At 58.1% G+C, this 115,343-nt stretch carries 66 protein-coding genes and 2 pseudogenes (2 of these 68 cut by a window edge); 24 read left to right on the plus strand and 44 right to left on the minus strand.

Translation table 11 applies throughout. From position 1 onward, the window contains the following. Positions 1-408, minus strand: the beginning of a protein-coding gene (locus GRAN_RS22870; protein ID WP_128915393.1) for an alpha-L-fucosidase. The gene continues 1,275 nt to the left of window position 1, outside the view; only the first 408 of its 1,683 coding nucleotides appear in the window; its start codon is at positions 406-408; the stop codon falls past the left edge of the window. 407 nt (positions 409-815) lie between these two features. Between GRAN_RS22870 and GRAN_RS22875 the strand changes: the two genes are divergently transcribed. From GRAN_RS22875 to GRAN_RS22885, 3 genes and pseudogenes are all read left to right on the plus strand, one after another. After that, positions 816-3,257 (plus strand): glycoside hydrolase family 31 protein, encoded by a 2,442-nt coding sequence (locus tag GRAN_RS22875; protein ID WP_241655110.1) that lies wholly within the window; start codon positions 816-818, stop codon positions 3,255-3,257. A gap of 489 nt (positions 3,258-3,746) precedes the next feature. Beyond that, positions 3,747-7,057: pseudogene (locus GRAN_RS22880) on the plus strand (TonB-dependent receptor). Positions 7,058-7,074: 17 nt separating this feature from the next. After that, positions 7,075-8,460, plus strand: a complete 1,386-nt coding sequence (locus GRAN_RS22885; RefSeq protein WP_128915395.1) for an alpha-L-fucosidase — start codon at positions 7,075-7,077, stop codon at positions 8,458-8,460. 46 nt (positions 8,461-8,506) lie between these two features. Here GRAN_RS22885 and GRAN_RS22890 read toward each other — a convergent pair whose 3' ends face one another. From GRAN_RS22890 to GRAN_RS22900, 3 genes are all read right to left on the minus strand, one after another. Beyond that, positions 8,507-9,526 carry a LacI family DNA-binding transcriptional regulator gene (locus GRAN_RS22890; RefSeq protein ID WP_128915396.1) on the minus strand — a complete coding sequence of 340 codons (1,020 nt, stop codon included), beginning with the start codon at positions 9,524-9,526 and terminating at the stop codon, positions 8,507-8,509. A 112-nt stretch (positions 9,527-9,638) separates the two neighbouring features. After that, positions 9,639-10,646 carry a zinc-binding alcohol dehydrogenase family protein gene (locus GRAN_RS22895; protein ID WP_128915397.1) on the minus strand — a complete coding sequence of 336 codons (1,008 nt, stop codon included), beginning with the start codon at positions 10,644-10,646 and terminating at the stop codon, positions 9,639-9,641. A 54-nt stretch (positions 10,647-10,700) separates the two neighbouring features. Further along, on the minus strand, positions 10,701-11,669 hold the full coding sequence (locus tag GRAN_RS22900; protein WP_161571124.1) for an aldo/keto reductase: 969 nt from the start codon (positions 11,667-11,669) through the stop codon (positions 10,701-10,703). Positions 11,670-11,857: 188 nt separating this feature from the next. On the opposite strand from GRAN_RS22900, the pseudogene GRAN_RS27155 reads away from it, so the two are divergent. The 3 genes and pseudogenes from GRAN_RS27155 to GRAN_RS22910 form a co-directional block, all read left to right on the plus strand. Next, positions 11,858-12,307: pseudogene (locus tag GRAN_RS27155) on the plus strand (hypothetical protein); the annotation flags it as partial. A 99-nt stretch (positions 12,308-12,406) separates the two neighbouring features. After that, positions 12,407-13,960 (plus strand): glycoside hydrolase family 31 protein, encoded by a 1,554-nt coding sequence (locus GRAN_RS22905; RefSeq protein ID WP_241655111.1) that lies wholly within the window; start codon positions 12,407-12,409, stop codon positions 13,958-13,960. 460 nt (positions 13,961-14,420) lie between these two features. Then, complete coding sequence (locus GRAN_RS22910) at positions 14,421-15,323, plus strand: helix-turn-helix transcriptional regulator (protein ID WP_128915400.1); 903 nt, start codon at positions 14,421-14,423, stop codon at positions 15,321-15,323. A gap of 8 nt (positions 15,324-15,331) precedes the next feature. Here the strand turns inward: GRAN_RS22910 and GRAN_RS22915 are convergent, their stop codons facing one another. After that, the gene (locus GRAN_RS22915) at positions 15,332-15,778 is read right to left on the minus strand and encodes a helical membrane plugin domain-containing protein (protein WP_128915401.1); all 447 of its coding nucleotides are present in this window, start codon (positions 15,776-15,778) and stop codon (positions 15,332-15,334) included. Positions 15,779-15,807: 29 nt separating this feature from the next. Then, on the minus strand, positions 15,808-18,825 hold the full coding sequence (gene fdhF, locus GRAN_RS22920) for a formate dehydrogenase subunit alpha (protein ID WP_128915402.1): 3,018 nt from the start codon (positions 18,823-18,825) through the stop codon (positions 15,808-15,810). Between the two features lie 514 nt (positions 18,826-19,339). Here fdhF and GRAN_RS22925 point away from each other — a divergent pair. The 10 genes from GRAN_RS22925 to GRAN_RS22970 all read left to right on the plus strand — a co-directional run bounded on the left by GRAN_RS22925 (position 19,340) and on the right by GRAN_RS22970 (position 38,742). Continuing rightward, on the plus strand, positions 19,340-19,723 hold the full coding sequence (locus GRAN_RS22925) for a DUF7009 family protein (protein WP_128915403.1): 384 nt from the start codon (positions 19,340-19,342) through the stop codon (positions 19,721-19,723). 58 nt (positions 19,724-19,781) lie between these two features. Further along, entirely contained in the window at positions 19,782-21,143 is a 1,362-nt protein-coding gene (locus tag GRAN_RS22930; protein ID WP_241655113.1) for an alginate export family protein, read from the plus strand. Positions 21,144-21,166: 23 nt separating this feature from the next. Further along, on the plus strand, positions 21,167-22,423 hold the full coding sequence (locus GRAN_RS22935; RefSeq protein ID WP_128915405.1) for a cupin domain-containing protein: 1,257 nt from the start codon (positions 21,167-21,169) through the stop codon (positions 22,421-22,423). Between the two features lie 89 nt (positions 22,424-22,512). After that, entirely contained in the window at positions 22,513-23,721 is a 1,209-nt protein-coding gene (locus GRAN_RS22940; protein ID WP_128915406.1) for an L-lactate MFS transporter, read from the plus strand. A 354-nt stretch (positions 23,722-24,075) separates the two neighbouring features. After that, the gene (locus GRAN_RS22945; protein WP_241655114.1) at positions 24,076-25,698 is read left to right on the plus strand and encodes a phospholipase C; all 1,623 of its coding nucleotides are present in this window, start codon (positions 24,076-24,078) and stop codon (positions 25,696-25,698) included. A 438-nt stretch (positions 25,699-26,136) separates the two neighbouring features. Then, on the plus strand, positions 26,137-27,321 hold the full coding sequence (locus GRAN_RS22950) for a multicopper oxidase family protein (protein WP_241655115.1): 1,185 nt from the start codon (positions 26,137-26,139) through the stop codon (positions 27,319-27,321). A gap of 804 nt (positions 27,322-28,125) precedes the next feature. Next, positions 28,126-31,407, plus strand: a complete 3,282-nt coding sequence (locus GRAN_RS22955; protein WP_128915408.1) for a TonB-dependent receptor — start codon at positions 28,126-28,128, stop codon at positions 31,405-31,407. Between the two features lie 282 nt (positions 31,408-31,689). Further along, on the plus strand, positions 31,690-34,395 hold the full coding sequence (locus tag GRAN_RS22960; RefSeq protein WP_192898060.1) for a TonB-dependent receptor: 2,706 nt from the start codon (positions 31,690-31,692) through the stop codon (positions 34,393-34,395). Positions 34,396-34,565: 170 nt separating this feature from the next. Then, the gene (locus tag GRAN_RS22965; RefSeq protein WP_128915410.1) at positions 34,566-36,089 is read left to right on the plus strand and encodes a metallophosphoesterase family protein; all 1,524 of its coding nucleotides are present in this window, start codon (positions 34,566-34,568) and stop codon (positions 36,087-36,089) included. Positions 36,090-36,423: 334 nt separating this feature from the next. Beyond that, positions 36,424-38,742, plus strand: coding sequence for a TonB-dependent receptor (locus tag GRAN_RS22970; RefSeq protein WP_128915411.1), 2,319 nt, complete (start codon positions 36,424-36,426; stop codon positions 38,740-38,742). A gap of 656 nt (positions 38,743-39,398) precedes the next feature. On the opposite strand, the gene GRAN_RS22975 is transcribed toward GRAN_RS22970, so the two are convergent. Together GRAN_RS22975 and GRAN_RS22980 are read right to left on the minus strand one after the other, a co-directional pair. After that, positions 39,399-41,363, minus strand: coding sequence for a hypothetical protein (locus GRAN_RS22975; protein ID WP_128915412.1), 1,965 nt, complete (start codon positions 41,361-41,363; stop codon positions 39,399-39,401). A gap of 977 nt (positions 41,364-42,340) precedes the next feature. Beyond that, positions 42,341-44,902, minus strand: coding sequence for a hypothetical protein (locus tag GRAN_RS22980; RefSeq protein ID WP_128915413.1), 2,562 nt, complete (start codon positions 44,900-44,902; stop codon positions 42,341-42,343). Positions 44,903-45,890: 988 nt separating this feature from the next. On the opposite strand from GRAN_RS22980, the gene GRAN_RS22985 reads away from it, so the two are divergent. From GRAN_RS22985 to GRAN_RS22995, 3 genes are all read left to right on the plus strand, one after another. Then, a complete protein-coding gene (locus GRAN_RS22985; RefSeq protein WP_479680605.1) occupies positions 45,891-53,648 on the plus strand; it encodes a beta strand repeat-containing protein in 7,758 nt (2,585 codons plus the stop codon). Between the two features lie 324 nt (positions 53,649-53,972). After that, positions 53,973-54,215: a hypothetical protein gene (locus tag GRAN_RS22990; protein WP_128915415.1), complete on the plus strand. Its 243-nt coding sequence runs from the start codon at positions 53,973-53,975 to the stop codon at positions 54,213-54,215. Next, complete coding sequence (locus GRAN_RS22995) at positions 54,215-54,634, plus strand: type II toxin-antitoxin system VapC family toxin (protein WP_128915416.1); 420 nt, start codon at positions 54,215-54,217, stop codon at positions 54,632-54,634. Before GRAN_RS22990 ends, GRAN_RS22995 begins: the two co-directional genes overlap by 1 nt. A gap of 55 nt (positions 54,635-54,689) precedes the next feature. On the opposite strand, the gene GRAN_RS23000 is transcribed toward GRAN_RS22995, so the two are convergent. The 6 genes from GRAN_RS23000 to GRAN_RS23025 form a co-directional block, all read right to left on the minus strand. Beyond that, complete coding sequence (locus GRAN_RS23000) at positions 54,690-56,246, minus strand: replication initiator protein A (protein WP_128915417.1); 1,557 nt, start codon at positions 56,244-56,246, stop codon at positions 54,690-54,692. A 246-nt stretch (positions 56,247-56,492) separates the two neighbouring features. After that, on the minus strand, positions 56,493-56,678 hold the full coding sequence (locus GRAN_RS23005; protein ID WP_128915418.1) for a hypothetical protein: 186 nt from the start codon (positions 56,676-56,678) through the stop codon (positions 56,493-56,495). A gap of 245 nt (positions 56,679-56,923) precedes the next feature. Then, complete coding sequence (locus tag GRAN_RS23010; protein WP_128915419.1) at positions 56,924-57,301, minus strand: hypothetical protein; 378 nt, start codon at positions 57,299-57,301, stop codon at positions 56,924-56,926. Further along, positions 57,294-57,983, minus strand: coding sequence for a ParA family protein (locus GRAN_RS23015; protein ID WP_128915420.1), 690 nt, complete (start codon positions 57,981-57,983; stop codon positions 57,294-57,296). The genes GRAN_RS23010 and GRAN_RS23015 overlap by 8 nt, the downstream gene beginning before the upstream one ends. Positions 57,984-58,909: 926 nt before the next feature. Continuing rightward, positions 58,910-59,905: a flavin reductase gene (locus tag GRAN_RS23020; RefSeq protein ID WP_128915421.1), complete on the minus strand. Its 996-nt coding sequence runs from the start codon at positions 59,903-59,905 to the stop codon at positions 58,910-58,912. Next, positions 59,902-60,711 (minus strand): class I SAM-dependent methyltransferase, encoded by an 810-nt coding sequence (locus GRAN_RS23025; protein WP_161571127.1) that lies wholly within the window; start codon positions 60,709-60,711, stop codon positions 59,902-59,904. The genes GRAN_RS23020 and GRAN_RS23025 overlap by 4 nt, the downstream gene beginning before the upstream one ends. A gap of 186 nt (positions 60,712-60,897) precedes the next feature. On the opposite strand from GRAN_RS23025, the gene GRAN_RS23030 reads away from it, so the two are divergent. Then, a complete protein-coding gene (locus GRAN_RS23030) occupies positions 60,898-61,956 on the plus strand; it encodes a cytochrome P450 (RefSeq protein ID WP_241655117.1) in 1,059 nt (352 codons plus the stop codon). On the opposite strand, the gene GRAN_RS23035 is transcribed toward GRAN_RS23030, so the two are convergent. Beyond that, a complete protein-coding gene (locus GRAN_RS23035; protein ID WP_128915424.1) occupies positions 61,888-62,568 on the minus strand; it encodes a DUF2306 domain-containing protein in 681 nt (226 codons plus the stop codon). The genes GRAN_RS23030 and GRAN_RS23035 overlap by 69 nt on opposite strands. 23 nt (positions 62,569-62,591) lie before the next feature. Further along, complete coding sequence (locus GRAN_RS23040; protein ID WP_128915425.1) at positions 62,592-63,545, minus strand: phytanoyl-CoA dioxygenase family protein; 954 nt, start codon at positions 63,543-63,545, stop codon at positions 62,592-62,594. 172 nt (positions 63,546-63,717) lie between these two features. Here GRAN_RS23040 and GRAN_RS26505 point away from each other — a divergent pair, with 172 nt between their 5' ends. Continuing rightward, positions 63,718-65,721, plus strand: a complete 2,004-nt coding sequence (locus tag GRAN_RS26505) for a glycosyltransferase family 87 protein (RefSeq protein WP_128915426.1) — start codon at positions 63,718-63,720, stop codon at positions 65,719-65,721. Positions 65,722-65,895: 174 nt separating this feature from the next. On the opposite strand, the gene GRAN_RS23055 is transcribed toward GRAN_RS26505, so the two are convergent. The 14 genes from GRAN_RS23055 to GRAN_RS23120 all read right to left on the minus strand — a co-directional run bounded on the left by GRAN_RS23055 (position 65,896) and on the right by GRAN_RS23120 (position 83,368). Beyond that, positions 65,896-66,603, minus strand: a complete 708-nt coding sequence (locus GRAN_RS23055; protein WP_128915427.1) for a cupredoxin domain-containing protein — start codon at positions 66,601-66,603, stop codon at positions 65,896-65,898. After that, positions 66,603-68,108 carry a hypothetical protein gene (locus GRAN_RS23060; RefSeq protein ID WP_128915428.1) on the minus strand — a complete coding sequence of 502 codons (1,506 nt, stop codon included), beginning with the start codon at positions 68,106-68,108 and terminating at the stop codon, positions 66,603-66,605. The genes GRAN_RS23055 and GRAN_RS23060 overlap by 1 nt, the downstream gene beginning before the upstream one ends. Beyond that, positions 68,092-69,903 (minus strand): ATP-binding protein, encoded by a 1,812-nt coding sequence (locus GRAN_RS23065; RefSeq protein WP_161571128.1) that lies wholly within the window; start codon positions 69,901-69,903, stop codon positions 68,092-68,094. The genes GRAN_RS23060 and GRAN_RS23065 overlap by 17 nt, the downstream gene beginning before the upstream one ends. Beyond that, positions 69,887-70,630, minus strand: a complete 744-nt coding sequence (locus GRAN_RS23070; RefSeq protein WP_128915430.1) for a response regulator transcription factor — start codon at positions 70,628-70,630, stop codon at positions 69,887-69,889. Before GRAN_RS23070 ends, GRAN_RS23065 begins: the two co-directional genes overlap by 17 nt. 62 nt (positions 70,631-70,692) lie before the next feature. After that, positions 70,693-71,928 carry an O-antigen ligase family protein gene (locus GRAN_RS23075; RefSeq protein ID WP_128915431.1) on the minus strand — a complete coding sequence of 412 codons (1,236 nt, stop codon included), beginning with the start codon at positions 71,926-71,928 and terminating at the stop codon, positions 70,693-70,695. Between the two features lie 4 nt (positions 71,929-71,932). Next, complete coding sequence (locus GRAN_RS23080; RefSeq protein WP_128915432.1) at positions 71,933-72,397, minus strand: c-type cytochrome; 465 nt, start codon at positions 72,395-72,397, stop codon at positions 71,933-71,935. Positions 72,398-72,399: 2 nt separating this feature from the next. After that, positions 72,400-72,762 (minus strand): cupredoxin domain-containing protein, encoded by a 363-nt coding sequence (locus GRAN_RS23085; RefSeq protein WP_128915433.1) that lies wholly within the window; start codon positions 72,760-72,762, stop codon positions 72,400-72,402. 115 nt (positions 72,763-72,877) lie between these two features. Then, positions 72,878-73,702: a WecB/TagA/CpsF family glycosyltransferase gene (locus GRAN_RS23090; RefSeq protein WP_161571129.1), complete on the minus strand. Its 825-nt coding sequence runs from the start codon at positions 73,700-73,702 to the stop codon at positions 72,878-72,880. Beyond that, positions 73,686-74,852 (minus strand): glycosyltransferase family 4 protein, encoded by a 1,167-nt coding sequence (locus tag GRAN_RS23095; RefSeq protein WP_128915435.1) that lies wholly within the window; start codon positions 74,850-74,852, stop codon positions 73,686-73,688. Before GRAN_RS23095 ends, GRAN_RS23090 begins: the two co-directional genes overlap by 17 nt. Next, positions 74,849-76,180, minus strand: a complete 1,332-nt coding sequence (locus tag GRAN_RS23100) for a lipopolysaccharide biosynthesis protein (protein WP_128915436.1) — start codon at positions 76,178-76,180, stop codon at positions 74,849-74,851. The genes GRAN_RS23095 and GRAN_RS23100 overlap by 4 nt, the downstream gene beginning before the upstream one ends. After that, positions 76,177-77,427, minus strand: a complete 1,251-nt coding sequence (locus GRAN_RS23105) for a GumC family protein (RefSeq protein ID WP_128915437.1) — start codon at positions 77,425-77,427, stop codon at positions 76,177-76,179. Before GRAN_RS23105 ends, GRAN_RS23100 begins: the two co-directional genes overlap by 4 nt. After that, complete coding sequence (locus GRAN_RS23110) at positions 77,424-78,878, minus strand: capsule assembly Wzi family protein (RefSeq protein WP_161571130.1); 1,455 nt, start codon at positions 78,876-78,878, stop codon at positions 77,424-77,426. Before GRAN_RS23110 ends, GRAN_RS23105 begins: the two co-directional genes overlap by 4 nt. Before the next feature lie 231 nt (positions 78,879-79,109). Then, entirely contained in the window at positions 79,110-82,040 is a 2,931-nt protein-coding gene (locus tag GRAN_RS23115) for a polysaccharide biosynthesis/export family protein (protein ID WP_192898059.1), read from the minus strand. 44 nt (positions 82,041-82,084) lie between these two features. Beyond that, the gene (locus tag GRAN_RS23120) at positions 82,085-83,368 is read right to left on the minus strand and encodes a nucleotidyltransferase family protein (RefSeq protein ID WP_128915440.1); all 1,284 of its coding nucleotides are present in this window, start codon (positions 83,366-83,368) and stop codon (positions 82,085-82,087) included. Positions 83,369-83,529: 161 nt separating this feature from the next. On the opposite strand from GRAN_RS23120, the gene GRAN_RS23125 reads away from it, so the two are divergent. Next, positions 83,530-84,588, plus strand: a complete 1,059-nt coding sequence (locus GRAN_RS23125; RefSeq protein ID WP_241655118.1) for a hypothetical protein — start codon at positions 83,530-83,532, stop codon at positions 84,586-84,588. A gap of 294 nt (positions 84,589-84,882) precedes the next feature. Here GRAN_RS23125 and GRAN_RS23135 read toward each other — a convergent pair whose 3' ends face one another. The 12 genes from GRAN_RS23135 to GRAN_RS23190 form a co-directional block, all read right to left on the minus strand. After that, positions 84,883-86,643: a glycerophosphodiester phosphodiesterase family protein gene (locus GRAN_RS23135; protein ID WP_128915442.1), complete on the minus strand. Its 1,761-nt coding sequence runs from the start codon at positions 86,641-86,643 to the stop codon at positions 84,883-84,885. Continuing rightward, entirely contained in the window at positions 86,640-87,914 is a 1,275-nt protein-coding gene (locus GRAN_RS23140) for an MFS transporter (protein ID WP_161571131.1), read from the minus strand. The genes GRAN_RS23135 and GRAN_RS23140 overlap by 4 nt, the downstream gene beginning before the upstream one ends. Next, entirely contained in the window at positions 87,886-88,923 is a 1,038-nt protein-coding gene (locus tag GRAN_RS23145) for an aldolase (RefSeq protein ID WP_128915444.1), read from the minus strand. The genes GRAN_RS23140 and GRAN_RS23145 overlap by 29 nt, the downstream gene beginning before the upstream one ends. Before the next feature lie 2 nt (positions 88,924-88,925). Then, positions 88,926-92,435 (minus strand): TonB-dependent receptor, encoded by a 3,510-nt coding sequence (locus tag GRAN_RS23150; RefSeq protein ID WP_128915445.1) that lies wholly within the window; start codon positions 92,433-92,435, stop codon positions 88,926-88,928. 362 nt (positions 92,436-92,797) lie between these two features. Continuing rightward, positions 92,798-93,922 (minus strand): lipocalin-like domain-containing protein, encoded by a 1,125-nt coding sequence (locus GRAN_RS23155; protein ID WP_128915446.1) that lies wholly within the window; start codon positions 93,920-93,922, stop codon positions 92,798-92,800. Next, positions 93,912-96,470 (minus strand): ABC transporter permease, encoded by a 2,559-nt coding sequence (locus GRAN_RS23160; protein WP_128915447.1) that lies wholly within the window; start codon positions 96,468-96,470, stop codon positions 93,912-93,914. The genes GRAN_RS23155 and GRAN_RS23160 overlap by 11 nt, the downstream gene beginning before the upstream one ends. Position 96,471: 1 nt before the next feature. Further along, positions 96,472-97,302: an ABC transporter ATP-binding protein gene (locus GRAN_RS23165; protein WP_206662836.1), complete on the minus strand. Its 831-nt coding sequence runs from the start codon at positions 97,300-97,302 to the stop codon at positions 96,472-96,474. Between the two features lie 486 nt (positions 97,303-97,788). Continuing rightward, complete coding sequence (locus tag GRAN_RS23170) at positions 97,789-99,756, minus strand: dynamin family protein (protein ID WP_128915448.1); 1,968 nt, start codon at positions 99,754-99,756, stop codon at positions 97,789-97,791. Further along, a complete protein-coding gene (locus GRAN_RS23175) occupies positions 99,753-100,832 on the minus strand; it encodes a hypothetical protein (protein ID WP_128915449.1) in 1,080 nt (359 codons plus the stop codon). The genes GRAN_RS23170 and GRAN_RS23175 overlap by 4 nt, the downstream gene beginning before the upstream one ends. Beyond that, positions 100,829-103,135, minus strand: coding sequence for a dynamin family protein (locus GRAN_RS23180; protein ID WP_128915450.1), 2,307 nt, complete (start codon positions 103,133-103,135; stop codon positions 100,829-100,831). Before GRAN_RS23180 ends, GRAN_RS23175 begins: the two co-directional genes overlap by 4 nt. An 85-nt stretch (positions 103,136-103,220) precedes the next feature. Then, complete coding sequence (locus GRAN_RS23185; protein ID WP_161571132.1) at positions 103,221-104,219, minus strand: M48 family metallopeptidase; 999 nt, start codon at positions 104,217-104,219, stop codon at positions 103,221-103,223. Further along, positions 104,212-106,347 carry a dynamin family protein gene (locus tag GRAN_RS23190; protein WP_128915452.1) on the minus strand — a complete coding sequence of 712 codons (2,136 nt, stop codon included), beginning with the start codon at positions 106,345-106,347 and terminating at the stop codon, positions 104,212-104,214. Before GRAN_RS23190 ends, GRAN_RS23185 begins: the two co-directional genes overlap by 8 nt. 904 nt (positions 106,348-107,251) lie before the next feature. Between GRAN_RS23190 and GRAN_RS23195 the strand changes: the two genes are divergently transcribed. Then, complete coding sequence (locus GRAN_RS23195) at positions 107,252-108,883, plus strand: tetratricopeptide repeat protein (RefSeq protein WP_161571133.1); 1,632 nt, start codon at positions 107,252-107,254, stop codon at positions 108,881-108,883. 2 nt (positions 108,884-108,885) lie between these two features. Here GRAN_RS23195 and GRAN_RS23200 read toward each other — a convergent pair whose 3' ends face one another. Beyond that, positions 108,886-110,670 carry a CRTAC1 family protein gene (locus GRAN_RS23200; RefSeq protein ID WP_128915454.1) on the minus strand — a complete coding sequence of 595 codons (1,785 nt, stop codon included), beginning with the start codon at positions 110,668-110,670 and terminating at the stop codon, positions 108,886-108,888. A gap of 286 nt (positions 110,671-110,956) precedes the next feature. Beyond that, positions 110,957-114,769 (minus strand): FG-GAP-like repeat-containing protein, encoded by a 3,813-nt coding sequence (locus tag GRAN_RS23205; protein ID WP_128915455.1) that lies wholly within the window; start codon positions 114,767-114,769, stop codon positions 110,957-110,959. 305 nt (positions 114,770-115,074) lie between these two features. Between GRAN_RS23205 and GRAN_RS23210 the strand changes: the two genes are divergently transcribed. Next, on the plus strand, positions 115,075-115,343 hold the 5' portion of the coding sequence (locus tag GRAN_RS23210; RefSeq protein ID WP_241655119.1) for a TonB-dependent receptor. Its footprint extends 3,580 nt past the window's final position; 269 of the gene's 3,849 nt are visible here — the first part of the coding sequence; its start codon is at positions 115,075-115,077; its stop codon lies beyond the right edge, outside the window.

The following is a 115,343-nucleotide window of genomic DNA, read 5'->3' on the forward strand; positions in this document are numbered from 1 at the left end:
ATCCATGAGCCCTTCGGGGTTCCATCCCTCGGCCTTCCATATCATGTCGATATCCTTGAAGCCCACCTTGGAGGGGTGGCCGTAGGTCTTGACGTGATACTCGTAGGCCGAGTCGCCCTGGATGTACATCCGACGCGCATACCAGTCGCCCTCTTCCGGCTGGCATTGAGCTGACCAGTGAGCCCAGATCCCGAATTTGGCGTCCCGAAACCAGTCAGGAGTCTTATAGTGCGCCTTCAGAGAGTTCCAGGAAGGCTCAAAAGGACCGTGGGCTAGATCGCGCTCGGCCGATGTCGCAAGGCGACCCTTCGGATTGGCGCGGTCGGCGCCGGCGAGCGAATAGAGTTTCTTCGAAGCGGCGGCTTGCCCGAAAGCAGCAAGAAGGGCGATAGCTGTACGACGATTCATCTTCACGAATGGACCTCGCTGGCTTCCAGAGGGTTGGGCTTTTCCACTTGACCACGTTTCGCCCAGTGGCGTATTTCCCTAGCTTACACCTTACCGGTAACGATACAGTATTTGGAAATGGCGGTAAATAGTTTCGCCGTCGTTCATCCTGCGGCACCCGGATCCTGCTAACTTCACCACCCGGGTCACTCCACATTACTAAAGGGAACCCAGTGACTTTCTTCTCTAAACGGCATCTAGCAGACCTCTTCGTCCTTGCGTTCGTGGGTACCCTCTCTACCACGCCCTCATCGTTTGCCGCTGAGCGGAGGTCGAGTCCAGTTGACACAGTGACACGGACGTCGTGGGGGATTCAGATAGCAACAGCCGAATGCGTCCTCTCCCTGCGTCCTCTCACGTCGAGTGCCATGCGTATCCGGTGCGCCACCGCCGATTCTCACGAAGACCCAAGTCTCGTGCTGACCGAAAATGTGCCCACACCACCCTTCAGACTCCTGGAGAGCCGAACAACGGTCACCCTCACCACCGAGAAGATGCGAGCCGTCTACGATCGTCGTACAGGTGCTCTGCAATTCTCCGACGCGGCAGGCAGGCAATTTTTATCCGAGATACCTGGAACGCGCAGGCTGGCGTCTTCGTCGATACAGGGAGAACCAACTTTCACGGCCGAACAGAGCTTTGTCTCACCAAAGGACGAGCACCTCTATGGAAGCGGCCAATTCCAGGATGGCTATCTCGATATCCGGGATCTCCCTCGACGGCTCACCCAGGTGAATACCCAGATAGCAATTCCCTTCCTCCTATCGAGCAAAGGGTATGGCATCCTATGGCACAACTACGGCTTGACCGACCTGAATCCCGCTGATGCCCGAATCATGTTGACGCCCTCGACAAGCGGAAAGGTTACGACTGTCGACGTCACCACGACGGAGGGAACCAAACGACAGAAGATGCAGGAGGGAGAGTTCCTTGGCAAGATAACTGTTCCCAGGACCGGACGATACGCCCTTATGCTGGACGTTGGACAGGCCATGGCCAAGCGCTACCACGTTGAGATTGACGGTCACGTGGAGGTTGATTTCGCAAATCAATGGCTTCCCCCTACAACAAGTTTGCTCACGAATCTCTCTGAAGGAACTCATTCGATCCGCGTCATCGGAGAGCAGGCGGATAAGCCAGTTCTGTCCTGGCGAGAGTCAGAGGATCGGACCGTCCTGAGATCTCCTGTCGCGGAGGCAGTCGACTATGTCGTCTTTGCCGGCCCAACCCCAAACGATGTCATCGCGACCTACAGGCAACTGACAGGTCCCGCACCCCTGATGCCACTCTGGGCCTATGGATACATCCATTGCCGAGAGCGCTTCCACTCCAGCCAGGAGATTCTTGATACAGCCGCGGAATTCCGCAGAAGGAACTTGCCGGTCGACGTCCTGGTCCAGGACTGGCAGTACTGGGGTAAATACGGATGGAACGCGATGAAGTGGGATGAGCGTTATTATCCTGATCCCGCCGACATGGTGAGTAAACTCCACGCGATGAACATCAAGCTAATGGTCTCTGTCTGGTCAAAGATCGATCCGGACACAGAAGTCGGCAAGGAATTCGCTGAGAAAAAATATTATGTCCCTAACACGCAATGGGTGGATCTCTTCAACCCGGCGGCTGCGCAACTATATTGGAAGAAGTTCAGCCAGCGGATGCTGTCGCTTGGAATTGATGCCTGGTGGCAAGACGCAACGGAACCCGAAAACGATGATCTGGTGGGAAGGCAAACCTTCGCCGGACCAGGTGAGAAGGTCAGGCTTCTGTTTCCGCTCTACGTCAACAAGACGGTCTATGAGGGCCAAAGGAAGGACGCCCCGGAGAAGCGCGTCTTCATCCTGACCCGTAGCGCATTTCTTGGGCAGCAGCGATACGCCTCCGCGACATGGTCTGGCGACATAGGCAATAGCTGGGACACCCTTCGTAGACAAATCACTGCCGGACTCGACTACTCCGCTAGCGGATTGCCTTACTGGACGACAGATGCAGGCGGGTTCTTCCGTCCGGGAGAGAGTCAATATACGGATCCTGCCTATCACGAGCGGCTTCTAAGATGGTTTCAGTTCGCCACATTTAGTCCCCTACAACGCGTACACGGATACCAGACTGACACCGAGCCCTGGCGCTTCGGCGACAAGACAGAGAATGGGGTGCGGCGCTTCCTGGATCTTCGCTACCAGCTCATGCCATATATCTACTCCGAGGCCGCCGCCGTTACGTTTCACGGCGACACGATGATGCGCCCACTGGTTATGGACTTCTCAACCGACGAAGAGGCGCTGAATCAGAAATATGAATATATGTTCGGTTCGTCTTTCCTCGTAGCTCCAGTTGTTCAGGCAGACGTACAGCGGTGGCAGGTCTACGCGCCGAAGACACAGGGTGGATGGTACGACTTCTGGACTGGTGCTCGCGTCCAATCCGGAACGACTACAATGATCGACGCTCCCATTGAGAGGCTGCCACTTCTCGTTCGAGCCGGAAGTATTGTACCTCTCGGCCACGTCAGTCAATACGCGGCACAGACTTCCAATGAGGTTCTCGAAATCCGTATTTATCCCGGCGCGGACGGCAACTTCCAGCTGTACGAAGACGAAGGGACGAACTACAACTATGAGCATGGCGCAAAGAGTACGATCGATTTCCACTGGAATGATCGAGCCTCTGAACTCTCCATTGGCTCTCGCACTGGAAGTTTTCCCGGAATGCTATCTTCCCGGACCTTCAAGGTTCTGGTGATAGGATCGACGGCTCCGCGCCAGGTCTCGTACGACGGTCGAAAGGTAAGCCTGACGCTGGGAAAATGATATCGCCCACCGTTCCGAGCCGAAGGCACATACCCACGCACTAAATGGGCGAGCGGACTACGCCAGAGTCCCTATCGCACCCTCCATTAGGCCTTACTTGCGGCATCGAGCAGCTAAAGCTCGTGACCCACGCCCGGCCGCGAGATGCGGCGTTTACCTTGTGCCGCTCCTGAGACGCGCCTTCCCCCCTCCCAAATAACAATTGTTTCAACCTGTATCGTTACAGGTAAGGCTAACTTTGTTCTTGACATTCCTATTTCCCTGCGAATAGATTTGCCTCCGTTCGCAGGCGGTCCCGCGTATCGCGTGTCAAAAGGCTTTCAGGCTCCTAAGAAAGGATTGGGAAGCATGGAAAGCGGGCGAGCCGAAAGCACTGCCCAGCCGTCCGAACGGGGAGACCTGGGCCTCGCCGGCTCGTCCTCGTTCACGTGTCAGAGGTAAGGAACATGGAAAAAGCAACGACGCAAAGTGCAGCCCTTAGGAGGTCACATGAGCAAACAGTATCAAATTGAGAAATCGTTTATCTCGAGAGGAAAGCTCCTCATTTGGTTGGCCTTGGCAAGCATTGTGCTCAGCAACTCGATTGCCCCGCTGCACGCCCAGACTCTATACGGATCGATCGTGGGCAGCGTCGCTGACTCCACCGGGGCCGTCGTTCCAGATGCGACCATCACGGTCGTTCAGACAGAGACGAATGACACACGCGTTGCAACCACCAACAGCAGCGGTGGCTTCACCCTATCCACAGTTCCCACCGGGACCTATAAGGTGACAATCTTCAAATCCGGCTTCTCCCTTTTCGAAGCCTCCGATGTGTCTGTCAGGCTCAATACAACAGTTCGTATTGACGCCGCCCTCAAACCAGGCTTGCAGACCCAGACGATCACTGTCAGTTCGGAAAGCGCCGAGCTCCAGACCGACCGCGCCGACGTAAGCCACGATGTCACGAATCAGAGCCTGGAAGAGCTCCCTCAACCTACCCGCACGTATGAGGGTTTGATCGGTCTTCTCCCTGGCATATCCCCACCCGCGGCAAGTACTGGAGGTACAAACAATCCGATGCGCTCGATGGTCATTCAGGCAAACGGGACAAGTGCCAGCGGCACGAACGTTCGCGTCGACGGCGTCAGCGCGACCAACCCTTGGGTGCAGTTCTACTCCACGGCGGTTCCTTCAACCGACGCCATTCAGACAGTGAGCGTGGTAACGGGAAGTGCCGACGCCGATCAGGGAATGGTGAACGGCGCGGCGATTAATGTACAGATCAAGACTGGGTCGAATGCGCTTCACGGTTCCATCTATCTCTACCACATCGATAACCTGCTTAAGGCGCGGCCGTACTTCCTGCCCAGCACCAACACTTTACCGAAGCTGATTGACAACGACGCGGGTGGGACGATCAGCGGACCAATCTTTAAGAACAAGCTCTTCTTCTTCGGCAGCTATGAAGGTGACTTTCTGCATCAAGGAAACACGAATATCGCAACCGTACCGACAGACGCCATTCGAAACGGAGACCTGTCAGGGTCGTCGAGCGCTATTTACGACCCGAGCACGGGCAACTTAGATGGCACGGGGCGGACAGCCTTCACGAACAATCAACTTCCGGCAAACCGAATCAGCCCTATCGCACAAAAGATAGTAGCTCTCATACCGCAGCCCAACCTTCCGGGTATCGCGAATAACTACTATGTCAACACACCCAGCTACTATAAAGCGCAAAAAGTGGACACGAAAGTCCAGTGGAACGCGACGAAGAAACTCAATATGTTCGTCCGCTTCAGTGATTATCCCTACAATGTGACGCAGGGTACAGTCTTTGGCCCGATTCTGAGCGGTGGCAATAACGCCTTTCAAAAGGGAAATATCTATGCGGTCTCAGCGTCCGCAACTTATGTGTCCACCCCGCACCTCGTCTTCGACGCGCTGTTTGGCCTCACGCATTCCAGTCAGAATCTGTCGCCTCCGAACACCAACCAGCGCTATGGTTCCGATGTTCTAGGCATACCTGGAGTCAATCTAGGGGCGCTGCCGGAAGCAGGCGGCCTTCCGCAATTCAACGTGTCTGGATACAGCGGATATGGCTACGGATACCCGGCCCTTGTCTACAACGATCCCGTGTTCCAATACACCGGAAATGGAAATTGGACCCGGGGACGGCACAACCTGCGTTTTGGTATCGACATAAGTCAACAGCACATGAATCACATTGAGGTAACTCCTACCGGATTCAGTTTCACCGGAGGCGTAACGTCAGTCAATGGTGGAGCTTCAGCAAACCAGTACAACAGCTTCGCGGACTTCCTCCTTGGGCTTCCCCAGAACGATACGAACAGTGAGCAAAGCGTCCCAAATGTGACGCTGCGCACCTGGCAGTTTAGCCCTTACGTCGATGATCAGTGGCAGATCACACCGAAGCTCACCGCCTCCTTCGGTACTCGCTGGGATTACTATCCGGTACCAACCCGGCAAGGCCGCGGAATTGAATATTTCGATATCCCAACAAAGCAGTATCGGCTCTGCGGCGAAGGCGGGAACTCGACAGACTGCGGAATCTCAGTTCAAAAGACCCTCTTCTCGCCGCGTGTTGGTATTGCATATCGGCCTACGGAGACGACCGTCGCTCGGGCGGGTTTTAGTCTCATACCGGAACAGATCAACATGTTCCGCGACGGCTTGTATAACTACCCGAATACACTGACAGGATCTTACTCGGGCGTGAACTCCTATCAGCCTGCGACCACCCTTGCACAAGGCATACCTACCATTCAGCCTGTGAGCACGGATACGGCCGTGTTAGTGCTTCCGGCCGGTGTCACCTTCAGCACAACCCCAAAGAACTTCATCCGCGGCTATGTCGAGTCTTTCAACGGCACGGTCCAACAGGATTTTGGAAAGGGGTGGCTCGGACAGGTCGGCTTCGTTGGCTCGCACACCGTTCACCAACACACGCGGTACGATGCTAACTACGGCCAGGTCGGGGGTGGTGCGGCCAGCCAGCCGTTCAACAACGGAACTCTGGGCAACAGCATTACAGGGGGAGTCGTATTCATCGAGCCGTTTGAGAGCATGCACTATAACTCTCTTCAGGCTACGCTTGAACACCGCTTTGCGGCCGGGTACCAGCTCGCGGTCGCCTATACATGGTCCAAGTGGATTGGAACCTGCTGCGATGAAAGTGGAGATGGTCAGCCAGCAATCCCTATCCCGGCATACTTCTCCCTGAACCGCGCGCTTGAGCCAAGCGACCGGCCGCAAAATGTACAGATCAGCGGGCTTTTGACTCTCCCTTTGGGCCTGGCAAATCAATGCTGACTAACGGACTCGCGGGAGCCATTCTAGGTGGCTTTCAGTTGAATACGGTACTCAGCTTCTACTCGGGCACTCCTTTTTCAATATCAGCGGACGGCACCTCGCTCAACGCACCGGGAAGTACGCAACGTGCTGACCAGATCAAGTCGAGCGTCGCCATCCTACATGGCGTAGGATCGAACCCCTACTTCGATACCAGTGCATTCGCGGCAGTTACAACCGCGCGCTTCGGAACAGCGGGCTTTGACACTGTTCGTGGGCCCGGCTTTGCAAATGCGGATTTTGGGCTCTTTAGAAACTTTAAAGTGCGTGAGCGGTTCACCTTGCAAGGCAGAGTCGAAGTGCTCAATGCGTCGAACACACCTCATCTCGCAAATCCCAACGGGAACGTAAGCTCAGGAGGATTCGGGCAGATCACGTCGACGTCGCCGGGGAGCAGAACCACCGATGAACGATACATGCGCCTTGGCTTCAAGGCAACATTCTGATGCATAAGGAAGGACTGATGACTCATGGTCGAGCTACGCTGCGCCAATTGAGGAAGACCGCGCTTCTCGTTATGGTTCTTACGACGGGAGGCCGACCTGCTCAAGCGCAGAGCGCTGTCGACCTAAAGCCCACTCCGCAGCAAACGGAGTGGCAAGATCTCGAATTTGGCGTCATTCTCCACTTCGACACCAACACCTTCCTCGATCGCGAGTGGGGCGACGGAACGGCTGACCCTAAAGTGTTCAACCCGACCGCATTCGATCCCAATCAATGGATGAGGGCGATCAAGGCCTCGGGGGCTAAGTATGTCGTACTCGTTGCCAAACATCATGACGGCTTTTGCTTGTGGCCTACTTCGCAGACCGACTACAGCATCAAGCAGAGCCCGTGGAAGAGCGGTAAGGGCGACGTCGTTCGTGAAGTGTCTACAGCCGCGCGCGAGAATGGGCTGAAGTTCGGCATTTATCTGTCACCTTGGGACAGGCATGAGCCAAAGTATAAAGATCCATCGGCCTACGACAAGTATTACAACGCGGAGTTGCAAGAGCTGGCCTCAAGCTACGGAGACCTGGTCGAGCTCTGGCTCGATGGAGCCGGGAGCACCGGGCGGACCTATGACTTCTCGACGATCATAAGCACGCTTAGAACCTATCAGCCCAACACGATCGTCTTCGCCGATACCGGACTCTTCGAGTATGGTGACGCCCGCTGGGCTGGCAATGAATCAGGAAAGATCGAATACCAGAACTGGAACGTGGTTGATCGCCTTGGTTACCGGCGCTGGCGGCCTGCGGAGGCCGACACCCCGCTCCGCAAATTGCACTGGTTCTGGCACCCAAACGACGAAGGATCCCTCAAGACAGTCGACGAGCTGCTCGACAGCTACGAGAACGTGGTGGGCCATGGGGGACAGTGGATGCTTGGCGTCGCACCTGACAATCGTGGACTTCTAACCGATGGAGACGCGGCCAGACTGCGCGAACTAGGCGACACAATACGAGCACGTTATTCCAGAAACCTGCTGCTCGATCACACCCAGGTCGACGCGAATGTAGCGAACGCCCTAGATAGCGACCTGGATACCTTTTGGAGTGCGCCCGATCACTCGCACGTTGCGACACTTGAAGTTCGCCTACAAAAGCCGATCACCTTCGACCGTGCGCAAACCATGGAGTGGCTCATCGAGGGTCAGCAGATCCAGCGGTACAGTATCGACGCATGGGAGAATGGAAGGTGGACTCCGGTCGTGGTGAGCTCTGCGATTGGGCACCGCAAGATTGATAGCTTTGCGCCGGTCACTGCGACACGTGTCCGCCTTAATATTCTTGCCAGCACGGGAGAAGCTCGAATCCGAGAGTTCAGTGTTTACTCGGTGGGCGACAGCGCGCCTAAACCCAGGTAACTCGAAGGTTGGAGCACGTAGCGCTACCCCAAGAATGACTAAGTCTCTAGACCGTCGCAACCGACGATCCCCGTACGACGACTCGAGCCTTTTCGAGAGTCTTTCGGAAATTACTCTTCCCTGGCTTTTGAAGTATTGACAGCAGCATCTTGCCTGTTCGCTCGCCTAAGAGAGACGTCCGCTGATCGACGCTCGTAAGTGGAATTTTGAGATGCACATCGTAATGCAGATTGCCGCACCCAACAACGGCAACATCCTGGGGAATGCGCAAGCCTCGTTGCAATATCGCGTCCATAGCCCCGATCGCAATCGGATCGCTGTAACAGAAGACCGCGTCCGGACGTGATGGAAGCCCGAGCAACTTAGTCATCGCGGCGAATCCCTGCTGCGTACTGTTGATGTCGACGGTAGATGTCCCCACGATATAGCGGGGATTGGGCTCGATCCCTCGAGTCTTGTAGGCTTTCAGAAAGCCCTCCAGTCTGGACCGCCCGGTAGACAGCTCTGGACCTCTAATGTGAGCTATTCGCTTCCGTTTGATGTCAAATAGATGCTCGGTCGCAATGAACCCCATGTCGACGTCATCGGAGCCAACGAAGTTAGAGCGGAACCTGCTAAAAGACCGATCCAAAAGCACAAGCGGAGTTCCCTGTTCCTGAATTCGCTTGAACTGCTGCGGAAGCGTCGGGGAACAAGATGATACGACCAGCGCATCGAGGCGATGAGCCAGCAGGTGTTCTATAGCGTGTTCTTCCAAAGTCGGGTCTTCCTCGGAGGAGGAAATGATCAGGTAGTAGCCATTCTCCTTCAGGGTGCGTGCGAGGGCGTTTCCAATCTCGACGAAGAATGGGTGCAGAAGATCCGGAACAACGAGGCCCACAAGAGAACTCCTCCCGGTCACCAGAGAGCGCGCTGCCAGATTCGGCCGGTAGTTCAACTCTCTCGCCTTATCCATCACACGCCGTGAAGTTTCGGCACCGATGTCGGAGTGGCCACGGAGGGCTTTTGATACCGTAATAATAGATACGCCCACTTGCTGAGCAATATCCTTCATGGTGACGGTCATAGGGGAACGATACAGGAGTCCAATTCCGGCTGTACAGGTGGAGCAGGGCTGTGCAACGTGAATCACGCGATCTAACGTCAGAACCTATACCGCTGCACGATTTAATCTGTGGTCAATCCAGATCTACAAGGATCTTGGTGAATCGGCCTGGTTCGGCATTCCATTTGTGAAGGAGATCGGGAGCGTCATCGATGGAACCTACAATGCTGATCGCGTTCTCCACCGGAAATTGGCCCGCTTCAAGCATTTGTATCACTTCATGGAAATCCTCAGGCAACGCATTACGAGAACCCAGAATGGTCAACTCTTTTTGCACAAAGAGCTTCGTCTCATAGACAACAGGTTCCTTCGCATAGCCGATGTAGACGACTCGCCCAGAGAAGCCAACCTCGACGGTAGCCGCTGCAAAGGTTTGTGGAAGACCAATCGCTTCAATCACGACATCTGGGCCAAGCTGATTTGTGAGCTCCTGAAGGCGGTCATGCAACACGGCTTCCCTCGTGTTGATAAGGTGAGTAGCTCCAAAGGACGAGGCTATTTGGAGTTTCTCGTTATCCACATCAATTGCAATCACATTCGCTCCTCGGAACGCCGCTCCAGCGATGGCGCCCAGACCGACTCCTCCACATCCGAACACAGCGACAGTATCTCGCGCGGATACCTGGCCCCTGGACACTGCATGCGCTCCCACCGTAAGAGGTTCCACAAGCGCCAACTGTCTGATCGGTAGTTTTGCTGCGAAAAGCTTCGAGGCGGGCACTGACAAGAACTCTGTCATTGCACCATCGCGCTGCACGCCCAAAGTTTGGTTACGCTCGCAGGCATTTGGTCTGCCCACAAGACAAGAGGCGCAGGTACCGCAATTTGTGTAAGGAGATAAGGTGACGTTTTCCCCAACTTTGAACGAGCTTCCGTTCGCATCTTCTACGGTCCCTGCAACCTCGTGGCCCAGGATTCGAGGGTAAGTCACCATCGGATTCATTCCCCTGAAGGTGTTTAAGTCACTACCGCACATCCCGACCATCCTCACTCGCAGCAACACTTCACCGGGAAGCGCAACAGGCTTAGAGACATCCGTGACAAATGCGTCACCGGCTCCACGCATCATCAATGCTTTCATTCATCTCTCCTAACAGCCCTCGTCTCAGGCTTGGCGTTTTGGCGACGACATGCTTTATGCGTTTCCATCCATCTTTCTGCTTATTTCGGAAGCTTGGGTAGCGGCACCGTCCGGGGAGGGCCAGACGACGTTAAAGTCTTCCCCGACCACCCCGGCAAGATACCGAATAAACTCTTCATCCAGGTCGGTCATCGCGGCGTTGACGTTCGATATAACCTGAGCTTTATTCGACATTCCGACGAATGTCGAAGCCACAACCGGATGTGCTACACAGAACTGAATGGCTAGACTCGCAGGTGCGACCCCTTGTCGTCTGCACTCTTCGACAACTCGATGGGCAGCTTGAAGCACCCGCAGGGGTGCCGGATGCCAGGCAGGAACCTCACGTCCCGATAAGAGCCCCATGTGTAGTGGCGAGGCGTTGAACAAGCCCAGACCCGACGTCTTCATGAAGGGCGTGAGTTCTTCGTCCATGCTGTCGATCAGGAGATTGTAGTGGCAATAATTCAGAAGAACGTCGATCGGTGCGCGGGAGGCGATGTGCGCAAGCAGCTCGGGAGGATAGCCCGTTATGCCAACGAATCTGACCTTTCCAGCTTCCTTGAGTGATTGGAGCGCCGGGATAGTCTCATCAATAATTTGCTTTGGGTCTCCGAACTCCACGTCGTGGACCTGGAGAATGTCGACGTAGTCGGTCTGTAACCTCGCGAGCGAGGCTTCAAACTCTCGAATCACCGTCTTTGCGGAGAAATCAAAAATATTTGTTCCATATCGTCCGCATTTTGTAGCGAGAATGATGTCTTCCCTTCGGGAACCAAGAGCCTTTCCAAGTCGGCTTTCGGCCAGGGTGATGCCGTAGTAAGGCGATACGTCAAAGAGATTGATGCCAGCATCAAGCGCGGCCCCAACCGCCTCCTCCGACTCTTCATCCGTCACCGAGCCGAACACTTCTCCGAGAGCAGAAGCCCCGAAACCAACAACTGAAACGGATACGCCGGTTTGTCCTAACGGCTTGTATTTCACTGACGCTGCTCCATAGCCGGCATTAGCGCCATCTCGACGACCCAGCACTTACCGATCGATTCAGATTGGCGGTAGTTTACTTACGTGTCGACATTAGCTATAACGTTACAGTAGTATCGGTGTCAAGGGCGGCATCTTTGGCTTGAACCCAAACCATTTCGAATGGCAGAGGAAGAATGAACGGACACATGAACCGTCGGCAACTCGGCAAAGGTATCTTGGCGGGAGCTACACTGGCGTCGGTTCCCTCGGTAGCCGCTCAGCTCCCCTCCTCGTCCGCTCAATGGATTTTGACCTCTCCGGGCGTCTGGAAGGCGACGCTTGGAACGCCCGAGGCCATCACTCCTGTCTCTGCACGTTTCATCCCACCGCGCGTCACCGCTCCCTTCGCCGGTAGTCCCCCAATCCCTCCTCCAATCTCCCTCGGGCAGGCTCGCGGGTGCCTGCTGGGTCTTCCTCTCGCTGCTGACGAGGAAATCTATGGATTCGGTTTGCAGTTCTTTTCTCTCCAACAGCGGTCAAAGAGACGAGTCATCCGAGTTAACGCTGATCCGCGGGTCGACACGGGCGACTCCCACGCGCCGGTCCCCTTCTATGTCAGCAGCCAAGGCTACGGAGTTCTTGTAGACACTGCGCGCTATGCCACCTTTTACTGCGGAGAGGCGCGGCCCAAGCCGACCGAGCCCACCGGGGTGGTCCCAAGTGGCACCGTTCCCCTTTATACCAAGAGCCTTGGAATGGAGGAGCCTTCGCAAGTTCTTGTTGAAGTGCCCCTGGCCACCGGCGTCGACGTCTACCTCTTTGCTGGCCCGTCGATGCTTGATGTCATCCGGCGCTACAACCTATTCTCCGGTGGTGGAGTCATGCCTCCGGAATGGGGTCTCGGCTTCTGGTATCGCGCCGCCAGCAACGCCACTGGGCAGGAAATCCTTTCCCTTACACAGGAATTTCGAGACCGGAAAATTCCCTGTGATGTTCTCGGTCTGGAAGCCGGTTGGCACACACATGCCTACTCCTGCACGTTCGCTTGGAACGCCACCCGCTTTCCCGATCCAGCCTCATTTGTGACGAGTCTCAGTTCGCGGAACTTCCACGTCAACTTATGGGAGCATGCATTTACTCATCCCTCTTCTCCTCTGTTTACACCCATGCGCAATCTGGCAGGAGACAAAGGTGTATGGGGAGGTTTAGTTCCAGACTTTCAAAATCCCCAGGCGCGGAAGGTCTTCGGCGACTTTCACGGTAAAGCCCTCATCGACATAGGTATTTCCGGATTCAAACTCGACGAATGCGACAACTCTGACTACACCGGCGGTTGGAGCTTCCCCGAAATCTCGCGCTTCCCCTCGGGGGTCGACGGCGAGCAGATGCATAACCTCTTCGGACTTCGATACCAGGCCACACTTTGGCAGCAGTTCCAGGAGCGCAAGCAGCTGACGTACTCCCTCGTTCGTTCCAGCGGAGCTCTCGCCGCGCCATTTCCCTTCGTTCTTTACAGCGACCTCTACGACCATCGGCAATTCGTTCGGGCCTTGGTCAACTCTGGCTTCAGCGGTCTGCTCTGGTGTCCGGAGGTCCGGGACGCCGCTTCGGAAGAAGACCTTATTCGCCGACTCCAGACAGTGGTATTTTCGCCTCTCGCCATGATTAACGGTTGGTATATACCGAATCCACCGTGGAAACAGCTTGATCGTAAGAAGAACAACGCCAATGAATTGGCGGACGACTGGCACCCGCTGGAAGCTCGCTGCCGGGAGATCATCGGCTGGCGTATGCAGCTTATCCCTTACCTTAGCGCTGCCTTCGCCACTTATGCCAGGGACGGTACTCCACCCTTTCGCGCCTTGGCGCTCGACTTCCCCGGGCATCCCGAAATTGCGAAGATCGACGACGCCTGGATGGTTGGCGACCGTCTTTTGATTGCTCCCCTATTTGCTGGCGAGCCGGACCGTACTCTGATGCTACCTCCAGGTCAGTGGCACGATTTTTGGACCGGTAATCCAGTTGCAGGTGGCACGGCTTTCGTCATTCCCGCCACCACTCGAAACATTCCAGCTTTCGTAAGGACTGGATCTGTCTTCCCCATCGCGTCCATCACAAGCTCTACAGGTGACCAAGCTAGCCGAGCACTTGATATTCGCCTTTTTGGGGATGGTCGACTACCCTTCATACTGAACACTCCAGAAGGTGAGTCCCTCTTGCTTTCCTGGGATCCCGCCACCGCCAAAGGGACAGTAGTTCAGCATTCATCTAGGCCGTACACAATTAAGAACTGGACAAAGCAGGGCTAGAACAGATCAGACACAACCAGCAGGAGTAGCGGGACGAGGAGCCGATCTGTCCTTGCGTCCTTCTATCTTGCGGGCTGTGTTCGGCTTCGCGGATTGGCTTGCCTATCGGGCGTCTACTCGTCCAGGATGGTAGGATCAGGCGTAGGCGAAATCAGTATGCCGGCCCGTAACTGTGTGGGCCGCACCACAGAGGCCGCGACGACAGCGAAGTGAAAACGTCATCACCGTCTCCAAGCTATTGAATAGGAAGAGAGCAGGTCAAGCCAACACCTCGAAGCGAACGTGGGCGAACATATGACCCTGACTATACTCCTGGAGCCGGAGAGCTAGACGGCACTTGCCGCCGAGCCAGCAAAAAATCCGGGTTCTCGTGCTGGTCTTTATATCGACTCTCGACTGACTTCTCCCGCCTCTTCAAAAAATGTTCTAAAATTGTTGGGTGGTCGAGAAGGTGCTGACAATGCGGAACTTACGCCCACTCAATGCGGCTCATTCGATGGGGAACAAGCAGTTTCTGGTCGGACTCAAGCCTGGGCCTCCTGTCGGCTACGTCTCGCGAGACTACGCCGATTACAGCCTTTACACCGCAGAGCAGCATCGCTCCATTTGGGAACGGCATGTGCATGATTGCACCCAGATCACCGTGGCCCTCAGCCCGGCTCATGTTCGTGGCGAGTGGCAGGGAGCTCATGGTCAATTGGAACATCGGGAGTTGTATGGCGATATGGTTTGGATCGTACCGCCGGGCGTCCCACACGTTATTCATTTCGACCGGCCCGCGACACTCGTGCACCTCTATCTCACCGAGGCATTTTTTCAAAACATGGTCGAGAACGCACCTGCCCAGGTAGGGGGATGCCTCGTTCCTTCTTTGCTGGTTCGCGACCCATTCCTCGTAGAGCTAGCGAAGATGTTGCACCGCGAAAGCCTGGACGGCCATCTTTCGACGATGTTCACGCAGTCGGTGGCGACACTCACGGCAACGCATCTTATCCGCTCGTACAGCAATCGGGCTCCCGCTCATACATCGATGAAAGGTGGGCTGGGATCAGGCCGGGAGCGGCGCGTTTTGAGTTATATCGAGGAACACCTGAGCACGTCGATTACGCTGCAGGATTTGGCGCGTGTCGCAGCGGTCAGCCCGAATTATCTCATCACCCTCTTTCAACAATCGATCGGAATGACTCCACACAAATATGTTGTGCAGATGCGCATGGAACGCGCCTATGCTCTGTTGAAGCAGAAGGAACTTTCACTCTTGGAAATTGCCCAGCGGTGCGGGTTCCAGGATCAGAGCCAGTTCACGACTGTTTTCCGGCGCTACTCTGGGCGGACGCCCGGACATTTCCGCCGTTCTCTCTAGCTGTCATTTCACCTGCTGCTCTTCTTTCCCAGTGCTGCTCCAAAAATATTCAAAACAGAACCTGCCGCGCCTAAAGCGCGTCGTGCATCCTTCGAGGTCATGCGTTTCATAATCTGAAAGAAGCCTGGCGGCTCATTTTTCGCTTCCTTCAACACACCATGGAGGTCATCGGGATTGATATCCTTCATCAGATTTCCAGCCATGAGACCAAGGCGCAGGAGGTTGATCATCTCGGCGGAGCTGACCAGGTCCGCGACCCTGTCAACCACCACATCTTTCGCCCCGAGAAGACCATTCAGCGTGCTGAGAACGTCTTTCTCATGTAGCTTTTCGAGTACCTCGTAGGCGGCGAGGATGGCTTCCGCGTGCTTCGCGGGCGCCTCCTTTACCTTGCGCAGCAAATCGTCGCGCGAGTCTGCGGGTTGGAATATTCGAAAATCGACCGCAACTGCCATCGTTCCGCCCTCCTTCGTGCTCTTGGTCTTTAGTGCTTCGTGTGGGCTTGTATCTGCACCAAGCCGGTTGAACCGGGCATGCGGTAGTCCGCTCGCTTCCATTTACGTTCTACTTCCACACCCATCTGCGGCGTCGGCTTGCCAGAGTAGCGAAAGTTAAGCGGCTTCAGCGGATTGCTTCCCTTCTCCGGGAGAACCTGCATCTTGACGGCAGTTTCCTTGTAGGCCGGCGTGTCAGTCGCGGAGTCGGTATACGACCCCGTAAGTACGTTCACTGGCCCCTCCTGAGATGCAAGCGGCAGATAGACCTGCTTTCCGACCACGCGCGTCGTCACCAGAACCTTGATGCGGAGCGAGCCGTACTTACTGGTGAGCCGCACCCACCGTCCAGACTCCAGCTTGCGTTCCTCGGCGAGTTCCTCCGATACCTCAACGTAGCGTTCCGGCGTCTCTTCGTTGATGCCTGGAACACGATGGGTCATGTTGCCTTCGTGGAAATGCTCCAACTGCCTCCCATTGTTGAGGAAGAGATCGAATTCGTCCGAAGGGGCGTCACTGGGTTCGCGGAACTTCAGTGGGAAGAAGCGCGCCTTCTTGTCAGGGAAGGCGAAACCGTTCAGGTAGAGAATCGGCTCGTCGGTGCCATCTGCTTGAACGGGCCATTGCAGCGTGTTGTAATTCTCAAGCCTCTCGAAGCTCGCGCCGGCATAGAGCGGGGTGAGAGAAGCCATCTCGGCCATAATCTCGGATGGATGCGTGTAATTCCAGTTTCCGCCTAGGCGATTGGCAATGTCCTGAGTGATCTTCCAGTCGGCGCGAGCATCGCCCAGCTCGGGCAACGCTTGATAGAGGCGTTGGATTCGGCGTTCGGTGCTCGTAAAGGTTCCGTCTTTTTCGAGAGCAGGCGCGCCAGGGAGAACAACATCAGCGTAGCGGCATGTCTCGGTGAAGAAGATGTCCTGCACGACGAAGAAGTCCAGTCGCTCAAACGCTCCAGCAACGTGGTTTGCGTTCGAATCCGCGGAGATCATGTCTTCACCGGCGAGATACATCGCTCGCAGGGTCCCTTCATATACGCCGTCGACCATCTGGTGATTATCGAGACCGACCTTGGCGGGAAGGGCGCGTCCCCAGGTCGTTTCAAACTTTCTGCGGATCTCGTCGTTGGTGACCGGCTGATAGCCGGGAAAGTTGTTCGGCATGGCCCCCATGTCGCTGGCACCCTGTACGTTGTTATGCCCGCGCAGGGGGTAGGCTCCGCAACCTGGCTTCATATAGTTGCCCGTTGTAAGTAGAAGGTTACTGATAGCTGTTGATGAATCCGAACCCATGACGTGCTGCGTGATGCCCATCGCCCAAAGCACGCACATGGTCTCAGCGTGCGCGATCTCTTCCGCTACCATCGTGAGAGTTTCAAGGGCCACATTGCATTGCTTCGCCGCGAACTCCATCGTGAACGGCTCAAGACTCTTGCGATACTCATCGACATTGCTGACGTGCTTCGCGATGAAGTCCAGCTTAGCGTAGCCGTGGTCGAACATGAAGCGGCTGAAGGCGCAGAGCCAGACGAGGTCAGACCCCGGCTTTGGCCGAAAGTGAATGTCCGCGCGCGACGCCATCTCGTGCTCCCGCGGGTCGGCGACGATCAGACGCTGCCCGAAGAGCTTGTGGGCACGCTTGACGCGCGTTGCCAGCACCGGATGGCTCTCTGCGGTGTTGCTGCCGACAATCAAGATCAGCTTCGACTTCGCGATGTCCTCGATCGAACCGGAATCGCCGCCGTAACCGACAGTGCGGAAAAGACCCGCGGTCGCGGGCGACTGACAATAGCGCGAGCAGTTATCGACGTTATTTGTCCCAATCACGGCACGGGCGAACTTCTGCATCAAAAAGCCGTCTTCGTTCGTTGTCTTCGACGAGACGACGACTCCGATCGAGTCTGGACCGTATTGCTTCTTGGTCTCTCCAAGGCGGCGTGCGATCAGCGTGAGTGCCTCATCCCACTCGGCTTCCCGGAAGGTGCTTCCTTCGCGAATCAATGGCTTTTGCAGCCGCTCCTTGTGATTCACATAGTCCCAGCCGAACTTGCCCTTCACGCAGGTGGAGATCGCGTTGGCGTCGCCATGCAGGGGCTCGATCTTCAAGATCTTGCGACCCTTAGTCCACACATCGTACGAGCAGCCGACACCGCAGTAGGTGCACACTGTCTTCGTCTTCTTGATTCGTTCTTCGCGCATGGTCGCTTCAACCTGCGAAACCTGCATCACGGCGCCATAGCCCATCTCTGGTTCGATGGCCTTGATGACGTCGATCATCTTGTCCAGAGTCTTCTGCGGTGTTGAGGTGAGGTATCCGGCCTCGCCGAGCATGGACTTCTCCATGAGCGCATTGCACGGACAGACCGTAATGCAGTGGCCGCAGGAGACGCAGCTCGAACCTCCGATCTGCATGCCGCCATCCCACAGGACCCGCGGGCGATCCAACTCCCAGCCGATGCTCAGAGTCTCGTTCACTTGGACGGTCTGGCAGGCCTGCACGCATCGACCGCACAAAATACACTGACTCGGATCGTAGCGGTAGAAGGGATTGGACATGTCCACCGGATACGGCTTCGGCGTAAACTCGTGTTCCTGGTGCTCCACCTTCAACGCAAGCGCGGTGTTGTGCACGGTGCAGTTCTCATTGTTGTTGTCGCATACCGTGCAATAGAGCATGTGGTTGCCAAGAATGACATCGAAGGCCGCGGCTCGCGCATCCACAGCAAGCTTCGATTCCGTGATGACGTCCATTCCGGAAGAGACTTTGAGCCCGCAGGAGCGAACGAGCTTTCCGTCCACTTCCACCATGCAGGTGTCGCACGTCTGGATCGCCCCCATCAGCTCGGAGTGATAGCAGACATGAGGGATCTCCTTTTCACGCAAAACTGCCTGAAGCACCAGATCGGAAGGCTGAGCTGCCACTTCGCGTCCATCGATCTTCAGACGTATCGTCTCGCTGGCTTCCGCCTCCACCGCCGGTTGCGGTAACTCGCTCATTGTCTCGTACATATCGGCCCTCGACTCCCAACTATTGACCGTCCCCAAGTACACAAAGACAGTACTACATCGTAAGTCTGCGCCCATCCGCGGCACATTGATTTTTGAAATCCTCCACATTTTGTTGATTAACAACACTAAAGTTTATTTTCTACCGATTACCGCTCGTCCGGCCCTTTCGAGTCGTTATGCGAAGGGTGTAACTTTTGCATTCGTACACGGAGTTTCGAAATCCTCCGATTTGTGAGTCGATTTGGAAGGCGTTTGGCGTGATAGCAGCAGTTCTGGAGACCGGCGGGGTGATTGACAAGAGGGTATCTCCGGCTCGTCCCGGGCTTGGAAGGCCTCCCATATCGGCATCTCGAGCTCCCGATTCGGCCAGGAAACCGGTGAAGCAGCCATCGATACGGTCGTCGCGGAGGGGCCTTTCGGAAGGCAGCCCGAGTTATGTTCTTCGGCTCAAGGAAGAAAACATTTACTGCTTCGCCTCTATCCTTGTTGATGTACCTCTTCGGAAGAAGGTCCAATGAAGCTACGTTTGAAAGGAAGTTCCCTCCGGCTACGTGTCAGTCCCTCGGAGCTTACTCACTTACAAGCCGGAAAGAGCATCCAGGAGAGAGTGCAGTTCTCGATCGATAGCCGGTCAAGCCTCGACTACGCGCTGACCGTCGGACATCATAGGGACCCGGTCCAGGTGTCCTTCGTCTCACAGCGAATCCTCGTGAGTATCTCCGAGGATCAACTCACGGGTTGGAGCCGGGAAGATCAGGTCGGCATTTATTCTTCTTTGCCTGCCGGCGAAGCAAGAGCTCTTGAAGTCTCGATTGAAAAGGACTTCGCCTGCTTGGATCTCAGCGATGAAGAAAACTTGGACACTTTTGAGAACCCAGTGGCCGCAAAAGCTTGTTAACCGTTTTTGGGAGTGCCTCATGAGTTCGGAACCGTATTGTAGGAAGACATCTCGAACCATGCTGGCAGCTGTTGTTGCCGTAATTGCATTGTCCGCGGTCCATGTCAGTGCACAACAGTCGCTGTATTCCGATTACCCTCAGAAGCGTGGAAAGACGGAGCCTCTGCAGTGGAGCGACCTTCCTGCCTGGATGACGTTGGACATGGAACTGCGCGGACGCACCGAGGGACAAAGCTCCTATAACTACACGCAGAACGGAGACCGCGCTTACGAACTCACGCGTGTATATGGCTCCGTCGAAGTGCGGTCCACGAAGTTCCTTACAGGCTACCTGCAGTTCATCGACACTCATGCGCTGGGTCTCCCAACACATGTTATCGCTGGCAATATGCGCGACGCCTTCGATTTTCGGCAGGGCTACGTGGAGCTCCATGGGCACCCCGGCGCAGTTCCGGTCGAAGTCTTCGTCGGACGCCAGGAGCTGAAGTTTGGAAGCGAGCGCATCATCGGCATCAGCGACTGGACCAACAACAGCCGGAGCTGGGATGGTGTCGACGCTCGCATCGGGGATAAGAACCGCGTTGATCTCTTCTCCACATCCGTAGTTACGGTGTATCCCACGTCGCTCGACAAACATGGCGCGGGGCTCACCTTTCACGGAGCATACGGTTCAATTACAACGTGGATTCCGAAGGTTCACCTCTCTCCCTACCTGCTTTTCCATACAGTGCGTGGTGTCACCAGCAGCCAGGGAGTGAAGGGCAACGAGGTAGAGGCCACCTTCGGCAGTGAGGTCGAGGGTTCGCTGCCATGGAATTTTGATTATGAAGCCAATGCCTCGCTGCAACGCGGGAGCTATTCCACGAGCTCCATTCATGCCGGACAAACTTTCGAAAAGCTCGCGTATACCTTCGAAAAGTTACCGTGGGAGCCACGCATCGGCGGAGAGTTCGATTACGCCACGGGAAACAACCACGCGAACGCCAACGTGATGGCGACGTACGATCAGTCTTATCCCTCAAACCACAATGCCTTTGGGCTCGTCGACTTGTTCGGTTACCAGAACATTCGACAGGAACGAATCAACCTCGACCTCGGACCCAGAAAGAACCTGACCCTGCTCTTTCAGGGCGGCTTCCTGAACCTCGCTCAGGAGAACGATTCGGTCTACTCCAGTTCGGCCTCAACGACCATCAAGGCGCCGACGGGCGGCTTTGCCACGACAGATCTGGGGCATGAGTTCGACGCCTCGGCCAAATACGTCTTTCACGACTACATCGTGGCGAACGTCGGCGTCGGCCACCTGTTTCCCGGAGAAGTCCTTCTTGATAACAAACATGGCGCGGCGGACACAATCGGATACTTCTCGCTTACCTATCGATTCCGTGTCGACAAGCAAGCCAAGACTTCAACTCAATAGCAATAGAAAGGGATGACCGGACCATGTCAGACAATAACGACCACAACCCACTCAGCCGACGCAAATTTCTTGGAAACTCCTCCGCGGCTTTAGTCGCCATAGCAGGAATGCAGGTCGCCGCAGGGGCGCAAGAGACCACTCCCATTCGTTCCAGGGACCATCACCTGGTCAACGAACTGGAGCCGCAGCCGAAGAACGCCGCACTCGACGCACAGAACCCATCCTCAAACTTCAGCCCCGTAACCGACGCGGGCGGGCAACCACCCTTCAAATATCCCTTCTCGTTTTCACACAAACGTATCGAGGGTGGTGGCTGGACCCGTCAGGTCACCGTACGGGATATGCCCATGTCGAAGAAGATGGCCGGCGTGCAGATGCGCCTCATCAAGGGCGGCGTTCGTGAGTTGCACTGGCATGTTGGTGCTGAGTGGGCGTTTATGATCTCCGGCAGCGCACGCATCACGGCGGTCGATCAAAAGGGCCGGGGTTTCGTCGAGGACATCAACGAGGGAGACCTCTGGATCTTCCCAGGCGGCATCCCGCACTCCATCCAGGGCCTCGGACCAGATGGCGCGATGTTTCTTCTCGTATTCGACGACGGAAACTTCAACGAGTTCGAGACCTTCCTTCTCACCGACTGGCTGCACCACACCATGCCGGAAGTCCTGGCAAAAAACTTCGACGTGCCGGAAAGTACGTTCGCGAAGGTTCCGCCAAAGGAGCTTTTCATCTTCGAGCGCGACCTTCCCCGTCCTCTTGCGGAAGAGAAGAATGCGGTAGCAGCCGGCACGGGCACCGTTCCGAATTCCTTTGCCTTCTTTACCAGCAAGATGGCTCCGACAAAGGTGACCAAAGGCGGCGAGGTCAAGATCGTCGACGTCACGAACTTTCCCGCTTCGAACATCGCTGCGGCGATCGTCACGCTGAAGCCCGGCGGACTACGCGAATTGCACTGGCACCCGAATGAGGATGAGTGGCAGTACTACGTGAAAGGCAGCGGACGCATGACCGTCTTCGCCGCCGGGGGACGTGCCCGCACCATGGACTTCCAGGCGGGTGACGTAGGGTATATCGATCGCTCCGTCCCTCACTTCGTGGAAAATACCGGGACAGAAGATCTCGTCTTCCTCGAAGTCTTCCCCACTCCGAACTACGAAGACATTTCGCTGGCCGAGTGGCTCGCGCATACCCCTTCCCGACTCGTCGACCAGCACCTCGGTACTGGCGAAGATTTCCTCAACAAGATTCAGAAGAAAGAAGCAGTGATCACGCCCCAGTAGATTGAAGATGCAACTTATACTGCGGATGCGCTCTTGAAGGCATCCGCAGTTCTCATCCTTGTGTACGGCAAGAGCGGGAGTCATACGTCATGAAAGTCAATCGTTGGGGGATTGCCCTCGCCGGTATCGTCCTGCAGGTCGTACTCGGATCCGTCTACGCGTGGAGTGTCTTCCGCACGCCACTTACCAGGCAATTTCACTGGACAATCTCTCAAGTCACCCTCACGTTCACCATTTGCATCGTTGTCCTTGGCTTCGCCGCCTTCTTTGGAGGTCTGTGGCTTGCCAAGGCCGGCCCGCGTACCGTTGCCGTAACCGGCGCGTTGCTCTACGGTCTAGGAACATTCCTTGCGAGCTTCTCCGGGAATAGCCTGTGGATCCTGTATGCCACGTACGGCTTGATCGGCGGCATCGGACTCGGATTCGCCTACATTGTCCCCGTCGCTGTCCTCGTCAAGTGGTTTCCGGATCGCCGAGGCTTCATCACTGGTGTTGCCGTGGGAGGCTTCGGTACGGGGGCTCTCATCACGGCTCCGGTTGCGACACACCTCATGGCCAGTTTTGGCGTCCTTCGCACGTTTGCGTTGCTGGGTGTCGCATACGCGGTTCTCGGAGTGGTCGCTTCCCTCTTCATGCGCAACCCGGACAAGGACTGGAAGCCTGAGGGCTGGGTACCATCCGCCGCGCTCAAAGCACAGCGAAACTCAGTTGATCACACGCTGGGCGAGGCGCTCAAAACCTGGCAGTGGTGGGCTCTCTGGGCGATCCTGTTCCTGAACACCAGCGCGGGCATCTCCCTGATCTCGCAGGAGTCCCCTGTCTTCCAGGAGCTAGCTAAGGTCAGCGTCATCGTGGCCGCCGGGATGGTGGGGATCGTCAGCATCGGCAACGCCGTCGGCCGGGTCTTCTGGGCTTGGGTGTCCGACCTGCTGAGTCGCCGCACGACGTTCCTCGTTACGTTTCTCTTGCAAGTAATCCTCTTCTGGTTTCTGCCGGGAGTCGCGGGCGCTACCACGCTCACCGCCGTCACATTCCTTATCCTGATGTGCTACGGCGGCGGCTTCGGGACGATGCCGGCGTTTGCGGCGGACTACTTCGGCTCATCGAACGTAGGCTCCATCTACGGACTGATGCTCACAGCCTGGGGGGCTGCCAGCGCCTTCGGCCCGCTTCTCGTAGCTCACATGCGCCAGACGAGTGGCAACTACCGCAGTGGATTCCATACTCTCGCACTCATCGTATTGGTTGCGACGATCATTCCGCTCGCGATTCGACCTCCCGCAGCCTCATCCAGCTAGCCTTCTGCATCAGTCTCTAGACCAATGAGTGCATACGCTGGAGAGGAGCGCTCTTACAAGCTCTTATCGAGAGTGATCGGCAGATTGAGCGCCGGTCACATGACTGGGAAGCCGCGTCTTATCTCTCCACCATGCCAGGCCGCTGAGCAAATCTGCCCCAGCGTACAGTGTCCGCACGGAAAGCCGTCATGCAATGTGCGCAACAGGCTGCGGGGGCGCAGCGTGCTGGAAAAGCCAGATGTGGAGCCGATAATTTCAAAGCACACATTCCTCCTCCTTCGAGGCGACGCTTTGAGAGAATAGAAGAGTTGCTTGTCACGAAACTCATGACGTATCTCGAGGAGATGTCTTCCCATGAAACGGTTTGAAATGCTGGTCGCTTTCGCACTCCTCCTGGATGGACCTTTGGCTGCGTCTGCGCTTGGTCAAGGGGACCTTCATCGTGCCCAGCAAGCGATCAAGCACGTCGTGGTCATCTTTCAGGAGAATGTTTCGTTCGATCACTATTTCGGAACCTACCCCCATGCGCTCAATCCAGCCGGTGAGCCGAGGTTCGATGCACTCCCTGGTACCCCCGCCATCGACGGCTACACCGACGATCTCCTCAAGAGGAATCCAAATTTTCTGAATGAGGAGAATGAAGCAGGCCGCGCGAACCCCTTCCGGCTGAAGCGAATTCAGGCCGCTACCGCGGATCAGGATCACAGTTATGGCCCTGAACAACAGGCGTTTCACGTCGGCAGGATGGACCTTTTTCCGAAATCGGTGGGCCACCCCGACGGACCTCGCGCACCCGGCGAACATACCGCGACTGCGGCAACCAGCGGGCTGACCATGGGATATTTCGACGGCAATACCGTGACGGCTTACTGGAACTATGCACAACGCTTCGCCATGAGCGACCGTCAATTTGACGTAATCTTCGGTCCATCCACACCGGGTGCCATCAATCTCGCATCCGGCCAGACCAACGGCGCAGTCAATGATCAGAATGCCGAAGGCGGCATCGTGGCGGACGGGAGCGGCGGATTTACGATGATCGCCGATCCCCAACCCTCCGGCGATATATGCTCCAGCACCTCGGACGCCCTTGTCCATATGACGGGAAAGAACATCGGCGACCTGCTGAATGCACACAAGATCTCCTGGGGCTTCTTTCAGGGCGGCTTCGATCTCTCTTCGGTGAACTCCAATGGATCGACAGGATGCCGGCGCAGTTCTCGATCCGAGTGGGCCCAGGTCCTGAAACGCGACTATCTGCCCCATCATGAGCCCTTTCAGTACTACAAATCCACCGCGAACCCAAAGCATATCCGTCCTTCTTCGGCGAATGTCGTAGGAGCAAGTGACGACGGCGGCGCGAATCATCAATACGACGTGCATGACTTCTTCGACGCGGTGAAAGCCGGCAACTTCCCTACGGTCAGCTTTCTCAAGGCGCCCGGGTATGAAGATGGGCACGCAGGCTATTCAAGTCCGCTAGATGAACAGGCGTTTGTAGTCAGCATCTTGAATATGCTGCAGGATCAGAAGGCGTGGAACAACACCGTGGTTGTCATCGCATACGACGACTCGGATGGATGGTATGACCATCGCATGGCTAAGACGATCAATGGCTCTCACACGCAGGCAGATGCGCTCGATAGTCCTGCAAAGTGTGGCGATGGCGACACCGCCCTGCCCGGCGTTGATGCCCACGCCGCTCATGCCCAGGGTCGCTGTGGCCCCGGACCACGTCTTCCCCTGCTCATGATCTCTCCCTGGGCGAAACCCAACTACGTTGATCACACACAAACTGATCAGACTTCTATTCTTCGATTGATTGAAGACCTTTACCTCGGCGGAGAACGTATCGGTGGAGGATCGTTCGATGAGCATTCTGGATCCCTCTTTGGGATGCTGGACTTCAGCAAATCAAGGCCTCAAAACACCCGCCTCCTAATCCTTGATCCAGAGACTGGCACCGCGAAGAAGTAGACCCTGATGAGTTCTTGGAATAGACGAAGAGTGCTTCACGGCATCGGACTAACGTCGGCGGACGTTCTCGTGAAGCGCGCGTTTGGACAGGGAAGCTGGCACGCGGCTCCGCAGGGGGCTGAAACGCCGTCTCACAAACCCACCACCCTGAACGCTATGAAGCTTGAGCCCTTCGTGGATCCCCTCCCTCTTCCAGAGTTGCAGGCTCCGCAAGGCCATCGCAGTGACAAAGCCCTGGGTGCCACGGAGGCGCCCTACTATTCCGTCTCCATCAAGAAGATAAGTGCGAAGCTGCATCGAGACTTGCCTGCTACGGCACTCTGGTCCTACGGAAACTCCGCGGCCCCTATTCTTTGGGAAGCTCGCAAAGACCAGGGAATTCTGATCGACTGGATCAATCACCTGCCTCCAACCCACATCCTTCCGTTGGATTCGCCGATGGCGGGTATGCTCCATGCTCCTGATACACGAACGGTCGCGCATCTCCACGGCGCACGCGTTCCTTCTGTAAGTGATGGATATCCTGAAGACTGGTTTGGTCCGGGAGGACACAAGCTGTGCTTCTATCCAAACCAGCAGAACGCATGTGCGTTGTGGGCCCACGATCATGCCATGGGAGTAAGCCGTTTGAATGTGATCGCGGGGCTCACAGCCTGGTATATCTTGCGGGATGAAGAGGAGGATGCGCTCGGCTTGCCATCCGGGAAATATGAGGTTCCGCTCTTCCTTTACGATCGCAGCTTTACCCCGTCGGGGCAACTCTACTATCCGAATCCGCCCGATGAAGGAGCGTGGGCTCAGGAGTTTCTTGGCGACGCTATGCTCGTCAATGGAAAGATTCAACCGTATCTGCAGGTGGAGCCGCGAAAATATCGCTTTCGCGTCGCCAATACTGCTAATTCACGCTTCTTCTCTCTTGGCCTTTCGAATGGCGGCAGCTTCATCGTCATTGGATCCGATCAGGGACTACTTGGTGAGGCTTTCACGACCTCTCGCCTTGTTCTGGGTCCATCAGAGCGATCAGATATAGTGATTGACTTTAGTGTCTCGCCAGGCAAGCAGATCAACTTGATCAGTGACTCCCTCGAGATAATGCAATTCCGGGTCGGGACGGAAAAGCTAACCGATAGCAGTCGTATCCCGAGCAGGCTTCGTGATATCGACCGCATTCCCGAAAGAGAGTCGATTCGAACACGCTTCATGACGCTCAACGAGTTCGACGGTGACAACGGCGAAGCCACCATGATGCTGCTCAATCGCAAACACTGGAACGATCCCGTCACCGAAATTGTAGGGTTGAATACCACTGAGATCTGGAGCTTTGCGAACCTCACGCAGGATGTCCATCCAATTCACCTCCACCTCGTGCGTTTTCAGGTGCTGGATCGGCAGCCGTTCTCAGTAGAGGACTACTTGAACGACGAATCGATCCGTTACATCGCGCCAAAGCGATCACCCGGGCCACAGGAGATGGGATGGAAGGACGTCGTGCAGTGTCCCCCTGAAACGGTAACGAGAATCATTGTGCGCTTCGGTCCCTACACCGGCCGATACCTATGGCACTGCCACATACTCGAACACGAAGCAAATGACATGATGCGGCCATACCTTGTAGAGAGGTAGGCTATGCCGGTGTCGTAGAACCGAGGCCGCGCTTTGCCCGGTGATTCCGATATCAGGTACGCTCGCGTTTCGCAATTCAGGAGATCAACTCAGGACTAGCTGTACCGCGTTGATTCGGTTACTGCCGTCGGTAGGGAAAGGCTCCGAGCACTCATTGTTCTGCCATGTGACATTGCCGACACCTATCCACCCTGTCGCCACTCCACTTTTGTATTGACACATACATCGGCCTTACATAGTCTTCAACCATCGAAACAACTTGAATGACCACGGTAAGCATACGGTCCAGCAGATATGCTCAGGCTTCGTGACCAGCCTGGGACATGAGCGAATTAAAATTCGCAATTATGCAGTGAGTCGATTCCCGGAGGTTCCCCTGTATCTTCCGATCTTCATGATCTCCTCCTCATCACCGGCTTCGAATTGTCAGTGGGTGGGAATCTTCTTGCCAGACCCACTTACCCGCTCCAGATCCTTTTCCGGCACGAACGGCTATAGATAGTAAGTGCATCTTTGCTTAGGCCTTCGGATAGGCGATGTCGCCTAGGGAACCGGAGATGGGTCTAAGCGCCAAAGAATAGTATCCGTTCCCTACCGCGGCGCACGAAGTTCGCATGCAGGTGCCGAGATTCGGCCGCCAGTGAACCGCATGTTTATTTGGGATGAACCTCTACACCATCCAGAGTCGCAACTTATTTGGCCTAAGCGTACCGCGGTAAACAAGAGTGCTTGCTTTCAAGGTATGTCAGCTTCATTTGAGTTTATAGATCCACTATTCTTGCAACCGTCTAACGGGAGACCATCATGATTGTTGATCGGCGAAGCCCGCCTGCAGGCAGGAGCGTTCTTCACAGCACAATGTCTTTTCTGTGCACCGGCGGTGCCCTGTTACTTTGCATTTTCAGCCTTGCGACGCAGAATCTCTACGCGCAGAACACGACGGCGGACGTAGTCGGCACGGCGACGGATGTCTCTGGTGCCGTGATCGCTGGCGCAAGCGTAGTGCTCACCGACGTTGACACGCAGGAAAAGAGGACCCTCGTCACCAACGATGCGGGTCAATATGCTTTTACCCTTCTCAAGCCAAGCCACTACTCTCTTACGATCACAAGCCAGGGCTTCAAGACAGCCACAATTGCATCCTTCAACCTGTCCGCAGGCGATCGTGCTCGAGAGGATGCGCACCTTGTGATCGGAGGGCAGGACCAGGTCGTCGAAGTAGAGGCGCAGGCTCCCGCGCTGCAGTCCGACTCCTCCGTCATGAGTAACACCGTTACCGAGACAGCCACGCAGGAACTGCCACTCAATGGCCGTAATTTCTACAACCTTGTCCAGATAACGGCGGGGGCGACGGAGGGCCTGAACAACGGCCTGGCCAGCGGTAACCGTCCCGATGACCGCCGCCTGACCTCGTCCGTCTCGGTCAACGGCCAGGCCGATGTAATCAACAACCAACTCATCGATGGCATGGACAATAACGAACGTGTTATCGGTTCGATCGGCGTCCGGCCTGCCGTCGACGCCATCCAGGAAGTCAACATCCAGACCAACACGTTTACGGCGGAGTCGGGACGGTCCGCCGGCGCCATCATTAACGTCATCACGAAGTCGGGCACGAACCAACTCCACGGTACGTTGTACGAGTTTTTCCGCAACACCGTGCTCAATGCGAACCCGTACAAATTCGGACAGGCTATTCCAAAGCCGGCTTACCGTCAGAACCAATACGGTGGAAGCATCGGCGGCCCGATCCTGAAAGACCGCACCTTCTTCTTCGGCGACTATGAAGGTTTCCGCCTGTCCCGTTCGCTCAATCCGACGCAGACCACCGTTCCTACTGCCTTCGAGCGCGCTAGTCCGGGCAACTTTACCGACAATCCCGCTCTCAATACGACCGTCACACCGACCGATAAAGCTGGTCTGGCATACTTCAACCTCTTTCCTCTACCCACCAGCACGGCCTTCACCAACAACTACACAGCTACTCCGTCAAACACGCAGGTTGGCGATACCGTAGATGGGCGCGTCGATCACCGCTTCAGCACAACGGACTTCGGCTTCATCCGCTACACCTTCAACCGGCTCATCACCAACGTTGGAGGTCTGTTCCCGACGGTTACATCTGCGGGCCTCAGCATCTCGCCCGGTGGAAATCTCAGCAGCTATGCCGGTCCGGCCAAGAGTCTCGCCCACCAGGTTCAGTTCAACTACATCCACACGTTCACGCCGAATCTGCTGCTCGAACTCAAGGCAGGCTATACCTTCCTCAACAACCTTCAGAACCCGCTCAACTTCGGCACGGCCCCAAACACCGCCTTCGGCCAGCAGAACATCAATTTCAGTTCGCGGACGAATGAGCTTTCGCCAGTGACCATCAGCCAGGGAGCGACGCTCGGAGGCCACCCTCCCATCGTCTATCTCGAGAACACCTGGCAGTATGTCGGTGCGGTGAGTTGGACGCATGGTAAGCAGACGATCAAACTCGGTGGAGGTGTGATTCGCCGCCAGGACACGACCACCCAGACTGACTCCGCCTCCGGTTCGTGGACCATCGCAAACTTCACCACCCTTCTTACCGGTACGTATACGAGTCTGAGCCGCACCGACATCCTCTTTCAGCCACATAACCGTACATGGGAGCCCCACGCCTATGTGCAGGACGACTGGCATGTCGCCCAGAACCTTACTCTCAACCTGGGCATTCGCTACGATCTCTACACGCCATACACGGATACCAACAACATCCTCTCCAACTTTGATACGGACCAGGGAAAGCTCGTCGTCGCGGGAAGCACCGCCGACGGCCATGGGAACGTTCGTGTCGACTACAGCAACATCGCGCCACGGGTAGGCTTCGCCCTTACCCCGATGCCCAAGACCGTCATCCGCGGTGGTTTCGGGATGAGCTTTGCGCCCGAGAACCTCACGTCCGGCTCGGCGTTGGTCAACCAGCCATTCAACTCCACGATCGGCCCATGCAGCACCACATCGCCCTGCGACCCAAGTCACGTACACTTCGGCGACGGGTTGCCAGTTCCAGTTGCAAATTCAGCGACGAATCCCACAGGCGCTGTGGCAGCCGCTCTCGACACGCACTTCAAGTCCACCTATATCGAGCAGTTCAACCTCACCGTCGAACGCGAGTTCGGCGGCAATGTCGCCACACTCTCTTACGTCGGCGAACTAGGCCGGCGACTCGCCTACTATCTGCCTGATGTCAACCCAGCCATTCCCAATAGCCAGTCGTTCGTCAACCCGAGCGCTGCAACACTCGCCGTTTCCACCTTCAACTACAACACCCTTCGCGCGTTCTACGGCACCTCTCCTGGCATCACCCAAGTACCCTACTTCACGAGCAAAGGAATCTCCTCGTATAACGCGTTGCAAGCCGTGCTCAAACGCCGCTTGACCAAGGGTCTCGACTTCGCCGTCACGTATACCTACGCCCACAATCTCGACGACGCCGAGACGATCAGCAACGACGGAGGCGACGGCTTTGGCTCCGTCCCCTCCCTCGTTCCGCAACTCGAGTACGGCAATGCCAACCTCGACGTGCGGCATCGCGGCACCGGCGCCTTCAACTATACCCTCCCCTTTGGAAATGACCTGACTGGCTATCGCGGGCTCCTGGCTAAGGGCTGGCAGTTCAACGGGCTGGTGGTTCTCAATACTGGCCTTCCTTTCTCCATCACCAACATCGCCAATCGCAGCGGAACCCGTCCCGGTTCGGCGAATACGGATCGCCCGAATCAGATAGCGAATGCGCACCTCGACAATCGAACCGTCACCAGATGGTTCAACACCGCTGCTTACGTCGGACAAGTAGGCGGCACGGTCGGCAACGAGCGTCGTGACCAGGTTTCCGGGCCCGGACTGCAGCGCGTGGATCTTTCGCTATTCAAGATCTTTCCCCTCACGGAACGAGTCAAGATGGAGTTTCGTACCGAAGCCTTCAACGTGATGAACACCGCGCAATTCCCGTTCCCGAACGCCTCACTTGGCAACTCGGCATTTGGCACGATCTCGAGTACTGCAAATGCCTACAACCCGCGTATTCTCCAGTTCGCCGTCCGCTTCAAGTTCTAGTTGACATCGCTGTGAGAAGCGCCGATCAGCGGTGTGCCGGGCGGGATGGCCATCCCGCCCTGGCTAAATGAAGGACCGCTGTCGATGCATACGTGTAAGCCTCACACACGCCATATTCCAAACCTTAAGATTTCTTAAGGATATGTTCAACAACACGTAACACTCCTCTCACGAACGAGACATACGCGGCGGCTAATGTCCGTCTATCGCGTTCTCTGATCTGTCCGTTCCAGGAGGAAGTACTTGTTTTATTCTGCTATTTCGAGAGCTTCGCGTACCATGATGCTTTGCTGGGCATCTTACGCATCTTGTGTTCTGCCGATCCTGTCGGCAAGCCCGCAAGCTGCATTCGCCCAGGCAGCTGGTAACGCAATGATCACAGGCTCGGTGAGTGACAGCAAGGGGGGCTTGCTCCCTAAGGCTACTGTGACCGTCCGAAGCGAGTCCGGAAGCAAAACCCTCGACTTAGCTACCGATTCAACAGGCCACTTTGCGCTAACCGGTCTCCCAGCTGCGACATATGTCATTCAGGCAACGGCACCAGGTTTTGGCGCAACCGCCAAGACCGTTCATGTAGCCGAGAACGCCACACAAGATGTGGCTCTTGCGCTCTCCGTTGGTGATCTCACCCAGCAGGTTACAGTCGAGGCTAACGCCCAAGGTTCAATCGCCGCTGCTCTCGCGCCCATGGACGCGCTCCTCGAAGCCACATCGGCTCGCACCGAGATCACTTCTGCCTTCATCCAGAACTTTACTTCGCCCGTGGCAGACTTCGGTGAAGCGGTCGAAATGGCACCCGGAACCTTCACGACGAATGGCAATGGTGTCGGCCTTGGCCAATCCAGTACCTACTTCCGAGGATTTCCCGATGGCGATTATGATATCGACTTCGATGGCATCCCTTTCTACGATACCAATACACCTTCGCATCACTCCTGGGCTTTCTTCCCTTCCCAGTTCCTGGGCGGCATCGACTTCGACCGCTCGCCGGGCACCGCTTCCACAATTGGGCCCACACCTTTCGGCGGTTCCATACATCTTCTCTCGAAGCCATTCTCCCCTGTACAGAACATCCGCGGTGGCTTCTCCTACGGCTCCTTCAACACTCGCCTCTTCGACGGGGAGTACGACTCAGGCAACTTCGGTCCCGGCCATAAAATGAACGTCAACGTTGATATCCACCATCTCGGATCGGATGGCTATCAGACATTCAACCACCAGACACGCAATGCCGGGGATATCCAGTTCCAGTACCGCCCTTCAGAGAAGACCAGCATCACCGGCTTTTCCGCGGTCATATGGCTCGATGCCAATACTCCAAACTTTAATGCGACGCGCTGCCAGATGTACGGAGCCCAGGCTGGCTATACCTGCACCGGCAGCAACGCACCCTTCGCTGGATCCGGACTCAATTTCCTGCTCACCAATAACAGCGACCCGCTCCTGTACCTCAACAATCAATACAACTACTATCACGTTCCGACCGATTTCGAGTACGTAGGCGTACGGAGCGAACTAGGCAAGGGCTTTACCCTCTCCATCAAGCCTTATACCTACAACTATGACAATAGCGAAAAGTACTCGAACGCCGTTCCAATCACAGATAACTCGGCCCTCGTCGGCACCACGTATGTGCCCCTCGGCGTAAAGATTGCGAATACCTGCAACACGCTGGTCAAGAACAAGTACACCTGTGGAGTGGACAAATATAACAGCTACCGCAAGTACGGGGAGACCTCTGAGTTGAGCCAGGTGTCACGCTTCGGAGTCTTCCGAGCGGGTCTCTGGTACGAGTGGGCCAACACCAACCGGCATCAGTTTCCCGCCGATCCACTGCAGAACTGGCTTGATGCTCCGCTTCCGAACTTCTCCGAGACCTTCGTTACTAACTCCTATCAGCCATTTGCTGAATACCAGTTCCACGTAACACCCAAGCTCACCATTACCCCAGGTATTAAGTTCGCCTACTACACCATCGGCACCAAACAGTATGCCGATAACGGCGGTAAGATCGGCGGTCTCGGTACCAACAACCCAACCTCCTTTATTACGAATGGCGGCAGTTACTTTGCTTCGCTTCCCTCCGGAGATGCTAACTATCGCATACGCGAGAACTGGTCTGTCTATGGACAAGTCGCGACGGGAAGCATTGTCCCTGCATCGGGCACCTTCGATTACACCCAGTCAGCCACCGGTACGCCGGTCGCTACGTTACCCAAGCAGCAGAAGAACCTTACTTATCAAACCGGCTCAGTTCTTAAGCTGAAGCACGTTACCTTTGACGTGGATTACTTCCATATTCATTTTGATAGCGGCTACTCGTCCTTCACACCTCTCGACACTGGGGAGCCCGTCTACTACCTTCAGCCCCCTTCGGTCACGCAGGGCGTCGAGGGTGAAAGCAACCTCTACATTACCCACGGTCTCAGCCTCTATCTGAACGCAAGCTATAACCGCGCACAGTACACGGGGGCGGCCACGGTCTTCTGCAACTCGGCCACTACTTGCCTGTCCTCGACACCACAACTGAACATTCCGACCCCGGCCGGGCAGCGAATTGCCAACGCACCCTCTGATATTGAGACCGAGGGTCTCACCTACCAGCACAAGTCCTGGGATGCAGGCATATTCAATAAACGCGTTGGAACGATGAGCCTGGATAACAGCGGCTATCACAACGCCGGAACGATCGACCCCTTCTCTCTCACGAACCTATTCCTCAACTACACGATCAAAAGCGGATCGCACTTTGATCAGACCAAGATCCGGCTCAGCTTCAACAACCTCTTCGACAGTCACAGCATTACCGGCAACAGTCTTGCGACGAAGGCCACCCCTGTCATCCTCACGGCCAATGGAAACACCTACAACGATCCGTTCAACTCCACCTCACCAGTGACCCCGATCTCTGGTGCTGATGCGGTCTCAATCCTGCCGGGCCGGAGCGTGATGCTGTCGGTAACGTTCGGACTCTCCGCGAAGCGCTAACTGGGAGTCAGTATGGCGTCCCTGATCTGCATGAGCCCAGGGGCGCCATTTTCTCGCGCGATCAGCTCAACTTTCTCGATGGCGGTACAGCTTTCCTACAGAAATCATGCATGGATACAATCCTATTCAGGTCCGCGATGCTGCGAAGAATCTGAGGATATGGGGAAGAGATGTCCAATCGAGAAGCGGTAAGCAATGAGGTGATCGGAGCTCTCCACCAAAGGATATCGTTCGCGCTCGAGATTTTGCTCGTCCTTCTCGTGATGGCATTATCGGGCGCGAAAGACATGTGCGCGCAAGCGAAAGCTGCCCAGGCACCTGGGTCACACATACCGGTCGTCATGCTCAGTGACCTTCACTTCGATCCTTTTCACGATCCGGCGAAAGTGCGCCTGCTTGTAAAAGCGTCGGTGGCAAATTGGGACCATATTCTCGAGGCTCCCGACGATCCTGGACAACAAACTGCATTTGCAACGGTTCAGGGGAAATGCAAGGCTAAAGAAAACTCAGACACACCCTTCGCGCTCCTCAAAAGCAGCCTGCTCGCCGCGAAGGGCCAGGCCCCTGAAGTGGCCTTCGTCACAGTGAGTGGTGACCTCCTTGTTCACGATCTCGACTGTAGATATCGCGCAACGATGGACCTCGAAGCGAGCACAACGGATGACCAATCCGTGTCAGCTGCCTTCGCTGAGAAGACCACGATCTATGTGATAAACAAGATAAAAGCGGCGTTCCCCAGGGTGCCGGTCTACATCGCGCTCGGCAACAACGATTCGCGATGCAACCATAACCGCTTAGATCCACACGACGCCTATCTCAAGGCGTCCGCGTCGGCGGTCGCCGACGGTTGGCGTGGCGTAAGCCCTTCTGAGAAGGCCGCAGCCTTAGGAACGTTCGAGTCGGCAGGCTACTACGCCTTAACGATACCGGCTCCGATAAGCCGAACCCGCCTGCTTGTTGTGAATGACATATACATGATGCCAAAGTACGCGACATGCGACGGAGACGATAACGACACACAGGGTGCGCGGGAACAGACGGCATGGTTGCAGAGCCAGTTGGAGAAGTCTCGGAGAAACGGGGAACGTGTCTGGCTTCTGGGCCATCTCCCACCTGCGGTGAATGCCGATAATCTATCAGCGGAAACTGGCGCTTTCTGTGCAAGCGGCAAAGTCGTTAAGTTCCAGTCAACCGACGATCTTGCGAATGAGATGGCTGCTTACCCTGACATCTTGAAGCTTGGTATTTTCGGCCATACGCACATGGATGAATTGCGTCTGCTGCGAGCTAAGGGCGGGGGAGTTCCGGTGAAGGTTGTCGGATCCGTGTCACCCGTCAGCGGAAACAGACCGTCCTTTGTCGTGGGTTTGGTAGATCTTGCTTCGTCCAAGCTCGTGGACTACACCGTTTACGAGGCCTCGAACTCAACTGGAGTCGGGACGAAGTGGCCGAAAGAATATGCTTTCGACGAAACTTACCACGAGGCCGACTTTTCGGCCGAGTCATTGAGCGATTTAATCAGTCGCTTCCGCGACGATACAACCGCAGCAGGCCAAGAGAGCCGCTCATACGAAGAGTACTACTCAAAGGGATCTACCGCGACGAAGAAGTCCTTCAGTTGGCCGGCCTATGTCTGTGCTTTAGACAATTCGACCGCCGCCGCCTTCAAGGCCTGCGTGTGCCAGGAAAAGTAAGCTCGTTGCAGACTTTTGATTCTTGGTTCGCGAACTGAAAGACGAAGTGCTCGCCAGAGCACGACGCGCGGGCGGCGGCCGTCGCACTCCAGCGGAGAATAGAAAGACCGTTAAACGTCTTGGAGCACTGCGAGTAAAGCCGCTATAGTCTCTAAGTTCGCTCGAGCGTCTCACGCGCCTTCCCATCGATTTGCCTCCGCCAGTTCCGGCCTGGCGGCCCGCTCTTTCTAGATCGGAGGGAAGCTCCGACCCCGTGGAACACTTCTGCGAGGCGACCTCGGAGTCCCCGGTAAAAAAACCCTGAACAAATTCGCGCAAGGCAGAATGTCTAGATATGAGAAAGATTCTTGCCGTGTCCCTTCTACCTGCCCTCGCTGGCGTTGCTTTTGCCCAGGTCAACACAGGTGAGCTTCGCTTTCAGATTACCGATTCGGCCGGCCTCGGCCTGAAGTCCACCATTGAGGTCTCAAGCCTCGGCAATCAGTTCCGAACCACTCTCGAAACCGATGACTTGGGCCGAACGGTCGCTCCAAGGCTTTCTTATGGTGCCTACAATGTCACGATCCGGCACACAGGCTTCGCAAGCGTCTCAAAGACTCTCGAGGTGAGATCGGCGGTACCAGCCGTATACACAGTCAAGCTTGCGGTAGCTCCCGTCGCAACGGTCGTGAACGTCGGGGACGAGGCAACGCTGGTCGACCTGGGTCGTCCATCCTCCGTCATGCAGATCGGCTCAACCGAGATCGAGCAGCGGGTCACTTCGCTTCCCGGCAGATCGGTGCAGGACCTGGTGAACTCGCAGCCAGGCTGGCTTTACGAAGGCAATGCGGTATTGCATCCGCGTGGCTCGGAATACCAGACCCAGTTCGTCATCGATGGCATTCCGCTGACAGATAATCGATCACCAAGCTTCGGCCCGGAGATCGAGGCGGATGACTTGGACTCGATGAGCATTTACACGGCCGGCATTCCGGCAGAGTACGGCCGAAAGATGGGCGGCGTTGTGGAGTTGAATACCAAGCGGAATCTGAATCCGGGGCCGCATGGCGAATTGAGCATCTCGGGCGGGAGCTACGACTCACTGCAAGGCTATGGACAGATTCAGGACACCTGGGACAAGAACACGCTGGGCTTCACAGCTTCGGGAAGCATGTCGGCTCACTACCTGAATCCGGTTGTGCCGGAGAACTACACCAATCGCGGGACGACGGGCGACTTCTCGGTCAGGTACGATCGCGATGTTACGCCGAGCGATCGGCTCGTCCTGTACGTTCGGCATGAGCTGTCCCGGTTCGAGATCCCCAATGAGATGGTGCAGCAGCAAGCGGGGCAGCTTCAGACAGGGGGCAACTTCGAGACGATCGGGACGGCGAGCTATCAGCATACGTTTTCACCGGACAGCATCGGGATGCTTTCAGGAATGGTCCGGGATAACGCGAAGGATCTGTACTCGAACGAGAACTCGACCCCGATGATTGCGTTTCAGCACAACGACTTCCGCGAGGGATACGTCAAAGGGACTTTTTCTTTTCATCACGGGATCCAGGAGATCAAGGCGGGGCTGGAATCGGACACGACCTTCCTGCATGAGAACTTCAACTACACGGTTACCGATCCGACGCGGTTTGATGACAGCACTCCTCGAACGCTCTCGTTTCTCGGACAGAGGCCGGATCTGGAAGAGTCGGCCTTTGTCGAGGACATGATCCGTCTGGGCAAGTGGACAGTGAGCGCAGGGCTCCGCTATGACCATTACCAGTTGTTGCTGAACCAGTTCGCGTTCAGCCCGAGAATCTCCGTAGGGCGCTCCATTCCTTCTCTGAAGATGGTTCTGCACGGATCGTACGACCGGGTGTTTCAAACGCCCTCGTTTGAGAACATCCTGATCTCGAGCTCGCCGCAGATCGATGAGCTGAACGATGATTTCCTCCGGCTCCCCGTCCGACCCTCCCGCGGCAACTACTACGAGGGTGGAATGACGGAGGGCTTCTCCGACAGGCTGCGGATGGATGTGAACTTCTACCGGCGGGACGTCTCGAACTATGCGGATGACGACCAGTTGCTCAACACCGGGGTGAGCTACCCGATCGCGTTTCGCAAGGCGGTGATCTACGGGGCCGAAGGGAAGCTCGAGCTGGTTCGGCTCGGAAAACTCACAGGGTATGTCAGCTACTCGTACATGGTCGGAAACGTGTGGTATCCGGTGACTGGAGGTTTGTTCCTGGGCGACGACGCGGATGTGGCGACCTCGCAGTTGAATGGGCACTTTCCTGATTCGCAGGATCAGCGGAACACGGTGCGGACGCGCTTTCAGTACCAGTTGACAAAGCGTCTGTGGGCGGCTTCGGGGCTAAGCTACGGATCTGGTCTGCCATTCGAGTTTGATGGAGACCCGTCGGATGCGCTGGCACAGTATGGGCCGGCGGTGATCAGCCGGATCAACTTCGATCGGGGCCGCATTCTTCCGCTGCTGTCAGTGAACGCCACGCTTGGGGCGGATGTTTATTCGAGCGACAAGATCAAGATGCGCCTCCAGGCGGACGGGGACAATCTGAACGGGCGCTTGAATGTAATCGACTTCGGCGGGCTATTCTCGGGAAATGCGATCGGACCAGGGCGCAGCTTTGCGCTGCGGCTCAGCACGAGTTTCTGAGATGACGCCCATCGACCGGTAAGCTGGTGCTGCACTTCTTACTGAACGAAAATTACTGGCCGAAAACACGAATTCGTAACCGAAGTCGCATTCTCATTTAGCTCTGGCCCGACATCGTGGCAACAAGATGAGACCTATGTGAAAGCCAGGATCAGATGAAAGTACCTGCTACTTAACTCTTTGTCACCTTCTTCCCACCTCTCATCGCCGAACCAATCATTCACCATGGCGAAATGATGCCGCGGTTCGCAGCGAACCGAAGCCGCGGCCTGCGCAGTGATAATCCCGGTCGGCGCTACCTGGTCCGTGCTTGGCCCAGGCAAAAAAGGTTCTCATCGCTGACCGGACTCGCTGCAAGCCCTGGGGAGATACCGATCTACTCCAAGTTTCTGCTCTCGCCCGCCCCGGCCATTACGAGTATCGCCTTAGTCCTCTTGCTGGTCTTTCCGAACACCCAGGAGATCCTCATTCAACGCGAAAAGGGTGCAAGACGTCACGCCAGTGTTCTTCCAACCTCTTCTGGAAACCAAATGCCATCTGGACGACTAGCCTCATCTTTATTCTGTTCGTTTCGCTCATGCTGATCTCGGAAAGCACATCCTTCTTGTGTTTCCAGTTCTGAGCTTTCGGCAACCTCTCAAGGCCGGCATCCGACCTCAGAGACGCGGGCCCACCTTGAACATAGGTGTGCCAAAGGGAAGAGCCCCAATATCCCCTCCAGCCGTTCCTGTCGCTCTCAAAGGAGAGGAGGGTAGGAGCGTGAAGTTGCTCTTTGCCGAGTTGGTGAAGCCCGGCGCCGCTGTGCAGAAGGAAGTCGCGTCAACTGGTGCGGCAGAGTTTTGCTCTGAGGGCCAGTTACTAAGCGTAGAGCATGTTGCCTGAACGGCTAGCTGCGGGTTATAGATGATCCAGTCCGGTTCATCAAGAAACTGGTTCTCCCATGCATTATTGTGCCAGTCCATGGGAACCGAATAGGACAAGGACGCATGTCGTATATAGATTCCCGCAGCATAATTGATCGCAGTGGAGTTACCGGGATACATCCATCCGGCAGGATAGAACGAAGAAGCCTGAGCGCACACATTGTCATGAACGTGTGTCGCGACAATATTCATCTCCATCGTTAAGCATGAAGCGGCCGTATTGAACACGGTGTTATTGAAGATGTGGATGTCAGAGCTATAAGGATGGCTCGGTCCCTCGACTCCGTTGTTCAGGTCTAATCCATCGTAATAGGCCAGTGTCGGGCTGAAGCCCAGATTCACAATGACATTGTGATCGTAAAGCTGAGCCTGATACGAGGTTGGATCTACATCACTGGTCGAGAAGCCACCACCTTGTACTCCCTGCCCGAGAGCGTCGTGTATGTAGTTGTAGGCAAGCCTGCCACCGGCTATCGCTCCAAAATGGACGTTGCCGTTTGCATTGTCGGTGCACTCGTTGTTATTGACGATTCCTCCTTGATTGAGGAACGTGCCCGTAGTGCTTAGCCCCCCGAGACCATAGCGAATGCAAGTCGAGTTATGACTGCGGCCATAGCTGTATTGAATGACGGGGTAGCTCGAGGTCGTAAGGCCATCGTCGCTCTGCGTCCCGTCCAGACCGGAGAGCGCAAAGTTAGCATGCAAGTCATCAGCTCGCCCATAGTACATGTCGATCAAGCCGGACCGGCTGTCTGAAATAGAATTTCCCCTGACCAGATGAGGATTCGTGTCTCCGGACGCGCGTAACACCACACACGCTTCCATAGACGCTGTTACACCTGGAGCTCCCTGCCAACCCAGGGTGTCGCTGATCGTGTCGCCCGTATTCCAACAGGTGGCGTACGAGATCGCGATATTCTCGTTCGTCCAGTACTGGCCAGCCAGGGTGGAATTTGCATAGGGAAACGACAGTATCCCACTCTTGAGCTGGTGGGCAAACTGGATGTGGTTTACGTTGACATTGTTGACCCCTCGCAGCAGGATCCCGTATGGCCGGTGTGTTGCGTAGAAGGTATGGGTGCTTGGATCGGAGCCGTCGGCCAGATGAACATAGAGCTCGTTCGCCAAAGCCCCATTCTGGGAGGTCGACGCGTAATAAAAGCTGCCGCTGTCTATCCTCCCAAAAAACTGTAGGCCGCTCCCGGATGGCGCCGCGACCATGATCGTCGGGATGGAGCTGCAACCCTGGTTGACGCTATAGGTGATGGCATTCACCGGCACGCCGGAAGTGGCAAGAATCGTACCCGCGACCTGGCACGGAACCCCGTTGAGCGATCCGCCACCAGAGGATGAGAAAGTGAAGGAGTCAGGGTATCCCGTTCCGCCATGCAAAGAGTAGGCGATCGATCCTCCGCCGATGGCCTGCACGTTTTCTATCCCTGTGTTCGTGGGTGCGAAGATCTGGTCAGTGTGGGCCGACGTTGAGCCTGTCGCATAGGGGCTGACCCACGCCCCGGTCAGTCCAGGACTCCCGAGCGTGTTCGTCTGGGTCGAGTTACTGCCATTCATGAAATACAGTCCACCAGACCGGTTATGCACCGAGTCCCACGGCTGGTAGGTCGTCTTCCCACTCGCGTCATAATTCCCCACGAAATTCGGCACCGGTATGAGCTGCGGGGTCTCGGATAGCTTGTCCACGTAGAGCTTTTGCGGAGCAAGGCCGAGTTGCGTGGAGTAGACCCCGTTACCAAGCGATCTCCAAACTAACCCTGTGAGTTGATCAGCTGCGTCGATGATAGGATCCGGACCCAGCGAATACCTTCCAAACGTAATCGGTGCCTCAGCAGTTCCTGAACAGGTAGGAGGGTCGGTTGCAAGGGTAGTAGAGTCATCCGAAGGCACCAAGCTCTCACACCGAATAAAGTCATCCGTGTAAACGTATGAGGCATGGAGCAGGACCTGATCACCCGGTTTGAGAAGCGGGATGATGGAATTAATCTTCCCTATCGTCTTGAAGGCTCTGGAAGGTATCAGGCCATTCCAGGTGTCCCGCCCGAACCTGCTGTCGACGTAGTAAGTAGTGGCATGCACCATGCTTGAGCAAACCAGAAAAAGGAGAAACGCAAGACCCTTGTTGAGCGTCACCTGTCGAGATCGCCATTGGACGAGCGCGAACCGAATCGGGAGGCCTAAGCGTCCAAGGCAATGCTGTCGGGGGTCGAAGTCAGGAAAGAATTGTCTGAAATGGACGGCGTTAGTTGCTCGTATACCGCGGATAGGAAACAAGGCCCCACCTCATCAAGAGCTAAGTTCTACTCACGCGGCGAATCGTACATGCCGCCGGAGAGACATCTCCAGAGGTTTCGGCGCAATGTTACTTAAGATTGCACGCGCAGTTACGGACGTGGGATCGGCGCGTCTTCACGACGTCGCGCGAACTCCCAGCCACACGTGCTAGAGGCTGAGCCGGGTCACCGCTCAATCAGTAAGTTTGGGCGGCGGTGCAGGACACAGAATTAGGGGGTTGCCGGTGGTAGTCGTTACCACCAGCAACCCCCTTGTCGGGACAATCCGAACCGCCTGCCGCTCAAAACTGCGCCTTCAATGCGCGCTTGAGCCCAGTGGCCTCATCCGAACCCGGGCATTCACCATCACATTGCATCTTGACTAAAAGCCTACAGACGAGGTCCTACCGTAAACATAGGCTTTCCATAGGGGATCGCCCCGATATCTATCCCATCTGTACCAGCGCGCCTCAAAGGGGAAGAGGACGTCAGTCTAAAGTCATCGCTTGTAGGGCTGTTGAACTCCGGAGTTGCCGTACAGAACGAGCTGTGATCCAAGACAGCAGACGAGTTGTGTGCAGAAGGCCACGTCACAAGATTGCTGCAGGACCCATCAAGTGCCCCCTGTGTGTTGTAGATGATCCAACTTGGCTCCGGCACATATTGACTCTGCCAGGCATTATTGTGCCAATCCATCGGCTTGCCATACAACAGGGAGGCCCGCCGAAGATAGACCCCAGCGGAATAGTTCATCGTTGAACTGCAGTTCGGGCACATCCACCCTGACGGATAATAATTCGAAGCCTGGATACACACGTTGTCATGCATATGGGTAGCGACGATATTCATCTCCATCGTCACGCAAGCTGCTGCGGTATTAACAATCGTATTGTTGAAGAGGTGTATATCCGAGGTATAAGGATAAGCGATACCTTCAAAACCATTATTCAAATCGATCCCGTTGTACCCTACAAGGGTAGCGCCGAATCCCAGGTTTGAAATAATGTTATGGTCGAATATCTGTGCCTCATAGGATGAAGAATCAGCCACACTCGTGGAAAATCCTCCTCCCTGGATACCTTCTCCCAGGCTATCGTGAATGAAATTCTGTGAGACTTGTCCCCCCGCAGTCTCTCCGAAGAAGATATTGCCAATTGCATTGTCGGTGCACTCATTGTTTCTGACAATGCCACCCTTGATCCGAAAGTATGCACTTCTGGTAAGGCCGGCGACACCGTATCGAATGCACGCGGTATTGTGGCTCCGTCCGTAGCTGTATTGAATAACGGGATAGCTCACTACTTTGCCATTGATGGTCTGTGTGCCATCTAGCCCGGAAAGCTCGAAATTAGCATGATCGTCATTACCACGCGATCCATAGTACGAGTCGATAAATCCGGACCAACTATCCGTGATTGAGTTTCCTCGAACTAAATGGGGGTTAAGATCCCCGGATGCCCTGAGCACGACGCAAGCCTCGAGATTTGCCGTCCTGCTCGTTCCACCTTGCCAGCCGATCGTGTCGTAGACGGTATCCCCCGTATTCCAGCACGTAGCATACGAGATCTTGATGTTCTCGTTGGTCCAATACTTTCCCGGAAGTATGGAACTCGCAAATGGATAAGAGAGAATCCCACTCTTGAGTTGATGTGCAAACTGAATGTGCGTCACATTCACGTTGTTAACTCCGCGCAGTAGAACGCCATAAGGTCTGTGTGTCGCATAAAACACATGGTCATTTGGATTGGACCCATCAGCCAAATGGACGTAGAGCTCATGAGCCAGGGCGCCATTCTGGGATCTCGAAGCATAGTAGAAACTTCCGCCATCGAGTCGCCCGAAGAACTTCAGTCCGCTGCCCGCTGCCGCCGATATCTTAATGGCCGGAACCGAGCTGCATCCGCGGTTGACCGTATAAGTAATCGTGTTCAGTGGTTTTCCGGCAACGGACCGCACGGTTCCTTTGACATCGCACGCTACTCCATCAACGGAACCACCGCCGGACGAGGAGAAGGCGAAGGTAGACGGATAATCGGTTCCGCCATACAAGGAGAAGAAGACCGATCCGCCACCAATGATCTTTACGTTCTCCAATCCAGTGTTCTTTGGTAAAAACACTTGCGCCGTAGAACCATCGGATACGGAAGTTGCGGCGTAAGGGCTACCCCAGGCTCCGCCAAGACCCAATACTCCGAGCGTAGCTCCCTGGGCGGTGTTGCCACCATTCATCCAGTACTGGCCCTCGCCAGCGGTATCATAGACAGCATCCCACGGCTGATATGTGGTCGCACCGCTACCATCGTAGTCACCAACAAAATTCGGCACTGGAACGAGTTGAGGAGTTTCTGTCAGTTCATCCACGTAGAGTTTCTGCGGGACCGTAGCCAAAGGGGTAGAGTAAACGCCATCTCCTAAGGATCTCCACACGAGACCTGTTAAAGGATCGGCGGCATCAATAATCGGATCGGCCCCTGCGGAGTATCGACTGAAGGTGACTGGAGCGCTCAAGCTACCCGAACAGCTAGGCGGATTCGTGCTCAACGTAGTTAACACCGAAGCCCCTACTAGACTTTCGCAGCGGATATAGTCGTCTGTATATCGATATCCTGCATGCAGGAGGACCTCGTCCCCAGGCTCCAGGAGCGGGGTGATCGTGTTGATCTTTGCCAACGTCTTGAAAGCTGCGGCTGGGGACTTTCCATCGCGAGCATCATTGCCGTCTTTACTATTAACATAAAAAACTGTTGCGTGAGCAAAAGTCGAAGCAAAAAAGGCTAGTACCGCGATGTAAAAGCAAAGCCTCAAGCCGTCACCTGAGCCCACCAACGAGCCTGGGTGATTCTGAGAATGGCATAGAGCCGAAATGATCTTGCCTCTACCCGATCTGTAAAAGACTGAGACAATCTCATACCAGGCTTCATTCGAGCGTAGAGCTTCATGGAAATATGTCATAGCAGTAATCTCCTCACAGTTCTGCATAGTCGCGGATTACCTAGCCCTTTACAGACCTCCATTCAGGAGCGTTGAAAGGGTGAAAGGGTGAAATTTGTTTTGGTCTAGCTATAAAGTAAACGCACTCCCCATATTTTGGCAATCGATTAACTAAGGGAAAAACGTTAATTATTCCGCCGTTCACCAGCGAAACATGCACTTCAATCTTGACTTTTCTCGAAGGTTAAGGCAGTTTCTTTTTCTTTCACGCGGACCCAGGTCGTCGTCTTGGGCTTTGTCCACTTAAGTCGTGAGCGGCAAGATAGATGGATTGGGACGAGATCCAGTAACAAGCGTTGAGGCCATGCGTAAGATCCGGAAGGTCACAGCTTCACTTGTAAGCTGGTGGCAGGTGATCAGATTCGCTTCATGAAAGCGAATACTCGAAGTCCCGCTCGCGCGACAAACATCAGACAACTAAGTCTCCGCCTGGTCGCCAACTCAAGAGAGCCAAAGCTCATAGTTCACATAAGGCAATCCCTTACTCACTGCCGACTTAGATCGTAGAGTAAGTTGCGATCTGGCCCTTTGTTCAGCAAGTCGTGTGCAAACCGCTTCCGAACCGAGATGGTCTCGGCTGGGTCTGGTGGTTACGGTTGGTTACCAGCCGGTGACTTCCGAATCAGCGTCGCTTCTCTAAACAACATGGACATTCAAGACCAGCACACGATGCCGGCAAGATGTTTGATACGCTTCGCCCCATGCTTTCACGATAGACAGGAAATCCAGTTACACCGTCCTTCCGTCATCTAAACACGGTACATCCCTTGTGCATTGGTTCTCGACCGCGTTCACTCCAGGTGCGCGCCTCGACGAAGGAGTTTTTATGAGCATCAGCTTTGGTCTTGGCCGGCACTCGCGGCATACAGTACTGATCTTCCTCGCTGGCCTTGCAACGTGCGTCGGCGTTTCTAAAGCACAAGTATCTCGCGCCCCCTTGCCTGCTCAAATGGCGAGCCCCTCGCGAAATAGGATTGACGCACGCGCATCGCAGTTCGCCTTCATCCCAAACAAAGGGCAGGCTGCCTCTGAGTCGCGATTCACGGCGCAAGGAAGAGGCTATGACGTCTCTCTCGAGGAGCGGCAGGTTGTCCTTCGCTTCCCTCAGCGATCGGCCCAAACGGAAGTCGACAATGCCCACATGATCTCTCTCAAGGTCGTTGGCATGGATTCCAATGCCAGAATCACGCCATCCTCGAAGCTCGACGGAACGACCACCTATATCTCACCCGGCGGCAGCGCTCAAAACTACAACAACTTACCCCGCTACGCCGGTGTGGAATACAACGAGATCTATCCAGGCACGGGATTGTTGTTTTACGGTACCGGTGGTTCGCTTGAATATGATCTCCACCTCAAACCACTCGCGGACCCAACCAGGATCCAGTTTGGCCTCACCGGTGCGGACAAAGCTGTCGTCGATAGCAAGGGCGACCTTATTCTCACCACCGGAAAAGAGCAGGTAAAGTTCCTCAGACCCGTAGCCTATCAGGTCAACTCCGCAGGTGAGAAAACAACCGTAGGAGCGAGCTACAAATTACTCGCAGAGCCGAACAGCCAGCAAGGGGCCTTCCGCCTCTCCTTTACCCTGGACAAGTACGATCCCGCTCGCGAACTCACAATTGATCCCGTCCTCAGCTATGCCCAGGATCTTACCTACGCCGACTACTACGTCGGTGCGGTCACGGCAGATTCCGCAGGCAACACCTACATCGCTGGGACTAACTCACAGCGCGGCTTTTATGTAAATAAATATGACACGAACGGCAAGCTCATCTTCAATGATGTAATTGGCTCAGGTGCGGCGACGGTATACCCCACCGGCATCGCCGTGGACAGCGCTGGCAAGACCTACATCGCCGGATTCGGCCAGACAGGGCTTCCCGCCACCTCAAATGCTCTCACGACTCCCACAACGACCCGCCAGATACCCTTTGTCGCTGTCATCCCGGCAGCCGGAGGAGCGCCCACGTACCTCAGCTATATCGGAGGCACCACCGGATACGACTACAGCAGCGGCATAGCCGTCGATGCGTCGGGATCCTTTTATCTCACCGGCTATGAGAGCTCGAATAACTTCCCGGTAACCGCCGGTGCCTATCTAACAACGTTCCCCGGAGTGAGCTATGCTGCGTTTGTCGCTAAGTTCAACCCCACAAAGAGCGGCACGGCTTCGCTCGTCTATTCCACACTCGTCGGGGCCTCCGGAATCAACAGCTACGCCACTGGAATCGCAGTCGACAGTAGCGACAACGCCTACCTGTCCGTCGTTTCGAACGCCGGGTACCCAATCAGCACCGGAGCGCTCAACTACGCCGGTCAGTATTCCGACAGCTATCTGAATGGCGCCTTCGTCACCAAGCTGAACCCCACAGGCACGGCCCTCGTCTACTCTGCGTACGTCGGCCCTGGCGAGGCCAATGCCATCGCGATCGACACAACAGGCGACGCATACGTCACCGGCTCCGTTCAGGCAGACGACTTCCCCGTGACCTCCGGCGCCTACCAGACGAGTTATCCCGGAGGCTATGCGGCGGAACTAAATCCCGCTGGCACTGCGCTTCTTTATTCCACGTTTCTAAGCGGCCCGAGCGGGGCCTTTGATACCCAGTCCACAAGCGTGCAGCCGACCGCGATCGCCCTCGTCCCCGCCTGTTCTTCGAACTGCGTCTCCTTCGTCTCCGGCTACACCTCGGCAGTCGATTTTCCATCGACGAACGCGATCCAGGCCGCGAACACTGCGGGCGTCTATGCGCCCTTCGTCGTCGAGCTCGCAGGCGGAGGAAAGAGTGCCGTCTATTCGACTTATCTCAGCGGTCTGACAGCGGGGTACCAGTCGATCTACAGCCTTCCCTTGCCGGTGACTCCGTCCATTGCCGTGGATGCGCAAAGTAACGCGTACGTGGCGACGAATATTCAAAATGGCGGCGATCTCCCAACCACTCTGCCGATACCAGCCTCCACGGGATACGCATACCTTGCAAAGATCGGCTCCGCTGCCGGTGCGTCTATCGTCGCCGATCCCATCGCACTCAACTTCGATCGATATACCCAGGGTGAAGCGGTCGGGGTCAGTTCAACGGTGGGAGGCATCCCTGTTCCGCTGATACTCAGGAACCTCGGCAGCACCGCCGCCACGATCAGCGCGATCACCTTCAGTCCTTCCACCGAATTCTCCGAGACGGATAGCTGCGCGGGCACGATTCCGGCCGGCGGAACATGTACGCTCAACCTGGCGCTCACCCCGACCGCCGCAGGCGTGCGCTCTGCGACCTTGTCCATTGCATCGAATGCAGTCGTCAGCCCCGCCACCGTTGCCGTCACCGGAACAGCCTACGCGCTGGGCTATCTCCAGATATCTTCTCCTCAGGTCAACTTCCCCGATCAGGCAATTGGCAGCGCAAGCCCCGTGACGACACTGACCGTGACGAACATCGGCAAGTCTCTCGTCAACCTGCAGCCCATCGCGCTCTCCTCCGTGCGCTCGAACGAAGGAAACGGATCCGACTTCCAGGCGCTCGATAACTGCCCCGCACAACTCGCTGCCGGCGCGAGCTGCACGATTGGCGTGACCTTCATGCCCTACGAAACGGGCCTTCGCGCCGCGGCCTTCGCGCTTCAGGGCGATGGCTTCGGGAACCAGACCATCTACCTGTACGGTACAGGCCTCGTCGGCAGCAATCAGGGCACCGTCGCTCTGTCCGGAACCATGTTGAACTTCAACACGCAGCTTGTGAATACGACAAGCGCCGTGCAGTCCCTCACTCTTACCAATACCAGCACAGCGCCGGTCAGCATCTATTCCATCTCGATCGCTACCCAGGGGCAGACAGGCGCCAGCGACTTCTCCATCAGGAACGGCTCTTGCTACAACACGACCTCCGTGATTCAGCTCGCGGCCCAGTCCAGTTGCTCCCTCGGCATCGTCTACACGCCGAGCGTGGCCTCGGCTCAAACCGGCACGGTCACCATCAATGACAGTGCTGCCGGAAGCCCACACAAAGTCACCCTCTCCGGGTCAGGCCTCGCTGCAAGTCAGGCCCTGGAGTTCACACCCGGCAACTTCGTCTTCGCCGACCAGCCGGTCGGAGTCCCCAGCGCCGCCGAGATCTTTTACGTCTTCAACACGGGAACGGCGCCCGTCACAATCGACCGCGTCCTCATCAGTGGCGATTACCTTGTCGCCAGTACGAACTGCCCTGGCGCCATTCTCAAGCCAAGCTCCGCTTCGGGTGTTGAGCCGAGCGCGAACTGCAGCGTCCGCGTGCAGTTCCAGCCCACTGCGGTCGGAGCGCGCACCGGCACGTTGACCTTTGTCGACAGCGCCGGTGGCACGCAGATCTTGAACCTGACCGGCACCGCCATCACCGCCTCTGGAAGCGTCTTGCTGGAACCCGCTTCGCTCACCTATCCCAATCAGGCGCTCGGGACCGCGAGCGCAACCCAGCATGTCACTATCGTCAATCCCGGTAACTCGCCCGTGACCATCACGAATGTCACAACGACAGGCGACTATTCCCTCTCCAATCTCTGCAGCACGCTGCCATTCAGCTTGGCGGCCCAGCGTACCTGTGGCGTCGACATCGCCTTTACGCCTACGGCAACCACTAACCCCCGCGCGGGAACCATGGTAGTCGCCAGCTCCAGCGGCAACGCCACGCTTCCGCTTACAGGAAGCGGTGTCACCGCCACTGCGGCCATCGGTCTCACTCCCACCGCGCTCAGCTTCGGCAACATCCCGACGACCGTGCAGAGCACCATCTACTACGTCTATATCCGGAACACCGGAAGTGAAGCCATCACTCTCACGTCTCTCGCTGCCTCTGGCGACTACAGCGTCAGTGGCGGAAGCTGCGGCTTCTATGGCAACTCATTCCAGCCGGGAACAAGCTGCTACATCGACGTCGCCTTCACTCCGACGGCAACCGGCGTGCGTTCCGGAGTCTTGACCCTGGTTGATTCCGTCGGCACCCAGACTGCGGCCCTTACGGGGAATGGTGTCGCCACGCAATCCACGGTTGAACTGAGCCCCAATGGGCTTGGGTTCACACAGCAGACCGTCGGCACAACGTCGAATACCAGCGCGCTCAGCCTGTACAACTTCACGGCCGCGGCGTTGACCGTCAAGAGCGTGGGTATCTCGACAGGCGCTCCCTTCGTCATCCCTGCCGGCAATGATCAATGCACGGGCGTAACCATCGCGGCAGGCAATAGCTGCACCGTTCACATCTCCTTTACTCCCACGGCCGCGGGCTACTTCACGGGAACGCTGACCTTCACCGACACCGCCAGCAAGACCTACCCGGCCGCTCTCGCGGGATACGCCCCACCCGTAAGCGTCACAGCCTACCTGAGCCCGGGAGCAATCGCTTTCCCTGGACAGGTCTTGACAACAGTCTCGAACTCCCAGACAGCCTACCTCTACAACACCGGCGACCTGCCGCTGACCATCGGCACAGCCACCGGAACAAATACCATCGTCGGAGCCAGTACCACCGGGGTCTTCTCGGTCGACGGCGCGGCCGGTGGCTCTGATGGTTGCAGCGGAGTTCAGGTAGCTCCGGGCAGCAGGTGCTATGTCACTGTCGTCTTCGCGCCAACTGCGGCCGGAAGCGCCACGGGGAGCGTCGTGCTTCCGGTCACCTATGGCAACGGAGCGAAAGCTAACTTTACCTTGAGCCTCAGTGGCACCGGAATAGCCGTCAAAGATGCTGCCACCCTCTCGCCGGCTTCGCTCAACTTCCCGGATGAGGCAGTTGGTGCCGTCACGAACAACGGTGCCGACGCCACCCAGGTTATCTACCTCTACAACACCGGCAACCTGCCCTTCACGGTGGGAACGCTCACCGGTACCAATGCGGTCATCGGATCGACCACCGCTGGAGACTTCAACACCACAAGCGCATTCGGCGGATACGACGGCTGCACCGGCCAGCAGGTAACAAACGGTAGCTATTGCGCCGTCACGGTAGCCTTCAACCCCGCGGCGGTAGGAAGTAGGAGCGGGACAATCTCTTTCCCGGTTACCTATGCGGACAAGACGACCAAGACTCTGAGTGCCACGCTCACCGGCAAAGCCATCGCGGCATCATCGAAGGTTGTCGTCTCGCCCACCAGCGGCCAGTTCGACGTTCAGGTCGTCGGCACCACGAGTGACGGCAGCGTCACGCTCACGTTCTCGATGTCGAATGTCGGTAACCTCCCCGTGAAGATCGCGACCTCAACGGTCACGAGTGGCTACTCGTTCGTCAGCGACTCCTGCAGCGGCACCACCCTGTCCACCAACGACACCTGCCAGATCGTTCTCGCCTTCTCGCCGACGAAGACCGGCGTCACCACCGGCACGTTGACCATCCCAGACAACGCAACCGGCAATCCGCACAAGATAGCCCTCACCGGTACCGGCATCGCGGCCGCTCAGCAGATCGTTCTCTCGCAGACGGCCATTGCCTTCCAGAATCAGGTCGTCGGTACCAAGAGCCCCGCGGCATACGTTTATGTCACCAACCAGAGTGGCGCAACCGTCCCCATCTCCACCGTCGTCCTCGCCGGCACCAACGCGTCTGACTTCATCGAAAGCGATGGCTGCTCCGGTCAGTCCCTCGGCGGTCACCAGAGCTGCACCATCTCGGTCAACTTCAGCCCGGCGACCGCATCGCTTGGCTCTCGTACCGCGACGATCACGGAGAAGGATGCCGCCACCGGAAGCCCGCGTGTCATCACCCTCACCGGCACTGGAATCGCCAGCGGTCCCGCTGTCGCTCTCTATCCCGCATCGCTCAACTTCGGCTCCCAGGGCCTCAACACGAAGAGCGCGCCCCTCACCTTCAGCGTCACCAATACCGGCTCTGCCAATCTCACCATTACCAGGGTCGCATCGACGAACACCGCGGAGTTCGCCATTGCGTCGGACGCTTGCACTGGGAAAACGATCGCTTCGGGATCCAACTGCCTTGTGTCTGTAACCTTCGATCCGAACGCGGGCAGCACCCAGACCGCCTCCATCCAGGTCACCGACAACGCAACAGGGTCGCCTCAGGCACTCTCCGTTACCGGTCTCAGCGTCGGAATTCCGCAGGCCACATTCAGTCCCACAAGCCTTACCTTCTCCAGCCAGGGCGTTGGCACAACGAGCGCCGCGCAAACCATCACCCTGTCGAACCCCGGAACCGACACCCTCAACATCTCGTCTGTGGCGATCACCGGCACAAACGCCACCGACTTCAAGCAGACGAATACCTGCGGCACCTCGATCGCCGCGAAAGCCAACTGCGCGATCTCCATCACCTTTGATCCCGCCGCCGTAGGCAGCCGCAGCGCCTCCCTCAGCGTGACGGACAATGCCAACAACACCGCCGGAAGCGTCCAGACCGCCGCCCTGACGGGTACCGGCACGGGCGTTCAGAAGATCAGCTTCAGCCCGGCCAGCCTGACCTTCCCCTCCACCAACATCGGAGCCAGCAGCGCCACGCAGACCATCACCGTCTCCAACCCCGGAAGCGCCGCCCTGACGATCTCCGGCATCACCGTCACACCCACCGGGGACTATACGCAAACCAATGCCTGCACCTCATCGCTCGCCGCAGGCTCAACCTGCGCCATCACCGTCACCTTCAAACCCTCTGCGTCCGGCACGCGCACCGCCTCGATCTCCGTCGCGGACGGCGCAACCGGATCGCCGCAGACCGTCGCCCTCACCGGCACCGGCGTCGGCGTACCAGCGGCAACCGTCAGCCCGACAACAGTGGCCTTCGGCAATCAGGGCATTGGTGTGGCCAGTGCCGCGACCAACGTGACGCTGACCAACTCCGGAACGGGTCCGCTCGTCGTAGCGTCCCTCAAACTCAGCGGCACCAACGCCACGGATTTCACCGCCACCTCCTCGGCTTGCCCTGGAACTCTCGCCCCCGCCGCGGCCTGCACCATCGGCATCACCTTCAAGCCGGCCGCGGCCGGTTCTCGAACTGGTACGCTCACCATCACCGACAACGCCGGCAACGTACAAAACACCACCCAGACCGTCGCCCTCACGGGCACCGGAGCAGGCACCCCACAGGCGTCCTACAGCGTCAAGACCTTCGCCTTCGGGAACGACAATGTCGGCACCGAGAGCAGCCCCCTCAAGTCCATCCTCACCAATACCGGCAACGGTCCTCTCAGCGTCTCGTCCATCACCCTCACGGGTGCCGATCCTGGAGATTTCGTCGAATTCGATACCTGCACCCCGAGTGTCGCCGCAGGAGGAAACTGCGAGATCGAGCTCTATTTCATTGCTGACGCCGTCGGAGCGCGCTCCGCGAACGTCGTCGTCACCGACAACGCCAACAACGTAGTCAACACAACCCAGACCCTCACCGCCACGGGCACCGGGACAGGGACGCCGGTCGCGAAGCTATCCGCGACCACTCTCTCCTTCGCGGCCCAGAAGGTCGGCACGCAAAGCAGTGGTCAGTACATCACCTTCAGCAACACCGGGAACGCGCCTCTCGCCCTGGCAAGCGTCGCACTCTCCGGAACCAACGCAGCCGATTTCAGCCTCTTCAATAGCTGTGGAACGAGCGTTGGGGCAGGAGATAGCTGCGTCGTCGTCGTCTTCTTCACACCCTCGGCGACCGGTGCTCGCTCTGCAATCATCACCCTCACGGATAACACCGGCAATGTAACCGGATCGAAGCAAACCATCGCACTGTCGGGCACCGGCAACTGATCGCCGGCGCCCCTTGACCTGCTAAAGATTCATGATCCGGGCGAAAACATACCACTTGCGAAAAACCGCAACATGACCGCATCTTCCAGACAATGGCCCACGTTCTACACACCAGAATGCGTCTGGTGAAACCTTGGGAATTTGCTCATCACCGCCGCTAACCCGTTTAGAACACCACGATTACGGCGATGCCTCAGAAACCTCGCAAAACAAACCAATTTGGAGGCAATTCAGCCGCTTCCGGTAGGACCTCTTCCCTTCCCGCCCATCCGTCATTGACATCGACTCGCGGAGTTCCTACCCTTGCACTTGGGAGGTGCGGCCATGACCATTGAAATTCATCAGCCGGAGCTCGAAGCGATGATTCAGCAACGCATCGACAGCGGCGCTTTCCAAAATGTGGAGGACGTGCTGCTCCACGCGATGAAGGCCCTGCCGGCGGCAAGTGCGCGTGCATCCTCGTCGACCGGCGCGAAACTTGTCGCCGCCATGCAATCCTCGCCCGCCAGGGACATCAGCCTTGAGCCTGCGCGCGTCGCCATGCCCGTGCGTGACGCTGCCCTCTAGTGCCTTGGCTGCTCGACACCAACGTTCTCTCCGAGCTCCGTCGGCCCAGGCCTGATCCTCGCGTCATCGCCTTCGTTTCAAGCTGCCCCCTCGACGAGCTCTACGTCAGCACGGTTGTGTTCGCGGAGATCCGTTTCGGCATTGCGCTCGTGCAGGACGCAGCCCTGCGCGCCGACCTGAATGCGTGGCTCGAAAACACAATCCGCCCGATGTTCACTGGCCGGGTACTCGATATGACCGAGGATGTGATGCTGCGCTGGCGGCTCCTCATCGAGGAGGGCCGCAAAGTTGGTCGCACCTACTCCCAACCCGACCTGATGATCGCCGCAACCGCCCACGAGCACAACCTGACACTCGTGACGCGTAACGTCCGAGACTTCGCTGAGCTCGGCCTGACGCTCCTCAACCCCTGGCAGTAGGTCATCATTCTTGCGCGGAACTCGGATTTCAGCATCCGAGACGAAGCCCGTGACGCTAGAACAAGTCTCCTTGCGGATTGGCCGTGCGCCATTCGTCGAGGCCCGGAAGTTGAAGTTCCTCGGCCACCTCGCGGTGCAGGCGACGCGTCAACTCGGCAAGACGAGCTGACCCACTCATCCGGTCCAGCCGAGTAGCAACCGTCGGATCCTTCCGCAGTTGATTGGAAATCTGCTTCAGCCGGGCCGTGAGCTGCTCGCCCGGAAGATGTTGGACCAATGCAAGCTCTACCTGCACCGCAACCCAGCGCTCGTACTCCGCCTGCAGCTGCATCTGGGCGAGGCTGCGTGCGCTCTCTTGGGCCGCCTCGCGGGCTTGGCGTGCCTCGAGCTCGAACCGGTTGCGTTCTTCCGCCTGTTTTTGGCGGCGCGTGCGGAAGGCGGAGGGGATCTGCTGCTCGGATTCAACAAACGTAATGAGGTATCCGGCGGGGTTCTTAATGGAACCCTTTCGGTCGGACTCGATCTGGAACGCGACGTATTCGACCCGGTCGAGCAGCGCCTGGGGTTCTAGCTTGCGAGCAAGCTCCGCCGCCTTCACTTCACTGACTCCGTTCTCCACAAGGGCCACGCGGGCCAGTTCCCGGGAGTCCGAGAGCGGCACGTCGTTCGCGGCGGCAGCGAAAGCAAGTTGCTTACGCTGCGTCAGCACCAGCACATCTTTCATGGCGCGACCGGGCGTAAGCACAAGCTTGTAGCCTTGCTTGGAGCTCATCGACTTGATGTCCCAGCACTTTAGATACCCGATAGCTACCAGCTCGTTGAGCGAGAGGCCCATCGTCTCGCGAATCTTGGAGACATGCTCGTACGTCCGTATATTCAGAAGAGCGCAGAGCTCGCTGTAGTCCTTCTCCACTTCCCTGCCCTGGCTGGCGTAGAACCAGAGATAGAGATAAACGAAGATGCCCTTTGCGGTGGGGCGAGTGAGCTTGCGGTACATGTTGAAGTCTTCGGGGACCACGAAGGACTCGTTGAGATTCTCGAGCAGCCAGTCTTCGAGCTCAACCTCGAACATGTCGATCTTGTTCGAGTTATCCAAGTTGCTCGAACCGAGACGTGTGAAGCTGCGGAAGACGTGAACGGTTTTGTTCATGTAGCGCTTGCGGAGCGATGAGTAAATCACCTGCTCTGAGGTGATCGTAGTATCCGCCATGCGCATGCCCCAGCTATTGAGGGCTTCGTAGTTCTCGCCCGAGTCGCACTGGCCCAGGATGTTGAGGAGGCTATAACCCGAGAAGCGGATCGGATTCGAGATGACGCCGGTGCGGAGCTTCTGCTCCATCGCGAGCTTCATGAACGCCATGTACTTATCGCGGTCCGAGGTCGAGGGCAGGCCGAGGGCGTCGGAAGAACGGAACTCGGCGGACACCTTGATCTTCTTCCCATCGCGATTGACCCACTGCTCGATGCGGCGGCGGGAGGCAAGTGCCTTCCCGCGACGCTCGTGAGCTCCGAAGAAACCGATCTGCAGGAGGTTCTTCTCAAACCGGATCAGGTCGACGGCATCAGGCATCGTGACAAGCGTGGCTTGGGTGCCTGCGGGCTTTCGTGACATTGCTGAGCTCCTGCCGCCGAATGGCATTGCTGTCTGTAATCCTTGTTTAAGAGTTGCAAACTGTAAAGCAAGCTAAAGACTTAAGTGCATCGGAAATGGTGCAATATATGGGCTTACAGGGCAATCTTTTCCAGCCCACTGCGGGAACATTTCCAGCGCGGTGCGGAGATGGTGCCAGCCGGGTGCGGCAAGCAATTCCGATCCGCTGCGGTGGAAGTTCCATGGGACTGCGGGCTGATTTCAAGCCTACTGCGGGTTTTCTTCCTCCCGGCTGCGGAACTCGACTGGATGCAAGGTGAAAGCTGGATTTTTTCCAGCCAACTGCGGAAAACCGGGTACAAAACCGCAACCTGAGGTGATTTCCACTGCTGCCGCTAACACAATGGCCTGTTGGGGCAAGTCCAGACCGGTTTCCGGGGTGCTTCTTGCCACTACCGCTTGTCACCCCCGCAGTAGGCTGGAAAGCCGCTTTGGTTGCGTGAGGGAGTTGTGCCCACCAGGCGGCATGAAATGTGATACTTACAGACATTTCTTCCAGTGAACTGCGGAGATCTGAATGATGTTGATAGTGATGGGAGCTTTCGTTGAAAGCTTTCCAGCCCGCTGCGGTGAAAGATCTCCCAACTCCGGTCTGTGCGGCTCCGACACAGGTTGCTCCGCAGCGGGCTGGAAGTGCGTTACTCAGCGCGGCGGCCGTGGCTCCGCAGGAAGTCGACAGCATAGACCACGAACTCGCCAATGTTGTTGATAGGGCTGCCGGGATCGTGGATAAAACGGGCCGCATCCCGCAGGATGGCGTCTTTTTCCTCGGCCGTTACCTTGAGGTTAAGCTGTGTGTTCGCGCCTCGGCTGCGGAGACGTCGGCCGTCGAGGAACGGGGATGGGGCCGGGCTAGGAGCGGGTTCGGCACGGCCCGAGAAGCCAAGTTCACGGCCTGCCGTGACGGACGCCAGGGTGGTGCTCTCGTCCATCTTGGGGCGCGGCGGGAGTTTATCGAGGCCTGTCGTGAAGTCGAGCTTGATCGCGGGTCGGCCTTGAGGCTGGTTATCAGACATGGAGAACCTCGCTTTGCATGCTGGCACCGATCAGGATGTCGCGAATCTCTTGGGCGAAGGTCTCGGCGTTTGCGATCGCGGCCTCCGGGTTATTCGCCTCGCGCCCCGTGAGCTCGTAGATAGTTCCGCCAAGCCGGAAGGGCGCCTTAAAGGCCGATCGCTCCACAATCGCGTTCTGCAGCATAGGAATGGAGTTTTCCCGCATCTGGTCACAGATGTCGCGCATGCCCTTATCCATGATTACCGGAGAGGTCTGCGAGAGAAAGACGCGGAAAGGGATCTTGCGGCGGAAGATGGTCTCCTGCTTGCGAACCACCTTGATGACGTTGACAGCCTCGTCCGCGTCAAGCTGGTTGCCCTTCATCGGGATCAGGACAAGATCGGCGCGGCCGATCGCCACCGAGACCTCATCGTTTCGGCTGCCTTCGAGATCCACGATGACGTACGGATCCGATGCGGCGTCGATCACGTCCGCGACATCCGTGCGGAAGGCCGTCTTAACGGTCAGGTTGTGGGGGACCCCGTCTGGAAAGCGGCTCGACCACAGCGCGAGTGGCGCATTAGGATCCGCATCGATAAGCGTGGTCCGAGCCCCATGGTGGGTAAGCACGGAGGCGAGCGAGAGAGCGGACGTCGTTTTGCCCACCCCTCCCTTACTGGATGCGAAGACGATTACTTGCATAAGCACATGTCCTTGGTAATCCATTGAGCGTTTCGTCTACTGAGTGCAATTCATGTGTGGCGACAGATGCTAGAAGAAAGCTAGCAGGTAGCTACCAAAAACCTACCCTCTACCCTACATCCTATCCCCCTCCAAGTGAGTCTAGAGCGCTTCGGGCGCTGTAGAGAGTATAAGTCTGGTACCTGTACGGTACTTTCTGGGTAGAAAGTAGCTATAAGCGATAAATTTACTAGCTAGCTCATACCTACCGGATAGCTACCGCTTATTATATTCAATAACCGGATGCGGCTCAGCGCTCGCCGATCCATCACGTGCCGACCCTGCTGACTATCAGCCTTTTCGACACCGTCAGCGGAGCATATGCTACTTGGTAGCTATCGGCTACCTCGTCTCTCGACCCGCTGTGTTCTGACGGTAGAGGTATCGAAGCGATATGTTGTCTCCATTCTCACGTGCCGAAACTCACCTCGGCGTCATGTGCAGAGGATCTACAGAGGGCAGAGAGCCGCAACGAGGTGAGAGAAGAACGCTGATTGGAAACAAAGCCCAAATGTGATTGGTCACGGACATAGACCAGACGAAGGATCCGGTTTCGACGCCACGCATCCTCTCGGAGACAGATCACGCTTCGGGCGGCCAATCGATTGCCCTAGCCCGAAAATGACGCATAAACGGCAGCATCTGAAGCCTTTTCGTATCCGGGAATGGCTGCGCGATTGCGCATTATTGTCCGTTGATGTTCTCAACGGCCCTACACCGCTAGCTGCTATCAGACCGTCAGTACGGCTCCCAAGGCGCATGTGCCTAATCTCGATAGCTGACCTCGACCAGCCCACGTTGTAGGGACAGCTCAGCGAGAACACTGCGCCCGTAGCGAGGACGCTCCGCCAGGACCACCGCCATACCGCCGTCCTCTATGTCCTTGCCTATTGTCCGTCAGCCCCGGCACGTTGAGAGTCGCGGTATGCCTTCGACAAGCGCTCCCTGCGGGCGGCGTATATACCGTGAATGCGATGGAACTCAGGGGCGCTCGTTTGGGTCTGCGTGCCCAGGATGCGGGCGATGAAGAAGTTGTGGCTTCCAAGGGGAAGGGCACTCTCTATCTGAAGCTCGCGAACGGTGAGAGCGAAGTCAGGCACAGGGATACCGAGAGATGGTGATGGATGGAGGCTAAAGGGTAGGTGGGCGAAGTCGATCGAGGTCTGATGGTGATGCGCGCCCATGTCGCGGACGACTTGCGCCTGCTCAAACGGGACGGTGCTGATGGCGAACTGGGAGTGATTCGACACTGCGGCTCCAGCCTTTTTGCTCGCATTGAGGGCGAAGACGAAGTGATGCTCGCCGACCCGGCCCATGAGGTTGAGTGGGAAGATGTTGCCAGCGCCCGCCTGAAAGAGGCTGACGAGGACGACCGGCCGTGGACAGAGGAAGACAACCTCGTTGCAGCGGTTATCGAGCGACAGGATTTGCGGGCGTCCGGAGCGGCGTGCTTGCCAACGTTCGTGTGCGAAGTAGAGGGATCGTATCCACCGACGGTGGCGCGGGAGGCAGGTACTGATGCAGTCCGTCGCGCGGTAAAGCCGCAGCTCGGGTCCTGATGTAGCGACCGTGCTGTGATATTGGAGATCGATTTTGCCGAGCACTTGACGTTGCCCCGCGCGCTCGACGAAGTGAAGCGATACGCCTGGGCTATCAAGGGATTGTTCGGGCACGCCCTTCTCGAAGGAGATGCAGAAGAAGGCCGGCATCGGACATGCCACGGAGTGGCAATGGGTGACATCCCGTGGTTCACCCATGCCGTGAAGCCAGACCGCGACTTCCGTCTGCGGGGAGTGGAGCGGGAGGTCAAGTGCTGTTGAGTAACCTGGATGGCCAAGCAGCCGGGACCGAAGAGCCTTGCGGAAGTTTCGGGGAGGTTTCATTCGCGTTCGAACTCGAGGAGCACGCAGTCGGCCATGTTGCGGAACAGGGGAAGGGAGCCGATGCGGCGGTCGATGGTCGCGAGGACCCGAATGAGACGGGGAAGGCGCATGGCGAAAGACTCGGCGTAGGAAGGAGGAACGACGATGCCAATTCCTGTCCACCGGACGAGGCGGAATGCCGGCCGCATTTGAGATTCAATCTGAGTGACCGTGGGGCGCCTTATGATGAGGCCCCTTGTGGGGGAATAGGTCTGAGATGTCAGAAGGCGGCGGAAGGCCCTCTTCGGCTTGCCCTGCGCAAGGAACCAGAGAATCTCAAGAGGGACGAAGCGGCCCATCATGCAGATGACCAGGCTCGCCTTCGGCTTCAGCAGAGGCCCCAGATCTTCGGATACGTCATGGAGATTCGCGACACAGTTGAGACCGGAGAAGTTCGAGAATGCCCCGTCGAAGAGGTCTTCCGCGGTAAGCGAAGAGAGGTGCTCCGCAGCGAGAACGCGGAAGTCGGGTGGCGGAGACACGCCTTCCCCCGCTGCGTGAGCCCGCGCGAGTTCAATCATGCGCGGAGAGATATCGCAGGCAACGACATGTACGCCACGACGTGCCAGTGAGACGGCGTCGATGCCAGTGCCGCAGCACAACTCAAGCACACGGTGTCCGGGCTGAAAGGTGCGATCGAGCGCCTTCCGGACGGTGCCGCGGCGGATCTTCCCGACGGTCGTGCCGCTGAAGTCCTGTTCATAGGTCTCCGCAGCAGAGTTCCAGTAGAGCTCTGCTAAGTGGCCGGGATTGGAGGGCGTCGCCATCTGCCTTGGTCTCCTCACTCTATTCAGCCGCGCAGGAAGCGTTGTCATGCGAATGTCAAACGCTTGCCACGCTTCAGGTGACATCAGACCCGAATGATGAGGCGATGACATCAGCGTGACAACCGATGGCCGGGCGATTGGCACACTATCGGTGGAGTTGTGATGCGCGAAGAGCGACAGTTACCCATGCCTTCTTGGAAGAGCGATGAGCTTGACTCTCCGATCCCACCTGCGAGTGAGCCGGCCTACTACGATGGCGCACTCGGGGCCTGGGTGCTGACCACGCACGCCGATGTGCTTGCGGCCCTGCGATCGCCGAGCATGGTGATGGATGGTAGTAAAGCAGCAACAGACGAAGACATGCGGACTCTCGAAAGAATGCGTGAGGAAACGATTGCGGCCCTGTCGGGTCCGCAGCTTCGCAGATGGTCTGACACGATGAAACCCTTCGTGGAAGAGCGGATTACTTTGCTACCGGAGCGCGAGGTCGTGGACTTAGTGGGAGCTTATCTGCAGCCCATGTGCCTGCAGCTTGCCGCCATTGTCACGGAGGTCGACGAGAAGGATGCCGCACGTCTAAGAGAGTTGGCGATTCCGGTTTCGGCTTCGGCGGCTGAGCCCTCGGACGATGGGTTGCGTGAGCAGGCGCGAGCGGTAACCGCAGAGTTACAGGCGTGCTTTCATGCGAAGGCAAAGACTTTACGCGACTCCGGGTTTGTCGCGTTGTCGCATACGCTGCCTAGTCTGCTTGCGAATGGATGCTACGCGCTTCTGCACTATCCGAAGCAATGGACGTTACTGCATCGCAAGCCTGAGCTGATGGAGCAAGGCGTCGAAGAGTTGATGCGTTATGGAGGGTTGAGCCGATATCTGCGCAGGCAGGCTACCGAGGATATGGTTCTGGCGGGGGTCTCTCTTCGCAAGGGTGATCGGCTGATTCTTCGCATTGTGGCGGCGAATCACGATCCAGCGCGATTTGTATGTCCGAACGACCTGGAGGTGCTTCGACGCGGGCGCGGCCAGTTGACGCTGGGGGCTGGTCCGCATGCCTGTGTGGGGGCAGGGCTGTTGCGCATGGCTGCGGCGGTGGTTCTGCGGCCCCTGTTGATGCGCTTTGCGTCAGCGGAGCATGGAGGCTCTGTCGAATGGATGGGAGGATCGGGCTTCCGCGCCCCGTCAAGGTTGCCGGTGGTGCTGCACCTGCAAAAGCAGTCCAGCGAGACGAGTAACGAAAAGACGTCCTGACCGGGCGAGTTGCGGTGTGAGCAGTGCCATACAGGTGATGCAGATAATGGCGACGGCGAACCAGAAACGGCCGAGGTGGTTCCATGCGGGAATGGGTTGCAGGACGCGTGTACCGATGAAGGTAAAGGTGACCGCGTACGAGCGGACCATCCAGGTTCGATGCGCAGCGATATTGCGACTCATTGCCGCGCGGATGCCGATGCCTGTGGCCGTGAACCATGCTCCTGCCTGAATGGCGATGGCGATCCTGAAGTAGATCGCCTTTGGATAGTGCGCATGCGCGGTCGATAAGATGGCCAGCGGAGCAGCCAGAGACACAGAGAAGGCATAGAGACGACCAAGGTTGCGATGCAACCGAGTGTGACGTCGACGAAGCCGACTGGAGAACTGAAGTGGACCAAGGATGAACGCTATGGTTCCTGCAATTGCGTGGGGGATAAGGACCCAACGAAGAGCGTGGAGTTGTGCTTTCTCCTGTGGCTGCCTGAAGAGAGGTATCTCGCTGTAGAACAGTACGGAGGTTGCCGCCAGTGCCATCACAGTCCACAGTGCATACTTGAGGCGTCGATTCGTCTCGGCTGTTGGAAGCGGGATGCTCTTGGTCGCTGACATAGTCGTTGATGACCAGGGGTGTGTCAGGTTGCGATAAGAGGCATCTCCGCCTCGATCCTCGTGAGCATTCGGGCATAGCGTTCGCGCATCTCCGGACGCTCGGAGTTTCGGGCGAGCTCTGACAACTCCTTCAGGGATGGCCTAAGCTCCAACGGCAGAGATCTCCAGTAGTACTTCAGGTCATCGGTGGGCCATAGGGAGTAGGTTCGTTCCCATGAGCGCCTGCCGGAGCCTGTGAAGACCAGGACACCGGGATTGACCGGGCGAAGATAGCTCTGGAAGCGGCAGTCGAGCGAGACGCGAAGTTGACTGGAACGATTGGGCGCGGCCTCATGAACGGTCAAACTATGAAAGATCAGCAGGTCTCCGCAATGGATCGCACCACCTGCCCAGCCACTACCGCGTTCTGTTCCCGGGGTGATGTAGCCTGTCCTACCGGCGGTGGGTTGGAGGCCGTAACGATGCGAGCCCTCCAGGATCCGGAGCGGACCAAGATCGGGAGGGCAGTCGTGCAGCGGCAACCACGCTGTGAAGGTCTCGGTATCGCCTGCTACGGCGGTGTGGTCCTGGTGTGCGTGAATGATGCCTGGGCCGAAGTTTGGAAAGATCAGCCGGGCGGCCGATTTCGGATGAATCAGGAGTTCCTCGCCAACGAGTTGCTTCATCACGCGCTGCATGAGGGGGAGGTGCGGCAGGGCATGGAACGATGGCAGGCTGAAGACCTGGTCGTAGACGTCCTTGTACGCTGGATCGTCGTCCGCGCAAGCGGCGTTAGGGTTGGCGATTCGGTCGCTCGGGTTGCTACCGGGTAGAAGCCATCCTGCGGTGTGAAGGATGCTTATGATTTCCCGGGAGAGGACCTGCAGGATTTCTTGTGGCAGGAGATTGCGGACCAGGACATAGCCGTACGCATCTATCTGTTCTCGTAACGAGGTGGAGTCGAGCGAGGTACGATCGATTTCGTGAAATGGCTTCATTAAGACTGCTTCGAGCGTAGCTGCCGGGGGGTTTCGGCAGTGTCATGCAAGCGTCACGAGATTGTCTTTGTATTACATCGGAGGTGGTTACAAGTGCATGACGAACTCTACACAACAGCATGACATCTTTCCTCTGGCCTCGCCTCTATGCTAGCCAGGCTGGCAGTTACCCATGGCGACCGAGATACGAACTATCCCCCTTCCGCGCGCTTCCTCCACACCGTCACCGGCCTTGCAAGCCTGGGTACGCGTCGAATGGCTGCTCCTCTTCATCTGTGCAGGCGTATTTGCGCTTCGGACGGTGCCCTCGGCCTTCGCTACGCTTCAGACGGATTTTCCGAATTACTACCTCACCGCCAAGCTGGCGAGAGAGGGTGTCGACACCGCGCACGTATACGAGTGGCGCTGGCTGGCGCGTCAGAAAGATCATCATGAGATCGACCGCTCCGTCATTGGGCTGGTGCCGATCACACCCTTCTCGACCCTGGCTGTCGCTCCACTGGCGGGTTTCAAGCCTTTGATAGCCAAGCGTATCTGGCTCGTCTTTCAGATAGCACTTCTGCTTCCTATTGTGTATGGTCTCCGAGAGATGACTGGCCAACCGCTGCGGCGTATCGCACTGATTGTTCTCGGGTGCCCGCCACTGCATCGCAACCTTCTCTATGGGCAGTTCTACGTGTTGCTCACGGCGCTGTTGATTGGTGCATGCTGGGCTCACCAACGCAAGCGCATGAGCCTTGCGGGAGCGCTCGTGGCAATTGCGACTGCCATCAAACTCTTTCCGGTTGTTTTCTGCCTTTACTTCCTGCGCAAACGGGAGTGGCGTGCTTTGTTGGCGGCTGTTGCTACCGGGGCAGCCTGCATTGCAGTCTCGGTGAGCGTCTTCGGATGGGAGGTTCATCGAACCTATCTGCGTCAGATTCTGCCTTGGACACTTCGCGGCGAAGGATTTCCTCCCTACGCTCTTGGCAGCGGTTCTCTTTCCACGTTGCTGCACTGCCTGTTCGTCTACGAACCACAGTGGAACCCGCAGCCCTGGCATCCGTCTCCCGTGTTCTTCGTGGTTCTTCAGGCTGTGTTGCCGATGGTTATTCTCGCGCCGGCGCTGTTGCTTTGCGATGAACGCGACGATTCGGCGAGCCGAGTTGCACTGGAGTGGTCCGCGCTCACGGTTGGCACGCTGACAGTCTCGACGATTCCCGCGTCCTACAATTTCACGCTGCTCGTGCTGCCTATGACGGTCTTGGTTGCGTGGCTCCTACGCAGGCGTTCTTCGCTGGCATGGCTGGCTATCGTTTTGTACGTTGGCATAGGGCTGCCCAGCGGCTGGGATGTTGGATCTGCATCCGGGCTTGGCGCTGTATTGCAGGTGCCGCGTCTTTATATGCTCGTCGCGCTTGCTGCCGTGTTCTATGTGACGATGGGATCGATAGCATTGCACACGCCGAAGCGTCGTAGGGTCACGCTCGCCATTGGTGGGATCCTGGCACTGGTGGCCGCGCTCCAGGTGGCTTCCGGGCTTCACCATCAGCGCGGCTTGTATGACGATTTCGCTTACCGAATACCGGATGCGAGTGGAGCTCTGCTCACCGCTGCTCCCGGATGGCACGACGGCGATGTTCTGCGCATCGCGATGCAGCCTACGGGGTATCGGCTGCTTGAGCATATGAGTGCTCCCCCATCCAACGTGCCTTTTTCCGAGTCTGCCGTCGGTCCCGACGAGATTTCGTTCGCGACGAATAACGAGCGCGTGCTGGTAGAGAGTGCCGGCGCACGCTCGACTATCACCTCACGCGGGGGGGGGCATCTTCAAGGATATCGTCGATGCAGAGTCTCCGACGCTCTCCCCGGATGGACGATATCTCGCGTACCTGCGGGTTCATCATGGACGTGGAACCGCGTTCGTCCGCCCTCTTCGCGGGGCGCAAGGTCAGGAACGAGCTTTGACGCCAAACACGATCGACGTGGAACAGGCGACGTTTCTTCCAGACGCATCGCTGATCGTTGCAGGGCTTGTGAAGGGGACCTCGGGCTCGCGCCTTCTGCACATCAGCGCGGGGCAGAATCCAGAGGTGCTTCCGGTTGGCGAGGCTCGATATCCCGCTGTTTCGCCCGATGGACGTTGGCTAGCCTTCAGCCGCATGGATCGAGGAAGCTGGAATCTCGCACTCCTTGATCTATCCAGCGGCTCGGTTCGCGACCTCAGCGATGCGGAGTGCAACCTAATCGAGCCGACCTGGGAGCCGGATTCGAAAACAATCCTCTATGCCAGCGATTGTGGCCGAGCCCTTTGGTTTACCGCAGTTTCGCGACGGCGCGTCGTTCCCTGATTGCGCCTGTCGAATCGGTCTCAGTATGGCTTTTCCGAACCTTCATGATACGCACCGCCAAACTTGCTCGTGTGTTGTGCTGGTCTCTCCGGCGCGGGAACCACAACGGCTCCCAACGAAGCGTGGCCTGCTTTCACGGTGAGGGGGCGCTTCATCCCGTCGAGGTCGGTTTGCGGAACACCTTCGATCCAGAAGTGCAGCTCATATTCGCCGGACGGTATATCGCCAATCCGTGCGTCATGTCCTAGTCGAGTGATGGTGTACAGCGGCGTCGAGAGGGCCACGATGACGGCACTCATCTCCGGGTGGATATTGCAGAAGATGTATGACACTCCCTCCCGGTTGAAGCCTACCGATTTGCTCGAGCCGGCTTCGTAGAGACCGAGATCGAAACGGCGTCCATCGAAGAGAGAGAAGACGTTGTGAAAAAAGGGATCCACGTTGGGAAATTGCACGGTACTCCCAACGGCGACCACCTGCAGGTGAGGATAGAACGTTCGATTCTTCTGCAGGAGGGTATACCTGCCCTGAGGAACGAACGGCAGAACGGTCCCGACAGGTTGAAGCCAAATGACGGCAGGAGTTGCGTCATGTCCTTTTGCCGCTGTGGGTGGGGTTAGACGGAGACTGATCTCGCCTACAGATTTCTCGCCCAATGACTGCGAGCGGGCAAGCGAGGACGTTCCGATGACGCAGAGCAGAGTGGCGGCGTAAAGGGCTTTGATCATTAGAAGCTGTATCCCGCTCCCAGACCTACCACATTTGAGTTGGAGGGCGCGCCTGTTGTCGACCAGGTCGTCAGGTGGCGAAACTCAAGTGAAAAGAGCAGGTAAGCGCTTGGCGAATAAATGACGTTGCCGGTCGCGGTGTGATTTCGAGCGAGATAGCTGTAGCCGTAGTTGATGGGGACGGGTGTACGAGACAATTCGTGGGCGAAGACGTTATCGATTCCAAACGCGCCGTTGAATTCCAGACGTTGACCGGCGCGCTTCTTGATCTGCGCCCAGCCACCAACGTCATCGAGTGGATGATAGTAATAGCCTCCACCTTTGTCGGATTCAACGTACGTGAAGTCCTTGTACGCCCCGCCGCCGAGACCGCCAAGTCCGAGCGCGCGATAAGCGCTGCCTGTGAGTTCGAAACGATGGGGAAGCTGGAGTTGCTCATCGAGAGTGGCGGCCCATGCGTTATAGCGTGTCCCGTTAGGCAGGAGATGCGGAGAGAAGTAACCGCCGACGCCGAAATGATTTCCATGCTGTTCCGCCGGAGACCCAGTCAGCGCGATTCTCGCCTCAACCCCAGGCCAACGGCTTTGCTCACTCAGCGATGTGTAGAGGCTCTCCTGAGTGTAAGCCGATGTCGCCAGCGGAGGCATCAGGGTGTCCTGCGTGTCGATCAGGGCCGACTCAAATTTGATAAAGCGGTTCGGTCCCGCAGGGATGGTGTGACTCAGCTCGAGCTGCGGATTCCACTGCCAGAGATTGCCGGACCATGCAAGCGCGGGAACGGCGAGCGAGACGAGTGAGGAAGGAGAGTCCGGGCTGATCAGAGGCCGATCAAAAGCAAACGAGAGTTCGGTGTCATCCCAGAGGAGGCCCGCGTGTGCCGTGCGCAGACGAGGCACCGATGGATGACCGTAATAACCGCCTGCGTAGTTGCCGGCGCTGACTTGAGGGTTGCCGTAGAAGTCTATGTGAAGATCCGCGAAACTGGATGCGCCGAAGATGTGCGGGCCCGTCGCGTAGAAGCCAAGCATGGTCTGCCGCATCGATGCGCCGGTCGAACCCGCGCCGGGCGAGGAGATGGTGGGCGTGTCGGGTGTGTCCACCCCGCCAGTATTGACGAACCCGTTGAAGAGAAGAAGGCCAGTCAGCTTCAGGGAATACTTCGACGCGCTTTCCACTTTCGACTGTTCGTGCGTGGCGATCTCCGCCTGCTGTATCTCCTGCTGTTCGCGCAGATCGTCTATCTTCTTCGCAGTCTCCGCGGCGGGCGCTGCCGTGGCGGAGTTCTGTGCGAGTTGGGCCTGCAGAGCGGCGAGCTGCTTTCGGAGCTCGGTCATCTGCCGCTGGGACTCCTCAAGTTGTGTCTGGGCTTGTGCCACGGCTTGCGAGAGTTGCTGCACCTGTTGGGTAAGTACAGCATTGTCCGCGCTTTGTGAACGCGCAGGTGTCGCTGACGCTGACGCGAGCGCTGCGAATGCCAGCAGGGTTCCGCTAGTGAACGAGCGCATGTGAACCCTTCTGGTTTGCGTCTGCCGCACCAGGGCCGGCAGACGGCGAAATGAGCATACGAATTTCAAAGATCGTTTCGCCGGTAGAACTACTGACCAGAACGACCTCGCCACCATGCTCCTCCGCAATGCAGTTTGCCAGTGTGAGTCCAAGGCCTGTCCCTTTTTGCTTTCCCTCACTTACAAACGGGTCGAAAAGCCGCATGCGTATGGCTTCGGGAACACCATTGCCGTTGTCCACGCAGCGGACAATAAAAAAGTCCCCGGAAAGACGAAGAGAAAGTTGAACGTGTGGAACTCTTTCCGCGATCAGTCCTGCCTGGCAGGCATTCAGCAGCAGGTTATATACCGCCCGTTCGACCTGCTTGCCATCGACTCTGGCGATGAGGTCCTCATGATGACAGAAGTCCTTCTCAAAGATCGCGTGTTGTGAGTCTGGATGGGCTCGAACGAGCGACAGAGCATGTTCGAGAATCGGGACGACCTTCTCCTCGGCATAGCGCACGCTGGATCCGGTACGACTGAAGATCAGCAGCGATTCGATCATATCGGCCGTGCCTAGAACGGCGCTGCGAATGTCCGCGAATATCTCTGCGCGTTCGTCCGGGGGAAGTGTATCCGAGGCGAGGAACTCGGCGTTGGCATATACGGCCGCCAGATAGTGGCGGAGGTCGTGCGAGACCGAGCTGGCCATGAGTCCAATCGTTGCGAGGCGCTCCGATTCGAGGCGAGCCTGGTTGGCGCGTTGCGTCTCTTCCCGCATCCTGGCAAAGGCGGAGCTCAGATGACGGACCTCTCGGGTTCCGTAACGGGGAACACGATAGGCTCCGTCACCAGCACCGAATGCGCGTACGCTGCGTGAAAGTTCTTCAAGTGGACGGGTGAGCACGCGGCCAAGGATGACCATGCAGATGGCCCCCACGAGGACGGCGATCAAGCCCGCGCTCAGTACAATGCGGTCCGTGCGAGCGATCCACTTTTCGGTGGGTCGCACGGACTTGAGGACCACAAGCTGCAGGGGGGAACTGTCGACGGAGGAGAGAGTGTCGACGGCGGCCATGTAGCGGTCGCCCCCGAGGGCAAGGGGCGCGGGGGACAGGGAGGCACCGCTCAACGGGCCTAACTGCGCGATGAGGTTTTGCTGTGCGGAAGCGCTGAGCGTGCTGGTGACGACGCGTCCACCGCTCAGGAAAGCAGCTTCGGCGCCCGCAGGCGCGCTGATCTGGCGAACAGAGCGTTCGATGGACATGCCGCTGATGACGTAACCAAGGATCGTCCCTGAGACATCGCTGCCAAAGTAGATCGGGCGAACGGAACACGCATACAAGGTTTTGCCGTCGACGATGTTGCGCCTGGCTGGTTGAGCAACCAGTGTGCTGAGCGCACTGGGCAAATTCGTGCCCTTCTCCGGCACCTTGCTGTAGACGGAGATCACTCGCCCGTTTGGTGTAGTCAGAGCGAGCAGGTCCTCACCGCTGAGCTGCCAGTACTCGACTGCGCCATCCTGAATGGTGAGGTCGTCACCGCTGGTCATCAGCGCTTTGAGCGTGGGCAGGCTGGCAAGAAGGGAGTTCTCACGCTCGAGCGCGTCGAATCGATCCTGTTGCAGATCGCGGAAGGCAATGACGGAACGACGAAGATTGAGCGAGAGATCCGCTGTCGCCTGTGCGCGAAAGCGTTCACGGACAAGAACCACCAGGAGCGCCATGGTCACGACCATGACAATCGCCATCGCCGTGATCAGGAGGACGTGCGTTCGAACGCCGTCCCTGCCGGGTTTAGGGATGGGGGACAAACTTATACCCCGCTCCATAGATCGTCAGCAGGTGCCGCGGATTGGCCGGCTCCGGTTCGAGTTTCTGACGGAGCTTCAGGATCTGATTGTCGACCGTACGCGTTGTGGGATACGAGTTGTAGCCCCATACTTCGTTGAGCAGGACCTCACGCGAGAGTACGCGGTCGACATTATCCACGAAGAACTTCAACAGCTTGAACTCGTGGGCAGTCAGGACGACCGGCACTCCGCTCCTGCGAGCGTTCATACTGCGGAAGTCGATCTCACAATTCGCAAAGCGGAAGACATCGAGGGCCGCAGGTTTGCGCTGACGCCGAAGCGTTCCCTGCATACGGGCGACTAGTTCGCGTGGGCTAAATGGCTTTGTCACGTAGTCTTCAGCGCCCAGTTCGAGCAGGAGGACCTTGTCGACAACCTCCGTAATCGCGCTGACGATGATCACGGGGGTCTCCGGAGCGATGCGCTTGAACATCTGGCACAACTCGCGACCAGAGATGCGCGGCAGGATCAGATCAAGAATGACGCCTGAGGGCCGCTCCGCGCGAAAGAGCTCAAGCGCGGTCTGGCCATCGCCAGCAACCAGCACGCGAAAGCGCTCCTGGGTAAAGGTGCGGGCAAGGACCTTCTGCATGCGCGGATCATCTTCGACGATGAGAATGGTACCGAGTGAATCGTCCGGAGAAACCGGAGGTATTTCCTCGCCGGGGATGGAGACTTCAGAAACCATATTGGCAAGCCTTTCTTAAAGTTTGGCGAGCACGCGGTTAGCCATGAGCTTAGACGAAGTCCTCACCCTGTGACAATTCGCGCTTCGGATAATTGGAACGAAGGTGAGACCGGGGTACGGGCGTCAAACTGCTCGTCCGTGCCTCGCATCAAGACGCTCCATAGGATTACAGCCCACATCGGCAAGGAAAGATCGAAGACCTCCGTGTCGGTAAGGCCACGAATGAGAATGAAGAGGAGCAGCGCGGAGAGGAACGCCTTCATCGAAGGGTTGTTGAGTTTCCGGATCTGGCGATAGAACGAACTATAAATTCCGACGAGGAGCCCAAGGCCTGCGACTCCGTAAGCATAAAACTGCTGCAGGATCTCGTTGTGGGCATGACGCGGTTCAAAGTCGCCATTCATTGGAGGGATGACCTTCCACATGGAGTGGAAGCCATGCCCCGTCCACGGGAGATCGAGCGCTTCGTTAAGCACGTAAGCCCAGATCGAGAGGCGTCCGCTTAACGTGATCGACTGATTGCCGAGGTTCGAGTAGACGTCGATGTATGCGGACAGGAGGGGGGAGAAGAGCAGGAAGACCGCCACGACGAGCAGTGTGAGCGCCACCTTGGTGTTTCTGTGAAGAGAACGATCGCGCACAAGCAGCCAGGAGAGTGCGGCCAAACAGGCCAAGATACTCGTTTTACTGAGACTTCTTAGCAAGGTCATGGCAAGGAACGCAGCCGCAGGTTTATAGCGGCCCGCGCGCTCACGGATGAGAAACAACGTGAAGAACAGGGCAAAGGCGCATAGGAAACCGATCTGGTTGGGTCCGAGCAGTTCTTCGTCCCCAAGGCGGAGGTCGGATTGTTCAGGAAGCAGCCAGGCAACCACAGCGACGCAACAGGCTCCTGCGATGAAGCCCTGCATGATCGAAATGCCCTGCTGCCTGGGGGGTCCCTGGCGGAGGACAAGTGTGACCATGCATGCGTCGGCGACCATGGCACACCAGTAGACCAAGGCGGCTGATGGCGAGACTGCGACCGTCCACGACAGGCTGGTTCCCGTGAACGCGAGGAACAGCACCGCCCAGCGAATCGGACCCAATCGCAGCAGGTTGCGCGCCCCGGCATCATCTGTTCGGCCCATGGCGGCAAAAACAAGACAAAGGAAGTTTAATCCGAGCGTCAAGCCAATGCTCAACTGCGGGTCGAGGCCGAAGGCTCGAGTCCCGACTACGAGCACGATCATGCGAAAGCCGAGGAAGAATCCGATCGTCTTTGCAGTGCCCGACGCTGGTTGAGAAGTTTCAGCCATCGCGCTAGTGGTTGTACATTTCCGGGGTGCCGGCGGCGCCTGCGGGGGGAAGGTGACGGAGGTATACGACGATCGACCATTGCTCTTCGTCGCTCAGCATTCCCCTGGAGGCTGGCATTCCGGAGGGCCAGATCCCGTTATCGATAATCCATTTAAGCTGGCCGTCCGTGAACTGCTGAGCGTCGGGAGAGTTCAACAGCGGGACCGGCGGGGACATCCGATCGGCGAAGGGTACACCGGTATTCTGGCCATCGTACCCGTGACACGCTGCACAGTAGTGACTGAACGCATCTTTGCCATCGGCCCGCGTTGCGGAATTGTCCGGTATCGGATTCTTACCGTGCTTGTTGCCGATCGTCACGTGATGCTCCGTGGCTATTGCGATTTTGCTTTCGATCTTTCCAGGTGGCGTCGCCTTACATCCACAGAGGAGAAGCGAGCAGAAGGCGACGCAGGCCAGCGGACGCATGCTTAATCCACCACATGTACGGTGAGCGCCATGCCGCCATGACCCGCGCCACAGAAGTTTGAGCAATGGCCGACGAAGTCTCCGGTTTGATCTGGTGTAAAGGTGGCTTCGGTGCTTTTCCCTTTATTGACCTTCACGTCCACACCCAGTTCGCGAATCCTGAGCCCATGGGTCACGTCGGTACTCGACAGTACCAGAGTCACCGGTTCGCCTTTTTTCACCGTAATGGTCGCGGGCGCGAAAGAGAACTTGGACGCTGTCACTTCAATGTGCTTGCCCCCCGGCTGAGCATGGACGAGCGGGTGCGCGCACAAGATGACCAGAAGCGCGAGAGAAGTGACCAGAGACGCTTTCGATTTCTTCATTCCTAATCCTCGATGGCGGAAAAACCGCACTCAGTCATGTGTAACGGAGCGAGAAGGCGGTGTTGTCATGCGTGGGCTATGAGATTGTCAGGAAATTGTCGTGAGCGGAGTTGCATCACGAGCGGGTCTCGACCTGGCGCGTGGCACGGGCGGGGGCTTGCGGAAGCGGGGATGGCGCGGTCCGCCTGAGGGCCTGCAAGGTCATTCGATAGACGAAGGTACAGTTCGTGACAAGATAACGCCGCCAGAGCCGCCTGGGGTCTTGTATAAGGCGATGGAGCCACTGCAGGCCTGCCCGCTTGATCCACGGAGCGCAATCGCGAAGGCGGCCGGTATGAAAGTCGAAGGCTGCACCGACCCCGATCATCAGCCTCGCGTTCCAGCGGCGTGTGTAGCGTGCCATGCAGAGTTCCTGCTTGGGACAGCCGATCCCGACCCACACGATATCGGGCTTCAGCGTAGAGAGCAGGTCTTCCATGTAGCGTTCTTCGTCCAGGTTCAGGTCGCGAAAGGGCGGCGTATAGATTCCGACGATGCGAGCGGAGGGAAACCGTTGCAGCAGTCGTTCCCGCAACTCCTCCACCACACCCTGATCGCCGCCATAGAGGAAGTGGGTGACGCCGGCGAACTCCGGGCGCCGAAAGACTTCGATCGTAATGTCAGGGCCGGTGACGCGTTCCATGGCCGCGAATCCCTGGCTACGCCCCGCCCATGCGAGCGGCATTCCATCCGGCAGGACCAGGGCAGCCCCGTGATATGCGGCCAGCAGCTTCGGATTTCGCTGTGCTTCCACGATGCCATGCACCGCCGCCGCACAGATGTAGTGCGATCCGGGCGTGCTTAGCAACTCCTGAGTTCGTGCAAGTGCCGACTCCATATCCAAGGCATCTACGGGGATACCGAGCACATTGGCGACAGGACGGCTAGAGCTTGTTTTCATAAGGCTTCTCCTGGGCTGAAGCCCGCGGGACGGTGAAGTGCTGGAGGTGCAGAGTGGAATAGAGGCCGGAGTATTGCTGACCGATCCTTTCCAGACTGAAACGATCGAGGGGAGTCGGCGGAGGCGCTGGACTCGATGCGGCCTCGAGGATCGCATCCACGAGATTGGAGCCGGCGTCGCCATCAAGGGAGAAGTAGTGGCCGGAACGTGCGTCGATCTCTCGGAAAGCCGGAATGTCCGAGCAGACGAAACGGCAGCCTGCCTGAAGTGCTTCCGCGACGGGAAAGCCGAAGCCCTCGGTTTGCGATGGTGCGACGAGCATCTTTGCGTTGCGATAGCACCAGTGAAGCTCGGCATCCGATACGCCGGAGAGAAAGACGACTCTTGCCGCGAGTTCGAGATCACGGACCGTGCGCTCGATTGCCTCGGTCTCAGGGCCGGGTACGCCGATCACAACAAGCCGGGTTCCTTCTGCCAGCGACCCGCGTTGCACGAGCTGGTGGAAGGCGCGCAGGAGAAGGGTCACGTTCTTATTGCGGCGATGCTGCGCAACGCAAAGCAGAAATGGATAGCCTCGCCACTCCGGAAGGGGAGATCGGCCGGTGGCGGGTGGAAAGGCCTCCAGGCAGTTGTAAATGCGGATGGCCTTGTCGCTCGCCTTCGGTATATAGGTCTGAAGAAGGGCGAGCGTGCGGTCGGACACGGTTGTGATCGCGTCGGCACCCTGCAGGTAGATGCGGAGGATCGCACGATTGAAGACAGACTTGAAGCGGCCGAAGTTCTCCCGGATCTCCATCGGATACAGATCGTGCAAGGTCACGACAACGGGCCTGCAGATCAGCGACTTGAAAAAGGGAACCGGGCAGGTGAGGTGAACAATATCCGCCCCGCTTTCCCTCACCAGCCGCGGGAGTGCCGTGCAGTGCCAAAGGTTGCGTGCAGTACGGCCAGGCGTCATTTCGGCGACGTAGAGGGAAAGACGCGGAAAGGTGGAGATGCCTGAACCTTCGATGCTCTTGAGCTGCCAGGGAGCGACGACCAGATCAACATCATCGTGCCGCATCAACAGGCACTTCGCGAGGTTGATGGCATGACGATGAACGCCTGTCATCTGCGTCGGCGCACTCACCGCGACGACAAGGACTCTCATAGGAATGCTCCTTCCGAGTGTGACTCCGCCGAGACTCGTACAGTGGCCATTGATCGCCGCGGCCAAATGACTCGCAGTACGGGAACGTACACGGCGAGGGCAACGGCTCCCGCGTACAGGCGGAACGTAGCCAGCCCGCTCATGCCGGAGCGGTGCAGGAGGCCAAGCATGACCGGGAACAACAGGAGACGCGACCCGAGAGACATGCCTGCGAGGATGCGAAACCTGCCCAGCGCCTGCAAGGTGTAGATCCCTGTTACGCTGACCGCCAGAAGCGCGGAACCGATGACGATGCGAGGAAACAGTTGAAGCGCGATTGGGGCTGCCGTGGAGCCAACCCAGCGCGGCAGAAGTCTTGTTCCAAGGTAGAGGGTAAGGACGACGCCAATGAAAACGATCAGTAGATTCGCACCGATGGCGCTAAGGATGTTGCGACGAAGATTGGTACTCTGATCGCTGCCCGCCATCCCCGAAAGGTAAGGCATGAGGAAGCTGAGGCTGGATCCGGTGAGTCCGAGGAGCGGCTGCGCAAGCTGGACGCATAGGACGTACGGCGCGACGGCCACGGCACCCAGGGTGGCTCCAAGCAGCAAGCGGTCGATACGGTCGGCGAGCACACCGCCCACCGTCTGGAACCACACATAAACCCCTTTGGATAGGAGCGCGGACATGGCTTCGTGGTCGAGCCTGGGAAGAATGGCCTGTGCGCCCAGGAGTCTGGTGACCTCGCGGCATTGCGCAAAAGTCGCGACAACAAGGATTGCCGCCGTGGCGGCGAGTATGGCAATCGGTCCATGCCCCCTGACCGTGAGGAGCGCCGCCATTCCAAGAGTCGCGAGGTGCGTGAGTGACGTGATGCGCACGCTGGCGCGAAAATCCTGGAATCCACGTTGCGTGCTGACGGCTACAGCGTGAATGGAGCGCAGAACGACGCAGCCGGCGGCGATCCAGAGACAGATCATGCATTCGCGAATTGAGGAGGGGAGACCGGCCTCGATTCTAGAGGCCAGCCATGGAATCGCCACAAGTAACGCGAACGCGACCAGCGCACCGGTGATGAGATTGATCGCCATCATGCTCCGCACGGTTTGCCGCACGGCCTGGATGTCTTTCTTCTGGAGCAATTGTGAGACTCGCTGCAGGTTCGCGTCGGAGAACCCGCTTGCGATGATTCCCCCGCTGCTGATGACCGCGGCTGCGATCATCCATAGGCCGAACTCCGCGGCACCCAGCCGGCGAAGCGTGAACGGGCCAACGAACAGCATCACGACCGGGTAGGCTGCGTAGTCGACGACGCCGCACGCCGCATTGATGAAGTGACGCTTCACGCCACGCCTCCTTTGCGTCGCAAGAGGGCGCGAGCGACTTCCAGTGCGAGTGCTTTGCGCGGGTCCCGGTTGTCGAGCCGATGCCAGCGATCCTGTGCGAACAACACCGCGATCACTGCGGCCATGGAGAAGAGGGCCAAGCCAAGCCCAAGCCAGAGCCGGGGAGGAAATGACTTCTTTTCGGGAATTCCCGGCGCGTCGACGACGCTGACGGAAGGGATGTCGTGAGCCTCAGCGATGCGAGCCATTTCGTATTGCCCGGTGAGTAGTTCGAAGACCGTTTCCTCAACGCGAACGCGACGATAGAGGTCAGCATAGGCGACTCCGAGACGGGGTAGTTGGCGCAGCGGCGGTGAGAACGCCGTGATGTCGCTTTGGGAGTCTGCTCCGGAGCTATCGGCATGCGGAGCGATCCCGGCCATGCGTTGAAGGTTGCCGCGCAACGACGCGATGCGTGCCTCGGTTTGCCGGACGCGCACGTTGCCGTCGCCGTAGATCTGCTTCAAGGCCTGGAGCGACGACTGCTCTGCGACCAACTCTCCCTCGGCACGAGCGCCCGTATCGACCATGGCACGCGTCTGTTCCTTGATGTCGATCGTGCTGTTTTTGGTGGAGAAGTCGCTGAGCGCAATCTGTGCATGCTCAAGGTCGGTGTTGACTTCGGTGAGACGCTTTTCGATGAAGATCCGTTCCTGCCTGGCCTGGGAGGTGCTCGTGCGGTTCACGAGCTTGCTCAGCTCGTCAAGGTAGGCTTGCGCGAGATCCCGGGCGCGAACGGGATCGCCGTCTTCGACCGCGATGGTGATCATGCCGCTTTTCTTGTCATCGGCGACGGTAGTGTTATGCGCGAGCCTGCGTGCAGCGTCGCGGTTGTAGCGCACATGGTAGACATGGCGGAGGTCGAAGCGATCGATAAGAGCTCCCGACACGGTTCCCGAATGCAGAAGGCTTTCGAAGACTGCCGTGTTGGAACGCATGCCAAGAAAGCCGCTCGCGAGGCTCCCCAGCGCGCCGAGGCCGTTGGAATGGCCTGAGAGCGCGGCGAGCATCAGTGCGCCAGAGCCGCTCTGATCGGGTGGCATGATTGCAGCGCTCGACGTGTACCGCTTTGGCGTGAGGAACGCGATGGTGAAGCCAAGAACGAGAGAAATAGCACCTGCGCGCGCAAGCAGAGGACGCCGACGCCAGAGAAACCAGAGGCGCGTCGTCCATACAGAGCTCGGCGTCATCAGAGAAGCTGGTGTCATCGCGAGCCTCCGGAGGTACGGTATGTGAGTTGAACCGTAAAGGACGAGTTGAAGTGTGTGGTTGAGGAGAGCAGAGGGAAGTTCCAGCGCTCGACTTGCTCCTGGAGGCGAAGCGTAAGATCAGGCCGAACGGCCTTCTCGAAGTTCCATTGCAGATCCCTCAGTGTTCCGCCGCGCAGAAAGTCGCTTGCCACGTTCTGCGAACGGACGCTCATCTCGACGAAGGTGCGTGGAGAGGGATGCCACGTGAGCCATGTCTGCGTACCGTGGGCCTCGCGGCCTATCCAACTGCCCAGGAGTTGCCGGCTGTTGGTGTAGCCCGACAGGTAATGAACGTTGAAATAAAAAAAACCGCTGAATGCATTCGAACGATGCGGGGACAGCAGGCCTTCGATGCGCAGCGTCCAGTGTGAGTTGTGCGGGAAGGGGTGAAGTTCCAAACCAGGGAGCCATACGCTTTGCTTCGGGTAGTTCAAGGGGAATGGCTCGTCTTCAGCGAAGCTGTCGAGGTACACGGTGAGGACGTTTTGCAGTCCCGGTACTCTGTACCTTGTGTCGAAGGAGACGCGGCGGTCCCCAGGGTCCGCATTCTCCTCTCCGGTTCCAGTCGAGAAAAGACTCCGCAATAAGGTGCGGGTGGTGAAGGGCGCACCCTGACCAGCGAACAGCGTCGTACGCGCGACGCTGAACTCCCAGTTCGGGGTGGGTTGGAATGCTACCTTTTCGCCGTGGATGAAGGGTTGATCCGGAACAGAGACGCCCGGCGATCCGAACGTCTGGTGGTTCGTATGGACAAACTGTGTTCCGTTCAGGCGCCCGATGAATGCCTGGGCACGGATCGGTCCGAGGAACCGCAGCACACCGGGGAGAACAAATGGCTTCTCACGGTCATAGCGAAGCATCAGGACAGGATCTGCATTGTTGGTGAAGAGGGAGCCGCCGTTTCTTCCGGGTCCCCAGAGAAGGGTCTGCCGTCCGAACGCGATTGTGTTTCCCGCGATGGCGAAGCTTAGGTACGCCTCGGGCAGACGTCCGCGAGTGAAGCCTGTTACGGGACCTTGTATGGCGGCTGGTGTGAAGTCAGCGGCAGAGATCTGTAACTGTGCAGCGGCCGATGGTTGTGGCGTCGGCGACGAGGTGGACTGCAGCTCTATACGCGCATACGCTGCGAAGTGGGAGAAGGTGCTCGAAGCCGCTACATTTGTGTAGGAGTTTTCGCCGCGCGCGAAGGGCCTTCCGTCATCATTCACGATAGTGGATGCGAAGTGATATCCGTCGTTGAGCGGCTCGCCGCCGATGCTTGTGCTGCGGGTGGAAAGAGCTTCAAGGCGTCCGGGTCTGGAACTTCCTTCGAGTTCCCTTGAGAACTCTCTCCGCAATGCGGCCAGGGTCGCATCGATACCTGCATCGTCGCTTCGTGTCCGCGAAGCGCTCTCTGCTTCGAGCAGCATGGCCGCGCACCGACTGCGTGTCCATGGGCGAAGGGTAAAGAATGATGTGCGCAACAGACCTCGGGCGGCAAGCGTCTCCAGGGCGCTGTAGACCCAGCTCTGCGACGGCTCATAGATCGAGGCACGATCGCCTGGTAGCGTGGTGGCCGGCGCGACTTGTGCGGTTGCATGCATACAGAGACCGAGAACGATGAGAAGACGCCGGGACGTACAAGCACATTCCATGGAAAGCTAGAGCGCAGCGACGGCTGCGGTGATTGCGATGGACGATGCAAGCTGCGCCGTGGCCAACAGATTGCGCCAAAGCAGCGAGTTGCCAAGGATCTTTTGTGGAACGACGACTACGTCGCCGGGATCGAGCTTGGTCGAGAGAACATTGGAGCCGAAGAAGCTTCCCGATCGGCGGCCAATTACCAGGCCGTTCGCGCGAATGATGAAGATCTCTTTTTGATTGGCCGAAGTGTTCGCTCCGCCAGCGCGCGCAAGATACCAGGCCGCAGTCTTATCTGGCGTAAAGGTGAGGGCCGTTGGGTTATAGACCTGCCCTGAAATAAGAACGAAACCTGGCCGCTTGGGAATCGTGAGCACATCGCCTCGACGCAATTCGATATCCGCAGGTGTGTTCGCCCAGGAATCGATATCGGCAGTGATATGGATGACAAGACGGCCGGTCGGCGGGTGGTTCTTGAGCTGATTGAGAACCTCATCCTGCTGCGCTTTGATTAGCTGCAGGCTATCCCCAGAACCACCTGCCGAGAGCGCGGGCGAGAGCCGAGCCGCGGCGCTCGTCGTCTCTATCTGGCGGACAAGCTCGTCGCGGCTCTTCTCTTCCAATTCCTTTACTTGGTCGCGCGCGAGGATGGCGCCTTCGGAGTACGCACTTTCGCGAAAGCCACCAGCCCGGCGTAACACGGTACTGAGGTGGTCGCCGTCGCGAAAGCCGTAGCTGCCAGGAAAGCGTACCTGACCATCGATCGTCACGGACTGACCAATATCGCCCCAACCAGTGATCTGGTGAACCGAGAGAGCATCTCCAGCCTTGAGGGCTACATCGGCGTTGCGGTCCGTACCGGCGACCGCTGCGCCAATCTTGACGCTGACCAGGTTTTCGCTGATGCGGTCTTCACCTTCGACGGTATAACTCGTGAGGTCGGCAGTGGATTGCATAGCATCACGTTTGAAGCCGCCTGCCATGCGGACCAACCCCGCCGCGGTCATACCTATGGAGAGTGGATAGGTTCCCGGACGCAGAACCTCACCCTGAATGCTGACAGTCGGCGAATCTGCTTCATAGCGGCCTAAGATGCGAATCGTGTCGAAAGGCTCGAGAGCTAGATTGCTGTTGCCAATCATCACGTCCGGAACGTTGAAGTCGATGGTTTCCGCGTGCAGATCTGGCGGTACGAGGCGGATGATTTCGCCGTGTGCCGCGGGCTCAGGGAGCATATCGCGGTTGCTACGCAGCACGTCGCTGAGCTTCATAGCATCGGAGAACGGGACACGGCCGGGACGTACCACGTGCCCTTGTAAGTAAATAACTTTCTGGCTGTACGGTAGGATCGGCGAGACGCGAATGGCGTCCCCATCGCGAACTGCAAAGGTTTCGAGCGTTTGCTGGATCTTGCCGTCAGGAGAGCCGAGCGTAATGGTTTGGCGCTCATGATTGTCGGCGATGCGCTCGATGGTGATGTGGTCGAGGGCCGCAGTCGCCGTAGCGCCGCCAGCGTCTTCAAGAATCCCTGCGAGACTTGTCGTGCCTGGTAGAAGCTCATAGATCGCGGGCCGCCGCACTGCCCCTGAGATGCTGACCTGCGAGCCCGCAGGCGGAATGAGAAGCGTATCGCCGCTCTCGAAGTGGACCGAGGCGGAGTGCACGCCGTGTAACAGGAAGTCGTATAAGTCGATCGACTCAATAAGCCGACCACCACGCATGTGCCGAACGACACGCAGAGAGCCGGTTGCGGTGGGGCCGCCAGCCGCGATGAGTGCACTGATCGGAGTGGCGAGGGCGCCGATGTCGTAACCGCCTGGGCGTTGCACATCGCCCGCAACATACACGCGTACCGAGTGAAGGCGCGATACCGTGATGGAGATATGGGCATCGCGGTACTGCGGTTTCAGCACGCCTTCGATCGCGGCGCTTGCCTGGCCTAGGGTCATGCCAGCGACCTGCATGCGGCCATTTTCCGGCAGGGGGATGGCCCCCTCGCGATCGATGGTGCGGCTTACCGTCTGGGATGTGGCACCCCATACGTTGATGCTGAGGTTGTCTCCCGGGCCGAGCACGTAGTCCGGACCAAGCGGCACATCCAACGGCGGCTCCGACCCAGCCAAGGTACGAGAGGTGCCGAGTGCATTCCTTCCCGTGAAGACGTTGGAGCCAAAGCGGCGAAGCGGCGTTGCGGACTCCGGCAACTGCTTGTAAAGGTCATGTAGCGAGCGAAGATTGTAGGGGGCGGGTCGATTCAAGACGTCGGGAGAGTTCCTCGGGCGGTCCTCTTTTGGCGTCGTATCCCGAGCCATATCGCGCGGCATCACGTAGGCACAGTTCGAGGCAAGAGCCTGCTCGGCACCCACGGTGTTGATTGCCGACGGCGGCATGAGAAACGTTGACGAGTTGATACAAGGTTGTGATGAGAGCGAACCAGGAGTCTGCGAGCCTTCTACCGGAGCCCGATTGCTGTCGAGACTATATCCACGCGCCAGCAGAAAGTCAGTGAGCGACGAGCGAAGCTGCTCGCTCGTCTGAATCTGTTCGAAGAACTGCTGATCGGTGAAATCGTTCGCACTGACCGTCATACCTCGCTGGCTTAGGAATCCAGCGGCCTGCTCCTTCACCTGAGTAAGCAGGTCAGGGTTTCCCTGCAGAATGTCGATGAGATCCGATGATGAGAAGGATGTGTTGTTCGATATGGTCGGCACGGACATTGGCGCGGACATCGGCACGGAGATGGGAGATGCGCCGACTGCATTGCGGGTGGACGAGAGGCTATCGTCCTCCGTGGAGTTGGCGCTCTGATCCGTCGCACTCAGGCTTTGCTGCCCGGGTGCGAAGGGGGTCTGCGACGAAAACAACGTGGCAGCCGCGTTTTGTGCCACGCCTGTCGCGGTGAAAGTTCCAGCGGTGAAGAGAAGGACGGCGATAGGGAGAAGCTTATGCATGATGGTGCGTCTGCTAACCGTAGTGGGGTTGGGTGCTTGCTGTGTCATGCGTGGGTAAGCGAATTGTCATTGGTTTGTTGGTGCCGCGCTTCCACGCCCTTCCAGCGGGCACGTTCGAAAGCAAGCCGTGCGCCCTCAATCACATGGAAGCGGAGCCGGCGCAGCACGAAGAGCGATTGGCGCTTGTTCCGGCCCAGAGACTGTGCGAATGTTTCTCCGGGGACGGCCTGTTCAATCCTTGGCGGCAGACGTGTCGGCAGAACCTTCTGGCGCTTTGGTGCGGCTGCCCTCAGGCCGTGTGCCTCCAGCTCGTCCTGGAGAATCATCGAGAGTTTGCTGCCTCCCGCATTTCCGAGCGCTGCAGAGAGCCCAAAGCGGTCGATCCAGCGATGCGCGAACTCCGGGAGACGTTCCGTCGTCCACGAGGTGAGTGCCTCCGGTGCGAAGGGACCCATGGCGCCTGTAAGCAGCGCGACCACGAAGCCCAGCGCAAACCTCGCGCCAGCGTCTTCTTCCGTCAGAACACGCAGACGTCCCCAGAAAGCGCGGTCATTCCATCGGTAAAGTATGTGCCGATATAACTCGACTCCGTGGGCCGCGCGCGCCCCCTCGCTTGCGAGATGTTTGTACAGGTGGAGCGCCTGCCCCAGGAAGAGGTCCTCAGGCGAAAGTACCGGCATGAGGATGCCCTGAAAGGGAAGGGACTCACGGCGGCGTAGGTGAGCCTGGCTTGCGGACGTGGTTGCTGCATGGAGTTCGACGGATCGCGAGCCCGTGTCCTGATAAAGCTGCTTGATGGAGGTGCGGGGAACCGGCTCGTCCTTGTACTCCCAGCTTCGTCCACTATGCCCGCGGAGATGGTAGCCGCGCTGCGCCACGATCGCTTGCGCAGACGCAAGGTCTGACGGCGCAACTAAAAAATCGATATCAAGTTGCGAGCGAAGCTCGAACGAAGGCACGGAGTGAGGCCAGAGCGAGAAGCCTTTGAGCAGCGCGCATTCCAGGCCATGGTTCTTGAAGCTCATCTGGATTGCCACGGCTTCGGCGGCCATGGCTTTCATCCGCATGGAGTTGTCTGTAACGTTTTGCTGGAGCCGCTCGAGGACCTCGAGAGGCAAGTGCTTCGCCAGCCCAAGATCCGGAAGGCGAACGAAAAAGTAGAGCGCCAGACCAGAGACGTCGAGCCAGTACAGGAGACGTTTCCATTCCGGTGGCGAGAGATCGAGGAGTCTATCCAGTTCCGCCGGTGCATTCGTGAAGGACCGCAGTACGGCAAGCTGAACGGCTTGCCGACGAGAGATTCGCGAAGGTTTGTTGTCGCGTTGCATAGGAAGTACCCAACCCCAAGCTACGGACCATGGCGCAATCGCATGTCATCACCTTGTAACGCCATTGTCTCGATTTCCTGTCGTTGCCGATTGACAATGCTTTGACAAAGTTCCGACGGCTGAAAGACACCTTTCAGGGAGCCACCTTGTAGCTTCACGGTATGTTTAGTCCCCGGGCGTTTCCTCCTTCTCATGGGTCGTCGGTGAAGTGGCTGGCCCCGCTTGTACTCTGTCTCGCTGCGCAGATCTCCACGGCGCAGAACACTCCGCTGTTGTCAGGTGGCCTTGCATTCCAGACCACGACGAATGCGGGCCAGACGTCTTACCTTCCGTTGCTTGAACCGCTTGTCGCCGTACCACTCGGCGAGAAGTTCTTCTTCGAGTCGCGCGCAGCCATCCTCGAAGACTTCTTTCCTTCGAACGGCAAATATGATCACTCTCACTTCGCAGGCTTTACCTACGCGCAGGTAGCCTTTCTGGCGTCACCGCGTCTCACCCTGGTTGCCGGGGATTACCTGCTCCCGTTCAACGTCTACAACGAGCGCCTCTCGCCGGTCTGGATCAGTAACCTGCAAGATAGCCCTCTCATGAGCAGCATTGGTCTGATGTCCAGTGCCAGTGGCCTCGGAGGCATGGCGCGTGGAAAGGCTGTTCAGACTTCGAAGTACTCCATCGACTACGCTGCGTTCTTCTCCGCTCGGAGTGGTAACCAACAGTTCGGCGCGACTCGTGCCGCCGGCGGCCGCGTCAGCCTGTATGTTCCGGCACATCGGTTGGAAGCCGGCCTGAGCTACGACCGTTCGCTCCAGGGACCACAGCCGCAGCATGAGAATTTCTATGGAGCGCATGTGTGGTGGGAGCCAAAGGACATGGGGTTGCGCTTTCGTTCCGAGTTCGCCCGAGGCCATCATGCGCAAGGCTATTGGATCGAAGCGGACTACCGCACATGGGCGTTCGGAGGGCTTAATAGCTGGGTGGGTCGCATCGAACCGGTATTTCGTATGCAACAAACCTTTCGTCGCGACAACATTGTGAGCGATGGTGTGCCGCTGGTGAATACGCAGCGCGCGGACTTCGGGCTCAACTATAACCTGCCACACAATGTCCGGATACTCACAAGCTATTCCCGCCAGTTTTCTTCATCCGGCGACCACAACATCTGGGAAACCTCAATCGTCTATCGCTACCTGTTTCCAGCATGGAAGGAAAAATCGAAATGATCAGGAAACTCTGCAATACCATTCTGCTCTGCGCCGCAGCCATTACCGTCTGCACAGGCGCGGCGAGAGCTCAGGCAAAGGTAGCAAAAGACCCGAAGCCCGCGGCGGAGGCAACCCCCGCAAAACCTCAGCCCGGGGATCAAACCGAAGGACAGCGCATCTTTGAGATGAACTGTTCCCGCTGCCATGCAACGCCGGAAGGGTTCTCTTCACGAATCTCAAACACGGTCGTTCGACATATGCGTGTTCGCGCCGGCCTAAGCGCTCATGATGAGCAGGCCCTTCGGCGCTTCTTCAATCCTTAGGCGCATTCAGTATTTGAATCTTTTCCGCGGCCCATGCGGCCAGGTCTTTCTCCGGACCGGCCGCATGGGCTATTTTTTGCACGGCGAGAAGAGCATCCGCGTCACCATGCCAGGCGAGAATGCGGATTGCACGTACTCTCGCGCTGGGTGTGTTCAGGGCATCACGCACGGTGGGGAGGACTCGGATATCTGCTTTCACCAGTGCCCATTCAGCACAGTTGGCCGAAGCCTGGTTCGTTGAGGAGAGCTGTTGCACGACGATCGTGGGATCGTCACCAATGCGATCCCAGAGTTGAAAACACCCGACGACGCTGTCTGTCTGGGCAAACTCATGGACTGGCTGAAAGGCGACGTGGACAAGGGCGGAGGTTGCGTCTGCATCATGCAGACTGGAGAGCGCATGCAGCATAGCCATCTGTGCCCGAAACGAGGAAGTTGCTTCGCGAATCTGCTCCGGCGTGATGTTCTTCCGGCCGCCGGCGACATAGCCTTCCGCCAGGCTACGCTCTCGATCTATCTCTTTTTGAAGCTGCGCGGAGATCACCTTGGCGGCTCCGTTCGGACGGGTATGCGCCAGAGCCAAAGCCGCCGCGCCGCGAAGATTGACATCGCTGCTTTGAAAGAAGGGAAGGATAGCATCGATTGGAGCGTCTCCTTTCGTGCGCCCGAGAGCGCGAAGAGCCTCCAGTTGCACGCCGGGATCGGGGTCCGAGAGCATCGGAACCAGATCCGCGGCAGCGGACCCCAATTGGCCTAGAAGCCACGCGGCGTTCGCGCGTGCAGCAGCATTGTTCGCGCGTGCAGCAGATGTGAGTTGGCCGGACGTGAGTGCCGGCCTGGCGAGTAGAAGCGCGAGAGCGGCTGTGTGTGAGATACGGGGTGATGGATTGTCGAGCCAGCGGAGGAACCACGACTGGAGATCCGGATCTTGATAACGCGAGAGCTTGAGAATCGCTTGCGATCGCGCCGCATCGTCTCCGGTTTGCGCCTGCTCCTTAAGTCTCCGTATCTTCGATTCCACGTCGCGTCCAACGGCGTCGGCTCCCAGCCTCGGAAAGTCAACGTTGATGGCGTCGACGCCTGCAGCCACGGCGGCCTTCATCCCGGCAAGATCCATTCCGTGACTGTTCGCGGAGAAGTTCGCGATGACGGATTTCCCCTGGCGTTGCTGCGAAGCAACTTCGGCTGCCGTCACGCCCGGCTGCACCCAGGCGGCACCATAGCCTGCGTCCGCAGCCGAAGGCAGCATGCGGCGTATGTCGTCCCACTCACCATTGAATAGAACATGATCAATCATTCCCTCGCGCTCAAGAATTCGCAGTACATCCGCGCCGATGCCCTTGGTCTTGATGTCCAGGATGAGCCGGATGTCGAGGGAGCGGGCGAGGCGAAGTGCGTCGTCAAAGCGCGCCATACGCATGCCGGTAAAGCGCGGAGCCATCCATGCTCCGGCATCGAGGAGTTGCAGCTCGGCGAAGTTAGTCTGCTCCACGTCCCCGTGGCCATCGGTAAGCCGATCGAGCAGACCGTCGTGATTGAGAACAATCTCCCCATCCAAGGTCCGGCGCAGATCGATCTCCACCACGTTGCAGCCTAGAAGGGCTGCCTGCTCAAGGCTTGCAAGCGTATTCTCAGGAGCGTCTTCGTTCGCGGTGCGATGGCAGTAGAGAAGTGGGCCATGCTGTATCGGTTGAGCCTGCCCCATCGCGACGGAGCAGGCTGAAAGAATGAACAACGCACGTGCCTTCATGGATATTCCTGCCTCATGTATGGACTTACGAGACGAAACAAAGAGACGGCCACGATCACGCCGGCGCAAGCGATAACCCCAAGAGGAATGGCGTAGCCGAAGCGGGAAAACGAAGCACCGGCAAGCGTGACCGTGAGAGACGAAAGGAGGGCATTCAGAAACATCACCATGGCAGCAGCATGGCTACGTTGTGCATCGTTCACTTCGCTCATGAGTAGGTTGTAGAGGGCCGGTGAGCACATCCAGTGCGCGGTCGAGAACAACAGGTAAAGAAGAATAGCGACGGGTCCGGAGTGGCTCAGGGCAAGCCCGCAAAGACAGGAAACGGCGACGAGCTGCATGGCGAGAATGCCGCGCAGAAGTCCGAGGGCTCGGATCACCGCGGGCGTCATTAGACCGAGGAAGAGCTGCAGGCACTGCCCGGGGGAGAAAACCAATCCAATTTTTTGCATTGGAACGAAGTTCTGCCGAACCAGATAGATATTCGCGAACGGCAGGAAAGCTCCCATGCATGCAGTCCAAAGCGCCATGCAAGGCAGAAAGCGCAGCAGGAACGGGGTCAACCGGAAGCCGGTGAGAATGCCTGCCTGTTCTTCGTCCGTTGTCTTGCCGGGCTGCAATCGCAGTCGTGCTGCAGGGATGATGGCCAAGACGCCGATGAGACATGAGGCTAGAAGGATCCAGCGATGCATCACAAGTTCAGAACGCAGGATGGCAAAATGTGTCAGCCAACGTGGAAGATATCCTGTGACGGCACCGCCGATCGCGCTCGTCACGATGCTTGCGCAGAAGATGAGGCTGTACGCGGATGCCCGGTTTTGATCGTTCGTGAGGCGCGCCACGGCAGGCAGGTACGCGATGCCCCAGAGGCTCATGGAGGCGCCGGCAAGGAAACCGAGGACGATCTGTGGCGTCGTGCCCAGAAAGACGATGCGGGCCGCCCCCAGCAAAGAGGCAGTCAGAATGCATACCAAGAGTAGCGGCTTGACGCCGATCCGGCGTCCCAGTGCACCGGCGGGTAAGGTTGCGAGCGTGGACCCGAGAGTGAACGCTCCGTTGATCAAACCGATGGCCCGTTCTGTTGTATGTGCGTCAAGCAGGAACAGGTTGAACAGAAAGAAGTAAATTGCAAAGCCCGCATCGAAGAAGAGAGCGACGCAGAAAAAGATCCAATACTCTTTCGCCAGGGCCTGCGATCGGAGCCACGCGAGCGGTCCGCGTAAATGTGCAGAGGTGGACGTGTCAGCGGGCTGCGATAAAGCGTTCGGCATTCTCGCCCTCCTCGGCGAGCCAGCGCAAGAGCCGGATCGCATCATCCAGCGTTTGGTAGCGCAGCTCGTACACAGGCGCGGTCAGCAGGCGATCGATAGCGCGGTATTGGATATCGAGCATGCGCGGTATGCCATAGAGAGTTGCCCCCATGGACTCCCGCGCTGCAACAGGCGATGAGCTCACCAGCGCGGCAGGGCCGTTGTGATTTCTGTTGAGGAAGATGACATAGTCCACATCTGCCGTCGGGGATGTCGTGACATCCTTCATCGTGTTTGTTGGCACCTCGACGGAGGGCTTTCCTGCGATTCGCGCGGTCAACTTGAGCGGGCTGATCTCAGGGAACAGCGATGCGGACTCTGGCCGAAGGCGCACCTGGTGGCAGTTGCCAGTGACTCGCCGGCTTGTCTCCTCATTCATGAGATAGGAAGCGTCGTCCGAGGTGTAGATCCAGCCCTGATGGGCGCATGCATAGGCGAGTGTCGACTTGCCTGCACCGGAGTCGCCACAAAGAAGGATGCCCCGCGAATTCCATGAAACGCACGCTCCGTGAATTGGAGTGACATAGCGGGTACAGATACACGAATACGCCGCGGTGAGGAGATGCTGGCGCACAAAGAGGGGATAGCGTAGCGCAGCCTCCGTTATGTGCGTGCGCACCGTCGAGCGTTCCACGTCAACGACGCTGAAGTTATTCCCGTCGCATATGGTGGTAACCAAAGGCATCAAGAGGTGATATGCCGGTGGAGGCGGGCACCGCGTTTCCGAGGACTCTTCCACGACAATGTCGCAACGGATTGGATCCTTGGGAAATCGTGCCGTAAATGGCCGCCACATCTCTTCCAGCATCTTGAGGACGGCTGCGGAGTTTGTGAAGACATCCACCGGGAAGCCGAACGGGAAGAAACGTTGCTTGAGGGTTGGTGGCGGTCCTTCGAGTGGATGACGAAGCCGCTCCTGCTGCCTTGTCAAATAGGTACGGGTTGCCGTCTCGGCCCGGAGAACTGGCACGCTTAGAACCTCAGCTTGGCTGCGAGTTGAATAATGCGAGGATGGGGTCCGCCCTGCTCGCCGAGGATCAGGCCGAAGCTTTGACTGGCGACAGCCGGCTGCAATGGGTTTCCATAACCAAGGTTGTTGTTCGGGTTGCCAAACTGGGGCGTATTGGTGAGGTTGAAGAATTCGCTGCGGAACGAGAGCTTTAGCTGCTCCCGCAATGGAAAGATCCGCTCGACGGCAAAGTCGAGATTATGCTGGCCCGGGCCGCGAACGAGGCCCACGCCGCTATTGCCAAAATCCTCATCGGCGATGCTGGAGCTATTGGGCGCCTGCGGTGCTCGTTGAAACGCAGTCGCGTCGAGATAGCGGCCGCTCACGACCCGATCGAACAGAGAGCCCTTCGTGGACGGTGACGCGTGGGGGACCACCTGGGCGCGAACCTCGCCTCCCAGCAGCGAATAAACCGAACCGGCGTTGCCGTCGAAAACACTGAGTGCAGCGCCCGACTGAATGAGGGCGATTCCTGAGAACTGCCAATCGTTCGCGATATGCCGTAGAGCCGCGGGACCCGTGTGCACGTGTGGCGTGTTCCAGACTGCGTTGATCACAAGGCGCTGAGCTCGATCGTCGTTGGCCAGACCATAGGAGGACTGTCGCAGATGAAACTGATCGTTCGTGGGTAACTGCAGCTCGAAGGTATCCGTGCCACCTTCGCCATTGACCTCGTCGAGGTTCTTCGACCAGGTATAGCTGACCTGAAATTCAAGCCCATGCGATAGACGCCGCAGGATGCTTGCTTCCAGCGCGTTGAAGTTGGCCTCGAAGACTGAGTCCGTGAGCAGCGATCCTGGGCTGAGGCCCTGGAAGGGCATCCGCAGAAATGCATTGTCACTGGTGTTGACGGTCTGCCCGTTCACCGGATTGCCCGGAGAGGCAAGCAATGCCTGATCGAACTCCAGCTGGCCCGAGCGGTGGTCCGAACGCGTCCCAACGTAGCCGACCTGCACCAGCGTGCTGCGCCCAGCCTCGTACTGGATGTTGAAGTTGTACTCAGCCGTGCGGCCATCTTTGATGTTCGGGTTGATTCCTTCGATGAACGGGAAGCCAAAGTTGACCAGAGGCTGGAAGATCGGGAATGAAGAAGCGGATGGAGTGAGCGGAACGAATGGGTTTTGCAGCGTGGCAGGCCCGTTGGGAGCACCGGAATTGAACTGAGAGATCGCGAAGGGCAGTTGGCCCAACATCGCCTCGGGAAGGTTGCCGGAGTGCCGATCGTAATATAGGCCAGCCCCGCCGCGCACGACGATAACCGGCGTCTGAGTGGCCTGCCAGACGAAGCCGAAGCGAGGACTGACGTCTCCGTGCGGCGTCTTGTAGTAGCTGGAATAGGATGTGCGCGTGACGCCTGCGGGGACATCGCCAGGGAAGTTCGAAGCCACGCTAAAGCCGTTCAAGACGCCCGAGTCCGGAAGAACCCCCTGCAGCGCCTGGGTTGGGTCAAAGTTCGTCAGACGTCCGTGTACGTCGCTCGGGGCACCGAAGATTTCGTAGCGGAGTCCAACGTTCAAGGTTAGGCGAGGCGTTAGCTTGAAATCGTCCTGAGCGAAGGCCGCGAGATCACGATAGCGTTCGTCCCGGCGAAAGATGCCTCCGCCAGAGATGCTCAGGGAGACGTTGCTGAGGCCAAGCGGACTGTTGTTTTGCGCCGCGCTTTGACCCAGTAGAAAGTCCGGCAGGGAAGCGATCATAAGATTGCCATCCACCTGCTGCGGTTGATCCTCGCTGACCTGGTGATACTTCACCTCGACACCGAATCGTGCGTTGTTGCGTCCTTTCGTGAGCGCCACGGTGTCCTGTCCGAGGAATGTGTCGGTGACAGACCATTCGCTCGGTGTGCCGCCGTCGCCAACGGTGAAACCGCCGACGCTGATGGATGGCATGTTGGCTCCGGCCACCGCTGGCCCGGTGGGTGTGCCAATGCCGAGCGAAGTAGCGCTCAGCGGATTCTCCGCCGCGGCGAGTCCCTCGTAACGCGTATAACCGAAGCGCGCGATATTGGTCAGAGACGGGCTTGCGATGTGCGTGTCGGCCAGCGAAAAAAGCAGATTCTTGCTGGACGCATCAGTGCCCCACCCGGGGACGTTGGCCCCATTGGGAGAGAAGGGAAGGGTGGTGGTCCCGTTGGCGTAGAAGAAGCGTTGCGAAAGGGTATTTCGGGCCGTAAGAGTCTCGTCGAGATTCGCGCTGTATTGATCTTCGTTGTAGTAGGCAGGCGGATGAAACGTGGAGGTTCCGACAGGAAGTTGATCCGATGCGTTGGGCCCGGTTGCGACCAGCGGAATCTGAGGTGCCGGCACGGCGAACTGCCCGTTCGGCAACTTCGCGTTCAGGAGTGCTAGGGCGACAGGCGAAATATTCGAGCCGTCGCATGTGACTTGGGTGCCCCCGGCGTTTGTCTGGTATCCGAGTGCGGCCTGGCCCTGGCCGTCCAGATGCGTCGCAGGGCAGAACTGCGCACCGAGCGCGGTGGCAGAACGATCCGAAGTGAGCAGGGGAAGCGTGGCCGTGCGTGATGTCCCGAGCCCGTTCACCTGTCGCGTGCCTTGGTATGCGACAAAGAAAAAATCGCGGTCTCGCAGAAGCTTCCCACCCACGGCCGCCCCGAACTGATTCTGCTTCAGGTCTGCGCGAGGCTGGCCGTGAAGTTTGGAGAAGAAGTCGTTGGCGTTGAAGATGTTGTTGCGAACGAACTCCCACACGTCACCATGAAGCTGGTTGCCTCCGGTCCGGCTCACGATGTCGATATTGGCGCCTGAACCACGACCATAGCCTGCATCGTAGTTTGCCGTCTGCACGCGAAACTCCTCGATGGAATCGGGTGCGGGAATGGCTGTGCCAGTCTCGTAGTTCTGGGCCCCGGCGGCAGAGTTTTCTAGTATGTTGTTCGCGTCGATCCCGTTGAACTGGATGTTGTTGGAGAGGGGGGTCGCTCCCTGGGCGGCGACGTTCTGTGTGCCGTTGCCAAGGGTGGTGACGGTCGGCAGATCGGCGATGACGCCTGGAGACAGCCCAAGAATCTGTGTGTAATTCCGTGAGGCAAGAGGGAGGGACGTGATCGCCTCACCGTCGACCAGGCCACCTATGGTGGAGCTTTCGATGTTCGCGACCGGACGCGTCGCCCGAACATCGATGGTGGTCTGGGCGCTCTGGAGGGAGAGGCGAATCACAACGGCTTGTGTCTCACTTACCGATACCCGAATCTCACGCGTAACGCTAGGCGCAAAGCCCGCAGCGGAAACGGAAATGGTGTAGGTGCCCGGTGATATCAGGGGCAAACGAAAGATGCCGAGGCTATTCGTTTCGACAGTCCGGACGACATCGGTTGCACCGTTGGTAACAACAATGCCGGCGTGCGCAACTGCCCTGCCGGACGGGTCGGTAACCGCACCACTCATGCCGCCCGTTCCCGGTGTCTGTGCCGCCATCTCGAGGCTTGCGCTCAAAACGAGCGCAGCAAATCGCATTCCTTGTGTGCACAATCTCATTCGTCTTTCGCCCCGTGTAATTCCTAGTTGAGGCTGAGTATGCCGAATGGGTTGGTGAACAGTTGTTACTCCTTTGTCACCACATTGTTTTCTCTCTGCACAAGATTGCGAGAGCTTATAAATTCGTTTCACAATGCCGGTCTAGGTTCGCTCCCGCTCCAGCCCAGCGGGCTTTCCTTCTACAACTCCGATTACAACATGGTGGCAAAGCGCAGCTGTCCGGTGCATCGGTGGCCTTGCTGCTCCGGTACGCTGCCTCAGGTTGTGGCGGATCTTGGGATCAACACGTACCTGCGGGAGCCGGGCGCGCCATCTGGGTCAATCTCTACCAGCCGTCTGAACTATCTAGGGAGGACCGGCTGGCCTGCTTTTGCGTATCCTGTCATCTCCAGATATCCGACTCCGCTCAAGGGAGACTGACTGCGTTGGCCTCTTACGTCGATGGCTCCCTCCCAGTAGGAGGGTCCGAAGTTTCCCGTCAACTCCTGATCCTTGAGCGGCGTGGTCACATCAAGTTCCATATTCAAGCGCGGAATGGAGACGTGCCAATGAAGCGGGTAGCTTGCCTTGGTGGCCGGGCTTAGCCATTTGCTTTCTGAGTCTGAAACGGGGATCATTGCGAAGTCTTTGGCTGACAGGAAGAGTGACTTGCCGGTTGCGTCGATGTACGTGCCTGAGGAGTATGGATCGATAGTGCCGTCGGCGTGGCGCAGTCGGTAGAGCATGAGTTCCGTGCCTTCTTCGAGTTGAACGCTCAGCCAGTCCCAGCCGGTTTCGGCGGCTGCCATGGAGCCGGTGAAGAACTCGTGATCCATCCAGGAGGTTCCGCCTACCTGGTAAGCTTTGCCGTCTATATCGATGGAGCCCGAGGTCGTCAGGCGAGTCAGCGAAAAGTATTGGGATGCATGGCCCGCGCCTTCAGCCTTTTGGCTTACCCCGTTTGGGCCCTCGATCGTAGGCGGTTTTTTGGGTATGAGCTTGAGCGCGATGCTGAACTTGCCGGCGATGCCGCGCAGGTCTTCCTCGTGCTCGGCGATGTGCGCCTGCCAATTACCGTTCCAGACGATCCCGGTCTGGCTGTCGACACCGGCGACGCCAGGGCCGGTGCGGTTGAGGCGCTCCTCGTTGTAGAAGTGCTGGCCGTTGATATCGCTGAGAGCAAGATGGGCCATCCAAACGTCGTGGACAAACCAGGGGTGACTGTTATCCGCGCGCGAAACGCCCTGGCGAAAGAAGGTCAGTTCATATCCAAAGCGACGGCCGTTGGAGGACTTTAGATGGCCGGTGTAATACCACCACTCCGTCTGGAAGTCTTCATGGTTGAAATAGTCTCGCGGGAACTCGTAGGTGTAGCCTGCCTGCGCGATCTTGTAGCTCTTTGCGGACTGGTTTGGGGCGGCACGGTCTTGCGAGGTGGCGCACACTGCGCCGAGGAGGAGCAGGAGTGCGATGCACTTATTCCTCATGCACGACCTCCATGGGATCGAGGCGAATGGCGATCCGGGCGGGGAAGAGGCCGGCGAGTACGGTAGCAATGTAGACGACGGTGAGCGAGCTGAGGAGAACTTCGACTGGCCAATGAAATTGGATCGTCCAGCCGAAAGACTGCTTATTGATCACGTAGATCAGCACAAGCGAAAGGACGTAGCCGAGCACGAGGCCGAGCACGTTGGCCAGGAGCCCAGTCAGGCCGGCTTCGACGAGGATCAGCTTACGAATCTGTGCGGAGGTGCCCCCGAGATAGCGAAGGACGCCGAACTCCCTGCGGCGGTCCATGACAATCGAGAGGAGTGCGCCGGCAATGCCGCCGATAGCCACGAGGATGGAAATCGCCTCGACAGCATAGGTAATGGCGAATGTCTGATCGAAGACGCGGATGGCTTCATGGCGTATTTCGCCATTCGAGAGCATCATGAGGCTCTTATTGGCAATGGCATTTCGAATCGCCGCACGTGTGCGCTCGAGGTCGGCCCCTGGTTCGAGATATACAGCTAGATTGGTTGGCTTCGTGTCGGGAAGATAACGGATCAGCGTGCTCCAATCGACCACGATGAAGCCTGCTTCGTGTCCGTAGTCGTAGAAGGTATCGATCACGCGGAAGGTGACTTGATGCTCCCCGATGGGGAGGGTGATGGAGTCGTCTGCCTTGACGTGGTGCTTGTTGGCGAAGGGTTCGCTGACGACTGCGTTGTTGCCTGAGGCAAGCTCTCGAATGACGTCGATGCTCGATCGGCCTGAAAGGAAGGTAAGATTTTGGCGAGGGATGCTTCGACTCTGGCTGGCCCCGGCAAGCGACGCGGGCAGACCCTGATATTGAATCTCATAGGCACGCAGGCGGCTGACACTCTCCACGCCGGGAGTCGCTGCGATTCGGTCGGAGGTCTCGAGAGAGATGGTGGGATGCCGGTCGCCCCCCATGGCTCCGGCGGGAGCGAGATAGAGGTCGGCCGGAAGCTCGCTGTCCAGCCAGGTCAGTACGGTCTGGCGGAAGCTTCCAACCATGATGCCTACCGAGGTCATCATGGCGATGGCTGTGGCGAGAGCTGCTACAAGGACCGAGGTTCTGCGCAGCGAGCCGCCCAGGCTACGGGAGGCGATGAGGCCCTCAACTCCAAGCATGCGAAGGAGGCCGCCTGAGCCTAGGGATGTGGCGCTATGGACAAGCAGAGGAGAGATCAGGGCGGCTGCCGCGACAAAGAGCAACGCGGACAAGTAGCCGAACAAAGGCTTCCCGGCTATGGAGGGGAAGAGAGTTGCAAGTGCCCCCAGAATGGCGAGCGCCAGGGCGATTCCCGCATCATGCTTCCGTTCGACGCGCACTTCAAACTCGCGGCGGCCGCGGGCCATTGCTTCAATCGGCGGGACCATGCCGGCCTCTCGTGCGGGGGCGAAGGCGGATGCCAGAGCTACTCCGATACCGGCGACAAGGGCAAGCGCGACCGAGCCTGCGGAGATCTTCATCTGGCCTGGACTGCTGGAAACGTAGAGAGCGTTGACTGTGGTGGACAGCATGCCGACGGCTCCCGCGGCGAGTGCACGCCCGAGGGGCAGAGCTGCGAGGGAACCGGCTGTGCCGTAGAGCGCGGCTTCAAAGAGAAAGGCACCCATGACAGCTCCACGGCTTGCGCCCAGTGCGCGCATGGTGCCGATATCGGCGCGTCTGCGGACAACGGAGACGGAGACCGCGTTATAGATGAGAAAGGCTCCTACGAGGAGCGCGATGCCGCTGAGCATGGTGAGATTCCAGCGGAAGGCTGCGAGCATGTGCCGGTTGGCCGCGGTCTCTGTTCCCTGGGCATTGAGCAGGACGCCCGCTGGGAGAGCCTGCTGCAACTTGCTCTGCCATGCATCGAAATTAGCCGCGCTGGGAGTCTTGATCAGGATGCGATCGACTCGGCCTGACTTGCCGGTAGCAAGCTGCGCAGCTCCGATATCCATGAGAACTGCTTCTGTGCCCAGCTTGCTTCCGTCCGGCCCTGATTCTGGGATCAGGCCACGAACCGTGTACGCCTGAACGTGGTCGTTGATGAGCAACTGGACACGGTCACCTACGGCTTTGCCTAAGCCATGGGTTAGCCAGACTGCGTCAGGATCGTTGATGTATCGGAGTCCCTGGATCGCTGTGGCATCCTGAGCGATCGTGCCAACAAGGGTTCCGGCGTTGCTTGTCTCGGCGACAACGTCCACTCCGATCAAGGGAACAGTCTCGCCGGTCGAAACAAGCATCCCGTGATCCTCGATGCGTGGACTGATGGAGAGCGGGTAAGGCAGTCGTGCAACCTCTGCAACGACCGATTCGGGCAGGCCGCCCGCCGCGGTAATCTCAAAGTCATCCTTGCCTGCCAGAGTCTCCATCGACGAATGGAAGGACCCTGCTGCGGCGTCGCCTGCAAGGTTGATCGCAACTACGGCCGCGTCGCCAAGGGCTACAGCGAAAAAGATAATGAGGGCGCGACCAGGATGGCGGAAGACGGGCCGAACGATGAGGCGATAGAGGAGAGCGAAAAGACCCATCTCACGGTCTCTCTTCTACGTTTTCGCCTTCAGACACAACACGACCGTCACGCATGTGCACGATGGTGTCAGCCACCGATGAGGCCTCTGTGCTGTGCGTGGCCATGAGGACCGTGACCTGCTGTTGCGAGCAGATGCGCTGCAACAACTCGAGAATGACATTGCCGGTCGAGGTGTCGAGATTGCCTGTAGGTTCATCGGCAAGAACGATACGTGGATCGTGAACCAAAGCCCGGGCGATGGCGACGCGTTGCATCTGTCCGCCGGAAAGCTGATGAATCATGCGGTGGGCGTAGTCGGCAAGGCCAACGTCGGAGAGCCGCGCCATCGCTTTGTGGTGAGCTTTCCTCTCGCCAGCCAGGAGGAGAGGAACCTCAACGTTTTCAAGAACGCTCAGTGTGTTCAGCAGTTGAAACGACTGAAAAACGAAGCCGATTTTCTCACGACGCAGCCTGGTGAGACCCGCCTCATCCAAGGTATCGGTCGCAATCCCATCCAGCCATACACGGCCCGAGGTGGGGAAGTCCAGAGCGCCCGCCAAGTGAAGAAGGGTGGACTTGCCACAGCCGCTGCGACCCATTAGCGCGACGAAACGACCCGATCCAATCTCAAGAGAAACATCGTCGAGGGCGCGGACAAGTTCGTCTGCATTGGTGTATCGCTTACTCGCGTGCTCAAAAGCCAGGAGCGGTATAGGACTGGCTGGCGCTGCGACTGTATCGGATTTAGTTTTCAACAAAGCTCCGGGCTTGTCATCTCTTATGCCTTCATACTTATTGAACACCACAAGGGCGGCTAAAGCTGGCGGAGAATGGCTCCATTCTTCACCCAATCAAACCAACGGTCCATCCTGGTTCTTCAGGTGCTTCCTAACGAAGCTTACAGTCTCCTCGTACGTCTCCGGTGCACCAGCAAGCGGTCTGGTTGATCGCATACTCAAATTCGCCGACACGCTTGTAAGCGTCAAGAGATATGCCACCTGCGTTCGCCGTGTTCAAAGCCTCCATATTCTCTCAGCTGGAGTAGCCATCGCCGAACCATCTGATGGCTTCTGCTAACACTCCTCGAACATGCGCCATAGGAGATGTTGTAGAACAGGCAAGCCCTCTGACGAACTGATCCATCGCGAGTCGTAATCGTCACCGGCGTAGCTAATGAAGATATCGTAGTCAAAGCCCGGGACGTAGGGCATCTATCTACCCTTTCGATCCGGCGTCATCGAAGCGCCGGGAGTAAGAATCTCAGGTAGCGAGCCTTTGGCCCTATGCCTGGAATCGGGGCCTGCTGAGAAGCATGCCGTCGAGGACTAAGTAGACGATCAGATTGCATTGATCGAGCATTGCATATCCTGCAGGCGCTGCCGCATCGATAACATCTCGGTCGAGAAGCGGGTAAAGCGCTCCTGGTCGGCAAGGCGGGAGTTGGCACGGCGCTCGCGCGCGGAGTTGGCGAGGGCGAGCTGATGGTCGACTTCGGTAAGGGCAAGCAGGAACTGGTGGTCGAGGACTGCGTAGTAATGGGAGATCAGGATGTTGAGAGACGCGCGGTGAGCCGGGAGACATCTCTGCCAATAAACCGCGGTAGCCTCACTGAAGGCGGTCCGGACCAGTCCTCTGAGATTGTTCAGGCGGAGCTGGTCGGTGACGGAGCGGGTAAAGTTGGGCCCATAGGGAGCTTGGGGGGTGATGCTGACATCGTCGGCCCAATCTATGGAAAACATCAGCGATTGCGTGAAAGCAGAACAGCGTTCAGCCTCTTCTTCATCGGGAAACAGGTTGGCAAAGATGATTTCCGTTTCGGGAGCTTCGAGTCCTGCGTCGAGGCCGAGCCTGCTGGCCATCGTTGGCGCGGGTGAAGGCGGCGCAGGGGCCAAAGAGGCTTCGAAACCAAGGGAGAGGTGAAGCATGACACGGTCGAAGATGCTGATGAAAAGAGACAAATTGGAGATGACCGGGGACAGTCCTTTACCAAGCGTGGATAAGAGCGATGAAGCAGCCGACTCAATAGCTTCATCGAACTCTGTCTTGAGGTGATCAGCGAGTGCGCGAAGATAAGACGAGAGCGCGGGGATTTCCAAGTGCTGTACGCCGAGGTTCAGCGAGGGGTACGTTTCCTCGGCGACGCGCTCAAACTCTCTAGGAAAAGCTGTGATCAGAGTACGCAGCGTGATGGAGGCGTGGACGCGCTGCTCTTCAATGCGGGTGCGAGAATCGGCGATGAGCCACTGGAGGGATCGCAGGATGTGCGGCGCGTCGTCTTCGAAGGATTCGCCAATGGGCAATAAGGCGGCGTTGAGGCGGGAGTTGAGCTCCTGGGTGAGTTCCACGGCGAAGCCGTTTATACGCTCGGCAGCGAGACGGAGTGAGACAAGGCCGCTCTCTGAAGAGAGGAAGTCTTCAAGGGCGCTTTCAAAGACGGGCAGGCCGCTGCGTTGAAGAGCAGCTTCGTCTCCGTTCATTTTTGCCTGCAGGGCATCGTAGCCGGATACAGCGAAGACGCGCGTCTTGGCGGTGCGCAGGAAGTCTGCGCGGGCGTGCTCGTCGGGAAAGAGCGTCGCGACGAAACGTGCGACCGTGTCTTCGATGCGAGAGGTGACCACGGCCAGGATGCGTTCCCGCTCGCCGGGCGTGCGGATCTTGTCGATGCCGGTGACGACGAAGAGGAAGCTGCGCAGGCCGTACTGGGTCATGGCCAATTCGAGGAAGGAAGCTTCGGTCTGAGAGAAGGGCGCGGTCGCCATGAGAACGAAGACTGCGGCGTCAACACGGGGCAGGAGGCGAAAAGTAACCTCGCTCATAGCGATCTCGTCGGAGAGGCCGGGAGTGTCGATGATGTCGATGTTTTGCTTGCAGAATGGAATGGGGTAGTACACGTTGGCTTGCTCGACGGTGGCGGCCATGGCCTCCGCTTCGGGTGTGAGCTTGGTGACGTAATGTTCCAGGCGAGCGATGTCGATGGCCTGTTCCTCCGTGGCACCACGAAAGATGACGCTGGCGCTCGGTACGAGTCCATACGTGATGCGATTGATGGTGGCGGAGGCGGGCGCAATGTCAGCGGGGAGGATGTCCTTGCCAAGAAGGGCATTGATGAAGGTGCTCTTGCCGCGTTTGAACTCGCCGACCACGGCGATGATGAACTTATGCGTCGTGATGCGGTCGCGCATCTCTGCCGTGCGGGCAGCTAGGTCCGGCATGCCGATGGTGGCGGCAAGAGCCTGGAGGCGATCAAGGTCCGCGACGAGGGCGAACTCCGCTTGACGGTGGGTGAGAAGGGAAGGATGGCTCATTTAGCTTGGGAAAGCGCTTCGGCGCGCAGAGCTATGGCCTCGACCTCGAAGCGAATTGCGTCGTTCTGGAGGCCGCCGGATGCGATTATGCCGGAGGTCTCTGCGAGTAGGGTGTGCTGATCCGCAAACCAGGCGTCGATCTCGAGTTTGAAGACGGTATAGCGGCCGCTGATAAAGTTGAACACATGTTGGACGGTGACTGCTCGTTGGATCTCCCAAGCTTCGTCGATGAGGGCGAAGGTGGCGGCAAGGGAGGCCTGCCGGAAGGCGTTGGAGCGATCGGCGCCGGGAGCTGCGGGTTTGCCCGGGACGTCTACGCGGAACTTGCGTAGAGCGGGAGCGATCGGGGCCTGGAGAATGGTGGTGAGCTCCAGGAGTAAAGGAAATGGAGGTTCCGTTTCGGCGGCGGGCTCAGAGTAGACACCTACTTGCTCGAGTAACTGCTCCTCCAGGCGAGTGGCGCGGTCGAGGAGCATGCCAGTCATCTCTCCGGTACTGGGTTTCTGCTGAACGGCGCGGACCAGTTCATCGCAGGTCAAGAAGAGCGCGAGAGATTTGCCAAGCTCTTCGAGGAGGGCAGGCAGTAGGCTCGCGTAGAGCTCGCGAGCGAGGGAGGCGGATGCGTTGCGGAATGCCTCCATCAGCTGACGATGGAGGCGTGAGGAGGGGTCCGGCGCAGGTGAGCTGAGGTCGGCCGGCGAGAGGCGGAAGTCCGCAATCGACCTTATGGCAGCACGCTGCCAGAGCAGAGGCAGAGATTCGATCTTCTGCCGGGCGGCCTCACAGGCTGCGGCCGCTGCACGATCGAAGTCCGCCATCTCGCGGCGGTTCATGAGCTCAAGCTGACGGAGGATGGAGGCGAAGCGCTGCCAGGATTCGGCTGACCCGTGGATGGGGGAAGGGGGTCGAGTCAGATATTTGCTGATGGAGAGACAGGCAGAGCGGATCTGGGCGGCCTGGGCATTCGGCTCGGCGTCCGAGGCGGCGTCGATCGCGGCGGCTAGGCTTTCCATCTGGAGCGAGTCTGCGAGCTCATGGAGACGGTCAAGGTACAGGCTGGCTTCGTAGAGACTCATGCTGCGGGATCCTTTGCCTCCGGCCAGAGGCGGTCCTGAAGAGCGGCAAGCCTGCCGCCCGCCTCTGCGACGAGAGTTGGGATGGATTGAAGAGTTTCACGCTGCCATGATGTGTCGTCTCTGGCCGTGAGCAGACGACCCTGGCGGAGGGCGTCGAGCGAAGTGTCAACACGTTCCTGCTGGCGGGCTTCAAGCTCCTGCGCGACGCGGTCGGCGATGCCAGCGTAGATCTCGTCCATCCTGGCGCGGAGAGAGCGGCGAAGCTCCGGGACGGCGTTCAGGAAACGCTGCTGAAAGAGGAGGGACTTCTCGCGCTCGCGGCTCTTGCTCTCAAACTGTCGCAAGAGACTGCCGGTGATGCCGAAAACTTGTATCTGCGTGAGATCGAAGAGCAAGCTGGAGACGTCCACTCGCTCCCAGAGGGAGTCGTCAACGGCGACGCCGGGCTCTGCAGTGTGGCTGACGCTGCTGGTTTCGTCGAAGGGCCTGCGCAGGGCCGGTCCGGTCGCTGCGTGGTCTCCGTCGAGGGAAAGCGGGCAGTTGGCTGCGCCGGCGAGTTCACTGAGGATCAGTGGCCGGTGAGCGTCTAGGCAGCGGTTGAGGGCCGTGCGGAGGCCGTCGGCCAGGAAGAAGGGGAAGTGGCGCTGGAGGTCGGACGAGCTGACCGTGGCGAGGCTACGGGCGCTTTGTTCGAGGCGGTTGATGAAGCCGTCGATCCAGCCCTGAGCCTCTGCGGCGAGGTCGAGAATGAAGCTGTGAACCCGTTGGGAGTGTTCTTTGAGCTCCGCGTGCAGGGGCGAGGCCGGGTCTTCGCAGACTGTAATAGCGGATTCGAGATGAGTCCTCTCCATCTCCATGGAGCGGGTGAGCTGGTCGGCGTGGCGAGACACTGTCTGGATGAGCTTTGCGAGGCCGTCAGCGGCGCGGTCGAGCTGGACGAGCTCCCGGTCACGCAGGACGGACTCCTGCAGGTGGGCGCGGAGCTGGACGAAGCGGGCGGCGAGGGACTCCGCCCGCTCGGGCCGTGGACGTGGCTCGTTGTTCAGGCGAGCGAACTCATCAAAGGCGCTGACCCCGAGAACGGTGGCGTCGGGAAAGAGCTGGGCGACGCGGCGGTTGAGGTTGTTCATGATGCTGGAGACATCCTGCTCGTCGCGGAGCTTGTCCAGCATGTTGACCACGAAGGTCATCTTGCCGAAGTCCTGGGGGAGGACAGCGAGCTTGAGAAAGGCGCGCTCGGATTCCGGAAGGGGGTCGAGGGCGGAGAGGACGACGAGAACAGCGTCGGCGTGAAACAGGTACTCCTGAATCCGAGCTTCAAAGCGCTCGAGGGCATCGCCAGTGCCAGGAGTGTCGACGATACGGAAGCCGCGGAGCCAGTCGATGGGAACACGGAGGTCCAGGTGGGTGGGCTCGGCGGGGAGCCTTGCGAGGAGTGGGGCAAGATTTTCATGCTTGAGCTGGTCCGGGTTAAGGCCGAGGCGGCCGCCGCCTGGAAGGTGAGCTTCGATTCTGAGCTGAGGTCCGAAACGGATTTCGTTGATCGTGATGGTCTCCGGGGCGACATCCGAGGTGACAACCTCCTGCTGGAGGAGCCCGTTGATCAGCGTGGATTTGCCACGCTTAAATGGACCGATAACGGCGAGAGTGAACTCGCGGTTGAGGCGGTCGCAGATCTGCTCCTCATGGCGACGCCAGCGGTGGAGAGTATCGCGACCGAAGACGCGCTCCATCGACTGGCTCTGGATGGATTCGGAAAAGCGCTTGAGGAGTTCAAGGAACTCCTTCCGCTGTGCTTCAGGCTCGTAGTAAATGGTCCCCGAAGAAGGTGTTGGGGATGAGCTTTTTTCGCCGGGTGGCTGGCATGCGGCGAGTGCAGCAGCCCGAGAGGCAATTTCGGTGAGTTGCCCGAGGATCTGCGGCCCATCGCCGGCCCAGACAGGCTTCTTTTCGCCCACTGCCACTTGCAGCTTCCTGAGCCAGGGGACGCTCTGCCAGGCACAGCTTTTGGCGATGATGGGGAGGACCGTGAGTTGGTGGGCATCGCGGCGTTTGAAGATGGCCGGCAACTCGACGTCGAGGATGAACTTCGAGTTGAGGAAGTCTGCGGTGATGAGAAGAATGGCCATAGACGATCTGTCGATGTGGTCGAGGATCTCGGGTTGCCATTCTTCGCCGTGATGAAGGTGGTCGTCGACCCAGAGCTCAAAGGAGTCGCCGCAAACCTTGAGCTGCGTGGCGAGCTCGTTCTTTTCCGCGATGTCCTTTCGGCTGTAGCTAAGAAAGACAAGAGGTTTGGTCAAGAGCTCATCCTCTCTGATCGTCTAAGGTGCTCTCTCTCAATCGTTCTGGGCAAGGGCTTGAAGCGGAAGTCTGCGCGTGTTGTCTTCAGTTGCCGAGCAGGCCGGCGGCGATGCTGTCGGTTTCAGCTTTCGACTTCAATTCGGAGGGCCTGCCAAGGTCCGGCCTCCACTGATAGAGGAGATCGCATTGCGTGAAGACCTTGAGGGCCTCAATGCGCTTCGGGAGGACGGGGTGGGTCGCGAACCACTCCAGGAAGCGAACAGGGGACTCGCGGGTCTGGTTGAGCTGGTCGGTGTAGGCATCGACGTTGATGCCGCGAAGCGATGCAGCTCCGCCGGTAGCAAGGCTGGCAAGAGCGGTCTGGGCGATCGGGAAGTCGCCGCAGCAGATGAGCCCGGCGCGGTCGCAGGTGACCTCAGCAGCTCGGCTCCAGGATAGGAAGAACATGCGCAGCGCACCAGCGACAACGCCAGTGACTAGCCTGGCCTGACCGAGGGTGGAGATGACGTCGTAGGCCACGCCAAGCCCGACCATCTTCTGGCAGATGAGGCGGGCGAGCGGATTGGTGAGATTCTGGACGGCGGTATTGTAGGCTCCATGCAGGTTGTGGACGTGGCCGCACTCGTGGCCAACGACGAAGAGGAGCTCGGGCTCGGTGAGCTTTTCAACGAGTTCGGACGAGAGAACAAGCATCGGGGCGACGTCATCAGTGGCGATGGTGTAGGCGGAGAGCTCCGGTGAAGCCATGATGTAGATGCGGGGGATGCCGATGCCGAGGCGGCGGGCGCAGTTCTCGCCAATGGCATGGAGGTGGGGGAACTGGCGGGGGCCGACCGCCACCATTTCCATGGCGTGGATGTGTTTCTGGATGGGCTCCGTTGCGGCGGCAATCGAGCGCACGAACTGGCGAGCGGCGCCGATGGAGGCGATCTTCTGGCGGAGGGAGTAGTCAAGGCCATAGGCGTAGTCGGCGACACCTCCGGGACCAGTGTGGGCAGAAAGATTGCGGTCTCGTTCCCGGGCGAACGTGGCGAAATCCAGACTGACATCGAGAGTGGGATCGAGAGTCTGGAGCTTAGACATGGGTAATCTCGGCCAGTTGGTTGGAGAGCCGGAGAGCCTTGCTGCGGATAGCGATGACCTCATCACGAATCTCTTCGGATTCCTGGCGGCTGCGCTGGTCGAGAACCTCATTGCGGGCGCGGTTGTCGCGGAGGCCGTCGAGGGTAGCCTGGGTCTGGTCGATGGAGCGGCTGAGCTCGCCAATGAGGCGGTCCTTGAGGGTCGCGAAAAGGTTCTCGTTATTTTCGTCAACAGAGTGGGAGAGGTTGCGGCTCCTGACCTCCTCGTCGATGCGCTGGAGGATCTCCTTGCGGTAGCGGGTCATGAAGCGCTCGGCGCGGTCCTCGCTGAAGGCCCAGCGCGCCATCTTGCCTCCGGTGAAGATCGAGATGAGCCCGAGGCCGATCATGATGGGAAGCGAGAGAGGAAGACTGATCGCTCCGAGGAGGAGGCCGCCGACGAAAAAGGTTCCGACACTGGCGACTCCTCCGACAGCCGCGCCCTTAAAGCCGGCTTCGCGATAGCCTGACCATATCCCCCCGAAGCCGGTGAAGACGGAGATGGCGGCGACGATGGCCTCATTGCCGCGCGTGGCCTGTTCGGATGGATCAAGCTGCACGGTGCCGAACTGCTGCTCGATGCCGCCGAGGGTCTCTCCAACGTTAACAGCGAAATCCTTAAGACGCTCGATCTCAACCTGGAAATCCCGTTCGATTTCGAGCTGAAGTGCTTCCGAGGAGCGAAGGACGCGCAGCTTAACGGCGCTGCTGATGCGCTTGTTCAGGTCTTCGGTGAAGGCGGGTAGCTTGTCCTTGGTGAGATCGTCTGAGGTCGGATGGGTTGCGTCGATGACCTCTCCAGCGGCCGCAGCGAGATCGTCGCCAAGGCGGGCGACCATGGGTAGCAGGCGCTGCTGCGTGCGGAATTTGGCATTATCGATTTTACGGATCTCGGCATCACGGCGGCTACGAAGGCTTTCGAGTTCCGCGACGGCCTGTTCGTACTTGGCCTGAAACTCATGCTGAGCCATGCTGATGGCACCGAACTCGATATTCAATTTCTTGACGATCTCTTCACTCGTGGCGAGGATGCGATTCGCGATGACCTGGAGTTCTATGGTGCCGCGACCGTGAGTGAGGAACTTTTCAAGCGCGGACGTGAACTCGGAGAAGCGGCTCTCTTCCATCAGCTTCTTGTTATCGCTCTCTTGGGCCTCGAGTGCCAGGGCGGAGGAGAGCGGAAAGACAGTGGGGTTACCGATCTGCTGGCGATAGCGCTTGAAGTCTTCGCTCGCAGGGTCAAACTGCTCCCTGAGGCGCATGTCAACGGCATCGGTGATGCGCTTTTCAATCACCTTGACAATTTTTTCGCGATCGCGCGGGGAGCGCAGGCGATCCATGGCGTTGACCACAAAGAGGACGCGGCCGAGATCGTTGAGCAGCAAATGGCGGGTGAGGAACTCGCCTTCGTAGTGGTCGAAAGGAGCTTCTGGCATGATGACCAGTATGGCGGCGTCGACCTTGGGCAGGACGGACATAGTCACGGCGGTCATTGTGTCGTCATCGTTCAGCCCCGGGGTGTCGATAATGTCGACATTGTTGCGGCAGTACTCGGTGGGGTAATGGACGATGGCTTCTTCCACCTGGGCGGCATTCGATTCGGACTGCGGGGTCAGCTTGGTAACGTATTCGGAAAGCTGGGTGATGTCGATTTCTTCGGTGCGAGCCTGTTCTCCGGGCTCGGCCTTGTAGTGGATGGTGACTGAGGGTCGAAGCGCGTAGGTGACGCGATTCAAGGTGGCGGAGCAGGGCTCTACGTCCGACGGCAGGATATTCTTGCCGAGCAACGCGTTGATGAAAGTGCTCTTGCCACGCTTGAATTCACCGACGACAGCGATGAGGAAGCGTTTGTTCTCGATGCGGCTGAGCACCTCGCGAGTAAGGTCCACGATCGAGGGATTAATCTTAGTTTTTACGGAGAGATCGATGATGCGTTTGAGGTCTGTGACGCAGCCGAGTTCGATACGCTTGTAGGACAGGAAATCATTGGGCGAACCGCCAGCCGGTGCAGATGAGTCGGGGTTATCTTCCTGGGACTGCGTCTGTGCGTGGATGGTCGATGACTCTTCAGCGATTCTCGAATCGGACATTTTCCCCCCTTCGTAAACGGTGATATCTGCTTGGCCTCGGGTTGATAGATACTTCCTGCAAGAGCATGCAGTTTGAAATCGTGCTGAGTGAGGGCAAACCGAGCTACTTCAAGGAGTTTAGGAGCTAGATAGCCCGCCATGCTGCGTGAACTCGCCGTTCTGTCTGGCTGCAGTCTAAGAGGCGCGAGGGTGGCATCAGCATAGTGAATACTCTGTCGCCACGCCCAGCTATATAAGTCAGCGAGTTATCGATGCAAAACATAAGTTACCCGTAGAGCAATTAGTTTTGTAGCTGCGGATCGAAGCGTTGCAGCGTACAAGCCGACCTCACGACGGATCTCCATAGCCCGAAGTGAACGGAAAATGGCGCGAATGGCGCATGCAATTGGACAGCAGATATGATCGTGGACACAGAACCGTCATCTTGGGGCTGCGGGAACGAGCAAAAAGATACCGGAACACAGTCAGCAGGTCAATTCTTATTTACAGGCAGCCGATCTGATCGGGCTATGAGCCTGGCGTGCTTTTCCGAGCGCTTGTCGAGCATGTAAATGGCTGGATAGGAGTTATGGAGAACTCGAGCGCGACAACCGCTTGTCAATACTAAAGGCCGGGACTTCTTGCATCTGATAATGCTGTCTCATGTCTGGTGGAACTGAGGCGCAAAAGCAATAACAATGTCGTAGCTCTGCAAGGCCAAGATGTCGCTGCCCCATCCAACAATAGCAACATGGATCTGTATGCCGAGACATCGGCTTGGGGACTCATCGCTCGGACTTGCAGCCGGAAATTCGATTGACAGCGTGGTCGAGTTCTATGAGAACGATGGCACGAAATTCTTTTCGCCGAGCCACCGATGGAAGCAATGCCCGACGGATGAAGTACCATGTGGTCGATGATTCGAATGTCAGCACTTTTGGGACTAAAGTGCACCACACACGAGGCCGACAAGAAGCGACGATGCGTCATCCTGCCTCTACTCGTCCTCGCGTTCGCGATCCCCATGAGGAGCGCTCTCCTCGTTGGGCAGGCGCCCACAGCGATTCTGCTGACGGGTAAGGTGGTGGGCCTGGATGGCAAGCCGGCAGCAGGTGCCGAGGTGAAACTGCGTGAACAGGCAACGGACGACGTGACCGTTACTACGGACGCCTCCGGCTCGTTCGAACTGAAGTCGCCGCCGCAAACCCGCTATGTCCTGAGCGCGGATACCGTCGATCACCGGCATGGAGAGTTGGCAGTCGCAGAGTTGGCAGTCGCAGAGCCGAGAGAGGGTCTGCGAATCGTGGTGAAGACAGGTGCCGGGGCACAGGCCGCGATGGATTTTGCGGATAAGCCAAACTTCACCGTGGCGGGAATCACTGACTGGACGGCGGTCGGAGGGCACGGCTCTGACGCGACGTTGCGTACGAGTGAAGAGATCGCCCGGCAGACGGCGGCGTTGAAGAACTCAGCGCCAGAGAGGGGTCCGGGCTCGAAGAGGGAAGAGGGCGCGAAGGAAGTTGCCCTGCGCGAGGCAGTCACCGCTCAGCCGGAGAGCTATGCTGCTAACCGGGCGTTGGGGGACTTTTATCTGCAGGCCACGCGGTATGCAGAAGCCTCCGGCTTTCTCGAAACAGCGTCCCGGCTTCACGGTGGATCGGCTCCGGATGAATATAACGCGGCCCTGGCGTGCCGGGGTGAGGGAGACTTTGCGAGGGCGCGGCAGCATGTGATGCGGGCGCTGGAGAAAGAGGATCGAGCGGCCTACCACGCACTGGCTGGGGATCTGGATGAGCGGTTGGGCGATCCGCTCGCTGCAGCGCGAGAGGACGAACGGGCAACCGCGCTTGAGCCAAGTGAGGCGAATTACTTTGCGTGGGGGTCGGAGCTTCTGGTGCATCGAGCGATCTGGCAGGCCGTGGAGGTATTTTCCAGGGGAGCTCAACTGCACCCGGAGTCGCAACGGCTGAAGATGGGACAAGGGGCAGCTTTATTCGGCGGCGCCAGATACGATGAGGCGGCCGAGCGGCTGTGCGAGGCTTCCGACCTCGATCCTGCGAACCGCGAGACGTACGTTTTTCTTGGGAAGGTGGGGCTTGCATCGCCTTCGCCCGCGGCTTGCGTGGGTAAAAAGCTGAAGCGATTTGTCAGCATGCGTCCCGAGGATGCGGATGCGAATTACTACGAGGCGATGATCCTTATAAAGGGCAGGGAACCCGGGGAGCAGGGGCGTGCGGCGGATCTGCTGCGAAAGGCGGTTGCGTTGAACCCGCAGTTCGCCGAGGGGTATCTGCAACTTGGAATCCTGGCCCTCGCACGGCGAGACAATGCGGGTGCGCAGGCGGAGTTTGAGCGGGCGATCAAGGCCGATGCTTCATTGGCGGAGGCGCATTATCGGCTGGGAGTGTTATATGACCGCGCGGGTAATTCAGAGAGAGCAAGAGTTGAGTTTGCGCGGCATGAGGAACTGGTCAAGGACAAAGCAGAGGCGGTCGAGCGGGAACGGCGCGAGGTAAAGCAGTTCCTTGTAACGTCCGGGGATACACATACGAAGTGACGTTAGGCGGGCTTTCGCGGGCTGCCGGGAACCGTCGCGATGATGCCCTGGCCTTCGCGGATGGTGAGAATCTGATTGGCCTTGATGTGGGTGAACTTTTCTGATTTGCCGGTGGTGGGCCAGATGATTTCGATCGTATCGGCGAAGCCCGCCTGGCCGAGTCCAAAGTGAAGGCGGAGGTCGGACTGCGACATGACGCTGGTGCCGCTGTGGACCTCATCCATCTGCGTGTGTTTGCCGGTCGTCACGCGGGCGCGGGCGCCAATCGCTGTGCGGTTGCAATGGGTGCCGATCAGTTTGAGCTTGATCCAGTTGCCGGACGCGACGCCGGTGTTTCGTAAGAGAGATGGCACGTCGTTCATGTTAAGGATGAGAGCGTCCATGCCGCCGTCGTTGTCGTAGTCGCCGAACGCCGCGCCGCGGCTCGAGAAACGCTGGGCGATGCCCGGACCCATCTGGGCGGACACATCCTTGAAGCGTCCGTTTCCCAGGTTGCGGTAAACAAGGCGGGGGTTCTTGAAGGTTTGATTGAAGTGGTAGCTGTCTATCTCCGGATAGACATGCCCGTTGACCTGCATGATGTCCTGCCAGCCGTCATTGTCGATATCGAGAAAGCCGCAGCCCCACGCGACGAACTGGTCGTTGACGCTGGTCCCGGCGTCTGTAGTGAGGTCCGTGAATGAGGCTTTCCCGTCGTTGTGGTAAAGGTTGCTGGTGTCGTCGGCGAAGTTGGTCTTGAAGATGTCGAAGTTGCCGTCGCAGTCGTAGTCGCCGACGGCAACTCCCATGCCTGCCTGTTCGCGACCGCCCTCAGAGTAGGCGCAGCCCGCTGCGACGGCGATGTCGGTGAAGGTGCCATCGTGGTTGTTCCTGAAAAGGATACTTGGCTGTGAGTCGACAGCGATGTAGATATCGGGCCAGCCGTCGTTGTCGAAGTCATAGCTGACGGCGGTGATGGAGTAGCGCGGACCCGGCTTGAGAATCCCGGACTTCTCCGAGACATCGGTAAAGGTTCCGTCCCCGTTGTTGCGATAGAGGAGGTTCGTGTCGGCGGGCAGGCCGCGCGGGCCGCACAGGATGGGAACACCCTTCCACTGGCAGAAGTGGGTGTCGGCGGCGGGGGGGATCTCGCTGGGGTCGAGTTTGAGGTAGTTGCAGACGAAGAGGTCGAGGTGGCCGTCGCGGTTGTAGTCGAGGAACGTGCAGCCAGCTCCCCAGCGGACGCGGTCCTGAAGAAGACCGGCTTGTTTGGTCACGTCGGTGAACGTGCCGTCTCCGTGATTGCGCATGAGGCGGTTCTGACCCCAGAAGCAGCAGAACAGGTCGTCGAGGCCATCGTTGTTGTAGTCGCCGACACAGACGCCGGTCTGCCAGCCGGTGATTCCGAGGCCGGATCCTTCCGTGATGTCGGTGAAGGTGCCATCGCGGTTGTTCTTGTAAAGGTGGGCGGTGGGGGCTTTGCCGGTTGGCCACTCGGTGCCGAGGCGGTTGCCGTTTGTGAGATAGATATCGAGCCAGCCGTCATGGTCGAAATCGTAGAAAGCAAGGCCGCTGCCCTTGGCTTCGATGATGGATCGCTTGTGATCAATGCCCCCCCAGACGTTAGGGATGGTGAGGCCTGCCTGCCTGGCTACGTCGACAAACTGGACTGGGGGTGTGGGGGCTTTGATGGTCTGGAGGAGGGCTGGGTCGGTCCAGCGGTGGAGCGGAGTGGCCAGGGCTTCGGTAAGCGTGTTCCCGAGGAGGAGGAGGGATGAACCAAGGAAGTGGCGGCGGGGGAGCAGCATACGGGGCGATTATACGGCGGCGGCTGGCGGCTCCCGGACTGGTGCCTGTCGGTGACTACCGGTATCGAAGCCAAAACAGACCACTTCCGGATACCACACCGCTGTCCAGCTCTTCCATACTTCGCCCCACGTTCTGCACCACAAAAACCTTCTGGTGAAACATTGGGAAATTTCCATCGTCAACCCGTAACCCCTTTAGAACACGACGATTGCAGCAAGAAACATAATAGGTTACATTTCACACCAATTTTAAGGAAGATATTCCACCACAGGTCAGACCAATGAATCACTCGTCAAGGGTTTGCAGCGCCTTTTTGGCAGCTGAGCTCTGGGGGTTCAGTCGGAGCAGATCCTGAATGACTTTGCGGGCTCTCGGCTTGTCGCCCTGGGTCAGGTAAAGGCTGCCCAGATTGAGGTAGGTCCCTTCGTATGCGGGGCTCAGCCTCATGCACGTGAGGAACTGCTGCTCGCCCCTTGCGTTGTCGCCCTGGCGGACGTAGAGGACGCCGAGGTTGTTGAGGGCTTCGGGGTAGTCGGGCCGTAGAGCGATCGCTTTCTGGAGGTACTCCTCGGCTGCGGGGAACAGGGACTGTTGGGCGAAGAGCATGCCAAGGCTGTAGTCGGTCTCCGGATCGTCGGGTTGGAGGGCAAGGGCGCGGGTGAGGTAGGTCTGAGCTTCCGGGAAGTTGCGCTCGTGGCGGTAGAGGTTTCCAAGGTTAAGCAGGGCGGTGGGGTAGTTCGGGCGGAGCGCAAGGGACTTATTGAAGTTTTCGTGGGCTTCCTGGGTCTGGCCCTCCTGGGCGGCCATCATACCGAGGTTGTTCCAGGCCTCGGGGTAGTCGGGCTTCAGTACAAGGGTTTGCTTCAGGTGTTGCCGGGCGCTTGGGAAGTCGTTGCGGCGGAGGCTGAGGGTGCCAAGGTTGTAATGGGCTTCGGCGTCGTTGGGGCGGTCGGCGATGACCTGCTGGAAGGAGGCGGCAGCCTGGTCCAGGTACCCGTGCTGAAACATGGCTACGCCGAAGGTGAAGTCGTTGCGGTGGAATGAGCCCTGATAGAGGGTGCCGGGAAAGGGAAGCGCAAGGGCTGTGCGTGCGGCGGTTGTTGTGGGAATCAGGCGGAGATCGGCGAGAAGGTCCTGCGGGTTGATTGGACCCTGGTAGATCCGGACGATCATGCTGTGGACATCCAGTAGAAAGGAGGTGGGAAGGGGCAGGTTGGTGCGGCGGTCGAAGAGGTAACGGAAGACGATGTTGTAGATGCCGCCGACCTCAGCCGTTGCCTTGAGCATGTGAAAGCGCATGTGCTGCTCTGGGGCAGGGTCGCCGAGGTTGAGGGCGAGGACGGTGAGCGTAGCTGGCGGGATGGTGTCGAGGGTGCGAAGCTCGGTTTGCCAGGTTGGATTGGCGGTGGACCAGAGGTGGAGCAGAACGGGACGACCGGCGAAGGTATCGAGGGAGGTCTGAATGCCTTGCTGGTTGGGCAGCGTGAATGCAGGTGCTTTGAGGGGATCGAGAAGCCAGGTTGCGATCGTGGTTGGGATCGTCTGACCCTCGACTGGCTGGCTCGGATGGGTGTAGGTCTCCGCGGTCGGGGCGAATGGAGTGACCCTGGGTGAGGGATCGGCTTCGACGATCTGGATGCGGGTGTTACGAGGAAGATCGTGGAATTGCTGGCTCTCGCCGCTGGGCCAGCGGATGTTCGCATGGATGGGTTCGGTGCCGTTGCCCAGACCGAAGAACAGTTCCTTCGTGTGCTGGGAGAGGAAGCCGGAGCCAGCCTGGAGGGAGCGGGTCTGCACGAGGTCTCCGCAGTGGAGGGTGATCACGGTACCGATGGCGTCGCGGTTGGAGTGGGTGCCACGAAGGCGGAAGGCGATGGCGTCGCCGAGGTGCTCCATATTGTTGTGAAGGATGCGGATCTGGGGTCCGTTGCGGTTCTTGAGGATGATTTCGAGGCGGCCATCGCCGTCGAGGTCGGAGAGGGCGAAGGAGCGGCCGTCTTCGAGGAAGTCCAGGCCGAGGGGGCCTGAGACTTCGGTGAAGGTGCCGTCGCCGTTGTTGGCGAGTGCTACGTTGCGTTCGTGACCGCTCCAGGAGCTGTCGGTGCGGATGAGTTCGTTCAGGGCATTCCAGCCGCGCTCGTAGGCGAGGGAAGGGCTGGCATCATCGGGAGATCTCCCTACCACCTGCCGCCAGAAGAAACTGTCGAGATCGCTGGTCGGAGCGGATGGTGTTTGGGGAGCGGTGATGTAGCCGTTGGTCACGTAGAGGTCGGCGTGACCGTCGCGGTCGAAGTCGAAAAAGTCCGATCCCCAGGCCCAGCGGCCCATCTCGACGCCAGCCTCTTCGCTGACGTTCGTGAAAGCGCCGTCAGGTTCGCTGCGATAGAGAGCATTCCCGCGCGCGTGTCGCTGGTAGAGTTCGCGGACGGCAGGCGTTGAGGAGGAGTGAAAGGGTTGCAGTTGGGAGACGCGCTGCCCTGCGGCGGACCACATGTTCGCCGCGTAGATCCCGGGACGGCCCGTGTTGGCGTAGTCGGCCCACGCGGCACTCATGCCCGCACCAACATCCTGCACATGGGCGGCGGCCGATACCGCCTCGAAGGTGCCGTTCCCCTTGTTGCGGTAGAGGTTGTTGCGACCGAAATCGTTCACGACATACAGGTCGGGAGAGTTGCCCGCATTTTCCTGCCAGGCACAGGCAAAGCTGTACCGATCGTTCTCCCGGTTCAGGCCCGCGGCTTCGGTGCGGTCCGTGAAGGTCCCGTCGCCCTCGTTATGCATGAGGAAATTAGGTGGACCATTGCGAGCGTCGAAGTAAGGAGTTGGATAGTGGTACTGGTCAAGCCCCAGGTAGTAGCTGTAAAGGCAGAAATAGATATCGAGGCGGCCGTCGCGGTCGTAGTCAGAGACGGCAGCATGGGTAAAGGTACCCTGGGGAGGGTGCAGGAAGCGGAAGGCGTCCGGCTTGAGCCTGAAGGTTTCGTCACCCTGGTTGAGGAAGAGCAGAGGACCGCTGCCGCAGACTACGAGCAGATCCTGAAGGCCGATATTGCGGAAGTCGGCGAAGAGGGCACAGGCCGTATTGTCGAGCACGCCGACCCCGGCCTTTTCCGTCACGTCCTCAAACGTGCCGTCGCCACGGTTCCGGTACAGACGATTCGGCAGTCCGGCTGGCTGTGAGACGTACAGGTCATCGAAGCCATCGTTGTTGTAGTCGCCCACTGCGACCCCGTTGTTTCCATACACGTCGATCCCGCTGGCTCCGTCCAGGACGGTGCGCCAGTAGTCCGAGCCGTTACGAAGCTGCTGCCCATAGGAAGCGTTTGCTCCAAGCGCATTGTGCGAGACGTCCACGAACCCCCCGCCGCGAACGAGGGCTGCCGACTCTGTGGAAGCTTCGAGGCGCGTGGTGATCCATTTCGTTTCAGAGGCCGCAGTCTTTTGGTCAGACCAGATCACACGCCAGGATCCAACGCGTTGTTCACGGCTACGGTCCTCTTTCTCTATGGTCAGGTTGTAGCGGATGGATGTTAGGAGCATGCGGGGATCACCGACGTGCTCTTCCAGTGAGGTGAGCTGAAACTCAACCTGCTGCAAATGGGTGCCCACCCCAATCCACTCACGGAGCGACGTTGCCAGTACATGCGCGCCCATTGTCTGCACGGGACCGAAAGAGCGCTTGAAGCAGGCTACGCCGTGTTTGTCACGAAGCTTTGTCTGGTTGACGAACGTAAGAGGCGATGCTTCAAGGCGGGGTGCAAAGTCCTTAACGATTGCCTGGAGGTCACCCGCTTGCATGCTTCGTCCCCAGACCGCGAGGATGGCTTCGATTTGAGCGGCGTATTCCTCGGTTGGGTATGCATCAGAACCGGGCCTGACAAGGCGCAGGACATCTTCGAGTGGAGACCGAACAGGATACTGGGGAAGATAACGCACATCGCTGAACGGCTGCGGGCCACCCTGATAAGAATCCATGTGCGGGGCACGTCCAGCCAAAGCCGAGAAGGCGGCAGGGCGTAACAGCAAAGGAGCCAAACCAAGCTGCTTGATGAGCGATCTGCGGTTCAGCCTGTAGATAGCGTCGTTTGTTCCTGCCATGCTCTAACCTGACCCGACGATCTAGCCCTTTCGGTCCAGCCACCCACTATAAACAAAGGGCATTAGCCCTGCGACGATGCCACCGAAGCGCCAAGTTGGGTGTGCGGGATATTTTCCGAGCTAAATACTTCATTTGACAATACTTCATTTGACAGAAAGCGGTCCTCGGTCCTACGCTAGGTTGCGCAAAAAGAGAAGAAGTTATCGGTAACCGAATGGATCGGTTTCTAGCCCCCGTTTCAAGACCGGATCGGGGCACCAGGATACCGGCGGCAGCACGGATGATTCACTTCGTGGAGGCAGGGATGGCTATGATGCGAGCGAAGTTCAGGTGTTCAGGATGGGCAGCGTTGCTGCTTGTCACGGCAGTGTTTTTCAGCTTTTTCACGCCATCGGCCATTCACGCGCAGGTTGACCAGGGTTCCATTACGGGCGTCGTCCAGGATTCCACGGGTGCGGTTGTGCCTGGAGCGGCCGTGACGCTGAGAAACACCGATCAGGGGATTACGGTAGAGACCAAATCAACGTCGACCGGAGACTATACGTTTTCTCCAGTACGTATCGGTAACTACAC

The sequence above is a fragment of the Granulicella sibirica genome (genome assembly GCF_004115155.1).
GTDB lineage: Bacteria > Acidobacteriota > Terriglobia > Terriglobales > Acidobacteriaceae > Edaphobacter > Edaphobacter sibiricus.

Coding starts and splice junctions, on each gene's coding strand:
- GRAN_RS23020 (WP_128915421.1), bottom strand. CDS start 59,905: ATGAAACCTCCCCGAAACTTCCGCAAGGCTCTTCGGTCCCGGCTGCTT.
- GRAN_RS23060 (WP_128915428.1), bottom strand. CDS start 68,108: ATGCGCTCGTTCACTAGCGGAACCCTGCTGGCATTCGCAGCGCTCGCG.
- GRAN_RS23000 (WP_128915417.1), bottom strand. CDS start 56,246: ATGTCACGAAAGCCCGCAGGCACCCAAGCCACGCTTGTCACGATGCCT.
- GRAN_RS23155 (WP_128915446.1), bottom strand. CDS start 93,922: ATGAGGAATAAGTGCATCGCACTCCTGCTCCTCCTCGGCGCAGTGTGC.
- GRAN_RS22970 (WP_128915411.1), top strand. CDS start 36,424: ATGAGAAAGATTCTTGCCGTGTCCCTTCTACCTGCCCTCGCTGGCGTT.
- GRAN_RS23030 (WP_241655117.1), top strand. CDS start 60,898: ATGCCTTCTTGGAAGAGCGATGAGCTTGACTCTCCGATCCCACCTGCG.
- GRAN_RS22930 (WP_241655113.1), top strand. CDS start 19,782: ATGCTGGCAGCTGTTGTTGCCGTAATTGCATTGTCCGCGGTCCATGTC.
- GRAN_RS23195 (WP_161571133.1), top strand. CDS start 107,252: ATGTCAGCACTTTTGGGACTAAAGTGCACCACACACGAGGCCGACAAG.
- GRAN_RS22910 (WP_128915400.1), top strand. CDS start 14,421: ATGCGGAACTTACGCCCACTCAATGCGGCTCATTCGATGGGGAACAAG.
- GRAN_RS23010 (WP_128915419.1), bottom strand. CDS start 57,301: ATGTCTGATAACCAGCCTCAAGGCCGACCCGCGATCAAGCTCGACTTC.
- GRAN_RS23040 (WP_128915425.1), bottom strand. CDS start 63,545: ATGAAGCCATTTCACGAAATCGATCGTACCTCGCTCGACTCCACCTCG.
- GRAN_RS22885 (WP_128915395.1), top strand. CDS start 7,075: ATGACTCATGGTCGAGCTACGCTGCGCCAATTGAGGAAGACCGCGCTT.
- GRAN_RS23200 (WP_128915454.1), bottom strand. CDS start 110,670: ATGCTGCTCCCCCGCCGCCACTTCCTTGGTTCATCCCTCCTCCTCCTC.
- GRAN_RS22955 (WP_128915408.1), top strand. CDS start 28,126: ATGATTGTTGATCGGCGAAGCCCGCCTGCAGGCAGGAGCGTTCTTCAC.
- GRAN_RS22950 (WP_241655115.1), top strand. CDS start 26,137: ATGGCGGGTATGCTCCATGCTCCTGATACACGAACGGTCGCGCATCTC.
- GRAN_RS26505 (WP_128915426.1), top strand. CDS start 63,718: ATGGCGACCGAGATACGAACTATCCCCCTTCCGCGCGCTTCCTCCACA.
- GRAN_RS23140 (WP_161571131.1), bottom strand. CDS start 87,914: ATGCCGAACGCTTTATCGCAGCCCGCTGACACGTCCACCTCTGCACAT.
- GRAN_RS22980 (WP_128915413.1), bottom strand. CDS start 44,902: ATGACATATTTCCATGAAGCTCTACGCTCGAATGAAGCCTGGTATGAG.
- GRAN_RS23025 (WP_161571127.1), bottom strand. CDS start 60,711: ATGGCGACGCCCTCCAATCCCGGCCACTTAGCAGAGCTCTACTGGAAC.
- GRAN_RS22965 (WP_128915410.1), top strand. CDS start 34,566: ATGTCCAATCGAGAAGCGGTAAGCAATGAGGTGATCGGAGCTCTCCAC.
- GRAN_RS22960 (WP_192898060.1), top strand. CDS start 31,690: ATGCTTTGCTGGGCATCTTACGCATCTTGTGTTCTGCCGATCCTGTCG.
- GRAN_RS23085 (WP_128915433.1), bottom strand. CDS start 72,762: ATGAAGAAATCGAAAGCGTCTCTGGTCACTTCTCTCGCGCTTCTGGTC.
- GRAN_RS23070 (WP_128915430.1), bottom strand. CDS start 70,630: ATGGTTTCTGAAGTCTCCATCCCCGGCGAGGAAATACCTCCGGTTTCT.
- GRAN_RS23185 (WP_161571132.1), bottom strand. CDS start 104,219: ATGTCTAAGCTCCAGACTCTCGATCCCACTCTCGATGTCAGTCTGGAT.
- GRAN_RS22895 (WP_128915397.1), bottom strand. CDS start 10,646: ATGAAAGCATTGATGATGCGTGGAGCCGGTGACGCATTTGTCACGGAT.
- GRAN_RS23160 (WP_128915447.1), bottom strand. CDS start 96,470: ATGGGTCTTTTCGCTCTCCTCTATCGCCTCATCGTTCGGCCCGTCTTC.
- GRAN_RS23115 (WP_192898059.1), bottom strand. CDS start 82,040: ATGCATAAGCTTCTCCCTATCGCCGTCCTTCTCTTCACCGCTGGAACT.
- GRAN_RS23190 (WP_128915452.1), bottom strand. CDS start 106,347: ATGTCCGATTCGAGAATCGCTGAAGAGTCATCGACCATCCACGCACAG.
- fdhF (WP_128915402.1), bottom strand. CDS start 18,825: ATGTACGAGACAATGAGCGAGTTACCGCAACCGGCGGTGGAGGCGGAA.
- GRAN_RS23170 (WP_128915448.1), bottom strand. CDS start 99,756: ATGAGCCATCCTTCCCTTCTCACCCACCGTCAAGCGGAGTTCGCCCTC.
- GRAN_RS23080 (WP_128915432.1), bottom strand. CDS start 72,397: ATGCGTCCGCTGGCCTGCGTCGCCTTCTGCTCGCTTCTCCTCTGTGGA.
- GRAN_RS22940 (WP_128915406.1), top strand. CDS start 22,513: ATGAAAGTCAATCGTTGGGGGATTGCCCTCGCCGGTATCGTCCTGCAG.
- GRAN_RS23105 (WP_128915437.1), bottom strand. CDS start 77,427: ATGACACCAGCTTCTCTGATGACGCCGAGCTCTGTATGGACGACGCGC.
- GRAN_RS22945 (WP_241655114.1), top strand. CDS start 24,076: ATGAAACGGTTTGAAATGCTGGTCGCTTTCGCACTCCTCCTGGATGGA.
- GRAN_RS23135 (WP_128915442.1), bottom strand. CDS start 86,643: ATGAAGGCACGTGCGTTGTTCATTCTTTCAGCCTGCTCCGTCGCGATG.
- GRAN_RS23035 (WP_128915424.1), bottom strand. CDS start 62,568: ATGTCAGCGACCAAGAGCATCCCGCTTCCAACAGCCGAGACGAATCGA.
- GRAN_RS23075 (WP_128915431.1), bottom strand. CDS start 71,928: ATGGCTGAAACTTCTCAACCAGCGTCGGGCACTGCAAAGACGATCGGA.
- GRAN_RS23110 (WP_161571130.1), bottom strand. CDS start 78,878: ATGCTGCTCGAAGCAGAGAGCGCTTCGCGGACACGAAGCGACGATGCA.
- GRAN_RS23205 (WP_128915455.1), bottom strand. CDS start 114,769: ATGGCAGGAACAAACGACGCTATCTACAGGCTGAACCGCAGATCGCTC.
- GRAN_RS23125 (WP_241655118.1), top strand. CDS start 83,530: ATGTTTAGTCCCCGGGCGTTTCCTCCTTCTCATGGGTCGTCGGTGAAG.
- GRAN_RS23120 (WP_128915440.1), bottom strand. CDS start 83,368: ATGCAACGCGACAACAAACCTTCGCGAATCTCTCGTCGGCAAGCCGTT.
- GRAN_RS23150 (WP_128915445.1), bottom strand. CDS start 92,435: ATGCGATTTGCTGCGCTCGTTTTGAGCGCAAGCCTCGAGATGGCGGCA.
- GRAN_RS23095 (WP_128915435.1), bottom strand. CDS start 74,852: ATGAGAGTCCTTGTCGTCGCGGTGAGTGCGCCGACGCAGATGACAGGC.
- GRAN_RS23175 (WP_128915449.1), bottom strand. CDS start 100,832: ATGAGTCTCTACGAAGCCAGCCTGTACCTTGACCGTCTCCATGAGCTC.
- GRAN_RS23055 (WP_128915427.1), bottom strand. CDS start 66,603: ATGATCAAAGCCCTTTACGCCGCCACTCTGCTCTGCGTCATCGGAACG.
- GRAN_RS22915 (WP_128915401.1), bottom strand. CDS start 15,778: ATGGCAGTTGCGGTCGATTTTCGAATATTCCAACCCGCAGACTCGCGC.
- GRAN_RS23015 (WP_128915420.1), bottom strand. CDS start 57,983: ATGCAAGTAATCGTCTTCGCATCCAGTAAGGGAGGGGTGGGCAAAACG.
- GRAN_RS22925 (WP_128915403.1), top strand. CDS start 19,340: ATGAAGCTACGTTTGAAAGGAAGTTCCCTCCGGCTACGTGTCAGTCCC.
- GRAN_RS22890 (WP_128915396.1), bottom strand. CDS start 9,526: ATGACCGTCACCATGAAGGATATTGCTCAGCAAGTGGGCGTATCTATT.
- GRAN_RS22935 (WP_128915405.1), top strand. CDS start 21,167: ATGTCAGACAATAACGACCACAACCCACTCAGCCGACGCAAATTTCTT.
- GRAN_RS22985 (WP_479680605.1), top strand. CDS start 45,891: ATGGCGAGCCCCTCGCGAAATAGGATTGACGCACGCGCATCGCAGTTC.
- GRAN_RS22875 (WP_241655110.1), top strand. CDS start 816: ATGCGTATCCGGTGCGCCACCGCCGATTCTCACGAAGACCCAAGTCTC.
- GRAN_RS23090 (WP_161571129.1), bottom strand. CDS start 73,702: ATGAAAACAAGCTCTAGCCGTCCTGTCGCCAATGTGCTCGGTATCCCC.
- GRAN_RS22905 (WP_241655111.1), top strand. CDS start 12,407: ATGGAGGAGCCTTCGCAAGTTCTTGTTGAAGTGCCCCTGGCCACCGGC.
- GRAN_RS22990 (WP_128915415.1), top strand. CDS start 53,973: ATGACCATTGAAATTCATCAGCCGGAGCTCGAAGCGATGATTCAGCAA.